This is a genomic window from Roseomonas sp. CAU 1739 (genome assembly GCF_039839775.1).
In the GTDB taxonomy this organism is placed as follows: Bacteria; Pseudomonadota; Alphaproteobacteria; order Acetobacterales; family Acetobacteraceae; genus Neoroseomonas.
Map to the genome: position 1 here is coordinate 54,945 of NZ_JBDOQQ010000008.1, position 111,276 is coordinate 166,220.

Genomic DNA, 111,276 nt, shown 5'->3' on the forward strand with positions numbered 1-111,276 from the left:
GGCGGCCGCTGGCGGTCTTCGTCCCGGGGCGGTTCCGACAAGATTGGAACCGCTCCGGCCCAGCTTCGACGGGCATCTTCATCCGCCCGGGTGATTCCACCCGGATGGCGCCTGCCTTACCCCATCGGCTCGATCGAGATCGCCAGAGCCTCCTCATAGACCATGTCCACCTGCTCCCCGACCCGCAGTCCCAGGATGAAAGCCCGCGTATCCAGGCTCTCCGCGGTAACGGTTCGCGACATGTTGTTCGGGCCGACGAAGCTGACCGTACCACCCAGCCGATCGACCTCCGTAATGGTGACCCGGCCCGAGCGGACCTTGGTGACCTCGCCGCCCGGTCGCGTCGCCTCTCGCGCGATCGCCACGCCGGCGAAGGGCTGGCTGCCTGGCGCGCCCGCAGGGACCGCCTGCGCCGCAAGCGCTTGATAGTACCGCACCGTCACGCGGTCGCCCGCCTTGATCTGGTTGAGACGCTGCACGGCACGTCCGGCGACCACCGTCACCAGCTTGCCGGTCTGCGCGCCCGCCTGGCCGCGCAGCAGCACTTCACGCGCCTGCTGGTCCACAGTCTCGACGACCGCGACAAGGGTTGTAGTCCGCTCAACCTCGACCGACTGGCAGGCAGCGAGGAACGGGAGGAGCAGGAGCGGACGGCGCTTCATGGCGGATCTCCATCGCTGGCGTTGCCGACGCTCTCACAACGCGGCCACCAAACCTTCCGCCACGAGGGCGGCCGCGGCCATGATCTGGATCAACCGGCATCCGCCGGCGAAGGCTTCAATCGCATCTCCGCCATCATCTGCCGGGCATGGACGCGTTCAGCCCCCAGGGGCCTCCGGACACCGATACCTGACCGCGCATCTCGGAGAGGGCAGCGTCCACCCCGGTTCCCTCCTCACCCGATCGGCACCCCCGCCGCGTCCTTCGCCGTCCTGATCGTCTGCAGCGTTTGCACCCGCAGCACGGAGGCTGCGTTGGTCAGCCGCGTGGTCAACTCGTTCTCATGCGCCGTGTCACGCGCAACCAGGCGCAGCAGGAAGTCGCCGCCGCCGCGGATCATGTGGCATTCGCGCACCTCGGGCCAGGCGGTCGCCAGCGACTCGAAGGCGTCGAGCACGGCGAGCTTCTGCGATTCGAGCCCGACCAGGGCGAAGAAGGTGATTTCCCAGCCAAGGGACACCGGATCCACATCGGCGTGGTAGCCGCGGATGATGCCGGCTTCCTCCAGCCGTCGCACGCGGCGCAGGCAGGGTGGGGCGGACAGGTTCACCCGCCGGGCCAGTTCGACATTGGTCATCCGGCCGTCCTGCTGGAGTTCGGCAAGGATGTGCCGGTCCACCGAGTCGAGATCGGGGTCGTGTTCGCGGTTCATCGTGCCAACTCGTTTGCTTCGTTGCTCAGGCGCGGCCTCTGGCGCAATATCATTGCAGGAGCCCCGTCCATCAAGGCATTGGGTTGTGGGGGCGCCGGGAGTGCCCGATATCCAGAGAATTGCAACAAGGTATGGATTGCCTGCCGTGGCCGAGATTCATCGCACCCGCCTTCTGATCATCGGCGCCGGCCCGGCGGGGTATACGGCGGCGATCTATGCCGCGCGAGCAGGCCTTGCGCCGCTTGTGGTGGCCGGGCTGCAGCCTGGCGGGCAGCTGACCATCACGACGGATGTCGAGAACTACCCGGGCTTCGCCGAGGCCATCCAGGGCCCCTGGCTGATGGACCAGATGCAGAAGCAGGCCGAGCATGTCGGTGCCAAGGTGCTGTTCGACATCGTCACGGCGATCGACCTGTCGCGCCGGCCATTCCGCGCCACCGCCGATTCGGGCGGTGTGTTCGAGGCCGATTCTGTGGTCATCGCCACCGGCGCCCAGGCGCGCTGGCTTGGCATTCCCGGTGAGAAGGAACTTGGCGGCTTCGGCGTTTCCGCCTGTGCGACCTGCGACGGGTTCTTCTATCGCGGCAAGGATGTCGCGGTGATCGGCGGCGGCAATTCGGCGACGGAGGAAGCGCTGTACCTGTCCAACCTCGCCCGCCACGTCACGCTGATCCATCGCCGCGACAGCCTGCGGTCGGAGAAGATTCTCCAGCAGCGGCTGTTCGCAAAGCCGAACATCACGGTGCTGTGGGACACGGTGACCGAGGCGGTGCTGGCCGACGATTCGGGCCGCGTGCCGGTCGCCCGCGGCTTGGCGCTGCGCGATGCGCGCACGGGCGAAGGCCGCGAACTGAAGGTGGATGGCGTCTTCGTCGCCATCGGGCACGCGCCGGCGACGGCTCTGTTCCAGGACCAGGTGGAGATGGATGCGGAGGGCTACATCGTGACGCGGCCGGGCACGACACGGACCTCGATCCCCGGCGTGTTTGCCGCCGGGGACGTGCAGGACAGGATCTACCGGCAGGCGGTGACCGCCGCCGGCACCGGCTGCATGGCGGCGCTGGAGGCGGAGAAGTTCCTCGCCGCGGCGGATGCCGAGACCGAGCAAGCGGCCGCCTGATGCCGATCGACTGGGACAAGCTCCGCGTCTTCCACGCCGTTGCCGAGGCGGGGTCCTTCACCCATGCGGGGGAGACGCTGAACCTCAGCCAATCCGCCGTGTCGCGGCAGATCCAGGCGCTGGAGGAAGCGCTGACGGTGCCGCTGTTCCACCGCCATGCGCGCGGGCTGATCCTGACCGAGCAGGGGGAGACGCTGAACCGCACGGTGCGGGAGGTCTTCGCCAAGCTGGCGATGACCGAGGCGCTGCTGACCGAAAGCCGGGAACGCCCGGCGGGCCGGCTGAAGGTGACGACGACGACGGGCTTCGGCAGTTCCTGGCTGGCGCCGCGGCTGCGCCGGCTGCTGGATTTGCATCCCGAGATCAGTGTGACGCTGCTGCTGGACGATTCCGACCTCGACCTGGCGATGCGGGAAGCGGATGTCGCCATCCGCATGCATCCGCCGCGGCAGCCGGACCTGATCCAGCGGCACATCGCGACCTTCGGCTGGAAGGTGTGCGGGTCGCCTGGCTATTTGAAGACGACGGGGATCCCGCAGCGGGTCGAGGATCTCGATGCGCATCGGCTGATCGTCTATGGCGACTACCGCCCGCCGATCGACAACATCAACTGGCTGGCCGAGGCCGGGCGGCGGTCCGGCGCGCCACGCCGCGCGGCAATCGAGATCAATTCCCTGCCGGGGATGCTGGAGGCGGTGCGCAGCGGCCTGGGGCTGGCGGCGCTGCCGGACTACATCACCCAGTTGGATGACCTGGTCCAGGTGCTGCCCGATGTGAAGGCGCCACGGATCGAGGCATTCTTCGTTTATCCGGAGGAGATGCGCCATTCGAAGCGGGTGGCGGTGTTCCGGGACTTTCTGATGTCGGAATTGGTCAATACAGGAGGCTGACGCGGGTCTGTCACGCGCATCACACAATGGTGAGCGCAAGGCATGCATTTGGGGCATACCCGGGTGGTGCATATCGAGAATCACGCATGTCGATTTCGGGATTAGGTTTTGGTCATCCGGCGACTAGGTCGGAAGGGGTCCTCTGGATCCCTCGTCTCCCAGACGTGAAGCCTCCCTGTTGACTAGGCCCGCTCCCCCCAGGGGTTGCGGGCCTTTCTTTTTGGGCCTGATGGTGTCGCGGGGCGATTGCCGAACATGCCGCGCGGCTTGTGCAACGCAGGGTCATGCAATTGCAACGTGCACTACGGGTGGCGACACTCACCCATTCCGACACGCCTTCCGCCGCCTGGACAACGCGGAGTGGTGTCTTTTGGCATCATTCTTGCCTATCTATCCCAACTGACGGGCTCCCACCGGACGCTGTTCCAGGCCACTTCTGACGCCCCAGATCCCTTGCCATGCGTGGCAGTCCACCCTGGCGGCATGGGCGAAATCAGGCCACAGCGCCGCGGTGCCGTTCGAGTTCTTGCTTTGTTCCAAATCCTACCTCATGGTCCCACCCATGCCCCGCGAGGTCGCACCCCCACCCCCCTGGCTGGACGAGGAGACGATGCGTCGGCTTCGCCTCACCTGCGATCAGACCCCGGTGAGCGACCCCGCCCTCCAGGCAATGCGCGACGCCCTGTGGGGCCGTTATCCCGCCCTGCCCGTCACCGTGATCGAGGAAGCGGCACGATACCTGACGCCTCAACGGATCGGGACTACGACACGGCCGCGCCGCTACGGCATCCTGTTCGTGCGCCTGGCGCGCATCGCCGCGCGCTTCCGTCCGACCTGACGTCGCCGCCGAATCCCATCGGCCCCTGCCGCGGAGCCCCGCCATGACCGACCACGAACGCTGCCGCTGGGCCGAGAAAGACCCGCTGGAACGCGCCTATCACGACACCGAATGGGGCGTGCCCGAACGCGACCCGCGCGCGCTGTGGGAATGCCTGATGCTGGAAGGCTTCCAGGCCGGCCTCGCCTGGATCACCGTGCTGCGCAAGCGGGATGCATTCCGCGCCGGCTTCGCCGGCTTCGACCCGCACAAGGTCGCCCGTTTCACCGAGGCCGACATTCTCCGCCTGCTCGCCGATGCCGGCATCATCCGGTCGCGCGCCAAGATCGAGGCGACCATCCGCGGAGCCCAGATCTTCTGCGAGATGCACGCGCGCGGCGAAAGCTTCGCCGACTACTGCTGGTCCTTCACCGGCGGGCAGGTGTTGGACGGCGGCGGCACGACCCAGGCGGTCTCGGCCGAGCTCGCCGAACGCGTCTCGAAGGACCTCAAGCGCCGCGGCTTCAAATTCGTCGGGCCGACCATCGTGCAGGCGTGGCTGCAGGCTGTCGGCATCGTCAACGACCACAGCGCCGGATGCTTCCGCCGCGTCGGCTGATCCGGCGTGATCCGCGCAGGCGGCGGGCAATCTGTGGCGCAGGCCGGCGCGCATGCTCGCCGAGACAATGCTTGACGCGGGCTGCGCCGGTCGTCTGCCATGGTCGCAAGCCCGGCACGGGCGGATGGGAGGACACCGATGTACCAGACCCGCCATGGCGCGGCGACGACGCGCCGCGCCCTCCTTGCTGCCGGCACCGCAGCACTGGCCGCGCCGGCTGTCGCGCAGGCAGCCTGGCCCGCCGCCCCGGTCCGCTTCATCGGCATCTTCCCCCCCGGCGCCTCGACCGACCAGCTGTCGCGCATCTGGTGCCAGCGGATGACCGACATCACCGGCCAGTCCTTCGTGGTCGAGAACCGCTCCGGCTCGGGCGGCAATGTCGGCACCGAGGCGATCGCGCGATCCGTGGCCGATGGCACCACGATCGGGCTTGGCTCGGTCTCCTCCCTGTCGATCGCGCCGACGCTGTACCGCCACCTCCCCTTCGATGTGATGCGGGACTTCACCTATGTCTGCGGGCTGTGGCAGTTGCCCAACCTGCTGGTGGTGCGCCCGGACCTGCCGGCGCAAACCATCCCGGAGCTGGTCGCGCTGTGCCGCCAGGACCCGGGTCGCTACACCTTCGGCAGTTCCGGGGCGGGCACCACGCTGCACATCGCCGGGGAGATGTTGAAGCAGATGGCCGGGGTGAACATCCTGCACGTGCCCTATCGCGGCGGCGCCCCGGCCTATACAGACCTGCTGGGCGGTCGGCTCGACATGATCTTCGGCAACATCCCCGAGGCGCTGCGCCTGACGCGCGACGGCAAGGTGCGCGCGCTGGGCGTGACCGGCGCCGCCCGCAGCCCGCAGGCGCCCGAGGTGCCGACGATCGGCGAATTCATCCCCGGCTACGAGATCACCTCCTGGGGCAGCGTCATCGGGCCGGCCGGCATCGCGCCGCGCATGGTCGCGCGCATGGCCGAACTCGGTCGCCAGGCGGTCGAAAGCCCGGAGGTGCGCCGGCGCTATGAGGAAGGCGGCGCGTCGGCGTGGTGGGTCGGGCCCGAGGACCTTGCCGATTTCCGGCGTGAGAACGAGGCCCGCTTCGCCCCGCTCATCCGCGCCTCCGGCGCCGTGGTGGAATGAGGCCAACGGCCCGATGTCTTACGCGGGCCGAGGCCGCGAATGCGGCCCGCCGGCCATCCGCCGAAGCGAGGCCAGCCGCAGGTCCGCCCCCCGCCCTTCGATGATCCGATGGCATCGGCCGCGCATGGCGGCCCTTGACGCGCCACGATGCCGCATCGTCCGATGGCGCATCAGGCCAGCAGAGCCGACAGGGAGCCAGGAGACATCCAATGACGACAGCATCACGCCGCGCCGTGCTCGCGGCGGCCGGCGCCGCCCTTGCCGCACCGGCGCTCGGCCAGCCCGCCTGGCCGAGCGGCCCGGTCCGCTTCATCGGCATCTTTCCGCCAGGCGGGGGCACCGACATCCTCTCGCGCATCTGGTGCCAGAAGATGAGCGAGCTCACCGGCCAGCAATTCGTCGTCGAGAACCGATCCGGGAGCGCCGGCAATGTCGGGACCGAGGCCATCGCCCGCGCTCCGGCCGATGGCACCACGATCGGGCTCGCCTCGGTTTCCTCGCTGTCCATTGCGCCGACGCTGTATGCGCGGCTGCCCTTCGACGTGCGCCGGGACTTCACCTTCATCTCCGGCCTGTGGCAGTTGCCGAACCTGCTGGTGGTGAACAACGACGTACCCGCCCAAACCGTGCCCGAGCTGATCGCGCTGCTGCGCGCCAATCCGGGGAAGTACGCCTATGCGTCGTCCGGATCGGGCACGACGGTCCATCTGTCGGGGGAGATGTTCAAGCACCTCGCCGGGCTCGACATCCTGCATGTGCCCTATCGCGGCGGCGCGCCGGCGCATGTCGACCTGATCGGCGGGCGCGTGCACATGATCTTCGACAACATCCCGCAAAGCCTGGCCGAAGCACGCGCCGGGCAGGTGCGAGCGCTGGCGGTCACCGGCAGCACGCGCAGCCCAATGGCGCCCGAGATCCCGACCATGGCGGAATTCCTGCCGGGCTTCGAGATCACCTCCTGGGGCGGCGTGATGGGCCCGGCGGGGATGCCGCGGCCGATGGTGGAGCGCATCAACGCGCTGACCAAGCAGGCGCTGGAAAGCCCGGACCTCGCGACGCGCTTCCGTGAGAACGGTGCGACGCCCTGGTACACGACGCCCGAGGAGATGGCGGATTTCCGTGCGGCGAACGAGGCGGCCTTCGCGCCGCTGATCCGCGCGTCGGGCGCGCGGGTGGATTGATGCCGGGCGCGGAGGGGCCCGGCCCCTCCGGCGCATCAGACTGGCATGGGCCTCAGTAGATGTCCGGCTCCGGCGTCGGCTGCGTGCCTTCCAGGAACTTCATGTCGCACCCCTCATCCGCCTGGGTGACAGTGTCGAGATACAACGACGTCCAGCCACGCCCGTAGCGTCGGGCCGGCGGCGTCCAGGCGGCGCGACGGCGTTCCATCTCGGCATCATCCACCAGCAGGTCGAGCCGGCGGTTCGCGACATCCAGCCTGATCAGGTCGCCATCCTGCACGAAGGCCAGCGGCCCGCCGACATGGCTTTCCGGTGCCACGTGCAGCACGCAGGTGCCATACGACGTGCCGGACATGCGCGCATCGGACAGCCGCACCATGTCGCGCACGCCCTGCTTGAGCAGCTTCTGCGGCAGCGGCAGCATCCCCCATTCCGGCATGCCCGGCCCGCCCTGCGGCCCGGCCTGCTTCAGCACCAGGACAGAATCCGCGGTGACGTCCAGATCGGGATCGTCCAGTCGCTTCTTCAGGTCCGCGTAGTTCTCGAACACCACGGCGGGACCCGTGTGCTGCAGCAGGCGTTGCTCGGCCGCGCTGGTCTTGATGACCGCGCCATTGGGCGCGAGCGACCCCTTCAGCACGGCAAGCCCGCCTTCCTCCTGCAAGGGCTTGTCGATTGGCAGGATGATCTTGTCGTCGAAGACTTCGGCGCCTTCGATGTTCTCGCCCATCGTCCTGCCGGTGACGGTGCGCGCGGACAGGTCGAGGAAATCGCGAATGCGGTTGAGGAAGGCACGCGCGCCTCCGGCGTAGAAGAAATCCTCCATCAGGTATTCGCCCGCATTGGGGCGAAGGTTCGCCACCAGCGGCACGCGCCGCGACAGCGCGTCGAAGCGTTCGAGGTCCAGCATCACGCCGGCGCGCCGCGCCATGGCGATCAGATGCGGGATCGCATTGGTCGAACCGCCGAAGGCCATTGCCGCGGTGACAGCATTGTCGACGCTGCCCTCGGTGATCAGCGATTGCGGCGTCGCGTCTTCCCACACCATCTCGACGATGCGCTTGCCGGATTCCGTCGCCATGCGCGGATGCCCGGAATCGGCGGCGGGGATGGACGACGCACCGGGCAATGTGAAGCCCAGCGCTTCCACCGCCAGCATCATCGTCGCGGCCGTGCCGGCGGTCATGCAGGTGCCGAATGAACGGGCGATGCCGCCTTCCATGTCCTTCCACTGCGCCGGCGTGATGTTCCCCGCGCGCAATTCAGCATGGTACTTCCACACATCGGAACCTGACCCCAGCGTCTTGCCGCGCCAATTGCCGCGCAGCATCGGGCCGGCCGGCACCATGATGGACGGCAGGCCCGACGAGATCGCCCCCATCATCAGCCCCGGCGGCGTCTTGTCGCAGCCGCCCAGCAGCACGAGGCCATCGCAGGGATGACTGCGCGCGAGTTCCTCCGTCTCCATCGCCAGCATGTTGCGATACAGCATGGAAGTCGGCTTCTGGTACTGCTCGGTGACGGGATGCGCGGGCAGTTCCACCGGGAAGCCGCCGGCCTGCCAGACGCCGCGCTTCACCTCCTCCGCCCGGGTGCGGAAATGGAAGTGGCAGGGGGACAGTTCCGACCAGGTGTTAATGATGCCGATCACCGGCTTGCCGCGGAAATCGGCCTCGGAATAGCCGGCCTGGAGCATGCGCGACCGGTGGCCGAAGGCGCGCAGGTCATCCACGCCGAACCAGCGGTGGCTGCGCAATTCCTCGGGGCGCTTGCGGGTCATGGGTTTTCCTCCTGGCGACGGCTTGGCTTCCGCGGAAGGCTGCCAACTGCTATGGCAGTTGTCCATGGCCGCTGCGAAGACAGCCCGCGGGAGGATCGTACCACTCGCCGAGGAGGACACGCTCTCCCTTGGTGAGCGCGCCTATCGCCGCCTGCGCGAATCCATCGTGCAGGGCATGCTGCCGGCGGGGCGGAAGATCTCGGAACGCAGCCTCGCCGTCGAACTCGGCATCTCCGCCCAGCCGGTGCGCGAGGCACTGCGCCGGCTCGAACAGGATGGGATGGTCGTCACCCTGCCCCGCCGCGGCACGGTGGTGGCGGAGGTTGGCCCCGCCCAGCTTGGCGAACTCGGCCGCATCCGCGCCGCCCTCGAAGGCGTGGCCACGGCGCTGGCGGCGGAACGGATGGATGCGGCCTCGGTCGCCACGCTGGCCGCGATCGTGAAGCGCATGCAGGCAGGCACCGAGGCGCGGGACACCGACGCCCTCGACGAGGCCAACGAGGAATTCCACGCCCTGATCCATCGTGCGACGGGCAATTTGTTCCTGATGCGCTCGCTGGGCTCGCTGCGCGCCTATGACAATCTCGGCCGGCATCGCGCCGTGGGCAGCACGCCGCGCGACCTGCCCAAGGCGCTGGCCGAGCACCGCAGCATCGTCGCCGCGCTGAAGAAGCGCGATCCGGCCTTGGCCGAGGCGCGCATGCGCCAGCACATCCTGCGATCGCTCGTCACCAACGGCGTCCTGCCGCCACCACCACGAAAGGGCCGCGCGCCATGACATTGGAACAGGCCCTGACGGGCATCTCCGGCATTCTCGTCACGCCGCTCGACGGGCATGACGCGATCGCGCCTGCGCGTCTTGCGCCCATCGTCGAACGTTGTGCGGCAGCCGGCGTCGATGCGCTGACGGTCAATGGCAATACATCCGAATTCTATGGCCTGACCTTCGCCGAAGCCGAGCGCATGCAGGCCGAGGTACCGGCCATCATTGCCGGCCGTGCCAAGGTCGTTGCCGGCATCGGGCGATCCGTGAACGAGGCGGTGCGCCTTGCTGCACGCGCCAAGGCGGATGGCGTGGATGCGGTGATGGTCCATCAGCCGCCCGACCCCTTCGTCAGCCCGCGCGGCGTCGCCGAGTATATCCGCCGCGTCGGCGATGCTGCCGGCCTGCCGGTGGTGCTGTATCTGCGCAATGCCGGCATCGGCGACGCGGCGATCGCCGCGCTGACGGCTGTTCCGGGCGTGGTCGCGGTGAAATGGGCGAGCGTGGATTTGATGGCGCTGGCGCGTGCCATCCGCGCCGCGCCGACGATCCGCTTCGTCTGTGGTCTTGCCGAACCCTGGGCGCCGCCGATGACGGCGCTGGGTGCGCAGGGTTTCACCTCGGGGCTGATCAACATCGCGCCGGAGCGTTCCGTCGCCATCCTGTCCGCATTGCGCGCAGGGGATTTCGCCGCCGCCAATGCGCGCATCGCCGAAATCGGTCCCTTCGAAGTGCTGCGTGCCGAGGAACAGAACGGCGCCAATGTCTCCATCGTGAAGGCCGCGCTCGCGCTGACGGGTCATGACGTCGGCGCCGCGCGCCCGCCGGCCGCCTGGCCCGTCGCACCCGAATCACTGGCGCGGCTTCGGGAATTGCTGGCGGGTTGGCGGTCGTGACGAGGCGCCCCCCGAGACACGAACGCACCGCCCGTGGGCCCAGCCCCAGGTGACGGTTTCCAAAGGCCCACCGGCCTTTGGTGGGGTGGGGTCCGGGGAGGGGCGACGCCCCCCCCCCCCCCCCCCCCCCCCCCCCCCCCCCCCCCCCCCCCCCCCCCCCCCCCCCCCGCCCATCACCTACGCGCACACGCCAACCGCAACGGAGCCCGCTTCCATGACTGCCCCGACCAAGCCTGTCCTGCTCACCGGCGCTTCCGGCAATCTCGGCCGGCACCTCGCCAAGGCGCTGGCCGAGAAGGGCTGGACGCTGCGCCTGACCGACATCGCGCCCTTCCCGGACCCGCTGCCCGCGGGCGCAACCTTCGTGAAGGCCGACATCAACGATGGCGTCGCGCTGCTGCGCCAGGCCGAAGGCTGCGCGGCCATCCTGCATTTCGGCGGCGTGTCGGTGGAACGTCCCTTCGAGGAAGTCCTCGGCCCCAACCTGCGCGGCCTGTATCACGTCTATGAGGCGGCGCGGCGCGAAGGGGCACGCGTCATCTTCGCCAGTTCCAACCACTCGATCGGCTTCCACGAACGACCCAGCGGCAATGCGGAGCGGCTCGACTACGACTGCGCCTTCCGCCCTGACGGCTATTACGGCCTCTCCAAGGCCTATGGCGAATTGATGGGCCGGATGTACTGGGACAAGCACGGGGTCGAGAACGTCAACCTGCGCATCGGGTCCTGCTTCCCCAAGCCGATCGACCGGCGGATGCTGTCCACCTGGCTGTCCTTCGATGACCTGACGCGGCTCGCCGAACGCTGCGTGCTGGCCGTACGCGCGGGCCATGCGGTGATCTGGGCGTGTTCCGACAACCCCGCTTCGTATTGGGGCAAGGACCACCGCGACCGCATCGGCTGGGCGCCGCAGGATTCCGCCGAGCCGTTCCGCGCCGAGGTCGGCCACATCACGGCCGACCCGGTGACCGAGCGCTACCAGGGGGGTGGCTATACCGCGATCGAGTATTCGCGGACGAAACCCTCCCCGCGCGACGCCTGGTCACTCGAGGACTAAGATGGCGCCGCTGCATCTCTCGTCGGGCGATTGGTCCGCCGACCTCGTGCCGGACGACGGCGCCGGCATGACGGCGCTGCGCTTCGGTGGCCAGGACATCCTGGTGCCGGTGCCCGAAGGATCGCGCCTTGGCGGTCCCTTCGGCGCCTTCTGGATGATCCCCTGGGCGAACCGGCTGGATGGCGGGCGGCTCGGGCCGCATCGCCTGCCGATCAATCGGCCGCAGGAAGGCCATGCGATCCATGGCCTGTCACGCGACTGGCCCTGGGTGGTCGAGACCGCCGCACCCGATCGCGCCGTACTGACGCAGGCGGTGGATGTCGCGCCCTATCACTACACGACGCGACTCGTCGTCGCGCTCGGCCCCGCCGGGTTGTCGCTCGACCTCACGGTGACGGGCGGCGGGGACATGCCGACGCCCTTCGGCGCCGGCTGGCATCCCTGGTTCCGCCGCCCGCCCGGCACGACGCTGTCTTTCCGCGCCACGCATCGCTGCACCCATGATGCGCGCGGCCTGCCCATCGCCGCCGAGCCGAGCACGGGGCTGGATGGCGGCGAGGAGGCGTTCCTCGGCCTCGATACCCATTTTCCCGGCTGGGATGGCGCGGTGATGATCGCCTGGCCGGGCCTGACGCTGCACATGGCCGCGACCGGTGCCCTGGCCAACGCCCTGCAGGTCTATGCACCCCGAGACCGTCCGGTGCTGTGCGTCGAACCTTCCTCGCATATGACGGATGCGCTGAACCGGCCGGATCTGGCCCGTTTGGGGCCGATGCAGGTGCTCGCACCGGGCGAGAGCCTGACCGGCATCATCACCCTGACCGCGGAAGGTTCACACCTGCCCAAAGGCGCGGCATAGGATGGCGACATGTCATCCTCCCGCACCGCGCTCATCCTCGGCGCCGGCATCATGGGGCTCTCCGCCGCCTGGGGCCTGGCGCGGCAGGGCTTCGCCGTCCGCATCGTCGAACAGGACGAGGTGCCGAACCCGCGCGGCGCCTCGGTCGACCGCCATCGGCTGATCCGCCACGCCTACGGCGGCCAGGCCGGCTACATGCGCATGGTCGACCCGGCCTATGCCGCCTGGGACATGCTGTGGCGGGAGTTGGGCGAGGTGCTGCACATCCCGACCGGCGTGCTCGCCGTGTCAGGCGGCACGAAGGGCTGGCTCGGCGAAAGCCGCGCGACTTTGGCCGGCGACGGCCACGCCGTCACCGACCTGACCGCCGAGCAGGTCGCCGCGCGCTTCCCGATCTTTACCGAAGCGGGCATCGGCGCTGCTTTCCACATGGAAGCCGGCGGGGTGCTGCTGGCGGATCGCATCGTTGCCGGGCTGGCGCGGGCCTGCACGGCGCGCGGCGTCGTCATCGAACGCGCCCGCGCGGCCGCGGTTGATCCGGCACGCGCAACGCTGCGGCTGAACGATGGCAGCGAGCGCAGCGCCGATCTGCTGGTGATCGCCGCCGGCCCCTGGGCGCCGCGCCTGCTGCCGGCCGCGCTCGCCCCGCGCGTCGTCGCATCCCGCCAGGTCCTCGTGCTGCTCGAACCGCCGGCGCAGCATCGCGAGACCTGGACGCGTGCGCCCATGCTGCTCGACCTCGCGGAGGATGGCGGCTTCTACGCCGTGCCGCCGGTTGCCGACACGCCGCTGAAGATCGGCGACCATCGCTTCTCCCGCAGCGGCGATGCCGAGGCCGACCCACGCGACGCAACGGCCGCCGAGGCCGAGGAGATCCTCGCCTTCGCCCGCCCGCGCCTGCGCGACATGGCGGGCTACCGCATCCTCGGCGCGCGCGCCTGTTACTATGACGTCGAGGATGCCGAGCGCTTCGTCATCGAACCGCTCTCGCCGCGCTGCCTGGTGATGTCCGGCTTCACCGGCCATGGCTTCAAGTTCGGCCCGCTGCTGGGCCTGGCACTGGCCACCGCCGCATCGAACCCGGCACTGCTGCCCGCCCTCACCCCCTGGGCCGCTGGACAGGCAGCGCCCGCCCCCGGCCTGCTCGCCGCCCTGGAAGGCGTTTCCGCATGACCTCGACCGCCGCAACCGACCTGATCTTCGGCCTGACCCGCGTGGTCGGGCTGCCCGCCTTGACCGCGAAGGCCGGCGCCGCATTGACGGCCGACGACATCGCCCAGATCGTCACCGAGGCCGACCGCTTCTGCACCGAGGTGCTGCAGCCCGATGCGCTGGCCGCTGACCGTGCCGGCGCGGTCTATGCCAATGGCGTCGTCACCACGCCGCCGACCTACCCGGCGGCCTATGCGAAATGGGTGGAAGGCGGCTGGCAGTCGCTCTCGGCCCCCGAGGCGCATGGCGGCCAGGGCCTGCCCGCCGCGCTGTGGATCGCTATGACCGAATTGGGCATGGCGGCCGATACGTCCTTCATGCTCGGCCCGCTGCTGACGGCGGGCGCGATCGACTGCCTGGTGCACTACGCGACGCCGGATCAGGCCGCGCGCTGGCTGCCCAAGATGGTCAGCGGCGAATGGACGGGTGCCATGTGCCTGACCGAGCCCAATGCCGGCAGCGACCTCGGCGTGCTGCGCACCCGCGCCGAGCCGCTCGGCAACGGCAAGTATGCCCTGCACGGCCAGAAGATCTTCATCACCTGGGGCGAGCACGACTGCACCGACAACATCGTCTACCTCGTGCTGGCCCGCCTGCCTGACGCGCCGCCGGGGTCGCGCGGCATCTCCCTGTTCGTCGCCACCAAGGTGAAGGAAGACGGCAGCCGCAACGGCCTGCGCTGCGGCGGCATCGAGCACAAGCTCGGCATCCACGGATCCCCCACCTGCATCATGCTGTTCGAGGGTGCGGAGGCCGAGATGGTCGGCGAGCCCCATCGCGGCCTGAACGCGATGTTCGCGATGATGAACAATGCGCGCCTGGGCGTCGGCACGCAGGGTGTCGCACACGGCGCCGGTGCGCTGCGCCTCGCCGAGGCCTTCGCCGCAGAGCGCGTGCAGTCCGGCCGCGTCATCGCCGAGCATCCCGACGTCGCGCGCATGCTGACGGAGATGCGCGCCATCACCCTGGCGGGCCGCCTGCTGGCGTTGGAGACCGCGATCTGCGTCGATCGCCACGCGCTGCTCGGCGATGCCGGCGCGCTGGCGCGACAGGCGCTGCTGACGCCGATCCTCAAGGCCTGGTGCACCGATCGCGGCGTCGAGACCGCCTCGACCGGCGTGCAGGTCCATGGCGGCATGGGCTTCATCGAGGAGACGGGCGCCGCCCGCATGCTGCGCGACGCCCGCATCGCTCCGATCTACGAAGGCACCAACGGCATCCAGGCGATCGACCTGCTGGTGCGCAAGGTGGCGAAGGACGACGGCGCCGAGATGCGCGCCCTGCTGGACGAGGTGAAGCGCACGCCCGACGCAAGGCTGCGCGCGGCGGCGGAGCGGTTGGACGCGGCGACGGCCGTCGTGCTGGGCGCGCAGGCGCGCGACGCCGACGCCGCGCAATCCGTCGCCGTCGCCTATCTGGAGGCCGCCGGTTGGCTGCTCGGCGGCTGGATGCTGGCGCGCGCGGCGGCCGAGGATGCGGCGGCCTATGGCGCGGTGGCGGATTTCTACCTGCGCCGGCTGCTGCCGCGGTGTGCCGGGCGCATCGCGGAGATCGAAGGGGCGCTGGCGGCGTGAGGGCGCGGCGGGTGTCCCGGTGGGCGCGACCGATGGGGAGCGGCGGAACCGGAGAGGGCTTTGCCCCCTCCGGACCTCCCCCACCAAAGGCTTAAGGCCTTTGGAAACCTTGACTTGGCGTGGAGGAGGCAGTTGCGCCGGCGCTGGCAAATGCCGCTCCGGGCGCAAGGATGTGCCAGGACACTGGTCGCGCCTGTCGTGCCCGACGCCAAGGGGTGGCTTGGAGGGGCAACGCCCCTCCAACCTTCAAAACATCCCGGCGCCTGAACGGCGACGCCCCGCCGGCGCATGACCCTCGCCGCCCTCCCGCCGACGCGCGACGCGGCCAGCGAGAACTTCCCCGTCGCCTCCCGCCTCATCGCCCCGGCGCTGCGCCCGAAGGTGCTCGGCTTCTATCGCTTCGTGCGCACCGCCGACGACATCGCCGACAGCCCGGCGCTGACACCGGACGACAAGCTGGCGCGGCTGGCGGCGCTGGAGCGTGCGCTGGATGACCCCGGCACCACCGAACCCGCCGCACGGCTGCTGCACGACAGCGCCGCCGGCACGGCGGAAGCGCGGCGCATGCTCGATGCCTTCCGCCAGGATGCGACACAGCGCCGCTACGCCGACTGGGCTGCGCTGGAGGATTACTGCGCCGCCTCCGCCAACCCGGTCGGGCGGATGCTGTTGCGCCTGCATGGCGAGGACGCGCCCGGCGCGATGGATGCGGCGGATGCGCTCAGCACGGCGCTGCAGGTCCTGAACCACCTGCAGGACCTGGTCCCGGATCGCGATGCGCTCGACCGCATCTACCTGCCGGAATCCTGGCTCGCGCTGGCGGGCGGCGAGGCCGCCTTCTTCGACCCCGCCAGTGCCGCGCGCCGCCGCGCCGTGCTGGATGCGGCGCTGGACCGCGTGGCTGAGCGGCTCGACGCCGCTGCGGCGCTGCCGCGGCTCGTTGCCTCCCGCAGGCTTGCGATGGAAGCGGGCGTCACGCTGGCGATGGCGCGCCGCCTGCTTACGCGGCTGCGGCAAGGCGATCCCGTTGCCGGCCGCGTCGCACGGACCAAGGCCGACGCGGTCCGCGCCTTCATTGCGGCACCCTTCGGCGGGCCATCGGATGCGACGCTGGTGCGCCGGCGCGTCGCCGCTGCCGGTTCCTCCTTCACCCGCGGCATGTCGGCGCTGCGCGGCGATCGCCGTCGCGCGCTGTGGGCCGTCTATGGCTTCTGCCGCGTGGTGGACGACATCGCCGACGGCGCCATGCCCGATGCCGAGAAGCACCGCTTCCTCGAAGACTGGCGCACGAAACTCGCCCGACCCGACTGCGCCCTGTCGCGCGAATTGGCGCGCGCGCGGGATCGCTACGACCTGCCTGTCGGGGAATGCGAGGCGATGATCGAGGGCATGCGAACCGATGCCGCGCCGGCCGTGCGCATCGCGGATGGCGCGGCACTCGACGTCTATTGCCGCCGCGTCGCCGGCAGCGTCGGCGCGATGGCGGTGCGCATCTTCGGCGCGCCGGAGGCGGTGGGATTCGGCCTCGCCCTCGGTCGCACACTGCAACTGGTCAACATCCTGCGAGACCTGGATGAGGATGCCGCGCGCGACCGCATCTATCTGCCGCTCGACCGGCTCGCGGCGCATGGCATCGCCGATGGCCCGGCCGCACGCATCCTCGCCGCCCCCGCCATTGCCGAGGTGTCGCGGGAGATCGCCGTGCAGGCCGAGGCCGGTTTTGCCGAGGCGGAAGCCGCGCTGCGCCACTTCGACATGCGCGCCCTGCTGCCGGCCCGCATCATGATGTGGGGCTATCGGCGCCTGTTCGACCGGCTGGTCGCGCGTGGCTTCGCCCCGCCCCGCGCCCGCCCGCGCCTCACCCGCGGCGAGAAGGTGCGCATGGCGGCCTTCGCGCTGCGCCTCGCCCCGGTCGCGGCACGGTGACGGTCCATGTGGTCGGCGCCGGCGTGGCCGGGATGGTCGCTGCCCTGATGCTGGCCCGTGCCGGCCATGCCGTGACGCTGCACGACGCCGCCCCGGTTGCCGGCGGCCGCTGCCGCGCCCTGCCCGACGGCACCGACAACGGCACCCATGTCCTGATGGGGGCGAACCGCGCGGCGCTGCGGTTCCTTGATGCCATCGGCGCGCGCGACGGCTGGATCGAGCCGGAACCGGATGGCCTGCCGCTGTTCGACCTGGCCGACGGAACCGCCCGCCGCATCGCCGCATCACCGCGCGCCTGGCGCGACCCCGCGCGGCGCCCGCCGGGACTGAGTGCCGGCGGCGTGCTGGCATTGCTGGGCATGGCTTCCGGCATCACCGACCGGCCGGTCGCGACGGCCATGGCGAAGCACCCCGCGCTGCTGCGCGGCTTCGTCGAGCCGCTGACTGTCGCCGCGCTGAACACGCCGGTCGCGCAGGCTTCCTCCGCACGGCTCGGCCAGGTGCTGCGGCGGCTGGGCGGCGCCGGCGCGGCGCGGCTGCTGGTGGCGCGGGAGGGTCTCGGGCCGAACCTGATCGCCCCGGCCCTCGCCGCGCTCGCACAGGCTGGCGTCGCGCTGCGGCTGGGCGCCCGGCTGCGCGCGCTGACCACCGCGGAGGGCCGCGCCGTCGCGCTGCACATTGGCCAGGACTCGCTGGCGGTCGCGGCGGGCGATGCGATCATCCTCGCCCTGCCGCCCTGGGAGGCGGCGCGGTTGATCCTCGGCCTGCGCGTGCCCGACGACCATGCGCCGATCCTGAACCTGCACTTCGCCCGGCCGGGCGCGGGGCCGGTGCGCTTCGTCGGGCTGCTCGGCGGATTGGTGCAATGGGTCCTGGTCCGCCCGGGCGGCATCAGCGTGACCGTCAGCGCCGCTGATGCTGAAGCCGAGGAGCCGGTGGACAGCCTCGCGCCGCGTGCCTGGGCCGAGATCCGCCAGGCCGCCCGCGCCTTCGCCCTGCCGGGGGATTGGGCGCAGGCGCCGCCGCCTTGCCGCGCGGTCAAGGAACGCCGGGCCACGCCGCGCCATGGTGTCGGGTTCCCGCCGGTCGCACCGCGGCTGCCGCTGCGCAACCTGGCGCTGGCGGGCGACTGGACCTGGGGCGGCCTGCCCGCGACGATCGAGGCCGCGGCCCTGTCCGGCGAGGCCGCCGCAAAGGCCGTCGCCAGGCAGGCACGGCGGCCCGGCGCGGCCTGATACCAACGGCCGAATTCCTCGACCGTCGGTATCGGCTTCGGCCTGCCCTCGGACGCGTCGTGCTAAAGGCACGCCCATGGTGTGACGCGCAAACCTCCGGCTTGCTTGGCTTTCGCCGGACTACCGGCGGGCCGCCTTCGCGGCCTCGGCACGAGTCGATGAGCCGTGTCGTTGGCATGAGACCGACGCGTTGGCCCGGATGCCGGTCGGCGCCCAGCCTGTCGGGATCACACGCGCGCGATCATTCAACCTGGCCGGGCAGATGCCGGCGCATCGCGTCCTCAACGTGCTGGCATGCCGGGTCCGGAGCGGGCATTCTCTCGCCATGGTTGCGAATGCCGACACTGTTCCACCCGTCCATACGAATCGTCTGTGCCTCCGCTGCGCGGAAGAACGCGACGCCACGGCGCTGGCAGGCCTGATGAGCGAAGCCGTCAGCCGCCGGCTGGCGTCCTGGCCGGTGCCCTACACGCCGGTCATGGCACTCGACCGCATCGCCGGCGTGCGCATGGCGGCCGCGGAGCGGCGATCCTTGCCGCTGGTGGTCGAACGTCGCGCCGATGGCGCCGTGCTGGGCTGGATCAGCATCTCCCGCGCGCCGGGGGATCCCGCGACTGCGCTGATCACCTATTGGCTCGGCGAGGACTTCCAGGGCCTGGGCTACATGCGGGAAGCCGCGCCGGCGGCCATGCGCGAAGCCTTCGCGCTGATGGATATCGCGCGGCTGCGCGCGGCGGTGCAGGCCGACAACGCGGCCTCCCTGGCAGTGGTCCGGCTGCTGGGCATGGCGCCGATGGGGGAAGGCCGCATCTGGTGCCCCTCGCGCGGCCGGGACGAACCCTGCCAATGGTTCGAATTGCGGCGGGACGACGCGGTGCGCGCGCAGCCTGAGCGGGCCGACGCGGCATCGTGACGAGGGGCCCGCCGGCGGGCCGGCAGCCGCGACGCCGGAGCAATCGCGTTGAATGGTGGTCACCCGATCCGCTCAATCGGCGACCATCCTCGCGCGCCTGACCGCTTTCGATGGAACGCGACCTGCCCTATGCGGCCGCGACGCTGGGCGCGGCATGGCCGGTGCGCTTCAGCCGGCCGATGTCGAAGCCTTCGCGGCCAGCGATCGACAACGCCTCGGCATAGTTTGCGGGGGCCATCTCGGCCTCGCGGCCCAGGATCCACAGGAACCGGCGGTTCGGCGTGCCGACCACGGCCCAGCGATAGTCACGGTCGAGACCGATGATCCAATAATCCCCGAAGAACGGCCAGAGGAACGCGACGCGCAAGCGGTCATTGCCGGGCGAGGCCGAGCGCGCATGGCCTTCGGCGGTGATCGGATGGCCTCCATTGGCTGCGTCGACGCATGTGTTGAGAACGTGGATCGTGCCGTCCGGCTGCGGCGTATAGGTCGCCGTGACGGCGACGGCGCGCAGGTTGGGGCGATCCTGGAACGCGTTGGGGAAGCGCGCCACCTCGTGCCAGGTGCCGGCGTAGCGCGGCAGGTCCACGAAGCCGACCGTCTTGGGCAGCGGCGGCCGCCGCAGTTTTTCCGCCAGCCAGTACGTCGCCGTGGCCGTCAGCCCGACGATGGCGAGGGTCCTCGCATGCATGCTGTCCTCCGTGGTCCCGAACGTGGCGCGGCCAGGCCGGGATGCCGGTGGCCGCGCCCTGTTCGTCGGTGAACGCGGTGCGACCGGCACGGTTGCACCCGAGGGCTCGTGCGGCCCGCCCACCGCCAGGCCCGCGAGGAACCGGCCACGTCCACCAGGAATTCGGCCGGGAATGGAGCGTTGGGCGGCGCATCGCTTGGCGGCTGCGGCCCGGCGCGGCCGGCCCGGCCTGGAACGAGGCAGGTCTCTCCAGGCAAGCCCAGGCAAGCATCGCGCCACTGGCCTGGCCCGTTGCCTTCCCACGCCCGCCCGGCGCTGTAGCATGGCGGCGCCGAGGGGAAGGAACGCAGAATGGCCGACCCGCTGTTGTTCACGCCGCTGCAGATCAGGGGCGTGACCCTGAAGAACCGCGTCGTCGTGGCGCCCATGCACCAATATGCGGCGTCGGGGGGCTTCGCCACCGACTGGCACCTGATGAATGCCGGGCGCTACGCCGCCGGCGGGGCCGGGCTGATGATGGTGGAAAGCACCAAGGTGGAGCGGCGCGGCTGCGGCACGATGGGTGATCTCGGCCTGTGGGATGACGCCTTCATCCCCGGCCTCCTGCGGATCGTCGACTTCATTCGCGCGCAACACTGCGTGGCGGGCATCCAGATCGGCCATTCCGGCCGCAAGTCACGGCGCTTCCGGCCATGGGAGGGCGGCGCGCCGCTGACGCGCGAGGCGGTGGTCGACGCGCTGGGACCCGAGGCCTGGGACGCCTGGGACCTCGTCGCCCCATCGGCGGCGCGTTCACCGGAGAGCGATCCGCTGCCGCGCGCGCTGACGCGGGCGGAAGTGAAGGACCTGGTGCTGCAATGGGGCCAGGCCGCGCGCCGCGCCCATGAGGCCGGCTTCGACGTGCTCGAGATCCATGGCGCGCATGGCTACCTGATCCACCAGTTCCTCTCGCCCTTCTCCAACCTGCGCAATGACGAGTATGGCGGCGACGCGATGGGCCGGATGCGCTTCTGCATCGAGGTGGTGGAGGAAGTCCGCCGCCACTGGCCGGAGGACAAGCCGCTGTTCCTGCGCCTGTCGGTGGAGGACGATGTGGGATGGGGGCCAGCCGAAAGCGTCGCGTTGGCGAAGCTGGTGAAGCCGAAGGGCATCGACGTGATCGACTGCTCCTCGGGCGGCATGTCGGGCGCGCCGGTCACCAGTGCCGGGCCGATCGGATATGGCTACCAGGTGCCTTATGCCGAAAGGCTGCGGCGCGAGGCTGGCATCCTGTCCATGGCGGTCGGGCTGATTGTTCATGCCGACCAGGCGGAGGACATCCTGCAGAAGGGCGAGGCCGACCTGATCGCGCTGGCGCGGGAGCTTCTGTACAATCCGAACTGGCCGATGGATGCGGCGCAGAAGTTGGGCGTCAATCCGCGCTTCGCGCTGGTGCCGCCGGCCAGCGCCTATTGGCTGGAGAAGCGGGCGCGGCAGGTCAGGACGATGGTGCCGAGCACCTATCGGGAAGGACTGCGGGCCTGAATGGCCGTGCGGTTCGCCCGGTGCCCGCCTTGCCAGGCCGACGCCGTCGTCAATCTCCGTGAATCCATGGCAGCAAGGACTTTCCATCCATGACATCCGCGCCGCTCTGGCAATATGCCGCCACCGACCTCAGCGCCCTGATCCAATCCGGCGAAGTCAGCGCGACGGAGGCGGTGCGCGCCTCGGTCGAGCGCATGCATGCGGTCAATCCCGCGCTGAATGCCGTGGTCACCGACCTTTCGGACGCGGCGCTGGAACGGGCGAAAGCGCTCGATGCCGCCAAGGGTCCGAAGGGCCCGCTGCATGGCGTGCCGATCACCATCAAGATCAACATCGACCAGAAGGGGCAGGCGAGTTCGAACGGCGTTGTCGCCTTCAAGGATCTGGTCGCGCCGGGTGATGCGCCGCTGGTGAAGAACCTGCTGGATGCCGGCGCCGTGGTGATCGGGCGGACCAATGTCCCGGAGTTCTCGCGTCGCTGCGACACCGACAACCCGCTGTTCGGCCGGACCTGGAATCCGTGGGGCCGGCATGTGAGCCCCGGCGGTTCGTCGGGCGGCGCGGGCGCTGCGGTGGCGGCGGGGATCGGCGCATTGGGGCATGGCAATGACATTGGCGGGTCGCTGCGCTTTCCCGCTGCGGGCAATGGCGTGGTCACGGTCAAGCCGGGCGTCGGCCGCGTGGCGGTCTACAACCCCTCGCAGACGGTGGAGCGCGGCCTGCTGGCGCAGCAGATGTCGGCGCAGGGGCTGCTGGCGCGTTCGGCGCGGGACCTGCATCTCGCCATGCCGGCGATGATCGCGCCCGATCCGCGCGACCCCTTCCATGTGCCGCTGCCCTGGCGTGGGCCGGCGCTGGCGGGACCGATGAAGGTCTGCTTCAGCCGCGAGGCGCCGGACCTGCCGCTGCATCCGCTGGTGGAGAAGGCACTGCTGGCCGCGCGGGATGCGCTGGCCGATGCGGGCTATGTCGTGGAGGAGGTGGCGCCGCCATCCCTGCGCGAGATTGCCTTCGAAGGCCGCCAGGCGCTGATGACCGAGAGCTATCACCTGATGGCCCAGGACGTCGCGAAGTACGGCTCGCCCGCCATCGTCAGCGTCTTCGAGCAGAACTACCGCCGCACGCCCACGGTGGAGATGAAGCCCATGCTGGAACTGCTCGCCCGCCGCACCTTCTATGCGCGGCAATGGTCGGTGCTGATGGCGGAATACCCGTTGTTCCTCTCGCCCTTCCTGCCGGTGCCCTTCTATGCGCCGGGCCGCGACGCGGAAGGGGCGGAAGGGCTGCGCGAGAGCATCGGCCAGGGGCATTGGTCGGTGGTCGGCAACTATCTCGGCCTGCCGGCGGGCGTCGTGCCGGCCGGCCTCGGCGATTTCCCCGAGGGGCCGAAGCCGGTCGGCGTGCAGATCCTCGGCCGGCGCTGGCGCGAGGATCTGGTGGTGGATGCGATGATCGCCATCGAGGATCGGTTGGGCACGCTGTCGCAGCAGCTTTGGGCGCGGATGGGCTGACGCCCGAAGGCCGGCTCCAAACAGCCTCGGCGCGCGGGCGCTGGGCGCGGGACCATGTCGCCTCCCGCACGGAGGAGGCGCTGGTGGAGGATGTGCGGCATCAAGGCTTGCCCGCCGCCGGACTCGAACCGGCATGACCTTGCGGTCTGCGGATTTTAAGTCCGCTGCGTCTACCATTCCGCCAGGCGGGCGCATTGCTTGTCAGCGTGCAGGCAGCCTCCGCGGCGGGTGCCCGTCAACCCTGCCTGCACGGCCGGAGGGGGAATTATCCTCCCTAACCACCTTCGTCGAGGGGCTCGGCGCCGGGCACCTCGATCCGTTGCGGCGCCAGCAGCGCGAGCCCGCCATCGGCCGCCGGCGCCAATGCGTGCAGCCAGAAATACCGCCCCTCCCGATCCAGCGCGCCCATGACCGGTGACGGCGCGGAGATGATGCGCAGATCCCCGCTGCGCCCCATCCAGTCGAAATGCCGGTGCCCGTGCAGCACCACGATGCGCCGCGCATGCCGCCGCAGCCGCCGCAGCACCCAATGCCCGTTCACCAGCGCCGTGCCGATCCGGTCCGCCAATGACGCACCAGGCCGCGGGTATTCGACCAGATGATGGTGCAGGGCGACCAGCCAGCGCGCCTGCGGCCATTCGCGCATCGCCGCCTCGGCCGCGCGCAGCTGACTCATGCCGAGGATGCCGAGCGCATTGGTGAAGGAGAAATGCGTCTCCGCATTGGAATCGAGCAGCACGACGCCGAGCCCGTCCGGCGTCGCCGGCGGCGCGATCAGCGGGAAGGCCTCGTTCCAGGTCGCGCGCGCGGCGAGCCCCGCGCGCAGCCCACCGTCATCCATGAAGCGCGCCAGCGTTTCACCGCGCCCATCCTGTGCCAGCCAGGCATCGAAGGTCGGCCCGACGCGCTGCGTGTCGTGATCGACCACGCGCACCCGCCGCCCCTGAAGCCGCGCCATGGCCGACAGGAAGCGCAGCCGCCGCAATGGCCCGCCCGGCGCGATGGGCAGTTCCAGCCGCGACGGATTGGCGCGATCGACGATGTTCACGTCGTGGTTGCCGGGAATGATCAGGATGCGGTCGCGCAGCGACGGGTGGCGCGCCAGCGCATCCTCGAAGGCAATGAATTCCGCGTTGCGCGCGGCATCGGTGATGTCGCCGGTGATCAGCACGACATCGATGCGCCGCACCGCGTCCTCCGCCTCCAGCAATTCGAGCACGCGGTCCAGCCTGCTGTTGCCGCGCGGCCCGTCGCGGCCGCATTCCAGCCGGAAGCCGTACTCGTCGCCGACGATGTGGATGTCGGACAGATGCGCGACACGCCAGCGCGCCTCGCCCGCAACGGGCGGACCGATATCCTCGGGCGTGCCGGCCAGTGCCTCAGCGATGCTCCAGGCCGGCGCGCCGACCATCAGATAGACGGCGATGACCCACACACCGTTGCGGATGGCATCGAGCGCGATGCCGACCAGGTCACCCGCGCCGAAGGCCGCAACGCGCAGCGTCGGCAGCGGCCCTGCCCACCAGGCGACGGCCGCGCCGAGCAGCGCGATCAACGCCCCGGCCGCAAGCCCGGCATCGCGCCGCATCGCCGCCAGCGGTCGGCCAGGTGCGGCGGTTTCCAGCGCGAGCCGCGTCGCTTCCCGCAGGGCGGTATAGAGCGGCTGCACCAGCCCGGCATTCAGCGCCCAGAAATTGCGCTCGACCACGCGGAACAACAGCCGGCCCCACCGCCACGAGGCGACGCCGGCGATGATCGCGAAGCTGGCCAGGGCGATGATCAGGCCGAAGCGCGCCACGCCGTGCCAGGCGGTCTCGGTCAACCACAGCACCACCTTGGGCGCGGCACCCAGCAGCAATGCTGGAACAACCAGCAGCATGACCGCCGCCAGCACCAGCTTCGGCAGGCTGATCTCGAGCAGCATGCGCGAGGCATGGCCGAGCAGTGAATGGCGCGACGTGCTGGATGCATCGTCTTCGAGATCGCCGTCGCGGGGGTCGGAGAAGCTCATGGGCGCGCTGGAAGAAGACCGAAGGGGCTTTGCCCCTCCGGGCCACCCCACCAAAGGCCAGTGGGCCTTTGGAAACCATCACCTGGTGCCAAGCATACCGGTATGATTGAGGGGACGAAGGTCGCGTCGGGCACGAGGCCGAATCCGGGCATCAATCCTGCGCGAGACGTCCGATGCCAAGTATCGGTTTCCAAAGGCCCACCGGCCTTTGCTGGGGGAGGTTCGGAGGGGGCAAAGCCCTCTCCGGTTCCACCGTCCAACCAACCTGTCGCGACGCAAATGGGATCCTGCCCCGCTCGGCCCACCGCCGCCGTCACGCGCCGTCGCGCAGGATGCGGCGGCAATGCACCAGCGCGGCTTCCAGCAGGTTGTCCGTCGCCTCCGGCGTGCGGAAAGCGGAGTGCGAAGTCAGCGTGACGTTGGACAGTGCTGCGATCGGATGCCCGGCCGGCAGCGGCTCCTCGACGAACACGTCGAGGCCGGCGCCGCCGATATGGCCACTGCGCAAAGCCTCGATCAGCGCGGGCTCATCCACGATCGCGCCGCGCGCGGTGTTCACGAACAGCGCGCCGGGGCGCATCTTCGCCAGACGCTCGGCCGAAAGGAAGCCGCGCGTCTCGTCATTCAGCAGCAGGTGCAGCGACACCACATGGCTTTCGGCCAGCAGCGTGTCGATATCGGTGAAGGTCACGCCGGGATGCGTCTTCGCCGAGCGGTTCCAGGCCAGCACCTTCATCCCCGCGCCGTTGCACAGCCGCGCCATTTCCGCGCCGATGCCGCCGAAGCCGATGATGCCCACCGTCTTGCCGGTCAGCTGCATCCCCTCCGTGCGCGGCCAGCCGCCGCCGGCGATCTCATGGTGCATGTGGCCGATGCCGCGCGCGGCCGCCCACATCAGGGCGTAGGCCATCTCGGCGACCGCGGTGTCCCCATAGCCCTTGATGATGTGGACCTTGACGCCGCATTCGGCCTCCAGCGCCTCCGGGTCCATGTAGGACCGCGCGCCGGTGCCGAGGAAGACGATGTGCTTCAGCGACGGGCAGCGCTTCACCACATCGACCGGGAAGGCGGTGTGGTCGTCGATGGCGATCTCCACATCCTTCAACAGGGCGGGCAGCGCCTCCGGCGTGATGTCGGGGTCTTCATGGATGGCGACCGGCAGGTCGTCGGCGCGGTGCAGCCGCCGCATGATGTCGGCGAGGGAGGGGGTGGCATCGACGAAAGCGGCGCGCATCATTGTCTCCTGTTCACACATCCGCGGCGTGCTGTGCCAGCGCCGCCTCATTCCACACAAGGCCCATCCCCGGCCGGTCGGGCACCAGCGCCATGCCGTCTGTCACGACGAAGGGGTCATCCAGCAACGGAGCCGCCACGTCCAGATGCTCCAGCAGATGCGCCGTGGGCGTCACGTTCATCAGATGTACGCTGGCCTCGATGAAGATGTGCGACGACATCGGCACGCGATGCGCCGCCGCGATCGCCGCGGCGCGCATCCATCCCGTCACGCCGCCGATCTTCATCGCGTCCGGCATGCACAGGTCCACCGCACCAGCGGCCAGCGCGCGCTGCATGGATGCGGGCCCCCACCAGTTCTCGCCACCCTGCACCGGCACGGTCAGCCGCCGCGCCAGTTCCGCCAACCCGGCATCGTCCTGCACCGGCAGCGGTTCCTCCAGCCAGCGCACGTCCAGCTCCTGCAGCGCGCGGCCGCGCCGTTCGGCCTCGGGCAGGGTCAGCGCCTGGTTGTAGTCCACCAGGATGCCGACGCCCTCGCCCACCGCCGCGCGGACGGCGCGCACCGTGTCGAGGTCATCCTCCAGCCGCGCATGGCCGATCTTGAACTTGACCCAGCGTGCACCGAGCGACGCCACCGCGCGCCCGGCTTCCTCCGCCAGCATCGCCGGCCCCCAGCCGCGCAGGGAGGCATAGATCGGCACCGGCCTCGGCTCGCCCCCCAGCAACGCGCACAGCGGCAGCCCGGCGCGCACCGCCAGCGCATCCCACAGCGCCATGTCGATTCCCGACAGCGCGATCTGCACCAGCCCTTCGGTGCCCAGGATGCGCCCGGCATCGTGCAGGTCCCGCCAGATCGTCGCCGGCGCCAATGGCCGCCCGACCAGCCCGGCGCCGAGGCTGCGCGCGAGTGCCGCCGTCGGCCCGAGTGCCGCGGGCGTATAGGGGAACACATAGGCCGTCCCCGCCGCGCCGCATGCCGTGCGCACATCCACGATCACCAGCGGTGCGCGCGGGATGACGTTCAGGCTGTTGCGCAGCGGCGGATCGAGCGGCGCATCCACCGCGCGCACGCGGATCTCGGCAATGACCGGCAGGCTCATGATGGCGTCTCCTTGCCGATGATCCTGCCTGCGCGTCACACCTGCGTCGAGGCGTGCTGCTCCATCAGCGCGACGTTCAGTTCCGCCCCCAGCAGCACGACATAGACCGACACCCAGAACCACATCAGCAGCGCCACCACGGCGCCGAGCGGCCCGTACATCAGGTCATAGGTCGCGAAGTTGGACACATAGAGCGTGAAGCCGAAGGACGCCGCCGCCCAGATCAGCGTCGCCACGACCGCCCCCGGCAGCGTCCAGATCAGCCCCGGATGCTGCCCCGAAGGGCCGAGCCGATAGACCACGATCAGCCCGGCGAAGACGAACAGCAGCACCGTGCTCATCGACATGCCGCGCAGCGCCCAGGCCTGCGGCGCCGGAAGGCCGAGCAGCGCGGCCACCCCCGGCAGCGCCACCAGGGATGCGATGGCGAGCGTCGCCGCCAGGGTCGCCGCCATGGTGATGCCGATGGCCAGCGAATGGTAATGCAGGAAGCGACGCGTCTCGAGCACGGCATGCGCCATGTTGAGCGCACCCAGCATCGCCCGCGTGCCGGCAGAGGCTGACCAGATCGCGACGCCGCCCGAGACGATCGCCCCCCAGTTCATCGCCGGGCGCGGCTGCGCGACCAGCGCATGCAGCCGGTCTGCGATGAGGTCGTAGGTCTCCGGCGGCACCAATTCGCGCAGGATCTCGAGCTGCGGCTCCACCGTCGCGCTGTCGAAGGCCAAGCCGTACATCAGCACCAGCAGGAAGATGCCGGGGAACAGCGCCAGCATGGCGTAGAAGGCGCAGCCGGCGGCGGTCAGGGAAATGCGGTCGGACGCGGCGGCCTGCATCACTCGCCGGCCAATGGCGATGGCGCCGCGGCGGCGCGATCCCGGTGGGCGGAAAGGCGGCATGACATCCATGCGCCACAGCTAGAGCAGATCGCGCGCGAGTGGAATCATTCAGCTGCGTGACGATGCGCGCAAGTCCGAGAGCCCATAGCCATGTGCGTGAGCGCAGTCCCTGGCCGGCCGCGGCGGGCCGAACATCGGCATCGGGGCATCGCCGGCCGTGCCCGCCGATCTACGGTACGGCAGGCGTCCCGGCGGCGTCGGGCGGTTCCAACTGGCGCTGCGTCGTCGCCCGCAGCTCCAGCGACGTGATCCGTCCATCCTGGTCGGTGTCCAGTCGCTGGAGCAGGGTGGCGAGCGTGTTGCCCGTGGGCGTACCTGGCCCCGCCATGTTGGCGGGACGTTGCTGCATGTTTTGCAGCGTGGCGGCGAACTCCTGTCGGCCGCCTGCAGCCTGAAGCCGAGCCGCATCCTGCTGGCTCTGCATGCGGATCGCCCGGATCGCCTGTGGCGCGGTTGGCGAACGCTCCGGGATGATCTGCATGGCTGCGTACTCCGTCGTAGGTGTCGCGCCCGTCCTTCTGCCGGGCCACGCCGTCCTGGCGCAGGCAGCACTTTGCAGCTGCCGTGCCACATCCCCGTCAGGCCAGAAGCGCGAAGGTCAGCTCATGCTTGTTGTTGAAGCCGTGGAACAGGCAAGCCCCTGAAATCGCGGCGAATTCCGCTGCCGTATCGTGGTCCGTCTCGCCCTGGAACTTCAGCGTGCAGACGAAATTCCGCGCCGCGCCGGCGTCCATCCATCGCCGCACCAGGCCCAGCAAGCGGTCGGGGTAGCAGATGATGTCGGAGAACAGCCAGTCGACCGGCACTTCCTGCCGGGGGTCCATGCCGAAGGCGCTCTCCTGCCGGCAGGAAACGCCGGGCATGGCGGCGATGGCGGGGTCGAGCGGCGCCTTGTCCACCGCCACGACACGCGCACCGAGCCGTGCGATCGCCCAGGTCCAGCCACCCGGCGAGGCGCCGAGGTCGAGGCAGGTTTCGCCCGGCCCCGGATGCCGGCCGATGCGCGTCAGCGCCTCCCACAATTTCAAATAGGCGCGGGAGGGCGGGCCCTCGCGATCCTCGGCGAAGCGGACCTCGCCATTGACGAAGGGGCTGGTCTTGGTCGGGCTGGCCAGCATCCGGTCCGGCGCCAGCAGCGTCCAGGCGCCGAGATGGCCGGTCGGCGCGGGTTCGGGGAACGCCAGCGGGCGGGCCTTCACCGGCGGCAGGCGATCCGCCAGCAAGGCGGACCGGCGATGGTGCAGCAGCGGGTAATGCGCCCAATTGCGCTGGATGGCGCGCAGCGCGTCAGCGCCGGCCTTGACCGAGGGGACCGCGATCTCGCGCGGATCGGTCCAGGCCTCCAGCGCCCAGGGCGCCGCGACCGGCGCATCGGGGGACAGCGCCAGCCGGCCATGCCACACGTCGATGCGCGCTCCGGCACGTCGCAGATCCTCGGTGAGGTCGGCCTCGAAGCCCTCGGCGGCAAGGTAGGCGCTACGGATCACCGCTTCAGCGCCGCCAGGGCCAGCAGCGCCCAGCCGGCCATCAGCGTCATGCCGCCGGCTGGCGCGACCGGCCCGAGCGAAGGACGCCCCAGCACCCCCCACCACACCGCGCCGCAGAACAGGATGGTGCCGATGGCGAAGGCCGCGCCGGCCAGATGCGCGAGGCGCCTGCCGTGTTCGGCCATCAGCCCGGCGGCGATCAGCGCGAACGCGTGCCAGCCCTGGATCATCAGCGCATTGTCCACGGCACGACGCGGCGCGGTCGCGAAGGCGGCCGGCGCGCCATGCGCGGCCCAGGCCGAAAGGGCGACGGCGGCGAGCCCGGTTAGGGCACCAAGGAACAGCCAGAGACGATGCATGGGATGGACTTACGCGCGCCGTGCGCTGACGTCACGTCCGGCTGAACAACCGCCGCAGCCGTTCGGCCGCGCCGGCGAGGCGACGTCCGAAAGACGCCTCCATGTCCTCGATGCGGGTGACGTGCTGCGGCCAGCGGCCCTGCACCCAGCCCCAGCGCCGCGCCGCCCAGATGTGCTGGTCGCGCAGCACGAAGACGCCGAGGGCCAGGAACAGGAAGCCCTGCAGGAAGGGCAGCACCAAGCCAAGCACGCCCAGCGCGAGCAGGCACCAGCCCGTGGCCTTGCGGGAGAGGGAGGGGCGCAGGATCACCATGGGGCGGCAGGTGGCGCGCCGGGCGGTGCAGCGCAAGCCCTTGACGGCGGCGCCCGGCATGGGTCGGAACGTTCCGAAAAATGCCTGGCGCCGGACTGCGGAATGCGCCGGCGGGCGCAGTCCCGAACCGGCGCCGAGGCACAGATGCCGTCGCGCTACACCGGTTTGTTTTCGCCGGCGGTCGCGCTGTACCAGTTGGTCGAATCCTCGGTGGCGCGGCAGAACATGCACAGGAAGGTGGTCACGGTGGGCACGGCCTCGCGCACCGCGGCGATGCAGTCCTTCAGGCTGACGCCCGCGCTGAACCAGCGATTGCGAACCACCACGAAAAGATGATCGCCCGGCGCGGCGAGGTTCTGCAGATCCTGGTAGTTCTCATTGGCGCCGTGGCGGCCATGGAACTTGTTGAGCATGTAGTTCTCGCACGCCTCGCCGGCCGCATAGACCTTCTTGCCATCCGAGACCTTGACAAGCGGCAGTTGCGACGGATCGCCGGACCCGAAGCGATTGTACGAGTAGCTGAAGATATCACCGTGGTCGTGAAAAAATGAGACGGTGACGCCCTGGGGAACGGTGAACGTCATATTATCCATAAAGTAATTTTTCTCGAAATGCCCGCCGTGACAAATGATATAGCAGGATGTCTTTCCGGTCGAGTTACCAATCAGGTAGTAGTTGGTCAGCTTTGTGACCGGAGAGCTGTTCTGCGCGAAATCCATGCTTGCGCTGGAATGCACATCCGAAAGATGATCGAAAAATCCTGATACGACCGAGCCGAATGACATGATCTGGTGCTCCAGGTTGTGTCCGCATTGCCCTTGTCTCATAAACGAGCATGCGTCGCGGCTGACCGCAAGAGCGACGGAGGCGTCGTCCAGCGCGGAACCCGGCGGGTGCGCCGCATCCGTTCGTTGCATCTCGGGATGGCGCGGTGCCGGCCATGACCGGCAGTCCCGTTGCCGTGGCTTGCGGCCGCCGGACCACCGCCACGTCACAGCAAGACGCTGCCCTCGATGCAGGTCACGGTGGCCCCGCCGACCCAGATCGCCCCGTCCTGCCGGCGCAGGTCGATCCGCCCGGCGCGGCCGAGCGCGGTGCCCTGGCGCGCCACATAGGCCTCCGGCGCCTGCCCCGTGCCGATCAGCCATTGCGCGACCGACGCATTCAGGCTGCCGGTGACCGGGTCCTCATACCCTTCGGCGCAGACGAAGGCGCGCAATTCGAACTGCGCGTCCGTGCCGTCCTTGGCCGGGTCCCATGGCCCGACCAGCCCGAGCGTCAGCCGCCCCAGCGCCGCATAGTCCGGCACCGCCGCCAGCACATCGGCACGCGACCGCAGCTTCACGGCCACCCAGCCGGGTCCGTTATCCACCCAATGCGCATTGGTGATCGCTTCCGTGGGCAGGCCGAGGCCCGTGCGGATGCGGTCCAGCAGGTCGGGTGCGACGGGGCCCGAACGCACCAGCGGCGGCGCGGCGAAGGCGAGGCCGCCCTGCCCGCGCCGGATCGGCACGAGGCCGACAGCGCATTCCTGCATGACCTCCGCCCCCTTCGGCACGCCGCCCGCGGCCAGCCAGGCATGGCAGGACCCGAGCGTCGGGTGCCCGGCGAAGGGCAATTCCCGCGCGGGGGTGAAGATGCGCAGGCGATAATCGGCCGCAGGGTCGGTCGGGCGCAGGATGAAGGTGGTCTCGCTGAGGTTGGTCCAATTGGCGAAGGCGGCCATCTGGTCATCCGTCAGCCCATCGGCACCCAGCACCACGGCAACCGGATTGCCCTTGAGGGGCACCGAGCAGAAGACATCGACCTGCTGGAAGGCAAAGCGGGGCATGCTGTGTCCTCGTCGTTCAGGGCAGGCCGTTGCGGCCATGCGTGCGATAGCCCGGCCGTGTTGCCAGCCGGTCGGCGTAGGCGGCCACGGCGGGCAGCGATGGCCGGTCGATCGGCGTCATCAGCCAGCGATTGACCGACAGGCCGATAACGATGTCGGCGAGAGTGAAGGTGTCGCCGGCAACAAAGGCGCCGGACCGTGCGAGTTGCGCGTCGAGCAGCGCCATCTTCGCGTTCCAGGCGGCGGCGCTGGCGGCGACCTGCGCCGGCGTCACTGTCCGGTCATCGCGCAGCAGCGCCATGAAAGCGGGCCGCCAGGCGGTGTTCAGTTCCGTCGCCTGCCAGTCCATCCACATCTCGACCCGCGCGCGGGCCAGCGGGTCGCGCGGCAGCAGGTCGTCACGCCCGGCACTGGCGGCGAGGTAGCGGCAGATGGTGTTCGACTCCCACAGGACGCCGTTCGGCACGGCGATGACCGGCACCAGCCCGTTCGGGTTCATCGCCAGGAATTCGGGTGCAGCGACGCTGCCGACATCCTCCCGCGTGAAGGCGATGCCCGCCTCGGCACAGGTCCACAGCACCTTGCGGACGTTGATCGACGACGCCTTGCCGAAGATGCGCAGAGGCTCGGTCACGCGGCGCCGCGCGCCTCCAGCGCCGCGAGCAGCATGCACAGTGCGATGCCCTCGGCCGCCGCGCGGACGTCGGCCAGCGTCGGGAAGCTCGGCGCCAGGCGCAGGATGTTGTCGTTGGGGTCCCGCCCCTGCGGCCAGGTGGCACCGGCCGGCGTCAACGCGATGCCAAGGCCGCGCGCCAGCTCCACCACGCGCCGCGCGGAGCCCTCCAGCATCTCGACGGTGATGAAGTAGCCGCCTTCCGGCCGCAGCCAGCGCGCGACGCCGAGGCCACCTAGCCGCTGTTCCAGCGCCGCGATCGTCGCATCGAACTTCGGCGCCAGCAGCCGCCGATGCCCCGCCATGTGCCGCTTCAGCCCGTCGAGGTCGCGCAGGAAGCGCGTGTGCCGAAGCTGGTTCAGCTTGTCCGGCCCGACCGTCCGCCGCCCCGCCTGTTCCAGATACCACCGCACATTCGCCGGCGACCCACCGAAGAAGGCGAGCCCCGCCCCGGCCAGCGTGATCTTTGAGGTCGAGGCGAAGATGAAGGCACGCTCCGCATGCCCCGCCGCCGCGCACATGCTGAGGATGTCGAGCGGCGCCGGCTGGCTGTCCGTCAGGTGATGCACCGCATAGGCATTGTCCCAGAACAGCCGGAAATCAGCCGCGCCGGTGCGCATGGAAGCGAGCCGCCGCGCCACGGCCTCGGAATACGTCGCCCCTGTCGGGTTGGAGTAGGTCGGCACGCACCACATGCCCTTCACGGCAGGATCGGCGGCGGCGGCCTCGACGGCATCCATGTCCGGGCCATCATCGCGCATCGGCACCGGGATCATGCGGATGCCGAAGCCCTCGCAGAGCGCGAAATGGCGGTCGTATCCCGGCACCGGGCAGATGAACGCCGCATCGCCCTGCGACCACGGCGCTGCACCGCCCGCGACACCCTTCAGCAACGCCAAGACGATGCAGTCATGCATGATGGCGAGGGAGGAATTCTCCGCGACCACCACCTGGTCCGCCGGCACGCCGAGCATCGCGCCGAACAGCCGCCGCGCCTCCGGCAGGCCCTGCAGCCCGCCATAGTTGCGGACATCCTGGCCATCCTCGGCGAAGTGGTCGCGATTGCCCGGCAAGGCGAGCATGCCCTCCGCCAAGTCCAACTGCTCAGCGGAAGGCTTGCCGCGCGTCATGTCGAGCTTCAGCCCCGCCTTCTGCAGCGTGGCGTACGCGGCGCGCGCCTCGGCGGCCAGGACTTCGGGGGCGGGGGCGAGGATAGCGGACACGGCGGCGGCTCCGATCGGGACAGGGATGCGAAACTGTGCGACACAATGCCTCGGATCAATCGCGATATTGTCCTGAGATCAATATGCCCGAGACCGACTATCGCCGCCTCGCCGATGCCATGGCCGCCGAGATCGCCGCCGGCAGGCTGCGCCCCGGCGCGCGGCTCGACCCGGTGCGGCGGTATGCCTACGGGCGCGGCATCGCGGTTTCCACCGCCAATCGGGTCTATGCCGAACTCGCCCGGCGCGGGCTGGTGGCGGGCGAGGTCGGGCGTGGCACCTATGTCCGCGCCGGCCTGGCGCCGCCGCCCATGGCCGAGCCCGGCCGCCCCGGCGTCATCGATTTCGAGTTCAACTTCCCCGCCGTGCCCGGCCAGGCCGAAGCGCTCGCCGAAGCCCTGCGCGACGCCCTTGCGCCCGACCGTGCCGCCGAGGCGATGCGCCCGGTCGGCGCACCCGGCCACGAGGCCGCACGTCTCGCTGCCGCCCGCCACCTCGCCCACGGCGGCTGGTCGCCGGCGCCCGACGACCTGCTGTTCACCGGCGGCGGCCGCCAGGCCATCGCCGCCACCCTCGCCGCCTGTGCGACCGCCGGCGATCGCATCGGCATCGAGGCCATGACCTACCCCGCGGTGAAGGCCGCCGTGACTCGCCTCGGCCTGGTCGCGGTGCCGCTCGCCATGGATGCCGAAGGGGTGACGCCGGATGCGGTGGACGCCGCGATCCGGGCCGGCCCGCTGAAGGCGATCTACCTTCAGCCCGTCATCCACAACCCGACCGGCGCGACCATGGGCCTCGCCCGCCGCCGCGCCCTCGCATCGCTGGCCGCGCGCGAGGACATCATCCTGATCGAGGACGCCGTCTTCGGCTTCCTCGACGAGACCGACATCCCGCCGCTGATCGCCCTGGCCCCGGATCGCGTGCTGTTGGTGGACGGGATGTCCAAGCGCGCCTCACCGGGGTTGAGCAGCGGCTTCATCGCGGCGCCCTCCCCCGCGCTGCGGCGGCGCGTGGCGGCGGCGATCCGCGCGGGGGCCTGGCATGCGTCGCCGATAGGGTTGGCCGCCGCGACGGCCTGGATGGAGAGCGGGCTGCTGCGCCGTTTGGAAGCCCAGAAGCGGATCGACGCGCAGGCCCGCCAGGCGGTGCTGCGGGCAGGATTGGTCGGACAGGCGCTGCTTGGCGACCCGCGCGCCTACCATCTGTGGCTCGAACTGCCGGAACCCTGGCGCTCGGACGCCTTCACCACCGCGGCGGCGCGGCGCGGGGTGGCGGTAACGCCATCATCGGCCTTCGCCTCCCAGCCGGGGCATGCGCCGAACGGGGTGCGGATCGCGTTTTCCTCTCCGTCGATGGACGCCATGGAACGCGGCGTGCGGGTCATCGCGGCGTTGCTGGCGGCCGGGCCGGAGAGCCTTTCGGAATAGCGCGGCCGTCAGCCGGGGCTACCCTCGGATCGCGGCCCAGCCGAGATCCACGAGCGCGAGGCGCGGACGCGCCCAAACCACCCCTTGGCCCGGGCGCATCAGCGCGGGGCGCGAAGGCAAGCGGCCCGGATGGGCCGCGCCTGCCGTTTGAGGGTACGAAAAAACTCGGGGCTCTGCCCCGAGCCCCGCCGGGGACCGGACGCGGTCCCCGGACCCCGCGATCACAAGGCGCGGGCGAGGAAGTGGGTGCCGCTGACGGGCGTGTCGTAATACGGGGCGGTCGGGGCGAAGCCCAGGCGGGCATACAGGGCGATGGCCTCGGTCATGGTCGGCAGGGTGTCGAGGCAGATTTCGCGATAGCCGAGGCGACCGGCTTCGGCGCAGATGGCCTCGACAAGCGCGCGCCCCAGGCCGAGGCCGCGCCCGGCGGGGGCAACGTACAGGCGCTTCATCTCGCAGCGTCCCGCAGCCTGCATCGGTCGCAGGGCAACGCAGCCAAGCGGCGCGCCGCCTGCGTCGCGTGCAATCAGCAGCGCGCCTGTCGGCGCCACATATTTGCCAGGCAGCCCCGCGAGTTCCGCCGCGAAATCCTGATAGGCCAGATCGACCGGGAGCGACGCGGCATAGGCCTGGAACAGTTCAGCGATCGCGGCGATGTCGTCGCGCGTGCCGGCAGCGCTGATGTCAAACGCGGCAGTGCCCATGCCCGCACTATGCGGCGCGTCGCCGCGCCCACCAAGCCCGGCGCCCAATCCCCGCGGTCCAGGGGCCCGCTGGCCCCTGGCGGGGTGGTCCGGAGGGGCAGCGCCCCTCCGGTGCGTCCTCAGATATGCACCGCCTTGTCCCAGGCAGCGAGCGCGGCTTCCTTCACCGCCTCGTTCAGCGAGGGATGCGCGTGGCTGGTCCGCGCCACATCCTCGGCGCTCGCGCCGAACTCGATCGCCAGCGCGACCTCCGCGATCAGCGTCCCGGCATCCGGCCCGATGATATGTGCGCCGAGCACCTTGTCCGTCGCCTTGTCGGCGAGGATCTTCACGAAGCCGTCCGTCGCGCCCATCGCCCTCGCGCGGCCATTCGCCATGAAGGGAAATTTGCCGACCTTGTAGGCGGTGCCGGCGGCCTTCAGCGCTTCCTCGGTCGCACCCACCGCGGCGACTTCCGGCCATGTGTAGACCACGCCCGGGATCGCATCGTAGTTGATGTGCGGCTTCTGCCCGACCAGCATTTCCGCCAGCGCGTAGCCTTCATCCTCGGCCTTGTGGGCGAGCATCGCACCGGTGATGGCGTCGCCGATGGCATAGATGCCGGGGATGTTGGTGGCGAAATGCGCATCGGTCTGGACGCGGCCGCGCTCGTCGAGCGCAACGCCCAGCGTGTCGAGGCCGAGTGCTGCGACATAGGGCCGCCGACCGATCGCCAGCAGCACGACGTCGGCGCGCAGTTCCTCGGCATCGCCGCCAGCGGCCGGTTCGACCTTCAGCGTCACGCCGGTGGCATCGGCGACCGCGCTGGTCACCTTCGACTTCAGGCGGAACTTGAAGCCCTGCTTGGTCAGCATGCGCTCGAACTGCTTGCGGACCTCGCCATCCATCCCCGGAAGGATGCCGTCGAGGAATTCGATCACCGTCACCTCGGCACCGAGGCGGCGCCAGACGGACCCCAGTTCGAGCCCGATCACGCCGCCGCCGATCACCACCATCGACTTCGGCACCTCGGCGAGTTCAAGCGCGCCGGTCGAGGTGACGATGCGTGTCTCATCGACCTCGACGCCCTTCAGCGGCGTGGATACGGACCCGGTGGCGATGACGATGGACTTCGCGGCGTAGTCGGTGCCGGCCACGTTCACCACGCCCGGCGCGGTGATGCGCCCCTCGCCCTTCAGCCAGGTGACCTTGTTCTTCTTGAACAGGAACTCGACGCCCTTGACGTTGGCGCCGACGACATCCGCCTTGCGCGCCTGCATCTTCGCCAGGTCCAGGCCGACCTGCCCGACGATGATACCCTGTTCGGCGAGGTGATGCGTCGTCTCCTCGAACACCTCCGACGAATGCAGCAGCGCCTTGGACGGGATGCAGCCGATGTTGAGGCAGGTGCCGCCCAGCGTCTCCCGCTTCTCGACGCAGGCGACCTTCAGACCGAGTTGGGCTGCGCGGATGGCGCAGACATAGCCGCCGGGGCCGGCGCCGATGACGATGACATCGAATGTTTCGGACATGAAGCGGGGGTCCTGCGGTCAGGGTTCGGTTGAGGCGGGCGGAAACTGCCCCTCCGGCGGGGCGGGATCAAGGCTTGGAAAAGCACTGTGAAGCGCGCCGGGCCTTGCCTATCCTTTCGCCCATATGGGCAGGCACCGCCAGATGTGCCGCCCCAAGGAGGAAAGTTCATGATCGACCGGGACCCCCGTGCCCTGCGCACGACCCGCCGCCTGCTCATCCTGTCCGGTGCGGCGACGCTGGCCGCGCCGGGCATCGCGCGCGCCCAGGCGCGCTTCCCCGACCGGCCGATCCAGTTGGTCGTGCCCTGGCCGGCCGGCGGGTCGGCCGATGTGCAGCTACGCTCGATCGGCGACATCGCCAGCCGCACCCTTGGCCAGCCGGTGGTGATCCAGAACCGCCCCGGTGCGGGTGGCACCCTCGGCCCGATGCAGGTCGCCCAGCAGGGCCGCCCCGATGGCTACATGCTGACCCAAATGCACCTGTCGGTGCTGCGCCGGCCATGGATGATGCGCACGCCACAGTGGGACCCGGTGGGGGATTTCACCCACATCATCGGCATGACCGGCTGGCTGTTCGGCTGTGCCGTCAAGGCCGACAGCCCGTTCCAGACCTGGCAGCAGATGATCGCCTATGCGCGGGCCAATCCGGGCAAGCTGAACTACACGACCTCCGGCATCGGCACGACCAACCACCTGGCGATGGAGACGATCCAGGAGAAGGAGGGCGTGCAGCTCACCCACGTCCCCTTCCGCGGATCGAACGAGGCGGTGACCGCCGTGATCGGCGGCCAGGTTGAGATGGTCTGCGACAGCTCCACCTGGGCGCCCTTCGTCGAGAGCGGGCAGATGCGCGCCCTTTCGGTCTGGACCGCCGAGCGCGTGGCGCGCTTCCCCACCGTGCCGACGCTGGTCGAACTCGGCTACGACCTGACCGTTACCTCCCCCTACGGCGTCAGCGGCCCGAAGGGCATGGATGAAGGCGTGGTGCGCGTGCTGCACGACGTGATGAAGACGGCGCTGATGACCCCGGAGAACACCGAGGTCCGCAACCGCTTCGACATGCCGCTGGTGTACCAGGACACCAGGACCTACCGCGCCTTCATCGCCGAACGCGTGGATTACGAGAAGGCGATGGTGCGCCGGCTGAACCTGAGCCTGGACGGCTGAGGGCGGCGGCCATGATCGCGCGACGCATCCTCCTCGCCGGGGCGGCGCTGCCGCTGCTGGCGCGGCCTTCGCTCAGCCAGGGGCGGTTTCCCAACCGCCCCGTGCGCTTCCTCATCCCCTGGGCGCCGGGCGGCACGCTCGATGGCTTCATGCGCATCCAGGCCGAGATGTTCCAGCAGGAATTCGGCCAGCCGCTGATCATCGAGAACCGCCCCGGCGCACGCGGCACGCTGGCGGCGATCCAGTTGATCAGCCAGACGCGGCCCGACGGCTACACCGTCGCGCACCATCATCTGTCGGTGATCCGCCATCCCTTCCTGACGCGGCGGCCGACCTGGGATCCGGTCAACGACTTCAGCTACATCATGCAGCAGACAGGCTTCATCTTCGGCCATGTCGTGCATCCGCAATCCGGCTGGAACACGCTGGCCGACATGTGGGCGGCGGCGCGCGCGCGGCCGGGGCAACTGTCCTACGGCACCTCGGGCATCGCCACGTCGAACCACCTGGCGATGGAGGAGCTGTGCGAGAAGGAAGGCATGCAGATGATCCATGTGCCGTTCCGCGGCACCAGCGAGAACATCACCGCCTTGATGGGCCGGAACATCGACTGCATCGCCAATTCGAATTCCTGGCAGCCCGGTGTCGAAGCGGGCCAGATGCGCCTGCTGGCGGTCTGGACGCGCACGCGGCTGCGGTCCTTCCCCGACACGCCGACGCTGCTCGACCTGGGCTACGGCATGTCGGTCACCTCGCCTTATGGGGTGGTCGGGCCAAAGGGGATGGATCCGGAGGTGGTGGAGTTCCTGCACCAGGCCTTCAAGCGCATGCAGTTCAGCCCGCAGGTGCAGGACTTCATGACGCGCAACGACCTGCCGGACGAATACCTGGGACCGGCCGACTACACCGCCTTCGCACGGGAACGCGCCGCCTATGAGGAGCGGATGGTGAAGCGGCTGAACCTGAGCATCGACTGAGGCAGGCGGACCGAAATCCGCCCCCTGCGCCGAATGCGCGAGTGGCGACCATCGACGTCCGGCCAGCCAAGCGCCAGGTATCGGTTTCCAAAGGCCCACTGGCCTTTGGTGGGGTGGCTTGGAGGGGCAAAGCCCCTCCATCCTTCCGCCCGACCGCCGCCCCTACCCCCTCACGGCACGCCCAACATCATGGCGGGCGGCGGCGTGGTGTCGAACACCACCTGCTTCACCCCGGGCACCCCCTCGGCGAGCACGCGCAGCGCCACCGCTGCCTCCTGCCCCAGGAAGCCGTGGAAGGTCACCATGCCGTCCTTGACCGTGGGGAAGACGAAGCGGGTGCTGACCCAGGATTCCGCCGCCATGCGGGCGAACAATTCGCGGCGGATGCGCGGGTCGGAGGCATCCTCGGCCGCACCCGCGGCCACCGGTGCCATCACCGCGCGCAGGAGGTCGGCGCGGGAGACGACGCCCACCAATAGATCCCCGCGCACCACCGGCACGCGGCGGATGCGCCGGGTCTCGAGGATATGGGCGACCTCCTCGACCGTCGCATCCTCGGCCACCGTGGCGAGGTCGGTGCTCATCACGTCGCGCACCAGGCGGCCATGGGCGCGGGCATAGGCGATCGCCTGGTCGGCATTGGCGCCGAGCAGCGCGGCGAAGAAGGAGGCGGGCTTGTCCTCCTTGGCCGACAGGCGCCGCATCAGGTCGCCATCCGTCACCAGGCCGACCAGCGCGCCCGCGCCATCGACCACCGGCAGGCCGGAGATGCTGCGTTCGGCCATCAGCGCCGCCACCGCCTCGAGCGGGGTTTCGGGCGGCACCGTCACGGGGTCGCGGGTCATGATGTCGCTGGCGCGCATGGACTTCCTCCGTCTTCTGTCAGGGCAGGATGGCGCGGGTCGCGGTTCGGGACCTTGACGCGGATCAAGAAAATGCGCCGTGGGGCCTGGGCGGCCTTACCCCACTTCGATCCGCGCATCGTGCACCAGCCGCTGCATCAGCGCCCGCTGTTCGGCCAGGTAGCGCGCGAAAACTGCCGGGTCGGTGCCGATGGGCAGCGCGCCGAGCGTGTCCAGCCGCTGGCGCACCGTCGCATCGGCAAGCGCGTGGCGCGCCGCTTCGTACAGCCGCTGCACGATGGGCGCCGGCGTGCCGGCGGAGGCGTAAAGGCCGTTCCACTCGTTCAGTTCGAAGCCATCGAAGCCCTGTTCGGCGATGGTCGGCACATCCGGCAGCGGCGCGATGCGTTGCGCCGTGCTCACGCCCAGCGCCACCAGTTGCCCGTCCCGCACCAGTTGCAGCGTCGAGGAGACGGTACCGAAGACGAAAGCGATATTGCCGCCAAGCAGGTCCTGCAGCGCCGGCGTGCCGCCGCGATAGGGCACATGCGTCATCTCGAGCCCGGCACGGTTCAGAAACAGCGCGGCCGCCAGATGCGCCGCCGTCGCATTGCCCGAGGAGCCGTAGGACAGCGATGCAGCGCGCGGTCGCGCCCAGGCGACGAACTCCTGCACCGTCTTCGCCGGGCAATGCCGCGGGTTCACCGCCAGGATCTGCGGCAGGACCACCACCTGGCTGACCGGCGCGAAAGCCGTCGCGTAGTCGAAGGCCAGGCCGCGGATCAGATACTGGTTCACCGTATGCGCCATGGCGTCGATCATGATGGTCTGGCCGTCGGGCGCGCTGCGTGCCAGTTCCCCCGCGCCGATCGACCCACCGGCGCCGCCGCGGTTCTCCACCACCACCGGCTGGCCAAGGAAGGCGCCCATCGGCACCGACAACAGGCGGGAGGTGGTGTCCACGCCGCCGCCGGGCGGATAGGGCGCGATCAGCCGGATCGGCCGCGCCGGCGCCCACGGGGCCTGTGCGACGGCGGGCGTGGCGATGGCGGTGGCGAGCAGGGCGCGGCGCAGCATGTGATTGTCCTCCCGGTATCGGGGGATGCTTGCCCGGCGGCGGGCTAGCTGTCGAGGCGGATGCCCTCGCCCTGGATCAGCGCCTGCATCTGGGCGCGCTCATCGGCGAGGAAGCGGGCGAAGGCGGCGGGGCCGTCCGCGGCGGGCAGCAGGCCGAGATCGTCGAGGCGCGGGCGCAGCGCCGCCTGGTTCACCGCATCGGCCGCCGCCGCGGCGATGCGCACGACGATGGGCGCCGGCGTGCCGGCGGGGGCGAGCAGGCCGAGCCAGTCGCCCATGGCGAATGCCGCGAAGCCCTGCTCGGCGACGGTCGGCACATCGGGGAACACCGCGCTGCGCGCCGCCGAGGAGATGGCGACGGCTCGCAGTCGTCCGTCACGCAGCAGCGGCGCGGCAAGTGCAACCGAGGTGAAGCCCATCGGCACATCGCCGCGCAGCAGCCCGGCGATCTGGTCGGCACCGCCGCGATAGGGGATGTGCTCGCCGCGAATGCCCGCGCGCCGCAGCAACTGCGCCATGGCGAGATGCGTGCGCGCGCCCACGCCGACGCTGCCATACCGTGCCTGGGCGGGGTCCTCGCGCAGCCGGGCGAGCAATTCCGGCAGCGTCGCCGGGCCGAATTCCGCGCGCACCACCAGCAGCAGCGGCAGGGTGGCGAGCAGTGTCACCGGCGCGAGGTCGCGCACATAGTCGAAGGACAGGCCGCGCATCAGGAAGGGATTGACCGTCTGCCCGCCGGAATCGAGCAGAAGCGTGGCGCCGTCCGGCGCGGCTTGCGCGACGAAGCCCGCGCCCACCGCGCCGGAGGCACCGGACCGGTTTTCCGGCATGACCAGGGTGGCGAGGATCTCGCTCATGCGCGGGGCGATCAGCCGGCCGAGGATGTCGGTGGATCCGCCGGGCGGAAAGGCGATGACCAGGCGCACCGGGCGGTCCTGGGCCAGGGCCGGGGTGGCGAGCGGCAGGGCGAGCAGGGTGCGGCGGAACATGGGCGTTCCGTCGCGCCGCAGGCCGCCAGCGTCAAGTTACGATGCGGTTGCTGCGCGGCGGGCGGCGATCTCGGCGCGGAGCGCGTTGACGTCCTGCGGCGAGAGCCCGCTCTTGGGCAGTAGCAGCGGCACCTTCGGCGGTTCGGTCAGGATGACGATGAAGTCACGTGTGTCCAAGACCTCGGTCACGTCCATCCATGCCCGCACATGGGCCGGATCGGGGCCAGCCTCGCCGGGCTTCGGAATGACCAAGCCGACTCCCGCATCGTCGGTGACGATCGTGGCAGGAACCGATGCCGTCGCGGGCACATTCGATGCGCCCATGAAGTGACGGAAGCTTCGCAGGCCGCGACGCATCCGAACCCAGTGACCCGCAATGCCGCCGGCGAGGACGAGGGCGAAGATCAGGAGGATCACCTTCATGCCGTCGCTCGGTGCCTCGATCGCGAAGCCCGAGAGCGGCCACACGATCAACCCGAGGGCGAGGGCCAGGCCGCTGACCGCGCGCAACACCACGCGCCTGACCACGAACCAGAAACCCTGCGACGGGAACCGCTCGAGGTCGCTCAGCGAAAGGGTGGCCGCATATCGGGGCATCCGGGATGCTGGCACGCCTGCGGCGGCATTGGATAGGCGCGGCATTGAGGCGCATTGTCGGGCCATGGCACGCTCACCCGCCCACGCACCGGACCTGTTCGGCGAAAGCCCCTCACCCACGACCGGGGGCGACGCTGCACGCCCCCTCGCCGACCGGCTGCGGCCGCGCGTGCTGGCCGAGGTGGTAGGCCAGGAGCAGTTGCTGGGGACGCAGGGCGCGATCGCCCGCATGCTCGACCGCGGCTCGCTCGCCTCGCTGATCCTTTGGGGCCCGCCCGGTGTCGGCAAGACGACCATCGCGCGGTTGCTGGCCGAAGCCGCCGGGCTGCGCTTCACCGCGCTGTCCGCCGTGTTCTCCGGCGTTGCCGACCTCAAACGCGCCTTCGACGAGGCCCGCGCGCGCAAGTCGAACGGCCAGGGCACGCTGCTGTTCGTCGATGAGATCCACCGCTTCAACCGCGCCCAGCAGGACGGCTTCCTGCCAGTGGTCGAGGACGGCACCGTCACGCTGGTCGGCGCCACCACGGAAAACCCATCCTTCGCCCTGAACGGCGCGCTACTGTCGCGCTGCCAGGTCATGGTGCTGAAGCGGCTGGACGATGCCGCGCTGGACCTGCTGCTGACGCGCGCGGAGGAGGAGACCGCCCGCCCCCTGCCCTTGCAGCCCGAGGCACGCGGCACGTTGCGCGCCATGGCCGATGGCGATGGGCGCTACCTGCTGAACCTGGCGGAGCAGTTGTTCGCGCTGCCGCCGCGTACGAAACCGCTCGACACCGCCGCGCTGTCCACGCTGCTGGCGAAGCGCGCCGCGCTGTACGACAAGGATCGCGAGGAACACTACAACCTGATTTCGGCCCTGCATAAATCGATGCGCGGGTCGGACCCGGATGCTGCGCTCTACTGGTTCGCGCGCATGCTGACCGGCGGCGAGGACCCGCGCTTCATCGCCCGCCGCCTGACACGCTTCGCCGCCGAGGATGTCGGCATGGCCGACCCGCGCGCCCTGCCGCTCGCGATCGCGGCGTGGGAGACCTATGAACGCCTCGGCTCGCCGGAGGGTGAGCTGGCGCTCGCGCAACTCGTCGTGCATCTCGCCACCGCGCCGAAATCCAACGCGGTCTATGCGGCCTTCGGCGCGGCGATGCGCGCGGCGAAGGAGACGGGCAGCCTGATGCCGCCGCGGCACATCCTCAACGCGCCGACCAAGCTGATGAAGGAAATCGGCTACGGCACCGGCTACGAATACGACCACGACGCCGATGAAGCCTTCTCGGGACAGGACTACTTCCCCGAGGAGATGCGCCGGCAATCCTTCTATCGTCCGACCGATCGCGGCGCGGAAGCCGCGATCGGGGAACGCATGGCGCGGTGGGATGCGCTGCGGCGCAAGCGCCGCGGCTGATCAGCCGCGCTCGACCTCGAAGGCCAGCGCGTTGGCGATCGTCCAGCTCTGCTCATAGGCCTGGAACATCTTCGTCAGGAACTTCTCCGCATCGCCGGTGCCGATGCGATACTCACCCATGTTCGGGTCGAAGAAATAGAAGTGGCGGTTCATCCCGAGCGTGCCGTGCGACGCATAGGACGCGACCATATGCGCCGCCCCGTCGGTGAAGGTCATGCTGTAGAGCGTGTAGGTCCCCGCCGTCTTGCCCAGGCCGACAAGGGTGCCGGCCAATCCGCCGGCGGTCTGGTTCGCGCCGAAGGCGACGGTGGTCAGGATCGGGCGCAGGACGTAGGTCTTCAGCGACGGGCCGAACCACGCCTCGACATAATCCGCGATGCCCGCGCCGCCCGCCGGGTCAGGCGCGGCCATCATAATGTCCTGGCTGCGGCCGCCGAAGCGGAAGCCGCCAGTGCTGACCAGCGCGGAACAGCGCTGCTCGGCCGTCTCGTCATGGAACATCATGCGCCGCGCCGCCCAGACCATGGACAGGCCGCAGCAGATGCCCTGCCGCTTGCCATCCGTCAGCGGCGCGTTGAACAAGGCGTGGAACATCTGGTCGTTGCTGAGAACCGTACCCTGGTCCATCGAGAAGGTCTTGGTGTAGCCCGCGACTTCCATCTGATCTCCGCTCCTGCCTGTTCTGTGTCGCCGGCGCCTCCGCGCCGGCCGTCATGCCGCAGCCCCGGCCCCCGGGGCCGTCCGGTCAGCCGTACTCGACCTCGAACGACGCCAGCCACAGCACGCCGAGGAAGCTGTTGTTGTAGGCCTTCAGCCAGGCCTCCACGAACTTGGCCGCGTCGCCGGTATCGACCTTGTATTCGCCCATGTTGGGGTCGAAGAAATACAGGTGCCGGAAGAAGCCCATCTTCCCGCCCGACGCATAGGACGCGACCATGTGCCCGGCCGACCCGGTCGCGGTCTTCAGCCCGATGTTCCACAGCCGGTAGGTGCCCTTGTCCTTCACATGCGGCGCGAAATTCGCAGCCGCTCCGGCCAGGCTCGAGACATCGACTTCCACCGTGCTGTTGGGCGAGATGACCAGCGAATAGGCGCGCAGCGGCTCGCCATAGGCGTGGTGGAAGAAGTTCTCCATGCTGCCGCCAGGATCGCCGAGGGCGAGGTGATGGTCCTGCGTCTTGCCGCCCCAGATGAAGGCGGCCTCGTTCAGCGCGGCCTCGCGCTTCTTCGCGTTGTCGTCGGGAAAGGTCATGGTGCGCGCCAGCCAGATCATCGACAGGCCGGTGCAGATGCCGTTGCGCTTCTCGTCGGTCAGCGGCGCGCCGTACATCGCCTGAAAGCTCTGGTCGTTGCTCAAGATCACGCCCTGGTCGAGCGCGAATGTCTTGGAATAGCCTTCGACGTCCATCACGTAGCCCCTCTAGCCCCCTGCTGAGCGCCAGATTAGGCTGCGTAACCCGGTGCGGCAACGAGGCCCGGACGGCGCCGCGCGCACGCCATGCAAGGCTTCACAGCGTCATCATTGCCGCTGGATCGGGCGGCGGGCGCGGCGCGACGCAACCTCGATCCTGGCCATCGAACCGCTGGTCGCGGGCGTCGCTTCCCCGGGGCCCGGTGGCGATGAAGCCTCGCGACCGCGGCGCTGGCCGTGACCTGAATCGCGACCTTGCTCACGCTCGGCGCCGCGGCCTGTCCGCTGTGGCCGTTCAGGCGCCGACGCCAGCGCCCCACACACGGGCGGGGATGAAGACCTCCCCGGCCATCAGCTTGCGGGCGGTGCGCAGCGTGCCGCCGCCCAGCACCTCGACGCCGTCATTGCCGGTGCGGCGCGTGCTGATCACTGCTTCCATCTGGCCGGTCGGGTGTTCCAGCACGATGGTCTCGCGTTCATTCGGACCGATGTGCGCAAGGCCGTCCGCCACCGTGCCTGGCAGCATGCAGGCGGTGGCGATGCAGATGCCCCCTGTTACGGCCATCGCCTCATGGCAGGCGAGCGGCGTGAAGTAGCGCGCGGCGATGCCCGCGCCCCCGGCCGGCTCGGCGACGATGGCGAATTTCGGCATGACCTTGCCCTCGGCATCGCCCATGCCCATCGCGAGCGAGGCGGCGCGGCGGATGCGCTCGATGCGCGCCATGAAATCCTTGTCGGCGTCCAGTTCCTTCGCCGATTCACGCGCCGTCTTCCCGAGGTCGGCCGCGCGCGCGATCACCACCGGCATGCAGACATCGAGGCAGGTGACCTCCACGCCCTCGATCATGTCGCGGGCGTTGCCGGTGGGCATCAGGCTGCCCGTCGCACCCCCCACCGCATCGGCGAAGTTCAGCACGATGGGTGCCGCGGTGCCCGGTACGCCGGCGATCGCGGTGCCGCCGTCATAGGTCACCCGCCCGCCCGGGGTCTGCACCACGGATTCGATGAGCGCCCCGGTGTTCACCGCGCGGATCAGCACCGATGTCTCGCCCGCTTGCGCCGGCACCAGCCCCTTCTCGATGGCGAAGGGGCCGATGCCCGCCAGCATGTTGCCGCAGGTCGGGCCGAAATCGACGAAGGCCTTGTCCACCGAAACCTGCGCGAACAGGTAGTCGACCTGCTGCTTTTCCCCAGAAGCGGCCGGGGAGACGATGCAGACCTTGCTGGTCAGCGTCGTCGCCCCCCCCAGCCCGTCGATCTGCCGCGCATCGGGGCTACCCATGGCGGCGAGCAGCACCTGCGCGATGCCCTCGCGACTGTCGGGCAGGTCGGAGGCAAGGAAATATGGGCCACGGCTGGTGCCGCCGCGCATCAGGGTGCAGGGGATGGCGGTCTGGGTGGTCATCGCTGTGCGGTTCTCCGCGTCTTCGCTGGCCGCGGTTTTGCAGGCTGCGGCGTGGTGTGACCTGATTCATGGCACGGGATGCGGGGGGCGACCATCCTCGCCGGCAGGCACCCACCATCGAAGGATGGACCATGCGAAGCATTGCTCCCGCCGCCCTGGCGCTGATGCTGGCTGCCCTGCCGGCGCGCGCGCAACCGGCGCTCGAGGCCTGCGCGGACGAGGCGCGCCCGCCCGCCGCGCGCGTCGGGACCTGCACGATGGCGCTGCGCCTGTCCCTGCCGCCATCGGCCCGCGCACGGGCCCTCACGGCGCGGGCCGATGCGCAATTCACCCTCGCCCTCCAGCGCAGCGAGACGCAGCGCGCCGCCGACCCCGAGGGCAGCCTGCCCCCGGCCGCGCTCGACCCCGCCCTCGCCGACATCGGCGAGGCCATCAGCCTTGGCGCCGGTGGCGAGGCCCTGCTGCTCCGCGCAACGTTGCGCCTGTGGCGCGGGGACCTCTCGCCGGCCGCGCGGCGCAGCGTCCTGCGCGGCGACAACGAGGCCGTGATCCGCGACCTCACCGCCGCGATCGCCGCCGATCCCGGCAATTGGGAATTGCACGCCATGCGGGGCGCGAACCGCAGCATGAGCGGCCTGCCCGGCGCCGATGCCGATTTCGCGGAAGCGCGCCGCCTGCTCGCCGCCGCGCGACGCTGACATCAACCCGCGCCAGCGGCGCCGCCAGGCGCTATGCTGGCATCCATGCCTGTCACCAACCGCACCGTCCGAGCCTCCGACGGCGAACTCCGCCTCGACCGCTGGTTCCACCGCTACTTCCCGCTGCTGACCCAGGGCGCGCTGCAGAAGATGCTGCGCTCCGGCCAGATCCGCGTCGATGGCAAGCGGGTGGACGCCAATACCCGCATCCTGCCCGGCCAGGTCGTTCGCGTCCCGCCGATGCCCGAGGGCCAGGCTCCGATGGCCGAACCCAAGCCGGTCGACCCGCGCGAGGCCAGCGCGCTCGAACGCCTGGTGATCTATCGCGACGACAGCATCATCGCGATCGACAAGCCGCAGGGCATGGCGGTGCAGGGCGGCCCCGGCATCGCCAAGCATCTCGACGGCATGCTGGACGCGCTGCGCTTCGGCAGCGAGGACCGGCCGCGGCTGGTGCATCGTCTCGACCGCGACACCACCGGCGTGATGGTGCTCGCCCGCACCCCGGCGGCGGCGTCCAGGCTCGCTTCCGCCTTCCGCGGGCGCGACATGCAGAAGACCTATTGGGCGATCGTGGTCGGCCGGCCGCATCCGCTGGAAGGGCGGATCAGCATGCCGCTCGCCAAGCATGTCGGCGGGCATGGCGAACGCATCGTGCCGTCCGATGCGAAGGACGCCACGCACGCCGTCACGCTGTACCGCACCATCGACACCGCGCAGAAGAAGGCCGCCTGGCTGGAACTGACGCCGCTGACCGGGCGCACCCACCAGCTGCGCGTCCACTGCGCCTCGGCGCTGACCTGCCCGATCCTGGGCGACGGCAAGTATGGCGGTGCCGCCGCGCATCCCGACGGCTTCGGCGACCGCACGCTCCACCTGCATGCCCGCGCCCTGCGCCTGCCGCACCCCGAAGGCGGCTTCCTGGAACTCGCGGCCCCGCTGCCGCCGCACATGAAAGACACCTTCACCTTCCTCGGCTTCGACAAGCCGCGCACCCCGGCCTGCAAGCGGGTCCGCTGAGGCGACGGTCATGCGCGCATTGAAATGGGCCGCGGGCCTGCTCGCGGGGCTGCTGCTGCTGGCCATCGGCGGGATCGTGGCGGCGACCTACGCGCTCGATGCCGGCGCGCTGACGCCACGCCTGGTCGCCGCGATCGAGGCCGCCACGGGCCGCGCCGCCACGCTTGGCCGGGTCTCGGTCGGACTCGGCCTGACACCGCGCGTGACCATCGAGGACGCGACGCTCGCCAATATCCCCGGCGGGACGCGCCCCGACATGGCGCGCATCCGCCACGCCTCGGCAAACATCGCGCTGCTGCCGCTGCTGCGCGGCGACATCGCCTTCCGCTCCATTGCCATCGACGGTGCCGACATCCTGCTGGAACGGGCCCCCGACGGCACGCCGAACTGGGTCCTCCAGCCGCCGCCGCGCGAGCCCGCGCCAGCCACCGCCACCCCCGCCTCCCCGCCTGCCCCCGAACGCCAGCGCCGGCGCATCGCCATCGGCGTCGTCACCCTGGCCGACAGCCGCGTGACCCTGCCCGATCGGCGCCTCGGCGTGGTCACGGTCGAGATGGCGCGGCTGCAGGGCCTCGGCGAGGGCCAGGTGGACAGCTTCACCGCACGGGTCGGGGCGCAGGGTGTCACGCTCGCGCTGATCGGCGAGGCGCCGGCGGCGCCGGCGCCGATCCGCGCCACGCTTGCCGCCGGCGCCAATCGCCTGGTCGCGCGGGGCCGGCCTGGCCAGGGCTTCGCGCTTGACGCCGCCATGCCCGACTATGCGGCGCTGCGCCCGCTGCTCGCTGCCCTCGCCCCGGCCGCGCCACTGCCGGCGACGCTGCCGGCGCTGACGGCAACGCTCCGCCTGGACGACGACCTGCGGCCGCTCGGCGGCACGCTGCACGCTGCCGCGGCGGACCTCGCCGTGATCCGGCCGGGGCTGGCTCTCACGCGGCTCGACCTCGCCGCACCCGCCCTCGACCAACCGGCGGAGGTGACGGTCGAGGGCAGCCAGGCCGGCCTCGCCTTCACCGCACGGCTCACGCTCGACCAGGCAGGCGCGCTACTGCCCGCGGCGGCGGACGTCCCCCTCGCCGTCACCCTGCAGGCCGAGGCCGCCGGCGCGCGGGTCGAGGCCAGCGGCCGCATCCTGCGCCCGCGCATGCTCGAGGGTGCGAGCTTCGACATCCGTGCCGCGGTGCCGGACATGCTCGCCCTCGCGGCAATCCTTCCCGACCCGCTGCCGTTGCGCGACGCGACCTTCGCCGCCCGCCTCGTCGCCGAGGGTCCCCTGCGCGGCCCGCTGCGCATCGAGACACTGCGCATCGCAGCACCGGCCTTGGCGGCGCAAGGCGAGCTGCACCTGACCCCTGGCCAGCCCTTCGGCATCGAGGGCCGCCTGCTGGCGGACCGGATCGACCTCGACGCCTTGGCCCGGCGGGTGCCGGGTGCGACGGACGCCCCGCCGACGCCCGCGGCGCCACAGGCGGCTCCTGCGGAATCTGCGTCACCTGCACCCGTCCCGCCACCTGAACCGGCCAGGCCACCTGCGCCCGCCGCATCGCCTGAACCGGCCGCCGCACCTGCCGCGGCCGCGAACGACCGGCGCGTGATCCCCGACATCGCCCTGCCGCTAGCCGGCCTCGCGACGTGGCACGGCCGAATCGACCTGCGCGCCACCCAGGCGCGGATCGACGGCATGGACTGGCGCGACCTGCACGCCGTCATCGCGCAGGAGGACGAGGTCCTGCACATCGCCCCGCTGACCGTCACCAGCCCCGGCGGCGCGGTGCAGGGCGAAATTCGCATCGACCGCCGGGCCGACCCGCCTGCCGTGGCCCTGATCCTGCGCAGCACCGGCCCTGGCCTCGACCTCGCGGCCCTGCGCCGGGCGCGCGATGAAGCCCCGAGTGTCGAAGGCCATGCGCAGATCGCCATCGACGTCACCGCCCGCGGCGCCACCACCCGCGCCCTGGCCGCCAGCCTGAGCGGGGAGGCCGGGTTCGCCATGGTCGATGGCCGCGCCGTCTCGGCGGGGCTGACGCGCCTGGGCCCGGATATTCTCGCCCTGCTGTTGCCCGGCGCGCCCCGCGACAGGCTGGCGCTGCGCTGCCTGGCGCTGCGTGTCGGTGCCGAGGACGGCATCGCCACCACCTCCGCCCTGTTTGCCGAGACCGGCGCCGGCCAGGTCTCCGGCATGGCCGCCGTCAACCTGCGGACCGAGAGGCTGGCCGCGCGGCTGCTGCCCGACGTGCAGGTGCTCGGCGTGACGGTGCGCGCGCCGGTCGGCATCGGCGGCAGCCTCTCGGCTCCGCGCATCGGCGTGGAGCCGGGCCGCGCTCTGACCCAGGTGGTGGGCGACACGGTCGCCAACCGGCTGTGGCGCAGCCCGACGGTCGAATGGCTGCGTGGACAGGTTCCCGGCCAGTACCCCGCCGGTGGCTGCGAGGACCAGCTGCGCCTCGCCCGCATGGGCGCCGACGGTCCGATGCCCGCGCCGCAGGCCGTCGTGCCGGGCGTGCCACGCGAACTTCAGGGGACGGCGCAGGATCTGCTGCGGGGGCTGCTGGGCGGGCGACGGCGGTAGCGGCGGCAGATACGGGCACGGCGCTGCCCGATCTGCGCCACCACGGCCCGGCCAGGCGAAAAGGCCGGCGACAGCACGGCCCCCTTCCCGGGTCCGGGGCCATGAGCCCGCCCCTGTCCATCCGCCGCGCGGTCGGGGCGCCGCTTCTTCGCGCCCGTTGCGCTGCATGCCGCACCGCCGACCCCACTGCCGAACCCGCCCGCCTGCGCTACATACAGTGCCGATGAAGCGCTTCTGGACCCATGCCGTCGCCGTGCCGCGCCCCGAGGGTGGTCACGCTGTCCTGCTCGATGGCCGCCCGCTCCGCCTGCCGGGCGGCGCGCCGCTCGCCGCGCGTTCCGCCGCGCTGGCGGAGGCGATTGCCGCGGAATGGCAGGCAGCCGGCGGCGAGAAGGGCGGCGAGATGACGATGGAGGCGGTGCCGCTGACGCGCCTGCTCGGCACCGTGCAGGATCGCATCGCGCCCGACCCCGCGGCGATGATCGCCGGGCTGGCGAAATTCGCCGAGACCGACCTGCTCTGCTACCGCGCCGAGGATGCCGCGCTGGCCGAAGCGCAGTCGCGCGAATGGCAGCCGCTGCTCGATTGGGTGGCGCAGGCCCACGGCGCGCCGCTCACCGTGACCGCGGGGCTGATGCCGGTGCCGCAGCCAGCCCGGAGCCTGACGGCCCTGCGCGACGCCATCGCCGCCCATGCCGCCGAGGAATTGGCCGCCCTGGGCCTGGCCGTGCCGGCGCTGGGCAGCCTGGTGCTGGCCCTGGCCCTGTCGGCCGGGCGGCTGGATGCGGCGGAGGCCCACCGCCTCGCCGTGCTGGATGAGACGCATCAGGAACAGCGCTGGGGCACCGATTGGGAAGCGGAGCAACGCCGGGTCCGTTCCGCCGCCGAGCTCCGCCTAGCTGAACGCTTCCTGGCGCTGGTGCGGCCATGAGGGCCCGGCGCGTCGTCATCGCCGGGCGGGTGCAGGGCATCGGCTACCGCGACTGGATGGTGCGCGAGGCGGCTCGGCTGGGTGTCCAGGGCTGGGTGCGCAATCGGCGCGACGGGACGGTCGAAGCGCTGGTGGCCGGCGAGGAGGCGGCGGTCCAGGCGTTGCTGTCGGCCTGCCGGCGCGGGCCGCTGCTGGCCCGGGTCAGCGAGATCACCGAGGAATTCGCCGACCCGCCGGAGGAGCCCGGCTTCCTGCGCTTGCCGTCAGGCTGAGCGGCCGGGCGACGTCGGCGCGCTTCCTGACCGACAGCCGCCCGCTGGCCCTCGCGCTGTCCGCCGCGGAACTGGCCGGGCGGACCGGCACCTCCGATGCCACCGTGGTGCGCACGGTCAAGGCCCTCGGCTTCAACGGCCTGTCCGACCTGAAGCGCGCGCTCGCCGAGGCGCCGGCCGCCGCCCCCACCGATCCCGCGACCGCCAGGCGCGGCCCTGAAACGGATCCCGATCAGGTCGTGGCACCTGGCCAGGCGACGATGTTCGGGAGAATACCTGGGGAGAGGCGTCGTCGTGAGCAGGGCGAACGGCAACGGCTGCCGAAAACAACGGTGCGGACGGAATTGCGCGGGCGGGCAGTCATGCCGGCGGCCAGCCCAAAGCGACCACACCCACGGCCGAACTCTTCGACCGTTGGCATCGGCTTCGGCCTGCCCTCGGACGCGTCGTGCAGAAGGCACGCCCATGGCGTGACGCGCAAACATCCGGTTTACTTGGCTTTCGCCGGGCTGCCGGCGGGCCGCCTTCACGGCCTCGGCACGGGCCAATGACCCGTGCCATTGGTATCACGCCGCCAGGGAAACCGACCGCCCGCCTTCCACCATGCGGGGACGTGCGTTGCGGCAGATCCCCGCGGGGTGATTCAGGCCAGCGCCGGCACCTTCACCACGCTGGTCCAGCCATGCGCATCGTTGGTGCGCCCATACTGGATGCCGACGATCGCGTCGTACAAACGCTGCGTCAGTTTGCCGGTCTCGCCCTTGTTGATCAGCACGTCCTCGCCCTTGTAGCCAAGCGTGCCGACCGGCGAGACCACCGCCGCCGTGCCCGTGCCCCACATCTCCTTCAGGGTGCCGTCGCGGCCGGCGGCCATCACCTCGTCGATCGTGATCTGGCGTTCGGACACCTTGAGCCCCCAATCGCGCATCAACTGCAATGCGGAGGCGCGCGTCACGCCGTCGAGGATGGTGCCGGCGAGCGGCGGCGTGATCACCTCGTCACCGATCTTCACCATGATGTTCATGGTGCCGACCTCGTCGAGATACTTCCGGTGCACGCCGTCGAGATACAGCACCTGGGTGTAGCCGGCGGCCGCCGCATCCTGCTGGCCCGACAGGGACTGCGCGTAGTTCGCCGCCGTCTTGGCTTCGCCGGTGCCGCCCTTGACCGCGCGCACATGCTTGTCGGACGCCAGGATGCGCACCGGCTTCACACCTTCCCTGTAGTACGACCCGACCGGCGAGAGGATCAGGAAGTACAGCAGGCTGTGCGCCGGATGCACGCCGAGCATAACGTCCGTGGCGATGATGGTCGGGCGCAGATACAACGAGGTGCCCGACTTGTGCGGCACCCAATCCGCATCGAGGCCGACCAGCGCGTCGAAGGAGGCGCGGATGATGTCCACCGGCAGTTCCGGCATGCACATCAGCCGGGCCGAGCGGTTGAACCGTTCGGCATGGCGGTCCGGGCGGAACAGGCGGATCTGGCCGTCATCCCCGCGGAACGCCTTCAACCCGTCGAAGATCGCCTGGCCGTAGTGCAGCACCGAGGTCGCCGGATCCAGGCTGAGCGGGCCATAGGGTTCGATGCGCGGATTGTGCCAGCCCTTCCCTTCCTCATAGTTCATCAGGAACATGTGGTCGGTCAGGACCTTGCCGAAGGCCAGCGTGTCGTCCGCCGGCTTCGCCTTGGGCGTGGTGGTGCGGGTGGTCGGGAACTGGCCCATGCTGCGTATCCTTCCTGGGTTTCTTATCTTAAGCCTGCGACGCGACGCGGCAGGGGTGCAACGGGCCATGACAGCGGGTCCGGGGCACGGACGGCGGCGGCGTCATGGTGTATCCTCCTGTCGGCCCGGAATGTGGGCATCGCGTCGAACGAAAGAATGTTGCTTCAGACGGTCACAAGTTAAAATGACAGGTCGGATGCGTCAATGATACTGACCAAAATGGAGGCCCACGCCCGAACATGCCAGCCATGCCCGTGAAGAGCACCGCGCAGACCACGGACGCCCCGGAGCGCAGCTCGCTCGCCGCCGGGCGCAACCTGCTGTTCCTGCGGGAGGAGGAGCTGCGCCTCGCCCAGGACCTGCTGTTCTTCGGCTACCGCGACTTCACCGCGGGGGCGGACGAGATCCTCGCCGAGCTCGGCATGGGCCGCGCGCATCACCGCGTGCTGCATTTCGTCGGCCGCCGGCCGGGCATCACGGTGGGCGACCTGCTGGGCATCCTGGCGATCACCAAGCAATCCCTCGGCCGGGTGCTGCAGCCTTTGGTCGAGGAGGGCTACGTGACCCAGACGCCCGGCCGCAACGACCGCCGCCAGCGCCTGCTGACCCTGACGGAAAAGGGCGCCGCCCTGGAACGCCGCCTGTTCGACCGCCAGCGGGAGACGGTGATGCGCGCCTATCGCGAGGCCGGCCCCGCCGCCGTCGAAGGCTTTCGCCGCGTCATGCGCGGGCTGATGGGCGAGCAGGCGCGCGATGCCTGCGACGCCATCGAGGCTCCGCCGGCACAGGGTCAGGCGCGATGAGCGGGGCGGCCGAGACCTCGCATCTTCTCGTCGTCGATGACGATGCGCGGCTGCGCGACCTGTTGCAGCGCTTCCTGACCGACCAGGGCTTCCGCGTCACCGCGGTGGCCGATGCCGCCGCGGCGCGCGGTGCGATCGCCGCGATGACCTTCGACCTGATGGTGCTCGACGTGATGATGCCGGGCGAATCCGGCCTGTCGCTGGCCGAATCACTGCGCCGCGACGGCAACGAGGTGCCGATCCTGATGCTGACGGCGCGCGGCGCGCCGGAAGATCGAATTGCCGGGCTTGAACACGGCGTCGACGACTACCTGGCCAAGCCCTTCGATCCGCGCGAGCTGGCTTTGCGCATCCGCACCATCCTGCGCCGCGCCGCGCCGCCCCCGACCAGCCAGGCGCTGCCGACCGCGCCCGTGCAGCTGGGCCGGTGCTGGTTCGACGTGGAACGCGCGGAACTGCGCGGCCATGACGGCGTCATCCGCCTGACCGGTGGGGAAGCCGCGCTACTCCAGGCGCTTGCACGCCGCGTCGGCGAGGTGCTGAGCCGGGAGGAGATCGGCACGGCGCTCGGCACGCCCGAGGCCGGCGAGCGCGCCATCGACGTGCAGGTGACGCGGCTGCGCCGGAAGGTCGAGACGGACCCGCGCGAGCCGCGCTTCATCCAGACGGTGCGGCATCGCGGCTATGTGCTGAGGCCGGGGCCGTGAGAAAGGAAGCGCGGGGGAGGAACACCTCCCCCGAATCCCCCTCCGTTTTTTGTCTGTTGGAGACTGACTTCGGCGGCCGCCGCCAGACAGGCAGAAAAAGGAGGGGGATCGGGGGAGTTCTCTCCCCCGACCTTCCTTGCCGATGAACCGCATCTTCCGTGCCCTGGTCCCGCGTGGCCTGCTCGGTCGCGCGTTGCTGATCATCCTGGTCCCGCTGGTCGTCCTCCAGATCATCTCGCTCTACCTGTTCTATGGCAGCCATCTGGATGTCATCTCCCGCCGTCTGGCCGGTGGCGTGGCCGGCGATGTCGCGATGGTGGTCGAGCTGCTGGCGCGCAATCCCAATCCTGCCGAGCGCGGCTGGATCTTCCGTGAGGCGGCCTGGCGGCTCGACCTGTCGCTCGCCTTCGAAGCCGGCGCGGTGCTGGGGCCGTCGGGCAGCCGTCCGGCGTCCCTGCCGCTGCTGCCGCTCGAGGAGGATCTGGACGATGCGATGCGCGAACGCGTCCGCCTGCCTTTCGACACCGACTGGCAGTCCGACCCGCGCAGCGTGATCATTCGCGTGCAGCTGCCCGATGGGGTGCTGCACGCCGAAGCCGCGCGCAAGCGCCTGTTCAGCGGCACCTTGTACCTGTTCGTGATCTGGGTGGTGGGGTCGTCCCTGCTGCTGTTCGGCGTCGCGGCGCTGTTCATGAAGAACCAGGTGCGCGCGATCCGGCGGCTGGCCGAAGCCGCGGAAGCCTTCGGGCGCGGCCGCGACCTCGGGCCCATGAAGCCCGAAGGGGCGGCCGAGGCGCGCCAGGCGGCGATCGCCTACAATTCGATGCAGTCGCGCATCCGCCGTTTCGTCGAAAGCCGGACCGAGATGCTGGCCGGCATCAGCCATGACCTGCGCACGCCGCTGACGCGGCTGCGGCTTGGCCTCGCGATGCTGCCGGCATCCGTCCAAGACGATGCGGCGGCGATGACCCAGGATGTCGAGGAGATGGACCGGCTGATCGCCGCCTATCTCTCCTTCGCGCGCGGCGAAGGGACCGAGCAGGCGGCACCGGCCGACCTCGCGGAACTGGTCGAGGAAGCCGCGGCCAAGGCGCGGCGCGATGGTGCGAAGGTGGATCTCGAACTGCCGGAGGACCCGCTGGTGTTGCCGGTGCGCGCCGATGCGCTGCGGCGCTGCCTGGGCAATCTGCTCGACAATGCGCGCAAGCATGCGCGGCGCATCGCCATCGGCCTGACCAGCGTGCCGCGCGGGGAAAGCGGCAGCTGGGCCATGGTGACGGTCGATGACGACGGGCCTGGCCTGCCCGAGGACCAGCGCGAGGAAGCCTTCCGCCCCTTCGCCACCTTCTCGGCCGGCGGCACCGGCCTGGGGCTGGCGATTGCGCGCGACATCGCGCGGGCGCATGGCGGGGACATCGTGCTCGAGGACAGCCCGCTGGGCGGGTTGCGGGCGCGGGTGCGGCTGCCGGTGTAGGACCGGGGCCGCCCCATGGACCGGCGGTGCGCTACTGCGCCGCCGGCACCGCGTTGATGCCGAGGCTGCGCGCCGCCTCGACCAAATTGCCCCAGGTGGTCGCATCAACCGGGATGCCGCCTGCCAACCGCTTCGCCTTCGTGATGCGTTCCTTTTCTCCCGCCACCAGGACTGGATTGTCGGGATCGGCAGCGGGGGATGCCTTCACATCGGCGATCACCGCGGCGAGTTCCTCGCGGAAGGCCGAGACATCTCCGAAGCGCGCCGGGTCGATCACGAAGGCAAGCCAGGAATTGACGATGCCCCGGTCGCGCAATTCCGGCCGCCAGGCAGTCGCCCCGCCCAGCAGCGCGCCGGCCAGGATCTCGCAGACCAGGGCGAGGCCGTAGCCCTTGTGTGCACCGAAGGAGAGCAGGGCGCCGCGCGGATTGTCGCGATACAGCACGCCTGGATCGGTGGTGGGCTGGCCCGTCGCATCCACCAGCGCGCCTTCGGGCACCGCCCGCCCCGCATTGAACGCCACGCGGCACTTGCCCAGCGCGATGGCCGAGGTGGCGAAGTCCAGCACCAGCGGCTGCCCGCCCGGCACCGCCGGCGGGATGGTGACGCAGACCGGGTTGGTCGAAAGGCGCCCATCCGACCCACCGAAGGGCGCGACGGATGGCGGCCCCGACACGCCGTTGACGAAGTGGACGGAGATCATCCCCGCCGCCGCCGCCTGCTCGCCATAGGTGCCGACGCGGCCGATATGATGGACGTTGCGCAGCCCCATCACGGCATGGCCGTGCTGTTTCGCCGCGCCGATCGCCCAGTCCATCGCCTGCCGGCCGACATGCTGGCCATAGCCCATGTTGCCGTCGAACAGCGCGAGCGAGGCCTCCTGCCGGACCGGGGTCGGCGCGACATTCGGGTGCAGCTTGCCCTCGCGCACATGCTGCACGTAGCGCGGCAGCAGCATGATGCCGTGGCTGTCATGCCCTTGCAGATTGGCCTCCAGCAGGTGGGCGGCGACTTCCGCCGCCTCCTGCCGGGTGCTGCCGGTCGCACCCACGATGGCGCGCAGGAAGTCGCCGAGGGCTGGCGCCTCGACGTGGACGGTATCGGCTTCGGTCATGATTCCTTCCAGGGCTTGCGCTGCCACAGGCCGCGCAGGCTGGTCTCGAGTGTCGCGACATCGCTGCGGTATTCGGCGCCGATGCGCGGGGCCAACGGCAGGCCCAGGCGATCGGCCTCCCGCACGAAGTCGGTGTCGGCCAGGGCGGCGCGGAAGGCCGCTTCCAGCCTGCCGGTGATCTCCGCCGGCATGCCGGGCGGGCCGACGATGCCGCGCGTCGCGCCGCTGATCAGGTCGATGCCCTGTTCCTTGAAGGTCGGCACGTTGGGCGTGCCGGACCACCGCGTCGCCGCCGCCTGGCCCAGCGCGCGAATCCGCCCGGCCTGCAGCAGCGCCAGGCTCTCGCTCATGTTGAAGGCGCCGAGCTGCAGATGCCCGCCGACCAGCGCGGTGGACAGCGGCGCCATGCCGTTGAAGGGCACATGCGTCATCGGCGGCAGGCTGAGCTTGTCCTCGAGCCCGAGGACCAGCAGGTGGTCGTCCGAGCCGATGCCCGTGGTGCCGTAGCTGAGCTGCCCAGGATTCGCCTTGGCCGCGGCCACCAGGTCGGCCAGCGTGCGCAGCGGCGAATCGGCGCCGACGAACAGCCCGCCCGGATCGTCGACGACGTTGGCGATGAAGGTGAAGTCGAGCGGCCGGTAGCGCACCGTGCGCTCCATCGGGTAGGTCACCAAAGCCGGCACCGAGGTCGCCGCCAGGGTGAAGCCGTCCGGCGCGGCGTTGAACACCGCTTCCCAGCCGAGCTGCCCACCGGCCCCGGCCCGGTTCACCACGACGAAGCGCGCGCCCGGCAGCCGCGCCTGCGCCACCGGCAGCACCATGCGCGCCATGGTGTCCACGCCGCCGCCGGGCGGATAGGGCACGACGACCTCGATCGGCCGGTCGGCCGGCCAGGCGGCCTGGGCAATGCGCGGCAGGCCGAGGGCCCCGGCGGCGGCCAGCGCGCCGAGGGCGGTGCGACGGGTGGTCATGGTGAGTCCTCCAGCATTTTCTCGATTGCGGTGAGACTGGACGATGGCGCCCGGTGCGTCCATCCGCCTCCATGTCGCCCGCCGCGGGCCTCGTCTATGCTGCGGCCGCTCAGAACCTGGGGACCATTCGCGCATGGCCATTGCTTCCGCATCCCGCCGCTCACTGTTTGCGCTTGCAGCCGCCGGGGGGCTGGCCGGCTGCTCCGCGCCGATACGCGGGCCCGCCGTGCCGCGCGAGCGCACCGGCGCCGCCACGGTGTTGGGCATGCCGAACGAGCGCTTCTTCATCATGTCCCGCGCTGGCCTGGACGCGCTCGATGCCGAGTTCGTCGCCGCTGGCGAACGCATGCGGCGCCACCTGGCCCTGGCGGCCCGTGCACCGCTGCCGCCGATCAACCTGCTGTCGATCTCGGGCGGCGGGGAAAATGGCGCCTTCGGTGCCGGCCTGCTCTGCGGCTGGACCGAGCGCGGGGACCGGCCGGTCTTCAACCTTGTGACCGGCGTCAGCACCGGCGCGCTGAGCGCGCCCTTCGCCTTCGTCGGCCCATCCTATGATGCCCAGCTGCGCGCGGTGTACACGCAGCTCTCGCCGGACGACATCCTCGAAAGCCGCAGCCTGCTGCATGCGGCGCTGTTCGCCGACGGGCTGGCCGATACCTCGCCGCTGTTCCGCACCATCTCCCGCATGCTCGACGACGCGCTGATCGCCGAGATCGCGCGCGGCCACCGGGAGGGGCGGCTGCTGCTGGTCGGCACGACCAACCTCGACGCGCAGGTGCCGGTCATCTGGAACATCGGCGCCATCGCCGCCAGCGGCCATCCGGACGCGGCGAACCTGATCCGGCGCGTGCTGCTGGCTTCCGCCTCCATTCCCGGAGCCTTCCCGCCGGTGATGTTCGATGTGACGGTGGATGGGGAGGCGCGGCAGGAAATGCATGTGGATGGCGGCGCCTTCGCACAGGCCTTCCTGTATCCCGCGGCGCTGGGCGAACGGCGGCAGCAGCGGGTGCGCAGCGGCGTCGCCGCGCGCGATGTCGAGGCCTACATCATCCGCAATGCGCGGCTCGACCCGGACTGGGCCATGGTGGAACGCCGCACGCTCGGCATCGCCGGCCGCGCCATCAGCACGATGATCGCGACCAGCGGCTACAACGACGTGCTGCGCATGTGGGCGAACACGCAACGCGACGGGATCGGCTACAACCTTGCCTTCATCGGCAGCGACTTCACGCAGGAACTGCCCTCCCCCTTCGACCAGGCCTATATGCGGGCGCTGTTCGACTATGGCTTCGCGCAGGGGCGGCGCGGCTATGACTGGGCGCATCGGCCGCCGATCTGATCGGCGCCGGCGCTTCCCGGTTGGCGGCAGGGCGCGCTAGCCTCGATCATGCACGAAACAGGATATGGGCCGCGGCTCGCGAGGCGGTCGATGCTGATGGGCGGCGCGGCCTCGCTCGCCGGCTGCGGGCTGCCGCGGCGCGTTGACCCGGTGCCGGCCGAGCGGGTCCGCAATGCCCAGGTGCTCGGCCTACCCAATGAACGCTTCTGCATCACCGACCCGCTCGACATCCCGCGCATCGTCGAGGAATTCAACGAGGCCGGCCGGCGCCAGCGCCGCCGCTTCGCGCTCGGCCCGCGCGACCGGCTGCCCGATGGGAACATCATCGCCTTCTCCGGTGGGGGCGAGAATGGCGCCTTCGGGGCGGGCCTTGCCTGCGGCTGGACCGAGCATGGCGACCGGCCGGAATTCACCCTCGCCACCGGCATCAGCACCGGGGCGCTGACCGCGCCGATGGTCTTCGTGGGGCCGCGACGCGATGCGGACCTCCGCGCCGCCTATACCGAGATCAGCGCCGCGGATGTGCTGGTCAGTCGCGGGCTGCTCGCCGCGCTGGTCGATGACGCGGTGGCCGACAGCGCGCCGCTCGGACGCACCATCGCGCGCTTCATGGATGACGCGCTGCTCGCCGAGATCGCCGAGGGGTATCGCGGCGGACGGCAGTTGATCATCAGCACCACCAACCTGGATGCACAGCGGCCGGTAGGCTGGAACATCGGCGCCATTGCCGCCAGCGGGCATCCGCGCGCGCTCGACCTGGTGCGCCAGGTGCTGCTGGCCTCGGCATCCGTGCCCGGGGTGTTCCCGCCGGTGATGATCGACGTGACGGTGGATGGCCGCCCCTTCCAGGAGATGCATGTCGATGGCGGCACCTATGCGCAGGCTTTCCTGTATCCGCCGGCATTGGGCGAAAGCCGCGCCGAGCGTGTCCGGGCCGGCCTGACGCCGCCCGCCGTGACCGCCTATGTCGTGCGCAACGGGCGGCTGACGCAGTCGGGCGGGCCGGTGCCACGACGCGCCTTCCCGATTGCCGAGCGTGCCATCTCGACGCTGCTCGGTGCATCCGGCGTCAACGACGTGTTCCGCATCCAGGCGGCGACGCAGCGGCACGGCATCGGCTTCCGCCTCGCCCATATCGACGACGACTTCACCGCGATGGAATCCGAACCCTTCGACCAGGACTTTCTGCGCGCGCTGTTCGACTACGGCTTCGGCAAGGCGCGGTCGGGGTATCCGTGGAAGCGCGCCTTGCCGGCCTGATGCCGGCCAGCCGCCCGGCTGAACAGGTCGCCGGATGGGCTCGCCGGCAGGATCGGGCCGTCGCCTCAAGGCTTCCTTAACCACCCGGTCGCCACTCTGGCACCATGACCGCCGAACATGACCGCTTCGCCGCCTGCGCCGCCACCGTGATGACCGCGCATGGCCCCTTCACGCCCCGCCACGCAGTGTTCGAGGGTCCGGCGGCGCATGGCGTCGGGCTTGGCCTGCTGTCGGTCTGGATCGGCGGGCCGGCCGATGAGGTGAGCCTGCGCGCGCTGGATCACGACACGGCATCCCGCATCCTGCGCGCGATGGTGTGGGCGCCGCTTGGCGCGGGGCGGCTGCCGCCCGGCCCGGACCTCGCGCTGTTCGCCTATGCCGTGGAAGCGGGCACGATGCAGGCGCTGATGGACCTGCAGGCGGAGCTAGGGGTCGAGACCAGCGGCGCACCGGATGCGGCCACCCTGGCAGCGGCATGGCGCCGTGACCCGGCAAGGCTGTCGCGATGCATCGCCACCGCGCATGCCGGCTGGCGCGAGGAACGGGGCCTGTCGGTGAAGCCGCATCGCATGGCGACGCAGCGCCAGCCGCAGCGCATCGCCGCCCTGGCTGCCTGCTGACGGCCGACAACGCCGCGGCCTTTGCAGGCCGCGCGGATGCTGCAAGGCTCCCGGCAAGACCGACCGGGAGAGACAGCATGTTCAGGATGATCACGCGCGGCCTGCTTGGCCTTGCGCTGTGCGTCGGCGCGCACGGGACCGCCGCCGCGCAGGTCGGCGCGTCGGCCGATTTCCCGACGCGTCCCATCTCGATGGTCGTGGGCTTCGCGCCCGGCGGCCCGGCCGATGTCATCGCCCGGCTGATCGCCCCGGCGATGAGCGCCGATCTCGGCCAGCCTGTGGTGGTGGAAAACGCGTCCGGCGCCGGCGGGTCGATCGGCCAGGCCCGCGTCGCCGCGGCGCGGCCGGACGGCCACACCATCCTATTCGGCAGCCTGGCCCAGGCCACCATCCCGACGCTGATACGCAATCCCGGCTTCAATCCGCTGGCGCTCGAAGCGATCGGGATGGTGAACGAGGTGCCGATGTCCATCATCGCGCGCCCGACCTTTCCCGCCGCGAATCTCGCGGAACTCGTCGCGATCGTCCGCCGCGACGGCATGCGGCTGAACCTCGGCAATGCCGGCGTCGGGTCCACCAGCCATCTGTGCAGCCTGCTGCTGCTGTCGGCGATCGGCACGCCGGTGACGCTGGTGCCGTATCGCGGCAATGCGCTGGTGATGAACGATTTGGTGGGCGGCACGCTCGACTTGGGCTGCGACCAGACGACGAACAATGCGGAACAGATCCGCGCCGGGTCCATCCGCGCCTATGCGATCAGCACCCCCGTCCGCGCCGTAGCGCTTCCCGACATCCCGAGCACTGCCGAAGCCGGATTGCCGGCGATGAGCATGTCCGGCTGGAACATGGTGTTCGCCCCCGGCGGCACGGCTGCCCCGATCGTCGCGCGGCTGAACCGGGCCTTGCTCGCCACGCTGCGTGACGAGACGGTGACACGGCGCATGGTCGAGCTCGGCAGCCTGCCGGCCGCCGGTGAGCGGACCACGCCGGCCGGCGCCCAGGCCTTCTGGCGGGCCGAGATCGCCCGCTGGAAGCCGCTGATCGAGGCTGCTGGCCAGTTGACCGAGTGAGCGCCGCGCGCCCCCCCCTTGGCAGAGCCCCATCCGCCAGCCAGCCTGTCGGAGCTGAATGGGGGAGAAGCACAAATGCGACTGGACCGGACCTGCCTGCCGGCAGATTTCGCGCGTGGCACCTTCGCCGCACGGATCATGACGCCCGAAGGCCCCTGCGTCGTCGGCCTGATCGGCGGCGCGGCCTTCGACATGACCCCCACCACCGGCACGATGGCGCGCTGGATGGAAACGGAGAATCCCGCCGCCTGCATCCGCACGCGCGGCGTGCCGATGGCGCTCGACCTCGATGCACTGCTGGCGAATTCGGCGCATGACGCGCGCGACCCCGCCAAGCCGTATCTGCTAGCACCGATCGACTTGCAGGCGGTGAAGGCGGCCGGTGTCACCTATGTGCGGTCCATGCTGGAACGCGTCATCGAGGAACGTTGCCGCGGCGATGCATCGCTCGCCGCCGCCGTGCGCATCGAGGTGCGCGCGATCATCGGCGACGACCTCGCCGCGTTGGTGCCCGGCAGCGCCGAGGCGATGCGCGTCAAGGCCGCGCTGGTCGAGAAAGGGTGGTGGAGCCAATACCTCGAAGTCGGCATCGGGCCGGATGCCGAGATCTTCACCAAATGCGCGCCGATGGCCGCGGTCGGCACCGGATCCAAGGTCGGCGTGCACCCCAATTCGCAATGGTCGAACCCGGAACCCGAGGCGGTGATGGTGGTGAACAGCCGCGGCCGCATCCAGGGGGCGGCCCTCGGCAACGACGTCAACCTGCGCGATGTGGAAGGGCGGTCCGCGCTGCTGCTCGGCCGGGCGAAGGACAACAATGCCTCGGCTGCTCTGGGACCGATGATCCGGCTGTTCGACGACGACTTCACATTGGAGGATATCCGCCAGGCCGAGATCACGCTGACCATCTCGGGCCGTGACGGCTTCGCGCTGGAGGAACGCGGCGCGGTGGGGTCGATCAGCCGCGACCCGACCGAGATCGTCGGCCAGATGATCGGCGCGCATCACCAGTATCCCGATGGCGCGGTGCTGTATCTCGGCACGCCGTTCTCGCCATCGAAGGATCGCGGCGCGGCCGGGATGGGGTTCACCCACAAGGAGGGCGACGTTGTGCGGGTGGCATCGCCGCGGCTGGGGGCACTGGTGAACGAGGTGGACCGGACGGATGAATGCCCGCCCTGGGTGTTCGGGACCGGGGCGCTGTTCGCGTCCCTGACGCGGCGCGGGTTGCCGCGGGCGTGAGGGCGGTGGGGCGTGGCACGCCGTGCGCGCGAAGGTTGGAGGGGCGCTGCCCCTCCAAGCCACCCCGCCAGGGACCATCGGGTCCCTGGACCGCGGGATTCCTGGTGATGTGCAGGGGAGGTCGCAGCTGTCCGGGATGGCGCGGCGACAGCCACCGTCGCCCGGCGCCGGGAGCAGGGTTTCCAATGGCCCCGAGTCGCTGGAATGCGAATTCCTGGTGCCTGGCACGGCGGGACGGCAATCCTGGGAAACGGCCAATGGGCGCGCCCCGCGCCCTGGCGCCCCATCGTCGTGCCCGCTCCGCGTTCCCTGCATGGCCCGACGATTGCGCCCGGCACCAGGTCGAGGTTTCCAAAGGCCTTAAGCCTTTGGCGGGGTGGTCTGGAGGGGCAGCGCCCCTCCAGGATCGCGCCCCATGAAGGAGGAAACCGGCGCGCTCGACCGCGGCGACGGCATCCGCCTCGCCTGGCGCCGTCTCGCCGGGCGCGGCGTCGGCGTGGTGTTCCTCGGCGGCTTCAATTCCGACATGACCGGCAGCAAGGCGGAATTCCTCGCGGGCTGGTGCGAGGCGCGGGGCACGCCCTTCCTGCGCTTCGATTATTCGGGCCATGGCGCCTCGGACGGCCGCTTCGTGGACGGCACCATCGGCCGCTGGGCGGATGATGCCGCCTGCGTGATCGAGGCGCTGGCGCCGGGACCGCAGGTGCTGGTGGGATCGTCCATGGGCGGCTGGATCGCGCTGCTGCTGGCCCGGCGGCGGCGGCCGCGCGCGGTCGTCGGCATCGCGCCGGCACCGGATTTCACCGAGGACCTGATTTGGGCGGAATTCCCGCCCGAGGTCCGCGCGGCGATCGAACGCGACGGTGTCTGGCAGCGTCCGAGCGAGTATGGCGCCCCCTACCCGATCACCCGTGCGCTGATCGAGGATGGGCGCGACCACCTGCTGCTGCGCGACCCGCTCGCGATCGACGTGCCGGTGCGCATCCTGCAGGGACAGCGTGACCCGGATGTACCCTGGCGCCACGCGCTGCGCATCGCCGAGGCGCTGACCGGCGCGGATGTGCGCGTTCACCTGATCAAGGACGGCGACCACCGGCTGTCGCGGCCGGCCGACCTCGCGCTACTGGGCGAGACCCTCGCGCCGCTCCTGTTCGAGAATGGCGGCTAGCCCTTCGCGATAGGTCGGATAGCGCCAGGCGATGCCAAGCGCGGCCTTGGTCGCCGCATTCGCGACGCGGCGGTTCTCCGACCAGAAGGACAGCGCCATGGGGGACATCGTCTCCCGCGCCGTCTCGAAGGGAATCGCCGGCGGCGGGGCCAGGCCAAGCAGATCCGCGGCATATCCGGTGACGGTGGCACTTTCGACCGGTTCGTCATCGACCAGATGCAGCACGCGCGGGGATGGCGCGCGGTCCTGCGCCAGGGCGGCGAGGACAGCCAGGGCAATGTCATCGCGATGGATGCGGGAGAATGCGTGGCCCGGCTTGACCACGCGTCGCGCGGTGCCGGCGCGCAGGTCGTCGAAGGCGGAACGCCCCGGGCCATAGATGCCGCCCGCCCGCATCAGGTCGAGCGCCGCGCGGCCGGCGGTGACGTCGCGCCAGGCCTGCTCGGCGGCGAGGCGGCGGCGGCTCCGCGGCTGGCCAGGCGCGGGGACGGTGGCTTCATCGACCTCGGCACCGCCGCGGTCGCCATAGACACCGGTGGTCGAGATGTAGCCGACCCAGCGCAGCGTCCCCGCCGCCAGCGCCGCCGCGAGGGCTGCGGCGTGGGTGGTGAGCACGGGATCGCCGGCTTCGGTCGGCGGGGTGGTGACGAGCAGGTGGGTGGCGGTCCGGATCGCCTCCGCGGCGGCGGCGAAGGGGATGGCCAGCGCCCTTGCATCGGGTGCGAGGCTGGCCGGGTCGCGCGCGGTGCCCGCCACGGCGCATCCGGTGGCCTTGGCTTGCCGCGCCGCTGCCCATCCCGCGTAGCCGAGACCCAACACCACAAGCATGGCCGCCTCCCTCTCAGTGGTCTGGCACGGTCCGGGCGCGGACACTAGATTGCGTTGCATGACGCCTGTCCGCCTCCTCCTGGCCGGGGTCGCGATGCTCGTCGTCGTGGCTGCGGGCGGCGCGTGGTGGTGGCTGTCCGGCCCGGCCGGTGACGAGATCCTGCCCACCCCGCCGGAGCCGCCGCGGCTGGTGGATGCGCCGGAATACGAGCGCTGCCTGCAAATGCTGGATGAGGACCCGGAGGGCGCACGGACCCTGGCCGATTCCTGGGCCATGGAAGGCGGCGGCGAGGGTGCCGCGCATTGCGCCGCGCTGGCGATGCTTTCCCTGGGCGAAGCGGAGCGCGCGGCCGAGGCGCTGGAACGCATCGCCACCCGCAGCCAGGCCGGCATCGCAGCGCGCGCGGCGGTGTTCGGACAGTCCGGCGAGGCATGGATCGCCGCGGGGCGCCCGCAGCGTGCCCATGCGGCGCTGTCGCTGGCACTGGCGTTGACGCCGGCCGATTCCGAATTGCTGACCGAACGGGCGATGGCCTCGCTGGCGCTGGATCGCCCGGCGGATGCGCTGGCCGATGTCGATCGGGTCGTGGCGGTCGAACCGACTTTGGCCGAGGCCTGGATCGTCCGGGCCTCCGCATTGCGGCGATTGGACCGGCTTGCACCGGCTGCGGAGAGCGTGGTGCAGGCGCTGCGACTTGAGAGCGACAATGTCGAGGCGCTGCTGGAACGCGGTATCATCCGCCAGGCGCAGGGCGATGCGGCCGGGGCGCGGGCGGACTGGGAACGGGTGGTCGAACTGGCACCGGACAGCGCCGCGGCCGATCTCGCCGCGCAGAATATGGCGCTGATCGAAGCCGGGCCATTGCGGCGGTAGCCGATGCGGGCGCGTCGGCACGGTGCCGACTGACGGTTCGCGAGCGCAAGGCGCGACCGCGGCCCGATCAGCAGCAGCCCCAGGCGCATGACTACATGGCGCGAAGCCAAGGCCCGCTTATGCGGGCCGCCCAGCATTCGAAGGCGCGGGAAAACTCAGCCGGCGGCCTTCGGCGCCTTCAGAAATCCAGGTCCGCGTAATGCGCCGGCGGCGTCACTCCGCTGACGCGGTCAGTCAGCAACGGACGGAAGGACGGGCGGGATTTCATCCGCGCATACCAGTCCTTGGCGGCTTCATTCAGCGACCAGTCGATGTCGCCGATGAAATCCAGCGCCGAAAGATGTGCGGCCGCCGCCAAATCGGCGAGCGTGAGTGAGGTGCCGGCGAGCCAGGGCCGCGTCTCGGCCAGCCAGCCAACATATTCGAGGTGGGGACGCAGATTGGCGTAGCCGGCGCGGATCGCCGTCGCGTCGGGATTGCCGCGGCCCATCACGCGCTTCATCTGCTTTTCGTACAGCAGGTTCATGCCGACTTCGGCGTGGAACTTGCCGTCGAACCACGCGACCAGGCGACGCACCTCGACGCGCTCGGCCAAGGTGCGGCCGAGCAGCGGCATGTCGGGATAGGCCTCGTCGAGGTATTCGCAGATCGCGGTGGAATCGGCGATGGTCAGGCCATTGTCCTCCTGCAGCACCGGAACGGTGCAGGCAGGGTTCATGGTCAGGTAATCCTCACGCCGCTCCCAGACGCGTTCGATGCGCATGTCGAACGGGATGCGCTTCTCGGCCAGGGCCAGGCGCACCTTGCGGGAGAAGGGGGAGAGGGGAAGGTGGAACAGCAGTCTCACGATGCGCTGCTTATGCCACCCGGGCCGTCCCGGCGCAAAGGCCGGCCGCATGCTTGCGGTCGCATGCCATCGCGAGGATGGGAACACTGCGGGTCATCGGCTTCGGATCGCGGCCCTGTCGCGACCCGCCAACGCCCAGCGCGACCCCGCACACACTGACAGCCACGACCGATGCACGAGTCCACGGCACCAAGGCGAGGCGGCCGGATGGTCGGCGCCCACTGCCCGAGGAATGAAAACGGCCTGTCGATCGTTGCGTTAGAGTAGGATCCGTTCGCTTTCGCTCACGCCTCCCGCCCTATGCCTTCGTTTGATCGTGTGATTCACGCCTCCGGTGATTCCAGCTGCGGCGACCTCGCTTCAAGCGACCGCCGGATCAGATCCGCCGCGCGCAGGCGAGGAAGGCGTCGGTCACCGCGCGGGTGCCGCGCAGATCCGCACCCCAGGGCTCGACATTCTCGCCCGGGAAGGTGACCTGCATGCGGTTGCCGAGGGCGAAGGCGCGGACGAAGTTGATGAAGTTGTCGAAGGCGCCGCGGTAGGAAGCCTCGATCATGTCGGGACGCGAGGTGCCGGTGTAGTTCAGTTCAGCCCGCTGCTGGTCGATGCCGATAACGATGCGCCCGGTCGCCTCCTGCCGAACGTTCCAGCTTCGGTCACCAACCTGGACAAAGCCGTGCAGGTCGCCGCTCAGGCGCTCGACCTTGATCCAGAAGAAGCGGCCCTGCGAATTGGCCTCGGTGCCCATGCCGCAGAGCGGGCCGCTGTTGCTCTGCGCGATATAGGCGACCCAGCCATTCACGGCGGAGAGGTTGCGGACCTGCTGCGCCGCGGCGGGCGCTGCCATGGCAAGGGTGGCCACCAGGGCCAAGGCAAGACGGCGCACGGCTCAATTCCCATCCTGCGATGCGCCGGATGCGCATCGGCTCGGGAACAGATTACCGCGCCGTCATGGGAACGGAAGATGGCGAGGCGCCGCCCGGTGAAGCGATTCACCGGGCGGCGTGCGTCGGGTCACTCGGCGGCGACGGCCGCCGCCTCGGCCATCGGAACCGGCAGGTACTTCAGGTATTCGCGTGGCACGACATGCCAGAAGCGGCTGCGTTCCACTGCCCATTCGTTCAGCAGGCGGGCGGCGAAGCGGCTGCCGGTTTCCGCCACATGCCGGGCGATCAGGTCGCACAGCACGCCTTCCCAATGCGGATGGGCAAGGCGGGCCCATTCCAGCGTCTCCGGGTTCACACGCACGCCGAAGGTGTCGTCGGCGTCGTAGACGAAGGCCTGGCCGCCGGTGAAGCCGGCACCGAAATTATCGCCGACCGCGCCCAGGATCGCGACGGTGCCGCCCGTCATGTATTCGCAGCCATTCGCACCCGTGCCCTCGACCACCGCGGTCGCGCCGGAATTGCGCACGGCGAAGCGCTCGCCGGCCTGGCCGGCGGCGAACAGTTCACCGGCCGTCGCACCATACAGGCATGTGTTGCCGATGATGGTGTTGTCGTTCCACACCAGCGGCGAGGACGGTGCCGGACGCACCACGATGGTGGCACCCGACAGGCCCTTGCCGACATAGTCATTGGCATCGCCGAAGACTTCGAGCTTCAGTCCGCGCACCGCGAAGGCGCCGAGCGACTGCCCCGCCGTGCCGCGCAGCCGCACGGTCAGATGGCCCGGCTGCAGCCCGGACATGCCGAACTGCCGCGTGATGCGCGACGACACCTTGGTGCCGATGGCGCGATGCGTGTTCCGGATGTTGTACTGGAGCTGCATCTTCTCGCCGTGGCGGAACAGCGCATCGGCGTCGCGGATCATCTCCGCATCCAGCGTCTCCGGCACCTCGTTGCGGCCTTCGAGCGTGCAGTAGGCAGCATGCGGGCCGGCATCGGCCTGCACCAGCAGCGGGTTGAGGTCGAGGTCGTCGAGATCCTCCGACCCGCGACTGACCTGTTGGAGCAGGTCGGTCCGGCCGATCACGTCGGTCAGCTTGCGGAAGCCGAGGGCGGCAATGATCTCGCGCACTTCCTCCGCCACGAAGGAGAACAGGTTGATCACCTTCTCCGGCGTGCCGGTGAACTTCTGGCGCAGCGCTTCATCCTGCACGCAGACGCCGACCGGGCAGGTGTTGGAATGGCACTGGCGCACCATGATGCAGCCCATCGCCACCAGCGATGCGGTGCCGATGCCGAATTCCTCGGCGCCCAGCATCGCCGCAATCACCACGTCGCGCCCGGTCTTGAGCCCGCCATCGGTGCGCAGCCGCACGCGGTGGCGCAGCCGGTTCAGCTGCAGCACCTGGTGCGTCTCGGACAACCCCATCTCCCAGGGCAGGCCGGCATATTTGATCGACGATTGCGGGGAAGCGCCGGTGCCGCCGGAATGGCCGGAGACCAGGATCGCATCGGCCTTCGCCTTGGCGACACCGGCGGCGATGGTGCCGATGCCCGAGCGTGAGACCAGCTTCACGCAGACCGACGCATCCGGGTTGATCTGCTTGAGATCGTAGATGAGCTGGGCGAGATCCTCGATCGAATAGATGTCGTGATGCGGCGGCGGGGAGATCAGCATCACCCCCGGCGTCGAATGCCGCAGCTTGGCGATCAGCCCGGTCACCTTGAAGCCGGGCAGCTGCCCGCCCTCGCCGGGCTTGGCACCCTGGGCGACCTTGATCTCGATCTCGCGGCAGTTGTTCAGGTATTCCGCTGTCACACCGAAGCGGCCGCTCGCGATCTGCTTGATGGCGGAATTGGCGTTGTCGCCGTTGGATCGCGGCTTGGCCCGCGCTGGGTCCTCACCGCCCTCGCCGCTGTCCGACCGCGCGCCAATGCGGTTCATGGCGATCGACAGCGTCTCATGCGCTTCCGGCGACAGCGCGCCGAGCGAAATGCCCGGGGCGATCAGGCGCTTGCGGATCTCGGTGATGCTCTCGACTTCCTCGAGCATCACCGGGGTGCGGCCTTCCATGCGGAAGTCCAGCAGGTCGCGCAGCGCGACCGGCGGTAGGCGCCGCACGGCCTCGGTGTAGCGCTTGTAGGTCTGGTAGCTGTCGGTCTCGACCGCCTTCTGCAGCGTGTGGATCAGGCTGCCGTCGAAGGCATGCACCTCACCCCGCCGCCGCAGCTTGTAGAGGCCACCCACCGGCAAGGCGACGGCGCCGATCTGCCAGGCCTTGTCGTGCAGCGCGAGGACACGCCGCGCGATGCCCGACAGCCCGATGCCCGAGATGCGCGACGGCGTGCCGGGGAAGAATTCCGCCACCAGCGCGCGTGACAGGCCGATCGCCTCGAAGTTCATGCCGCCGCGGTACGACGACAAGACGCCGATGCCCATCTTGGACATCACCTTCAGCAAACCCTTGTCGACCGCCTTCTTGTACTTGCCGACCGCCTGGCCGAGACCCGCATTGCCGAACAACCCCCGGCGATGGCGGTCGGCGATGCTCTCCTGCGCCAGATACGCGTTCACCGTCGTCGCACCCGCGCCGATCAGCACGGCGAAATAGTGCACATCCATGCATTCGGCCGCGCGGACGTTGAGCGAGGTGAAGGTGCGCAGCCCGTGCTTGATCAGATGCGTCTGCACCGCGCCGACGGCGAGGATCATCGGGATCGCCGCACGCTCGGCGGACTGGTCCTCATCGGTCAGGATGACATGGGCGCAGCCGGAGCGAACGCCCTCCTCCGCCTCGCGGCGGATGCGTTCGATGGCGCGGCGCAGCCCGGTCTCGCCATCCTTCACCGGCCAAGTGCAGTCCACCGTGCAGACCGTGCTGCCCATGTAGCTGCGCATCGCCTCGAACTGCGCGTTCGACAGCACCGGGCTTTCCAGCATCAGCATGTCGCACTGGGACGGGTCCTCCTCGAGGATGTTCCCGAGGTTGCCGAGCCGCGTCCGCAGCGTCATCACCCGCGTCTCGCGCAGTGAATCGATCGGCGGGTTGGTCACCTGGCTGAAGGTCTGGCGGAAATAGTGGTGCAGGCCGCGATATTGTTCCGACAGCACGGCGATCGGCGTGTCGTCGCCCATCGAACCCACCGCCTCGGCCGCATCCTCGGCCATGGGATGCAGGATGCCTTCCAGTTCCTCGAGCGTGTAGCCCATGGCGAGCTGGCGGCGACGCAGCTCCTCGGCGACCAGATGCGCGCGCTCGTCGCCTTCCGCCTTGACGATCTCGTCGATACGGGTGGTGCGCGCGGTCCACTTGCCGAAGGGCTTGCGGGCGGCCATCGCATCCTTCAGCGCCGCATCCTCGTAGAACTTCGCCTCATCCAGGTCGACGCCGATGCACTGGCCGGGGCCGACGCGGCCCTTCTGCACGATGCTGTCCTCGGCGACCTTCACCATGCCGGTCTCGGAGCCGACGATCAGCAGCCCGTCGGTCGTCACCGTGTAGCGCATGGGCCGCAGCCCGTTGCGGTCGAGCCCGCCGATCACCCAGCGGCCATCCGTCGCGGCAATCGCGGCCGGCCCATCCCAGGGTTCCATCACCGCGTTGCAGTACATGAAGAACTCGCGATGGTTCTCCGGCATGGTCGCGTTGTTGCCGGTGCTCTCGGGGATCAGCATGGCCTTGGCCATGGGCGCGTCGCGGCCGCCGCGCACCAGCAGCTCGAACACGTTGTCGAGCGTCGCGGTATCCGACCCGCCCGCCTGCACGATCGGCTTGAGGTCGTCCATGTATTCGTCGAGCAGCGGGTGGGCGAGCCGCGTCTCGTGGCTCTTCATCCAGTTGGCGTTGCCGTGCAGCGTGTTGATCTCGCCATTGTGGGCGAGCATGCGGAAGGGCTGCGCCAGGCGCCAGGTGGGGAAGGTGTTGGTGCTGTAGCGCTGGTGGTAGATGGCGAAGCGCGACACGAAGCGGACATCGAGCAGGTCCGGGTAGAATTCCGTCAGGCTCGCGGCGAGGAACATCCCCTTGTAGATGAGCGAGCGCGCCGACAGGGAGCAAAGATACAGCTCCGGGATCTGCGTGGCGATCGCCTGCTTCTCGATCCGCCGGCGGATCACGTACATGTCGCGCTCGGCGGTCTCGATGTCGCGCTGCTCGGGGTCGAAGATCAGGATCTGCTCGATCTCGGGGCGCGTCGCATTGGCCTTCTCGCCGATGCAGGCGACGTTGATCGGCACCTGGCGCCAGCCATAGATGCTGTAGCCGGCGTTGAGGATCTCGGTCTCGATGATCTGGCGGCAGCGTTCCTGCGCGCCGAGGTCGGTCTTGGGCAGGAACACCATGCCCACCGCGATGCGCCCCGGGCGCAGCCGGTCGCCGCCGCGTTCCACGACTTCGGCGAAGAAGTCCTGCGGGATCTCGATATGGATGCCCGCGCCGTCGCCGGTCTTGCCATCGGCATCGACGGCACCGCGGTGCCAGACCGCCTTCAGCGCATCGATGCCGGCCTGCACCACGTCGCGTCGCGGCTTGCCGTCCAGCGAGGCGACCAGGCCGACGCCGCAGGCATCATGCTCGGTCAGGTCGAGATGGGCTGTGTTCTCCAGCGCCGCGCGGCCGCGCGCGAAGGATTCGACGAAGTCGGAACCGGTTTCGATCTGCGACATGGTGCGTTCACTCCGCCGCGATGGCCGGGCTCTCGCCCTGGGCCTGGATGTAGCTGTGGATCTGGTCGGCGGCATCACGCCCGTCGCGGATGCCCCAGACGACCAGGGAAGCGCCGCGCACGATGTCGCCGGCGGCGAACACGCCGGGCAGCGGCGTCATCATGGTGCGGTAGTCGACCTTCAGCGTGCCCCAGCGCGTGACGGACAGCGCAGGCTCATCGAAGGCCTTGGGCAGGTCTTCCGGGTCGAAGCCGAGCGCCTTGATCACCAGTTCAGCCTGCAGGTTGAACAGCGCGCCGGGGATCGGTTCCACCTGCTGGCGGCCGGTCGCATCCGGCAGGCCGAGGTGCATGCGCTGGGCACGCACGCCCTGCACCCTGCCCTCACCGAAGAAGGCCTCGGGGCCGGCGAGCCATTCGAAGCGAACGCCTTCCTCCTCGGCGTTCTTCACCTCGCGCATGGATCCCGGCATGTTCGCCTTGTCGCGCCGATACAGGCAGGTGACGGAGGCCGCCCCCTGGCGCACCGCGGTGCGCACACAGTCCATGGCCGTATCGCCGCCGCCGACCACGACGACATGCTTGCCCGCGGCATCCAGCGCACCGGATTCGAAATCCGGCACGTCGTCGCCGAGGCCCTTGCGGTTCGACGCGATCAGGTAGTCGAGCGCCGCGACGACACCCGGCAGGTCGCCGCCCGGATTGTCGATGTCGCGCGCCTTGTAGACGCCGGTCGCGACCAGCAGCGCGACGTGCTTCGTGCGCAGCTCGGCCAGCGTGATGTCCTGGCCAACGGCGACGTTCAGGCGGAATTCGATTCCGCCATCCTCGTACTGCTTCTGCCGGCGCAGGACGATGTCCTTCTCCAGCTTGAAGTTCGGGATGCCGTAGATCATCAGGCCGCCGGCGCGGTCGTGCCGGTCATAGACGGTGACCTGGTAGCCCATGACGCGCAGGCGTTCGGCCGCCGCCATGCCGGCCGGGCCGGCACCGATGATGCCCACCGATTCCGCACGGTCCCGCACCGGCCTGGGCGGCTTGACCCAGCCCTTCTCCCAGGCGGTGTCGGTGATGTATTTTTCCACCGCGCCGATGGTGACGGACTCGAAGCCCTTCTCGATGACGCAATTGCCTTCGCACAGACGGTCCTGCGGGCAGACGCGGCCGCAGATCTCGGGGAAGGTGTTGGTCGCCGAGGCGACCTCATAGGCTTCCTCGAGCCGGCCTTCGGCGGTCAGCTTCAGCCAGTCCGGGATGTTGTTGTTCAGCGGGCAATGCACTTGGCAGAACGGCACGCCGCATTGCGAACAGCGCGAGGCCTGGTTGGATGCGGCCTCCTGCGCGAAGGGCTGGTACACCTCCGCCCAATCGGCGCGGCGCTGCCCGGCGTCGCGCTTGTCAGGCTGGCGCTGCTGCAGGCGGACGAACTGGAGCATCTTCTCGGCCATACGAACCCCCGCGGCGGCACAATTCTTGCCTAAAAACCGAACCACTCGGCGCGCGGACATGCGCAAGCGCATGATTCGCCACCGCGGTCCGGGCTGGACGTCACATACGGCATGAGAATCGACGGCGCGAGTCCTTTTTGGACCGATTGGACAGTTTTAATGTCCTAAATTCGTCGATCGCATAAGATCGCCACCTCGACGACGCCCCAACGGGCAATATATAGGTCCGATTCGGATATTTCAGCCTCCGAAGGCCGCCCGTCGCGTTCCGCCGCGCCGGTAGCGCGCGAGATAGGCAGGCACCACGGCCTCCACCGCCTTGGGCGCCAGGCCAAGTGCGCCGAACCCGGCCGCGCCCTCGGCCACGACATTGTCGCGCCCCAGCAGGATCAGCTGGTCGCGCGTCAGCGGCGGGGTCGGCAACCATTCCCCCAGGCGCGCCTGCATCGCGACGAGCCCGCCGGGCAGCGCCACCAGCGCGCGCCGCCGCTGGGTGTGCTCCAGCACGAACGCCATCACCTCCCGCATCGTCATCACCCGCGGGCCGCCGAGTTCGAACACCTTGCCCGCCACGTCGTCGCGGGTGATCGCCGCCATCACCGCATCGGCCACATCGCCGACATGGACCGGCTGGAAGCGTGTCTGCCCTTCCACCACCGGCATGAAGGGCAGCACTGCGGCCAGACCGGCGAAGCGGTTGAAGAACTGGTCATCGGGGCCGAACACCACCGATGGGCGAAGGATCGTCGCGGCCGGGAAGGCGGCGAACACCGCCTGCTCCCCTTCCGCCTTGCTGCGGGCATACAGGCTCTGGCTGCCTGAATCCGCGCCGATCGCCGACACATGCACCAACCTGGCGACGCCGGCGGCGGCGGCCAGCCTGGCGACGCGGCCCGCACCCTCCGCCTGGATGCGCTGGAAATCGCCGGGCCGGCGCTCGAACAGGATGCCGACCAGGTTCACCACCACGCTCGCACCCGCCACCGCACGGGCCACCGATGCCTCATCCGTCACCGACGCGGCGACCGGCACCACCTGCGCGACATCGCCCAGGGGCCGCAGCCTGGCGGCCTTCACCGTGTCCCGGCCGGCGACGCGGACGATGTATCCCTGCTTCGCCAGTCGCTGGACCACGTGGCGGCCGATGAAGCCCGCGCCACCGAATACCGTCGCCACCTGCCGCATCGTTGCGCACTCCATCCCAATCTGAACCCGGCCGCGGGGGATCGGGGCCACCGAACCCGGCCGTGGACCCTAGCAGACACCGTGCCGGCGCATCCGGCCAGCACGCCCATTAGGAATCGCCGACGCGCGGATGCATAAGCGCAGGAGTTCGCGCCCCAGGATTCACCGACGATGATGCTGCTCTCCCACCTCCTTCGCCGCTTCGTCCGGCGCGGCCGCCTGGTCGTTCTCGATCATGCCGGACAGGCCCATGGCTTCGGATCCGGGCAGGACGGGCCCGAGGTGACCATCCGCCTGACCGACAAGGCGGTGGAACGGGAGATCTTCCTCAATCCCGAACTGAAGACCGCCGAGGCCTACATGGATGGGCGGCTGGTCATGGAAGGCGGGGGGGCAGTCTTCGACCTGCTGTACCTGTTCTCGATCAACCGCTCGGGCCTCGCCGCGCATCCGGTGCAGCGAATGCTGCGCAGCGCCTGGCGGTCGGTGCGGCGGATCCAGCAGCGCAACCCGCTCGGCCTGGCGGCGAAGAACATCCGCCATCACTACGACATCCCGCCCGCCTTTTATCGGCTGTGGCTGGATGAGACGATGACCTATTCCTGCGCCTACTACCCGACGCCGGAGACGTCCCTGTTCGACGCGCAGATCGCCAAGCTGCGCCACATTGCCGCCAAGCTGCGGCTGGAACCGGGGATGACGGTCGCCGAGATCGGCTCGGGCTGGGGTGCGCTCGGCACCTTCCTCGCCCGAAACTACGGCGTGACCGTCACCTCGGTCACCCTCTCGCCCGAACAATGCGCGGTGGCGAAGCAGCGCGCCATCGACGAAGGCGTGGCCGACCGCGTCGATTTCCGAGAACAGGATTATCGCCTGCTGGAAGGCACCTACGACCGCGTGGTGTCGATCGCGATGATGGAGGCGATCGGCATCGACGAGTTCGACACCTATTTCCGCAAGATCAAGGCGCTGACCAAGCCGGGGGGCCATGCGCTGGTGCATTGCATCGGGCGGATGTCCCCGCCCGGCACCACAGCCCCCTTCATCCGCAAATACATCTTCCCCGGCGGCTATGTGCCGGCGCTGTCGGAGGTGTTTGCCTCGATGGAGCGCACCGGGACGTGGTGTGCCGATTGCGAGAGCCTGCGCCTGCACTACTACTGGACCATCAAGCATTGGCGCGAAGCCTATGACGCCCGCCGCGAGGAGGCCGTCGCGATGATGGGCGACCGCTTCTGCCGCATGTGGGATTTCTACCTGGCCTCGGTCGAGCTGGGCTTCCTGCACGGGTCGAATTTCGTCTTCCAGCTGCTGCTGTCCGACCGCCGCGACGACGTGCCGGTGGTGCGCGACTTCATCCAGGACGAGGAGCGCCGGCTGGCCGAAATCGGCGCACGGTAGAGGGCCGGGCGGCGCGCCACGCGAAACCGCACGAGGGGCGCTTGACGGGCCGCACGACCGCGGGTAATTCCCCGCCCCTCGCCGAAAGGCGCCGACCCCCTTGCCCAGGTGGCGGAATTGGTAGACGCGCTGGCTTCAGGTGCCAGTGACCGCAAGGTCGTGAAGGTTCGAGTCCTTTCCTGGGCACCACGACTATCAGGAGGCGAGGCGCAGAAATGGGTAGCACCCTTTTCACCCATGGCGGCGTGACCATCAGGCTGCATCGCAACGACCTGCCGGACGGGCTCGACCTCGGCCGCGTCGTCGCCATCGACACCGAGACGATGGGCCTCAACCCGCATCGCGACCGGCTGTGCCTGGTGCAGTTGTCCTCCGGCGATGGTTCGGCGCACCTGGTGCAGCTGATCCCCGAGAGCCTCGGCGGCCAGGGCTATGCGGCGCCAAACCTGCGGAAGATGCTCGCCGATCCGGCGGTGACCAAGCTGTTCCATTTCGCCCGCTTCGATGTCGCGGCGCTGTACCGGTATCTTGGCGTCACCACGGCGCCGGTGATCTGCACCAAGGTCGCGGCCAGGCTGGTGCGCACCTTCACCGACCGGCACGGGCTGAAGGATCTGTGCAAGGAATTGCTCGGCGTCGATCTGTCGAAGCAGCAGCAGACCTCCGATTGGGGCGCGCCCGACCTTTCTCCGGAACAGCTCGCCTATGCGGCGTCGGACGTGCTGCACCTGCATGCGCTGTGGGCGAAGCTGGAAGGTCTGCTGAAGCGGGAGGGTCGGCTCGACCTCGCCGAGGCCTGCTTCCGCTTCCTGCCGGCGCGTGGGAAACTTGACCTGCTGGGCTATGAGGACCCGGATATCCTTTCGCACTGAGCGCGTCCGCGGATATCCACGCCGGGCTAGGCGACGACTTGGCACGGTTTTTGATTCGATACGCTCGCTTTTGTTGACCACCGGCTGCCGGCGCACCATACAGGCACGGTGAACGCCCCTACGCCCCATCCCGATCTCGCCGTCGCGCGCCAGGTCCTGGCCCTCGAATCCGAAGCCCTTACCGCGCTGGCCGCCAGCCTCGACGACCGATTCGCCCAGGCCGTGTCGCTGCTCGGCGGCGCCTCGGGCCGCGTCGTCGTGTCCGGCATGGGCAAGTCGGGCCATGTCGCGCGCAAGATCGCCGCGACGCTCGCTTCCACCGGCACCCCCGCGCTGTTCGTCCACCCCGCCGAGGCCTCCCATGGCGACCTTGGCATGATCGTCGCCGGCGACGCCGTGCTGGCCCTGTCCAATTCAGGGGAAACACCGGAACTCGCCGACCTGGTCGGCCATGCCAAGCGCTTCGCGCTGCCCCTGGTCGGCATCACCGGCCGGCCGGGCAGCACGCTGGCCCGTGCCGCCGACGTGGCGCTGGTGCTGCCGGAAGCGCCGGAGGCCTGTCCGATGGGCCTCGCCCCCACCACATCCACCACCATGCAACTGGCCCTGGGCGATTCCATCGCGGTGGCGCTGCTGACGCGGCGCGGCTTCACCGCCGCCGATTTCCGCGTCTTCCACCCCGGCGGCAAGCTCGGCGCGCGGCTGTCGCGCGTGCGCGACCTGATGCATGGCGCGGCCGAACTGCCGCTCGCCCCGCCCGATACGCGCATGGATGCGGCGATCGTGGCGATGACCGCGCGGCGCTTCGGCTGCCTTGGCGTGCAAGGCGCGGATGGGGCGCTGCTCGGCATCATCACCGATGGCGACCTGCGCCGCAGCCTCGAGGCGGGGGGCGGCGACGCCCTGCTGACCCGCCGTGCCGCCGATGTGATGACGCGTGCGCCGCGCACCGTGGGACCGGACACGCTGGCCGCCGAGGCCCTGCACATCATGAACACCCGCGCCATCACCACCCTGTTCGTGGTGGATGACGAGGCACGGCCGGTCGGCATCCTGCACATCCACGACCTTCTGCGTGCCGGTGTCGCATGAGCGGGCGGGACGATCCGCGCCCCGCGCCGGCCGTCCCGCTGCGCGTGACGGAACGCGCCGTCCTCGGTGCCTCGCGCCACATGCTGCCGCCGTCTCGGCGGCGTTGGATGCCCTCGGCCGGCCAGATCGCGCGCCGGCGGATCGTCGTGCAACTGGCCAAGTGGCTGCTGCCGCTGGCGGGCGTCGGCCTGCTGGTGGCGATCGCCGTCTGGCCTGAACTCGACCGGATGGAGGACCGGGCCCGCGTCTCCTTCCGCCGCGTCATCCAGGCGGCACCCGAGGCGGTGCGCCTGGTCGAACCCCGCTACCAGGGGCTCGACGAACAGAACCGGCCCTTCACCGTCACGGCCTATGTCGCCACCCAGACGGAGAATCCGGACATCGTCGACCTCGAACGCCCGCGCGCCGACGTGACGCTGACTGACGGCACCTGGGTTCTGCTCGAATCCGAACAAGGGCGCTTCGACAAGGCGCTGCATCGGCTCGACCTGTGGGGCGAGGTCACGCTGTGGCAGGATGGCGGCAACCTGCTGGTTACCGCCGCCGCCGAGGTGTTGCTGCAGGAAGGCTCGGCATCTGGAGACAAGCCCGTTGCCGCGCAGGGGCCATTCGGCACGCTGGTCAGCGAAGGCTTCCGCCTGACCGAGCGCGGCCAGGTCGTGATCTTCACCGGGCGCTCCCGCGCCGTTCTGGAGGGCGGGCAGTGAGTGCCACCACGCGTCGGACCATTCTGGGCCTCGCGGCCACGTTGCTGTCCTGCGCGGCGATTGCGCAGGGTATCGACCTGAGTCAGGGCGGCCCGATCGAAGTCACCTCGGTCGATGGCATCGAATGGCGCCAGCAGGACCAGGTGGTGATCGCCCGCGGCGAGGCGCGTGCCACGCGCGGCGGTGTCACGGTCGAGGCAGACCGCCTGCTCGCCCGCTATCGCCCGCGCGGCGGGGAGGCCGCCAGCGCGCCGCGCCCGCCCAGCGAAAGCCCCGCCGGCGGCGGCGAGATCTGGCGGCTGGAAGCCGAGGGCAACGTCGTCGTCACCTCGGCGACCGACCGGGCCGAGGGCGACCGCGCCGTCTATGACATGGACCAGGCGGTCATGGTGATGACCGGCGGCAATCTGCGCCTGGTTTCGACCGACAACACGCTGACCGCGCGCGACAGCATCGAATACTGGGCGCAGCGCCGCATGGCGGTGGCGCGCGGCAATGCCGTGGTGGTGACGAATGACGGGCGGCGCGTGCGCGCCGACACCCTGGTTGCCTATTTCGTCGAGAACGCCGCACCCGGCGCCACGGCAGGCGCGGCGCGCACGCCGCGAGCCCAGCCGGCCGCCACCGGGCTGCCGGGCCAGCCACCGGGCGAGCAATCCTCGATCGAACGCGTCGAGGCCTATGGCAACGTCGATATCCGCACCGCCGAGGAAGTCGTGCGCGGCGACCGCGGCGTCTACAATCCCAATTCCGGACTGGCGCGGTTGCTTGGCAATGTGCGCATCACCCGTGGAGACAATACCCTGACCGGCCAGGAAGCCATCGTGAACATGAAGACCGGCGTCGCGCGCCTTGTCTCGGCACCGGGCGCGCGCGTGCAGGGCCTCGTCGTACCGCAGCAGGGCCAGCCCACGCCCGGCCCGCAGCCCTCTCCGCAGCCGGAGGCGCCGCGATGAGCGAATCCCTGCGAGTCGTCGAAGGGGCCGCGCCCACCGGCGGGTTGGTCGCCCGTGGCCTCGGCAAGCGCTACAAGAAGCGCCCGGTCGTGCGCAACGTGTCGATCTCGGTCAAGCGCGGGGAGGCGGTCGGCCTGCTCGGCCCGAACGGCGCCGGCAAGACCACGACCTTCTACATGATCACCGGCCTGGTGCAGCCCGATGAGGGCCAGGTGGTGATGGACGGGCACGACGTCACCACGCTGCCGATGTACCGCCGCGCGCGGCTCGGCCTGGGGTACCTGCCGCAGGAAGCCTCGATCTTTCGCGGCCTGAATGTCGAGGACAACATCCGCGCCGCGCTCGAAGTGGTCGAGCCGCTGCGCGACCGGCGCGAACAGATGCTCGATGCGCTGCTCGCCGAATTCGGCATCTCCCATCTGCGCCGCGCGCCCGCCCTCGCGCTGTCGGGTGGTGAACGGCGCCGCTGCGAAATCGCCCGCGCGCTGGCGACGCATCCTTCCTACATCCTGCTCGACGAACCGCTGGCCGGCATCGACCCGATCGCGGTCGGCGAGATCCGCGACCTGGTCAAGCATCTGAAGGATCGCGGCATCGGCGTGCTGATCACCGACCATAACGTCCGCGAGACGCTGGAGATCATCGACCGCGCCTATATCCTGCACGACGGCCAGGTGCTGATGGAGGGCAGCCCGCGCGACATCGTCGCGCATGAAGGGGTGCGCCGCGTCTACCTCGGCGAAAGGTTCAGTCTGTAACTTGCCCATCGTGGTCGCAACAGAACCCCGGGGTCCACGGCGCAGGGCCGCTTCGTGCCCGGCGGCGTGGCGCGTCTGAGCATGTCGATCGGCCCGCGTCTCGACCTGCGCCATTCGCAGCAGCTGGTGATGACGCCTCAGCTGCGCCAGGCGATCAAGCTGCTGCAATCCTCCAACATCGAGGTCACGTCCTTCGTCGAGGAGGAACTCGAACGCAATCCGCTGCTGGAGCGCGATGAGCGCACCACGCCCGGCCCCGACGCCGGCCGCGCCACCGACCCGCTGCCCGCACCGGCGGAAGCACCGGATGCGGCCGCGGCCGCATCGTCGGACGTGCTGCCGAACGAGAATGCCGCGCCGCTCGATGCCGAATGGGACAATGTCTACGACAGCGGCAGCCCGCCGATCGGCCGCGGCGGGCGGGCCGATTTCGACGACGACCTGTCCGGCATCGACGCCATGGCCGCGCCGGAGAAGAACCTGCGCGAGCATATCGGCGAGCAGGTGCGGCTGACCTTCGAAACACCGCGAGACCGCATGATCGCGGCGAACCTGCTGGCGCTGGTGGATCCCGCTGGGCGGCTGACGGTGCTCGACGGCACCATCGCCGCGGCGCTTGGCTGCGATGAGGCCGTGGTGACCGCCGTGCGGCAGCGCATGCAGCGTTTCGACCCGGTCGGAATGTTCTGCGCCGACCTGCGCGAATGCCTGATGGTGCAGTTGCAGGACCGCAACCGTTTCGACCCGGCGATGGCGGCACTTCTCGACAACCTCGACATGCTGGCGCGGCGCGACCTGCGCGGGTTGCAACGCGTCTGCGGCGTGGATGGCGAGGACATCACCGAGATGGTGGCCGAGCTCAGGCGGCTCGACCCCAAGCCCGGCGCCAGTTTCGATGCGCCGCCGGCGATGACCCTGGTGCCCGACGTGCTGATGCGCCGCGGCCCCGCCGATGACTGGATCATCGAACTGAACCCCGAGACGCTGCCCCGCGTGCTGATCAATCGCGGCTTCCACGCGCGCGCCGTGGTGGGTGCGAAGTCACGTGACGAGAAGGCCTGGGTTGCCGAGCGTTTCCAGACCGCGTCATGGCTGGTGAAGTCGCTGGAGCAGCGGGCCAACACCATCCTCAAGGTCTCGGCCGAGATCGTGCGCCGGCAGGACGGTTTCTTCCGCCACGGCGTCGCGCATCTGCGCCCGCTGATCCTGCGCGACGTGGCCGAGGAGGTCGGGATGCACGAAAGCACCGTGTCCCGCGTCACCTCCAACAAGGCGATCGCGACGCCCCGCGGCACCTTCGAGCTCAAATACTTCTTCACCACCGCCATCGCCGGCACGATGGGCGGGGAATCGGTCAGCGCCGAGGCCGTGCGGCACCGCATCAAGGCCATGGTCGATGGCGAAGGCCCGGCCGATATCCTGTCGGATGACGCGATCGTTGAACGGCTGCGCACGGAAGGCGTGGACATTGCCCGCCGGACCGTGGCCAAATACCGCGATGCGCTGCGGATACCATCTTCGGTGCAGCGCAAAAGGGAGAAGGCCGTCCCGGCCTGATCCGACCTTGCCTGGGCGGCCCGCGCGGAGGATGCGGACCGGCTGATGGTCGCCACGGGGCGGCCCCTCCCCTTCACTAGAGGAAGGAGGGCAAAGCCCCATGCATGTCACTGTCGCAGGCAAGCAGGTCGAAACCGGCGAAGCGCTGAAGGTCCATGTGCGCGATGGCCTGGATGCCATCACGCGCAAATACTTCGACCACGCGTTGGAAGCCAATGTCACCTTCCATCGCTCGCGCGCGCATTTCGCTTGCGACATCAATCTCAAGGCTGGTCGAGGGCTGACCATGCGGGCCGAGGGCGAAGGCCCCGACGCCCATCGCGCCTTCGAGGAAGCGGCCGAGCACTTGGCCAAGCGCCTGCGCCGGTATCGCCGGCGCATGAACGAGCACTCCCGTTCCTTCGCACCGGGCCGCGAGGCCGAAGAACCGGCTGGCCGCGAACGCGTGCTGCAGGCCATCGAGGAGGAGGGCGAGGAACCCGCCGCCGTGAACGGTGCCGACCACGGCGCCATCATCGCCGAGCACCCGACCGACATCTCCCTGATGACGGTGGGCGAGGCGGTGATGCGCATGGACCTCGGCCACGTTCCGGTGCTGATGTTCCGCAACAAGGCCACCCGCGCACTGAACGTCGTCTATCGGCGTGGCGACGGGCATGTGGGGGGGCTCGACCCCGGGGCGGTTTGACAGGCCGGCGCATGATGGCTTCGCGCTGCTGATCGGAGAGGGGCGCTGCCCCTCTCCGAACCTCTCCCCGCCAGGGGGCTGCGGCCCCCTGGACCGTGGGGATCTGGTGCCGGGCGCGAGTGCCGCTTTGACGGGGCGTAGCAGGCTTCGGCGCGTTGCCGAGCCTGCGCGTCGCGCGTCACGGCCGCGCCAAGTTTTCCCGCAGCGTCGCGCCGGCGTATTCCTTCCGGAACAGCCCCCGTCGCTGCAACTCAGGCACCACCAGCCGACCGAATTCCTCGAACATCCGCGGATGGACCGTGGGCGTGATGATGAAGCCGTCACAGGCGCCGGAAGTGAAATAATCCTCCAACTGGTCCGCCACCGATTGTGGCGTGCCCACCAGCACCCCGCGCGGCTTCTGCGTGGCCTGGGTGAAGGTGATCCCTTCCTGCTTCATCACCTGCATCACGCGATCGGTCGATCCGCTGATGCCCTGGTTGCCCTGCGCCGCGGCAAAGGATTCCACGTCGCGGTGCTTCGACAGATCCGCGCCCATCAGCGATGAATTCAGCATCTGCTGCGCCTCCGGGTCGATCAGCGACTGCAGATAGGCGTATCTCTCCTGGGCGATCGCCTCGGTTTCACCGATCACGGTCATGAAGCTCGGCAGGACCTTGCAGTCCTCGGGCGGTCGCCCGAACGTCGCCATGCGCGCCTTCAGGTCGTTGGTGAAGGCGATGGTGTCGGCCTTGCTGTGCGGCGTGCAGAACACCAGCTCCGCCCAGCGCGCGGCGAAGTCCCGCCCCCGGTCCGATGACCCGGCCTGCATGAACACCGGGCGAACCTGCGGGCTGCGCGGCATGGCGAGCGGCCCGCGCGTCTTCACCCATTTGCCCTCGAAATTCGTGTAGCGGACCTTGTCCGGATCGATGAAGACGCCGCCCTGCTTGTCCAGGACAAGGGCGCCCTCATCCCAGGAGTTCCACAAGGCATTGCAGGCTTCCAGCACTTCGTCGGCGCGGTCGTAGCGTTCGTCCTTGCCCGGGATGCCGTCCATCCCGAAATTCCTCGCTTCGAGGTTGGTCGCGGAAGTGACGATGTTCCACGCCATCCGCCCCGCCGTCAGCAGGTCGAGCGAGGCGAGCGTCCGCGCGATCCAGTAGGGATGCAGGAAGGTGGTGGACAGCGTGGCACCGAGGCCGAGATGCTTCGTCACCCGCGCCATCACCGGCAGCACGACCAGCGGGTCGAGATACGAGATCTGTCCGCCCAGCTTCAGATAGGCGTCGAAATTCCCGCCATGGATATCAGGCAGCCCAAAGGTGTCCGCATAGAAGCAGGCATCGAAGCACGCTTCCTCCAGCACCCTGGCGATATGCTCGTAGCGCTCGGGGGCGAGGATGTCGTCGAGCGCGGCCTCGGGGTGCCGCCAGGCACCCGGGTGGTTCGCGGTGGGGCCGGTCTTCAGATAGGCGACCAGATGCATCCGGCGTTGTGTCATGCGCTGCGCATCCGGCGGTGAGTGTGACGGGCCATGGGACCTCCGGTCTCCGTTGGGCCGTGCGGGTGTTCGGCGTCCTGGCCGGACTATGCGGGCCGGCCCGCGGGGCGGCAAGCGCGGCCGGCGACGGTGTTCCCTTGAGAAGCCTGGCCGCGGCCCATGACACGGGCCGTCGGGATCAGCCGGGTCGCGCGGTCCCCGCGGTGAAGGTCGGCGTTGATGCCCGCTCGTTGGCCACCATCACCAGGTCGCCGACCTGCAGGGTCGCCGCCGCCACCATGCGCAGGGTGCACAGGGCCGAGACGTTCGCCCCCTCGGCATTGCCGGCGCGTTCGACGGCATGGCCACGCGGCATGTCGCCCCGCATGGCGACCCGTCCTTTCACCGTCATGACAATGTCATGTTCGGGCCGCGAGATAAGGCCCGAGCGCACCCGCCGCGCATCGAGGTATCCGCCGATCAGCCCGATGCCCGTGGTCGCGCTCGGGCGCCAGGATTGGGTCGCGGCTTCCGCGCGTCCACTCGCGGTCCTTGGCCCTCATGCGGCAAGGACGACAACCAGCACCAGGATGAGTGCGCGGGCCCTGCCGCGCCTCCCAGGGTGTTGCGCCTGCTGCGACGGCCCGCCCGGACACCTCGCGCACAGGTTGCATCACCCGCCGTGCACCGGCTTGACCGCCCCGCCGCGCGCCGCCAGAAACCGGCACCCCCGCGACGGGACGAGGAACGCCGATGACTGAGCCCGCCGATACGCTCGACGCCATGCATATCCTGGCCGGAGCCCTGCCTTTCCTGAAGCGCTACGACGACGCGACCGTGGTCGTGAAGTATGGCGGCCACGCGATGGGCGAGGAGGAGACGGCGCTGCGTTTCGGTCGCGACATCGCTTTGCTGGAGCAGGTCGGCGTGAACCCGGTCGTGGTCCATGGCGGCGGGCCGCAGATCAACGCCATGCTCAAGCGCCTGAACGTGAAGTCCACCTTCATCCAGGGCCTGCGCGTGACGGATGAGGAAATGCTCGACGTGGTCGAGATGGTCCTCGCCGGCCCAGTGAACAAGCAGGTGGCAGAAGCCATCACCCGCGCCGGCGTGATGGCGGTCGGCATCTCGGGCAAGGATGGCGGGTTGATCCGCGCGCGCCGGCTGAACCGCACCTATCGCGACCCCGAGAGCAACATCGAGAAGGTGCTCGACCTCGGCTTCGTGGGCGAACCCGAAAGCGTCGATCCCAAGGTGCTGCAGCTGATGATCAGCGCCGACATCGTCCCCGTGGTCGCCCCGGTGGGCGTGGGCGCGGATGGCCAGACCTACAACATCAACGCCGACACCGCGGCAGGTGCCATCGCCGGCGCGCTGAACGCCGAACGCCTGCTGATGCTGACCGATGTCGCCGGCGTGCTCGACCCCGACAAGCGCCTGATCCCCGAGATGACGGTGGCCGAGGTGAAGGCCGGTATCGCCGCGGGCTGGATCGCCGGCGGCATGATCCCAAAGGTCGAGACCTGCATCTACGCGATCGAGAAAGGCGTGAAGGGGGCGGTAATTCTCGACGGGCGCGTGCCGCATGCGATCCTGGCGGAATTGTTCACCGATGCCGGGCCGGGAACGCTGATCAGGCCGTGATGGGATCTCACCCGGTCGGATACCGCAACGTTCCTTGACCTGCGCCGATGAAGTGGTGACGATGCGGCGCAACGCACGCCATGCGTTCATTCATCGCTTCATCGGCGACCACGGAGAGAATCGATGCCCAAGGTTCCGGTGCCTGATTCCATGCAGGGGTGGTGCGAGGCCCTGTTCGACTATGGGCTGATCGGCAACAACGTGACGGGACTGCACTACGGCGTGCAGTGCCATATCACCGTCACCAAGCAGTCCTCGAATGACGGGATCGGGTACCACATCTCGGTCTACAATACCGCCGAGGGGCTGATCGGGGCTGGTTCCTTCAAGCCCGACACGGCCGTGGCGCGCATCTACTTCTTCCCGGGCGTCGGCGGCGCGATCACCGAGAACTGGCTGGGCAAGAACAAGAGCTTCATCACGAGCTTTCCCGGCTACGCCAGCATCAAGTCGCAGGGCGACGAGTTCTTCTACGAGATCTATCCGCAGTTCAAGCCGAAGGTCGCGATGCCGAGCCTGCAGGATACGAACGCGTTCCCGGAACTGAGCTGAAGCGCGGCCGTCGTCAGTTCGGCTTGCCCTCGACCGCGTTCACGCAAGCCGCCCCGGCTTCCTGGCCGAGAGAGTCGCTTCACGCCGTTGGCTGATTGTCGCCAGCCGCGGTCAGCGGGTCGCGGCGCGCGACAGGGCGTCGATCCGCCAGCGCAATTCGCCGTCCCCGACCAGCGACGGCGCCACGGCGACCGTCGCCGTCGCTGGTGGTGCCGGGGCGAGCAGACCAACCACGGTCTCGGCCGCCGAATCGCTCAGCCCGGCCTTGCGACACAACCCCGCCAGGGACTTACTGCATCGGGTCACGACCGCATGGTCCACGGTGGCCCGCGGCATGCTGGCCAGGCCGGCCAGCGCTGCGGTGACGAAGGGCGTCTCCCCGGCGCGGGAGGCGCGCAGCATCATGGCCTCATCCAGCGCACCGGCATGCAGCAGGATGCCGGCGCGCGACGCCGCATCCTCCGCCGTCTCCCCGGGCCGTGGCGCGCCGGCGAGACGCGTGGCGACCGCGCCGCGGATGCGCATAGCGATCTCCGCCGGCATGTCACGCCGATCCACCAGCGAAAGAAGCAGGTCCTCCGCCACGAAGCGCGCCAGCGCCAGCGCCGCGCGGGGCGGCAGGTCGGGCCGGCGGACCAGCGGTTCCTGCCAGGCGGTATGTTCGGCGGCCTGCACGACCAGCGCATCGAGGGTGCTTTCGCGGATCGCCGCGGTGCGGTTGCCGAGCAGCGCGGCGATGGTCGCGGTGTCGCCGGTGGCAACGAGCGCATCGGCCACCGTCTCGCTGATGGCAGGCCGTCGCGCGATGGCGGTCAGCGTCGCCGCGATCGGCGGCGCGGCCACCAGGCCGAGCAGGTCCTCCTCGGTCAGCAGCGGGCACAGGCGGATCACCGGTTCGGCCACGCGCAGGCTGACGTCGCGGGCCAGCGTCAGCATCATCTGGCGTGGGGCATCCGGCAGGTCCTTCACCGCCTCGGCGATGGTGGCGCGGATCTCCTCGGCGGCATCCTCGGCGAGCTTCGCCAGGGCGTTCCAGGCGACCTGGGCGACGCGGTCCTGCTGCGCCGGCGGCAGGCCGGGGGCGAGCGACGCGAGCCGCGTGGCCAGCGCCTGGCGCACCGCCTCCTCGTCATCGGAAGCCAGCGGCAGGAAGGTCTGGTGCGGGCTGGCCAGATTGGCGGCAACGGCGGCGCGGATGCCCGGCGCGCCGTCGGCCATCAGGTAGTACAGCGCCTCGGGCGGCGCGGCGGCATCGGCGGCCAGGGCGAGACGGGCCGCCTGCGGACCGTCCTCGAGGATGCGGGCGATGTCGGTGATGCCTGTCATGGTGCCGGCTCCGCCAGGCGCCAGCCACCGCGCCGGGCGCGCTTGGCATCGTAGAGCGCGGCATCGGCGCGGGCGACGAGATGGCCCGCGCCTTCATCGCTGCCTGGCGCGCGACAGGCGAGGCCGATGCTGAACCGCGGCGCCGGGCAGTCTTTGGGCAAGGCTGCCGCCGCGGCGATCAGTTGCTCGGCACAGGCGACCGCATCGGCAGGCGTCGCCCCCGGCAGCCACAGCGTGAATTCATCACCGCCGAAGCGCGCCGCGGTGCCGGCGCTGCCGGCGGTCTCGCGCAGCAGGCGCGCGGTGGTCCGCAGCGCCGCGTCGCCCGCTTCATGCCCATGACGGTCGTTGAGCGGCTTGAGGTTGTCCAGGTCGAGAAACAGCAGCGCCCCACCCGGCACGCCCACGCCGTCCCCGATCGCCGCGGCGAGGGTGCCGAGGAAGGCACGGCGATTGGCCAGCCCGGTCAGCGGATCGGTGTGCGCCTGGCGCTCGAGTTCCGCCTGCAGGCGACCGAAGCCGAGCACGGCGCCCAGCGTCGCGGCCATGCCGCGCAGCACGGCGAGATCCTCGGCATCCCAGTCGCGGGCCCCGGATGCGCGCCAGGCCGCGAGCGCCGAGATGGCCGGTGGCCGGCCGTGATGGTGGAACAGCACGGCGGGCTGGCGGTCATCGACATGGCCGACCCAATCCCGCGCAGATTCGAGCGCCCCGGCCGCGACCGCGTGCAGTCCCGGGGGCACCTCGGCCGTGCAGCCGATGATCTCGGTGCCGGCATCCGCGGGCACGACCATGGCCGTGCCGGCGCAGCCCAGCGCATCGCGCAGTTCCTGCAACCCGCTGGCCAGTGCTTCCCGCGCCGTGCCGGCGTGGCGCACCGTCTCGCCCAACGCGTCGAGCAGTGCCGCGCGGCGCAGCCCGGCGGCGGCGGCGGTGGCGGCGGCCTCCTGGTCGGTCACGTCACGGGCGGCCCCGCGCAGTCCGGCGAACTGGCCCCCGGCATCGCCGATGGGTGCCAGCGACAGCGCCAGGCAGCGCGGCCGCCCGCCGGCCCCGGCCACCCAGACCCGATGATTGCGCGCCGCCTGGCGCAGCGCGAAAGGGTCCGACGCGGTGCCGAGCAGCAGGGAGGCCGCCCGCCGCCCCAGCAGCCCGCTGGCGGCATGGCCCAGGACATGATCGGGCCACAGGAAGCTGAAGCGGCCGGCGCTATCGGTCTCGAACACGAAATCGGCAGCGAGGCCGGTCAGGTCCTGCCAGCGTTGGCGGGATTCAAGCAGCGCGCCGTGCAGCGCCGCAGCCGCGGCGGCCGCGGGCGGGATCGTCGCCGTTCGTTCCTCGGGTCGGAGCACGGTCGTCATCGACGGCATGGAAGGGCCAGGGCGATGAATGTCCGGTTAGTTTTTTCCGGTGCCGCTCAAAACGGCCGGCGGCGGCCATCCGGCCGCCTTGCCTTCGCGCCATGCGCTGCCGCGACGGGGATGACGGACGCGCCGTGTGCGCGCGGCCCTGCGCGCGGCATCGGGCCATGGGGCGACGCGACCGCGTTGACAGCGCGGCACGGCGGCCCCAAGGAACCGGGCGCCGCACCGACAGCCCGAGGACGCCATGGATAGCACTGCCCTGCAGGCCCGCATCGAATCGCTCTGGCAGACCCGCGACCGGGTCAATCCCGGCACCGGCGGGTCCGACCGCGCAGCCATCGAGGACGCGCTGGACATGCTCGATTCCGGCAAGGCCCGGGTGGCTCAGCCGGATGGCAAGGGCAATTGGCATGTGAACCAGTGGCTGAAGCAGTCGGTCCTGCTGTCCTTCCGCCTGGTCGATTCCGCGCCGATGGATGTCGCCGCCGGCGCCTATGACAAGGTGCCGCTGAAGTTCGCCGATTGGGGCGAGAACCGCTTCCGCGAGGCCGGCTTCCGCGCCGTGCCCGGCGCCGTGGTGCGCCGTTCGGCCTTCATCGCGAAGAACGTCGTGCTGATGCCCTCCTTCGTGAATCTCGGCGCCTATGTCGATGAAGGCACGATGGTCGATACCTGGGCGACGGTCGGATCCTGCGCGCAGATCGGCAAGAATGTGCACCTGTCGGGCGGCGTGGGCATCGGCGGCGTGCTGGAACCGCTGCAGGCCAACCCGGTGATCATCGAGGATGACTGCTTCGTCGGCGCGCGCTCGGAAGTCGCCGAGGGCGTGATCGTCGAGCGCGGCGCGGTGCTGTCGATGGGTGTCTTCCTCGGGGCCTCGACCAAGATCATCGACCGCGCGACGGGTGAGGTCTTCATCGGGCGCGTGCCGTCCTATTCGGTGGTCGTTCCCGGTTCGCTGCCGGGCAAGCCGCTGCCGGATGGCTCGCCGGGGCCTTCCCTGTATTGCGCGGTGATCGTCAAGCGCGTGGACGCACAGACCCGCGCCAAGACCGCGATCAACGAATTGCTGCGCGACTGAGGCGAGCAACCGGCATGGCAGCGGACCCGATCCCCCTCGCCCAGGCAATGATCCGCTGCCGGTCGGTCACACCCGCCGACGATGGCGCGCTGGACGTCGTGCAGCGGGCGCTGGAACCGCTCGGCTTCGCCTGCACGCGACTGGCCTTCGGGCCGGCTGACTACCGCGTGGACAATCTGTTCGCCAGGCGCGGCACCGCCGGGCCGCATCTCTGCTACGCAGGGCATACCGATGTGGTGCCGCCGGGCGACGTCGCGGCCTGGGCCGACGACCCCTTCGCCGCGGTGGTGCGCGACGGCACGCTCTATGGCCGCGGCGCCTGCGACATGAAGGGTGGCATCGCCGCCTTCATCGCCGGGCTGACCGACTTCCTCACCGCACATCCGGATCATCCGGGCTCGATCTCCCTGCTGATCACCGGCGACGAGGAGGACCGGTCGGTCGATGGCACCGCGAAGGTGATGGACTGGATGCAGGCCAACGGCCAGGTCCCCGACATGGCGCTGGTGGGCGAGCCGACCAGCCGGCGGGCCCTGGGCGACACCGTCAAGATCGGCCGGCGCGGCAGCCTCACGGCGCGCATCACCGTGCAGGGCAAGCAGGGGCACAGCGCCTATCCGGCGCTGGCCGACAACCCGATCCACCGGCTGGTCGCCGCCCTCGGGCCGTTGCTGGCCGCACCACTCGACAACGGATCGGAGTTCTTCCCGCCGACCACGTTGCAGGTGACCGGCTTCGATGTCGGCAACCGCGCGTCCAACGTCATTCCCGCCACCGCGCGGGCGATGCTGAACATCCGCTTCAACGACCACCACAGCAGCGCATCGCTCACCGAACGCCTGCACGCCGCGCTGCGCGCCGCAGGCTGTGCCTATGAGATGACGGTGGAGTGCTCGGGCGAATCCTTCCTGACCCGCCCCGGCCCCTTCGTCGATGCGCTGTCGCGCGCCATCGCGCGCAGCACCGGGGAGACACCGGCGCTCGACACCGGCGGCGGCACGTCGGATGCGCGCTTCATTGCGCGATACTGCCCGGTGGCCGAATTCGGTGCCGTGGGGGCCACGCTGCACCAGGTGAACGAGAACGCCTCGGTCGAGGAACTGCGCCGCCTCGCCGGCGCCTATCGGACGATCCTCGAGGAGATCCTCGGCTGAGCGGCGCCGCACCCCCGCCGGCCGGGCCGGTGGTGCGCGGCATCGTTGGCGCGCTGCTGCTCGCCCGCGCGAAGCCGGACGGCATGGATGCCTTCGAGCCGACGATGAAGGATGCCCGCGCCTCCTTCCTTGCCGCGCTGTTCTGCCTGCCGATCTTCCTCCTGCTGCGCCTGGGCGCCGGGCCGGCTGCCGTGGCAGTCGATCCGTCCCGCGCCATCACCGCCGACCTGATTGCCTTCGTCTGTTCCTGGGCGGGGTTTGCGCTCGCCTCCATGCCTTTGGCCGACGCGATGGGCCGCGGCATTCTGTGGCCGCGCTTCATCGCCGCATGGAACTGGGTGAACCTGGTTCAGTATGTGGTGATGGCGCTGCTGTCCCTGCCGGAATTGCTCGGCATGACAGGGATGGTCGCCGATGCGCTGGCGCTGCTGGGGCTGGGCTATGCGCTGTGGCTGCAATGGTTCGCGACGCGCATCGCGCTGGGCCTGTCGGGGCCGCGGGCGGCGGCTTTCGTCGTGCTCGACCTCGGCCTGTCGCTGTTCCTGTCCGGGCTGGCATCGAAGATGGCGATCGGCTGAGCGTCAACGCCAGTCGATCGGCTCCGCATAGCGAACGCTGGTCAGCGTCAGCCCCTCCGGCGGCGCCGTCTGCCCCGCGCGGCTGCGCTCCCGCCCGTCCAGCACGCTGCGCGGCCAGGAGGTCGGGCGCTTGCCGGCACCGACCTCGGCCAGCGTGCCGACCAGGTTGCGCACTTGATGATGCAGGAAGGATCGCGCCGCCGCGGTGATCACCACCTCATCGCCCAGCCGCGCGACATCCAGCCGGTCGAGCGTGCGCAAGGGCGACTTCGCCTGGCAGGACGCGGCGCGATAGGCGGAGAAATCATGCTTGCCGAGCAGCCCCTGCGCGGCGTCATGCATCGCCACCGCATCAAGCCGCCGCTGCACATGCCACACCCGGCCAAGGTCGAGCGCCGGCCGCGCACGCCGGTTCAGGATGCGGAAGCGATACGCGCGGCCGGTGGCGGAAAATCGTGCCGACCAGTCATCGGGCATCACGGCCGCGCCGAGGACGACGACGGGGTGCGGCTTGGCGTGGAAGTTCAGCGCTTCCCGCACCCGTTCGGGCGGCATGTCCACGGCCAGCGTCACCTGGGCAACCTGGCCTTCCGCATGCACCCCGGCATCGGTGCGCCCTGCGGCGGTGACGATCGGCACTTCCCCGCCATTCAGATGCGCGGCGGCCTCCTCGAGCACCTGCTGGATGGACAGGCCATCCACCTGGCGCTGCCAACCGACGAAGGGGCCGCCATCGTATTCCAGCAGCAGCGCGTAGGACGGCATCAGCCGAGCACACCGCCGCGCGGTGGCAGGGCGAAGCCGCGCAGGAAGGCTTCGGCGTCCATCGCCGCGCGGCCCGGGCGTTGCAGCCGCAGCAGCCGCAGCGCGCCGCTGCCGGTCGCGACCAGCGCGGCGTCGTCGAGCATCGTCCCCGGCGCGCCGGCGCCGGGTTCGACGCGCGCCGCCAGCACGCGGATCTGGTCGCCCTGGCATTCGAAGAAGGTGCCGGGCCAGGGGTTCAGCGCGCGCACCCGGCGTTCCAGCACCGCGGCGCCGAGCGACCAATCGAGCCGGCCGTCCTCCTTGGTCAGCTTGGCGGCATAGGTGACGCCCTCCTCCGGCTGCGCGACGGCCGGCGGGTCCTCGGCGAGGGTGCGCAGCACCAGGCGGGCGCCGATTTCCGCCAGCGCGTCGTGCAGCGCCTGGACGGTGGTGTCCGGGCCGATCGGCGTCGCCTCCTTCAGCAGCATGGGGCCGGTGTCGAGACCTTCCTCCATGCGCATGATGGTCACGCCGCTCTCGGCATCGCCGGCGAGAATGGCGGCGTGGATGGGTGCGGCGCCGCGCCAGCGCGGCAGCAGGGAGGCATGGATGTTGATGCAGCCACGGCGCGGCGCATCCAGCATCGCCCTGGGCAGGATCAGCCCATAGGCGGCAACGACGGCGACATCAAGGTCCAGTGCCGCGAAGGCCTCATGCTGGGCGGTGTCGCGCTTCAGCCGGGTGGGCGTGCGGACCTCAAGGCCAAGATCGAGCGCGGCGCGATGCACCGGGCAGGGCGTCTCCTTCTGGCCTCGGCCCGCGGGGCGCGGCGGCTGACAATAGACGGCGGCGATGTCGTGGCCGGCGGCGTGCAAGGCACGGAGCGCCGGGACGGCGAAGTCCGGGCTGCCCATGAAGGCGATGCGCATCGGTGTCACGCGTGACCGGAGAGGGGCCCTGCCCCTCTCCGGACCTCACCCCGCCAGAGGCCTAAGGGCCTCTGGACACCTTGAATTGGGGCGCGCCACATGGGCTCGGTGCTCCAGAAAAGCGACGGTTTCCAAAGGCCTTAAGCCTTTGGCGGGTGGGGTATGGGGAGGGCAGAGCCCTCCCCAAGTCAGGGGTAGGGTTTGGAGAGAGCAGAGCGTTCCCCGCGCATATCCCAGGTTCGGAGCGCGACCCAGTCCAACGCCCTCAGTCCCGCTCCTTGGCCTTCAATTCCTTCGCGAGCTTCCTCAGCAGCATGTTCCGCTTCAGTGCACTCAGGTAATCCACGAACAGCACGCCGTTCAGGTGGTCGATCTCGTGTTGCAGGCAGGCAGACAGCAGGCCCTCGCCCTCGATCTCCCGCTTCGCTCCGGTCAGGTCCAGGTAACGCACCTTCACCCGCGCCGGGCGCGTCACCTCGGCATACTGGCCCGGCAGGGACAGGCAGCCTTCCTCGCGCGTGGCGAGGTCGTCGCTTTCCGCCACGACCTCCGGGTTCACCAGCACCAGCGGGTCGCGGGCTTCCTCCTTCTGAAGGTCGATGACCACCAGGCGCAGCATCTCACCGACCTGCGGCGCGGCGAGGCCGATGCCCGGCGCGGCATACATCGTCGCCAGCATCCTGTCCGACAGCGCGCGCACGGCGTCTCCGCTACCGGCGGCAACGGGCTTCGCCTTCGCGCGCAGGCGCGCGTCGGGAACAAGCAGGATCGGCAGGATGGCGGGGTCGGTCATGGCGGGGCCAGCGCATGTAGCCTTGCCCGCCCCCCCTTGCAACCGCCCGTCCGACCGCCAAAATCACGGAATGGCGGGATGCTACGGGTCCCGCCGACCGCTTCGCTCTCGGATGAGGAGGCCTGCCTTCGTGTCTCGCCCGCCGCTCTTCGGCTCGCCCCTGTTTCTCGGCTTCGACCATCTGGAACAGATGCTCGACCGGGTCGGCAAGAATGCCGATGGCTACCCGCCCTACAATATCGAGCAGATCAGCCCCGATCGGCTGCGCATCACGCTCGCCGTCGCCGGCTTCGCCATGGATGACCTGCAGATCACGCAGGAAGACAACCAGCTGGTGATCCGCGGCCGGCAGACCGATGACAGCGAGGGCCGCATCTTCCTCCATCGCGGCATCGCCGCGCGGCAGTTCCAGCGGGCCTTCGTCCTGGCGGAAGGAATGGAGGTGGAAGGGGCCTGGCTGGACAACGGGCTGCTGCACCTGGAACTGAAACGGCCGCAACCGGAAAGCCGGGTGAAGACCATCCGCATCGGTGCGCGCGCCAATGGACCGACGGCGCTGATGAGCCCCCCCGAACAGGGCTGACCACCGCCTTCCCCTCAACCGGGCCCATCCGGGCCGGATCGACCGTCGCATGGGCCCATGCGGGACATGGCGGCAGGAGGACACTATGATGAACGACGACATCAACACCATCGACGACACCGACGAAACCGATACGCCGTTCCCGACGGCGGCGGAGTTGCGGCGCCTTTCGCCGCTCGATTGGGCGCGTTTTGGCGCGCAGAGCATGGCCTATGTCCGCCCGGTGGTCGTGAATGGCCAGGCAGCGGTGGCGATCCATGCGGCCGATGGCACGCCAATCGGCGCGGCGCCGACCCTCGCCCTGGCGACGGCAGCGATCCATCAGCATGGGATGGGCGCGGCGCTGGTGCATTGACGACCGCCGCGCGAAGATGCCCGCATGACGTCGCGGGTGGTTTTCGAGGATGACGAGATCCAGCTGGTCCATCGGCCAGGCGGGTCAGACTTCACCCTGGTGACCTTCGCGGCCCTGACCCACCGCCCGGACGGTACCTGGATCTGGGCACAGGAGCCGATCGCCAAGCTGGATCTCGAAGCGATCGGCTTCGTCGCCAAGCGGGAGAACTGGTATCCGGCCGCGAGCATGCAGGCCGCGGCCGAGACCATGCGGCGGCTGCTGAAGCCGCGCGCGATCGGCTACGGCTTTTCCATGGGTGGCTACGCAGTCCTGAAATACGGCAGGATACTGGGCCTCACGCATGGGCTGGCGGTGTCGCCGCAGGTCTCAATCGATCCGGCCGAGGTGCCGCAGGATCGACGCTTCCACAAATTCCACGATGCCACGCTGCATGCCGGCATGCGCATCGCCCCGGGCGACTCGCCACCGGTCAGTTTCGTCGCCGCGGACCCTTACTGGATGCCGGATGCCGCGCATCTGGCCTGGACCACCAGCGAGGCTGGCGCGACGCCGATCAGGCTGCCCTTCCTGAAGCACGCCGTGATGACGCGCTTCAAGTCCAGCAGCACGCTGGGGCGGCTCTGCGACCTGGTGCTGGCGGGAGATGGCCGGGCGATCCGCGACGTCCTGCGGCACCAGCGGGGCAGTTCGGTGGAAGCCTGCCTGCAGCTGGCCCGCTCGGTGGAGGCGCACGGCCATCCGACAATCGCCAGCGCCTTGTTTGCCCGGGCCACCGCGCTCGGCGCATCGGAACCCAGAATCCGCATCGCCCGCGCGCGCGGCAAGCGCGACCGCCTGTTCACCCTGCTGCGGGCGAAGCGACAGGAGGAAGCGCGAGTCATGGCCGCCGAGACGCTGCATCTGCTGACCCCGATGCCCGCTGAACAGCGCAGCTGTGCGCGCCTGCTGCTGGACAGCGGCATGCCGGATCTCGCGCTACTGGGCTACGAGCGGGCGGTTCGCGTGTCTCCACGGAACCTCGAAGCACGGCTCGGCCTGCTGGATGCGTTGCGCGAACAGGATGCCGCGGCGCCATTCCACGAGGCGAAGGCACAGGCGCTGCGCGTCCTGGCTGAGGATGCGGCTGCCGTCGCGGCCATCGCGCAGGTCGCCCCGCCGACCGCCGCATAGCCAATGCCCGAGCGCGCCGGCCCGGCTTCCCGGACCCCGCGTTCCGAGCCGCTACACCGCGAGCGAGGCGATCTCCGCGCGCATTTCCGCGATGCCGGCGCCGGTCTGGCTGCTGGTCACCAGCACGAGCGGATGCGCCGCGGTATGGCTGCGCGCCAGCTCCTCGGCTTCCTTGATGCGGGCGGCGAGCTTCATCGGCCCGACGTCATCCGCCTTGGTCAGTACGATCTGGAAGGCGACGGCGGCGACGTTCATCAGTTCCATCGCCGCACGGTCGGATGACTTGGTCTCGACCCGCGCGTCCAGCAGCAGCATCACGCGCATCAGGTTCGGCCGCCCGCGCAGGTAGTCGAACATCACGCCCTGCCAGTCGCGCTGCATATCCTTGGACGCCTTGGCGTAGCCGTATCCCGGCAGGTCCACGAGCACGATGCGGTCGGCCAGGTTGAAGAAGTTGAGCTGCCGCGTGCGCCCCGGCATCTGCGACACGCGGGCGAGCGCCTTCTGCCCCACCAGCGCATTGACCAGCGACGACTTGCCGACATTGGACCGCCCGCAGAAGGCGACCTCCGGCAGTCCCGGCTCCGGCAACTGGTCCGATTTCTGCGCCGCGTAGAAGAAGTTGCAGGGCCGCGTGAACAGCAGCCGCCCGGCCTCGATCAGCGCCTCGCGTTCCGCGTCGTCTCGTGCCTCAGCAAGCCCGGTCATCGATACTCTTCCGCTTGATGGGCCGTCCCTGCCGCGTTGGCGCCCCTTGGTGACAGACAGAAAAAGGAGGGGGATCGGGGGAGTTCGCTCCCCCGACCTTGCTTACTTCGACTTCCCCGGCGTCCCGCCCTTGGCCGCCTTCGCCGCCGCCCGGTCGTGCCGCATGATGTAGTATTGCTGCGCCACTGACAGGGTGTTGTTCCACGCCCAGTAGATGATCAGCCCCGCCGGCATGCTGGCCAGCATGAAGGTGAAGATCAGCGGCATCCAGGCGAAGATCTTGGCCTGCACGGGGTCGGGCGGCGGCGGGTTCAGCCGCTGCTGCACGAACATCGTGACGCCCATGATCAGCGCCCAGGCCGGCATGTGCAGGAAGTGGCTGAACTGCGCCGGGTCGAAGGGCAACAGGCCGAACAGGTTGAACAGGTTCGTCGGATCCGGCGCGGACAGGTCGTGGATCCAGCCGAAGAAGGGCTGGTGCCGCATTTCGATGGTGACGAACAGCGCCTTGTACAGCGCGAAGAAGACCGGGATCTGGATCAGGATGGGCAGGCAACCGGAGGCCGGATTGACCTTCTCCGTCCGGTACAGCGCCATCATCTCGGACTGCGCCTTCTGGGGGTCGTCCTTGTAGCGCTCCTTGATCTCCGTCATTTTCGGCGCGAGCGCCTTCATCCGCGCCATCGAATGGTAGGCCTTGTTGGCCAGCGGGAAGAAGGCCGCCTTGATCAGCACGGTGAAGATCAGGATGGCGACGCCGAAATTCCCCGTCAGCCGGAAGATCCAGTCGAGCGCGAGGAAGAACGGCTTCACCAGGAAGTAGAACCAGCCGAAGTCGATCGCCTTGTCGAAATCGGTGATGCCCAGCCGCGACATGTAGCTGTCGAGGAGGTGAACCTCCTTGGCGCCGGCGAAGACGCGCGTCGCCATCTGGCCGGTCGCACCCGGCGCGATGGTGATGGGCTGCGGCGTGGCCATGTCGACCTGCCAGCGGTCGCCCGCCGCGCCGCCGCCATCATTGGCGAAGCGATAGGATGCGCGCAGCGTCTGGTCGGGTGCGGCCGGCATCACGGCGGCGAGCCAGTACTTGTCGGTGAAGCCGGCCCAGCCGCCCGCCGTCTCCTGGTCCAGCGCGACGCCGGACCGGCGCTCGGCCTCGGTCTTGGCGTTGGCGTAGGTCATTTCGTGCAGCCGGCCGCCGAGCACGCCGGTGAAGCCTTCATGCAGGATGTAGTAGCCGGCGGAAGGCGGGGTGTGCTCGCGGCGGATGCGCGCCCAGGGCAGCACGGAAACCGGCTCGCTGCCGGTGTTCTGCACGCGCTGGTCGGCGGTGATCATGTACTGGTCGTCGACCGACAGGGCGATCTGGAAGACCTGCCCCTGGCCGTTGTCCCAGGTGAGCGTGACGGGGCGATTGGGGGCCAGCGGCCCGCCGGTCGCGGTCCAGTCGGTCTCGCTGTCCGGCACGCGCACGCCGGGGCTCGCGGCCGTCCAGCCCCATTGCGCGAAATAGGGATTGGAGCTGTCGCGCCGGTCGAACAGGCGGACCTGCGGCGAGTTGGGGGCGAGCGTCTCGTGATAGGTCGTGAAGACCAGGTCGTCGATGCGCGCGCCGCGCAGGTTGATGGTGCCGGCGACGCGCGGATTCTCGATGGCGATGCGCGCTGCGGGCGGGCGCGGCGTGGTGGCGCTGGCTTCCGCCTGCACGGGGGCGGTGACGCCTGGGGTGGGAACACCGGCGGTTGGCGGCACCGGCACCGCAGGCGTGGTCTGCACGGCCGGCAGCGCCGGCAGCGGTGCCGGCGGCCGGTTGGTGCGGTTCCACACGTCGAAGATCAGCAGGATGCCGATCGACATTGCGATCGCGGCAAAAAGGCGCTTCTGGTCCATCGGGGAAAATCTCAGCCTTTCGGCGGAAGGGGCACGGGGTCGTAGCCGCCCGGGTTCCAGGGATTGCAGCGCAGGATGCGCGTCGCACTCATCAGGGCGCCGCGCGCGGCGCCATGGGTGGTGATGGCTTCAAGCGCGTAGTCGCTGCAGGAGGGATAGAAGCGGCAATGGCTGCCGATAATCCCGCGCAGCGTATAGCGATAGACGTGGACGCAGCCCTTCAGGGCATGGCCGGCCGCGGTCACGGCAGCACCCCGGCCTGCTTCAGCGCCCCGCGCAGGTCGCCGATCAACTGGCCGAAGGGCCGCTTGCCGGTGCCGTCACGCCCGATTAGCACGATGTCCCAGCCCGAGACGCCGAGGCCGGGCAACGACAGCCGCGCAGCTTCCTTCATCCGGCGCCGCGCGCGGTTGCGCACCACGGCGTTGCCGACCTTCTTGGTTACGGTGAAGCCAAGGCGCAGGGATCCGGGCTCAGTCGCCAGGGCCTGCAACACCAGGCCCGGCCGCGCCGCGCGCTTGCCGCGCGAGGCGGCGCGCAGGAAGTCCCGGCGCTTCTTGATCCGGCCGGCGGGAGCACCCGTCTGGGGCGGGGCCGGGTCGGCGCTGCCCGACATGGGATGCTCCGCGGCGGGCCGATCAGGCCGAAAGGCGCTTGCGGCCCTTGGCGCGACGGTTGGCGAGCACCTTGCGCCCACCCACGGTCGACAGGCGGGCACGGAACCCGTGCCGGCGCTTCCGGACAAGCTTCGAGGGCTGGTAGGTACGCTTCACGACAAGTCTCCTGAACCTCGGTGCCGGCGGACGGGATGATCGCCGCCAGCAGGACGCGCCGGCGGGCCCCTTGCATGAGGCACCCCGGCGAGGGGCGGAGGTATAGGGAGCAGCATTGCCGCCCGTCAACCGCGCAGGGCGTCAATTCCTGTATGTAACTGATCGACTGACGGAGGCGAAGGACGTGCCGACGATGAGACCCGGCCCCCTCCTTGCCCGCTTCTGGCCGATCCTGCTGCTGGGCGCCCTGTTGCTGGCGGCCTGGGCCTCGGGCCTGACGCAACTGCTCTCCTTCGAGGCGCTGGCCGATCACCGGGCGAATCTGGCGGCTGTCGTAGCGGCACATCCCGTTGCGGCGGGGGGCGGGTACGTCCTCACCTATATTGTCGTGGTCACGCTGTCCCTGCCCGGCGCGGTGGTGCTGACCCTGGCCGGCGGGCTGATGTTCGGGCCCTGGGTCGGCACGGCGCTGACCGTGCTGGGCGCCACCATCGGGGCCTGCCTGCTGTTCCTGGTGGCGCGCAGCGCGCTCGCCCCGCTGGTCGCCGGGCGGGTGGGCGGGCTGGTCGAACTGCTGCGCCCGGGGCTGGAGCGCGACGGCTTCTTCTACCTGCTGACCCTCCGGCTGATCCCGGTGCTGCCCTTCTGGCTGGTCAACCTCGCACCCGCCCTGGTCGGCATGCCCTTCGGCGCCTATGCCGCGGCAACGGCGATCGGCATCATCCCCGGCACGGCGGTGTTCGCCGGAATCGGGGCGGGGCTGGGGGATGTGCTGGCCCATGGCGGCCGGCCCGACCTCGGCGTGATCCTGGCGCCGGAAATCCTGCTGCCGCTGCTCGGGCTGGCGGCGCTGTCCCTGCTCGGGGCGTGGTGGCGGAAAAGGAAGCGCGATGCCTGATGTCGATGTGGCGGTGATCGGCGCGGGGGCCGCCGGGCTTTCGGTCGCGGCGATTTCGGCCGGCCTCGGGCTGAAGGTCGCGCTGTTCGAACGCGGGACGATGGGGGGCGACTGCCTCAATACCGGCTGCGTGCCGTCCAAGGCGCTGCTGGCGGCAGCCCATGCGGCGGCCGAGGCCCGCCGCGCCCAACGCTTCGGCGTCCGCCTGCCCACGCCGGAGATCGACTGGGCCGGCGTGCGCGCCCATGTCGACGGCGTCATCGCCGCCATCGCACCGAATGATTCCGCGGAACGTTATGGCGCCATGGGGGTGACGGTGGTGCGCGCCCCGGCCCGCTTCGCCGCGCGCGACATCATCGAGGCCGGCGGGCGGCGCTTCCACTTCCGGCGCGCGGTCATCGCCGCGGGTTCCGCTGCCATCATCCCGCCCATACCGGGCCTGTCCGAAGTGCCGTTCCTGACCAACGACACGTTGTTCAGCCTCGATGAGCACCCGGGCCATCTGCTGATCCTCGGCGGCGGGCCGATCGGCCTGGAGATGGCGCAGGCGCATGCGCGGCTGGGCTGCAAGGTGACGGTGGTGGAAGCCGCCGCCATCGCCGGGCGCGAGGACCCCGAATGCATCCCCCCGCTGCGCGACGCCCTGGTCGCCGAGGGCGTGGCGCTGCACGAGGGCGTTCGCGTGATCGCCACCGAACCGGATGGGGATGGCGTGGCGCTGCTTCTCGACGACGACACGCGGTTGACCGGGACGCATCTGCTGCTGGCGGTCGGGCGGGCGCCGCGGCTGGCAGGCCTGGACCTGGCCGCGGCGGGAATCGCGGCGTCCCCGCGCGGCATCACCACCGACCGAGCATTGCGGTCCGTGTCGAACCGCCGGGTCTGGGCGGCCGGGGACATCGCCGACCCGCAGGGCCTGGGGCCGCGCGCATTCACCCATGTCTGTTCGCAGCATGCCGGCATCATCGCGCGGTCCATGCTGTTCCGCCTTCCGGCGAAACTCTCATACGACGCGCTGCCGCGCGTGACCTACACCGACCCCGGCCTGGCGCAGATCGGCCCGACCGAGGCCGAACTGCGCGCCGCCGGGCGGCGCGACCTGACGATCCTGCGCTGGCCGCTCGCCGAGAACGACCGGCTGGTCGCCGAGGGCCGGGCGGAAGGGCTGGTAAAGCTGGTCGTGGACGGCAAGGGGCGGCTGCTCGGGGCCTCACTCGTCGGGCCGGGGGTGGGCGACATGGCCGGCCTATTCGTGATGATGATCGGGCGGCGGCTGTCATCACTGGCCGGGGCGGTGCTGCCCTATCCGACGGCGCAGGAGGCGGCGAAGCGCGCAGCCTCCGAGTTCTACACGCCGAAGCTGCTTTCGGCGCCCGTGAAGCGGCTGGTCGGGCTGCTGAAGCACCTGCCCTGACGCGGCCAGCCCCGCGATGGCGCGGGGCCGGCCTGCCGGGGCCGCGTCAGGCGGCGCGTATCTCCGCAAGGAAGCCGTCCACCTGCCCGCGCAGCCTTTCGGATTGCTGGGCGAGTTCGGCCGAGGCGCCGCGCAAGTCCTGCGCCGCGCCGCCGGTGCGTTCAGCGCCCTGCTTCACGCCCGCCGCGCTGCGCGAGGCTTCCTGCGTACCCATCGCCGCTTCCGCCACGGCGCGCCCGATCTCCTGCGTCGCCGCGGCCTGCTGTTCCGAGGCGGCGGCGACCTGCGAGGTCGTCGCGTTGAGTTCCTCGATGGTGCGGCCGATCGCCTCAATGGCATCGACCGTGCGCGTCGTCTCGGATTGCATGGCGGTGATCTGCTGGGCGATCTCCTCGGTCGCCTTCGCCGTCTGGCTGGCGAGATTCTTGACCTCGCTCGCCACCACGGCGAAGCCCTTGCCGGCCTCCCCGGCGCGGGCGGCCTCGATCGTCGCGTTCAGCGCCAACAGGTTGGTCTGGCCGGCGATGTCGTTGATCAGCCGGACGACGTCGCCGATCTTGTTCGCCGCCTCGGCCAGGCCGCGCACGGTGCCGTCGGTCGCGCGCGCCGCATCCGCCGCACGGTTGGTGATCGCCGCGGTGTCGCGCACCTGGCGCGCCACCTCGGAGATCGACGCGGCGAGTTCCTCGGTGGAGGCGGCGACGGTCTGCACGTTGGTGCTCGCCTGTTCCGAGGCGGCGGCGACGGCGGCGGCCTGCCGGGTGCCGTCCTCCGCGGTCTCGGTCATCACGCCGGCGGTGGCCGACAATTCGGTCGCGGCACTGCTGACGGCCCGCAGCACGCCGCTCGCCTCGGCCTCGAAGGATTTGACCAGGGCATCGACGCGCTTGGCGCGCTCGGCCTGGGCCTGGGCCTGTTCCACCTGCTGGGTGGCCAGGCGGTCGGCTTCCTTGAGGCCGTCGCGGCAGGTGTCGAGCGAGCGCGCCAGCGCACCGATCTCGTCCTGGTGGGCGACCTCCGGCAGCGCGAAGGCGTAGTCACGGTGCGCCATGCGCCCGGTTGCTTCCGCGATGCGGACGATCCGGGTGGCGATGCTGCGCCCGATCAGCACGGCGATGGAGAAGCCGAGCACGAGAGCCGCCGCCATCACCCCGGCAATGCCCCAGATGGCCGCATGGCTGACGCGGCTGCCATCGGCCCGTGCCCGGGCGGATCCTTCCGCGTTGAACTGGATGGCGGCGTCGATGGCGCGAATGTAATCCTCGAAGGCCGGGCGCGCGGCGGCAAAGGCGTTGTACGCGGCGGCGTCGTCATTCGCGTCGAGCAGCCGCACCGTCTCGGCATGGGTTTGCAGATAGGCCGTGCCGAGGGTCCGGATGGCGGCCGCCAGGCGCTGCTCCTCGCTCGACAGGATCAGCGGTTCATAGGTCTGCCAGGCGTCGCGCAATTCCGCCCAGGCCGCCTCGACCCGCGGCCGGCGCTGGGCGCGCGCAGCCGGCTCGCGGAACAGCAGCAACGCCGTATCGATCTGGCGGACCTCCATCGCGGCGGCCTTGTAGCGCCCGAGGACCTGGACCGAGGGCAGCCAGTTCTGGGACAGGTCGTCGATGCTGTCCTGCATGCGCATGGCCGCCCACAGGCCGCTGCCACCGACCACGACCAGCAGGGCCACGATAAAGCCAAATCCACCAAGGAGTTTCGCGCGCAGGGACAGGCGGGACAGCATTGGGTACCTCGGGGGCTACGGGTATATCCGGCGCCCGGCATATTCACGGAACAGTGTTGGCCCCGCGTTAACGCGGCCGCCCGCCCCGCAATCGCCCACCCACGCGAGGGGCTTCCCCGCGGCCGCCCGCTTCGCCACCATGCGCCCCCCGCTGGCCCCCGCCGGCATACCGCCACCGAGACGGAGACGCTTTCCATGGACCGCACCCTCGAAGGCCGGACGGCCCTCATCACCGGCTCCACCTCCGGCATCGGTCACGGCATCGCAATGCTCATGGCGCAGGCCGGCGCCAAGGTCATGCTGAACGGCTTCGGAAAGCCCGAGGAGATCGCCGCGGCGCGCGCTTCCGTCGGCGCCGCCATGGGCGGCGGAGACGCGCCCTATTCCGGTGCCGACATCTCGAAGCCGGACGAGGTCCGCGCGATGGTTGCGGACGCCCAGAAGACGCTCGGCAGCCTGGACATCCTGGTGAACAACGCCGGCATCCAGTACGTCGCGCCGATCGAGGAATTCCCCGACGCCAAGTGGGACGCGATCATCTCGATCAACATGTCGTCCAACTTCCACGCCATCAAGGCGGCGCTGCCGGCGATGCGCGCGCGCAACTGGGGGCGCATCATCAACATCGCCTCGGCGCACGGGCTGCGCGCCTCCCCGCACAAGGCGGCCTATGTCACCGCCAAGCATGGCGTGGTGGGGCTGACCAAGGTGGTCGCGCTGGAAGTGGCGGAAACGCTGATCACATCGAACGCGATCTGCCCGGGCTTCGTGCGCACCCCGCTGGCCGAGGCGCAGGTCGGCCCGCTGGCCAAGGAACATGGCGTGTCCGAGGAAGTCGCGCTGCGCGACTACCTGCTGGAGAAGCAGCCCTCCAAGCGCTGGGTAGAGGTGGACGACATCGCGCACATGGCGGTGTTCCTGTGCGGACCGGGCTCGGGCGGGATCAACGGCATCGCCTTCTCGGCGGATGGCGGCTGGACGGCTTCGTGAGCGAAGCGGAGGCGCCTGCCGCGCCGGCGGTCGCACGACCACCCGCGAAGCGGCGCATCAGCCTGGCGCTGCAGGGCGGGGGCACGCATGGCGCCTTCACTTGGGGCGTGCTGGAACGGCTGCTTGAGGATGACCGGCTGGAGGTCGATGGCCTGTCCGGCACCTCGGCCGGCGCGATCAATGGCGCGATGCTGGTGCAGGGGCTGCTGGAAGGCGGGCCGGAGGCGGCCATTGCCGCACTCGATCGCTTCTGGCGGACCATGGCGCGGCGCCTGGCCATGAGCCCGATCCAGGCGACGCCCTTCGAGAAGTTGGTCTGGGGGCATGACCTGACCTGGTCCTTCGCCTACCGGACCTTCGACAACCTCTCGCGCGTGCTGTCGCCGTATCAGATCAACCCCTTCCCGATCGACTTCAACCCGCTGCGCGACGCGCTGACCGACAGCATCGATTTCGAACGGCTGCGGTCGGAGGCGAAAGCGCCGCGGCTGTTCATCTCGGCCACCAGCGTGCGCACCGGCAAGCCGCGCGTCTTCACCCGGCGCGAGATCACGGTCGAGGCGCTGCTCGCCTCCGCCTGCCTGCCGCAGGTGTTCAAGGCGGTGGAGATCGATGGCGAGCCCTATTGGGATGGTGGCTATCTCGGCAATCCGGCGCTGTGGCCGCTGTATGACCAGGGCGGGCCGCCCGACATCATCCTGATCCAGCTGAACCCGCAGGTGCGCGAGGAGCATCCGACCAGCGTGTCGGACATCGTCAACCGGCTCAACGAGATCACCTTCAACGGGTCGCTGATGGCCGAGATGCGCGCCATCGACTTTGTGCAGCGCCTGCTCGATTCCGGGCGGCTGGAGCAGCCGCGCTACCGCCGCCTGTTCATCCACCTGATCGAGGATGAGGAACGGCTGCGCGGCTTCAAGCTGTCCACCAAGTTCAACGGCGACTGGGACTTCCTGTGCATGCTGCGCCAATATGGTCGTGAGGCGGCGGAGGCCTGGATCGCGGAGCATTTCGACAAGCTCGGGCGCGAGAGCAGCGTCGATATCCGCGCGAGGTTCCTGTGATGGGCGGCGGGGACCGAGAAAGGCCTTGCCCCTCTCGGGCTCACCCCACCAAAGGCTTAAGGGCGTTGGAAACCATTACTTGGCGCCAACCTGCGGCGGTTGAGCACCAGACGATCGCGGTCCAGGGGGCCGTTGCCCCCTGGCGGGGTGGCTTGGAGGGGCAGCGCCCCTCCAACCTTCATGCACACGGAACCGCATTGCCATGAGCGCCTCCAGTTGGGATGCCGCGCAGTATCTGCGCTTCGAGGATGAGCGCTTGCGCCCGGCGATCGACCTGATTGGCCGCATCCCGCATCCAGGGCCGAAGCGCGTCGTCGATCTCGGCTGCGGCGCGGGGAATGCGCTGCCGCTGCTGGCCGCGCGCTTCCCGGCGGCGACGGTGACCGGCGTGGATGGCTCTGCGGCGATGCTCGCCAAGGCCGCGGCGAGCGGCTTCGCCACCGCGCAGGCCGATATCGCGACATGGTTGCCGCCCGAACCCGTCGATGTGCTGTTCAGCAACGCCGCGCTGCAATGGCTCGGCGGGCACAAGGCGCTATTCCCCCGCCTGCTGTCGGCGGTCGCACCTGGCGGCGTGATGGCCGTGCAGATGCCGTCCATGCATCCGGCACCGCTGCGGGCCGAGCAGGACCGTATCGCGCGCGACGGCCCTTGGGCTGGCACGCTGTCGCGCATCGCCAGCGCGCCGCCGATCCTGACACCCGGCGACTACTACGACCTGCTGCGGCCGCGCGTCGCCTCGCTCGACCTGTGGGTGACGGAATACATCCATGTGCTGCGCGGGGATAACCCCGTCGTGCAATGGGCGATGGGCACTTCGTTGCGGCCGTATCTCGACGCGCTTCAAGGCGCGGAACGGGAGGGTTTCCTCGACGCCTATCGCGCGGCGATGCGCGTGGCCTATCCGCCGCAGGCCGATGGGGTGGTGCTGTTGCCGTTCCGCCGCCTGTTCATCCTGGCGCGGCTGCCGTGAGCAACGCCGCCGTGCTGCGCCGGATGATCGACGACGCGCGGCGCGTGGCGATCTTCACCGGGGCGGGCATCAGCACGGAATCCGGCATTCCCGATTTCCGCGGCACCAACGGCGTCTGGACGAAGATGCAGCCGATCCTGTTCCAGGATTTCGTCGCCTCGGCCGAGGCACGGCGCGAGACCTGGCGGCGGCGCTTCGCCGGCGACGACACGATGCGTGCCGCCCAACCCAATCGCGGCCATCGCGCGGTGGCGCTGCTGGTGCGGCAGGGCAAGGCGCAGGCGGTGATCACCCAGAACATCGACGGGCTGCACCAGGCGTCGGGGATCCCCGAAGCGCAGGTGATCGAGTTGCACGGCAATTCGACCTACGCGCATTGCCTGGACTGCCGCCGGCGCTATGAGATCGGCGCGCTGCGCGTGGCCTTCGATCGCGATGGGGACGTGCCCGCCTGCACCGCCTGCGGCGGACTGGTGAAGACCGCCACCATCGCCTTCGGCCAGGCCATGCCGGAAGAACCGATGCGCCGCGCCCAGGAGGAGACGCTGGCGGCCGACCTGTTCATCGTGCTGGGGTCCTCGCTGGTGGTGTATCCGGCGGCGGGTTTCCCCGAGATCGCCAAGCGCCGCGGCGCCAGGCTGGTGATCGTGAACAAGCAGGAGACGCCGCTCGACGAGCTCGCGGATCTGGTGATCCATGACGGGATCGGCGACGTGATGGGCGGCGCGCTGGGCGTGAACTGAAGAACGACCGGACGCTCATACCGCCCCCGGCGCCAGATCGAAGTGTCCAGAAGTATTCAGGCCTTTGGCCGGTTGGGGTTCGGAAAGGGGGCGGCGCCCCTCTCCGAGCGACCACCCCATCAGTAGGTATTCACTCCCGTCGCGCGCACGACCGGCGCCCATTTGCGTTGCTCGACCTGGATGAAGTCCATGTACTGCTCGCGCGACATGGGCGACGGCGTGGCCTCCACGCGCGTGAACTGGCGCACCAGCGCCTCGTCCCGCAACGCCTCCAACGCCGCGGCGTGGATGGCGTCCTGGATCGGACGGGGCGTCGCGGCGGGCACGCCGAGGCCATACCAATTGTCGGACACCACGCTCGGCATGCCGAGCTCGGCCGTGGTCGGCACATCCGGCAGCGCGGCGATGCGGTTGGCCGTGGTGACGGCAAGCGGCCGCAGCGTGCCGGCCGTGATGTGCGGCATCAGCACCGGCACATCTGCCACCACGAAATGGACCCGGCCGCCGAGCAGGTCCGTCACCGCCGGCGCGATGCCGCGATACGGCACATGGACCACATCCAGCTTCGCCTCCGCCGCCAGCAATTCGCAGGCGAGATGCGTGATGGAGCCGACGCCGGACGACCCGAACTGCAATCCGCCCGGCCGCGCCTTGGCCGCGGCGATCAGCTCGGCAAGGGTGCGGAACTCGCCGCCCTCCCCCTTCACGGCGAGGACTTCCGGCACGCGCACCACCAGCGTCAGATGCGCCAGGTCGCGCATCGCATCGAAGGGCATGCGCACCGGCATGGCGGGGATGATGGCCAGCGTCGCCGTGGTGGTCAGCGCGAGGGTGTAGCCATCGGGCGCGGCCTTCGCGACGGCATCGACGCCCAGCACGCCGCCGGCGCCGGAGCGGTTCTCGG

At 70.1% G+C, this 111,276-nt stretch carries 107 protein-coding genes and 2 tRNA genes (1 of these 109 cut by a window edge); 60 read left to right on the plus strand and 49 right to left on the minus strand.

Features of this window, described 5'->3' with window-relative positions; translation table 11 throughout:
- Positions 1–116: 116 nt before the first annotated feature.
- Together AAFN86_RS14500 and AAFN86_RS14505 are read right to left on the minus strand one after the other, a co-directional pair.
- Positions 117–662: a hypothetical protein gene (locus AAFN86_RS14500; RefSeq protein WP_347544064.1), complete on the minus strand. Its 546-nt coding sequence runs from the start codon at positions 660–662 to the stop codon at positions 117–119.
- 233 nt (positions 663–895) lie between these two features.
- Complete coding sequence (locus AAFN86_RS14505) at positions 896–1,372, minus strand: Lrp/AsnC family transcriptional regulator (RefSeq protein WP_347544065.1); 477 nt, start codon at positions 1,370–1,372, stop codon at positions 896–898.
- 145 nt (positions 1,373–1,517) lie between these two features.
- Here AAFN86_RS14505 and trxB point away from each other — a divergent pair, with 145 nt between their 5' ends.
- The 6 genes from trxB (at position 1,518) to AAFN86_RS14535 (ending at position 7,127) form a co-directional block, all read left to right on the plus strand.
- Positions 1,518–2,492 (plus strand): thioredoxin-disulfide reductase, encoded by a 975-nt coding sequence (trxB, locus tag AAFN86_RS14510; protein WP_347544066.1) that lies wholly within the window; start codon positions 1,518–1,520, stop codon positions 2,490–2,492.
- Positions 2,492–3,382 carry a LysR family transcriptional regulator gene (locus tag AAFN86_RS14515; protein ID WP_347544067.1) on the plus strand — a complete coding sequence of 297 codons (891 nt, stop codon included), beginning with the start codon at positions 2,492–2,494 and terminating at the stop codon, positions 3,380–3,382. Before trxB ends, AAFN86_RS14515 begins: the two co-directional genes overlap by 1 nt.
- 646 nt (positions 3,383–4,028) lie before the next feature.
- Positions 4,029–4,220: a hypothetical protein gene (locus AAFN86_RS14520; RefSeq protein WP_347544068.1), complete on the plus strand. Its 192-nt coding sequence runs from the start codon at positions 4,029–4,031 to the stop codon at positions 4,218–4,220.
- 43 nt (positions 4,221–4,263) lie between these two features.
- A complete protein-coding gene (locus AAFN86_RS14525; RefSeq protein WP_347544069.1) occupies positions 4,264–4,818 on the plus strand; it encodes a DNA-3-methyladenine glycosylase I in 555 nt (184 codons plus the stop codon).
- 138 nt (positions 4,819–4,956) lie between these two features.
- Positions 4,957–5,946 carry a tripartite tricarboxylate transporter substrate binding protein gene (locus AAFN86_RS14530; RefSeq protein WP_347544070.1) on the plus strand — a complete coding sequence of 330 codons (990 nt, stop codon included), beginning with the start codon at positions 4,957–4,959 and terminating at the stop codon, positions 5,944–5,946.
- Between the two features lie 209 nt (positions 5,947–6,155).
- On the plus strand, positions 6,156–7,127 hold the full coding sequence (locus tag AAFN86_RS14535) for a tripartite tricarboxylate transporter substrate binding protein (RefSeq protein ID WP_347544071.1): 972 nt from the start codon (positions 6,156–6,158) through the stop codon (positions 7,125–7,127).
- Positions 7,128–7,179: 52 nt separating this feature from the next.
- Here AAFN86_RS14535 and araD read toward each other — a convergent pair whose 3' ends face one another.
- Positions 7,180–8,907, minus strand: coding sequence for an L-arabinonate dehydratase (araD, locus tag AAFN86_RS14540; RefSeq protein WP_347544072.1), 1,728 nt, complete (start codon positions 8,905–8,907; stop codon positions 7,180–7,182).
- 64 nt (positions 8,908–8,971) lie between these two features.
- On the opposite strand from araD, the gene AAFN86_RS14545 reads away from it, so the two are divergent.
- From AAFN86_RS14545 to AAFN86_RS14585, 9 genes are all read left to right on the plus strand, one after another.
- On the plus strand, positions 8,972–9,685 hold the full coding sequence (locus AAFN86_RS14545; RefSeq protein ID WP_347544073.1) for a GntR family transcriptional regulator: 714 nt from the start codon (positions 8,972–8,974) through the stop codon (positions 9,683–9,685).
- The gene (locus AAFN86_RS14550; protein ID WP_347544074.1) at positions 9,682–10,566 is read left to right on the plus strand and encodes a dihydrodipicolinate synthase family protein; all 885 of its coding nucleotides are present in this window, start codon (positions 9,682–9,684) and stop codon (positions 10,564–10,566) included. Before AAFN86_RS14545 ends, AAFN86_RS14550 begins: the two co-directional genes overlap by 4 nt.
- 214 nt (positions 10,567–10,780) lie before the next feature.
- Entirely contained in the window at positions 10,781–11,623 is an 843-nt protein-coding gene (locus tag AAFN86_RS14555; protein WP_347544075.1) for an NAD(P)-dependent oxidoreductase, read from the plus strand.
- Between the two features lies 1 nt (position 11,624).
- On the plus strand, positions 11,625–12,482 hold the full coding sequence (locus tag AAFN86_RS14560) for an aldose epimerase (RefSeq protein WP_347544076.1): 858 nt from the start codon (positions 11,625–11,627) through the stop codon (positions 12,480–12,482).
- Positions 12,483–12,491: 9 nt separating this feature from the next.
- The gene (locus tag AAFN86_RS14565) at positions 12,492–13,655 is read left to right on the plus strand and encodes an FAD-dependent oxidoreductase (protein WP_347544077.1); all 1,164 of its coding nucleotides are present in this window, start codon (positions 12,492–12,494) and stop codon (positions 13,653–13,655) included.
- A complete protein-coding gene (locus AAFN86_RS14570; protein WP_347544078.1) occupies positions 13,652–15,268 on the plus strand; it encodes an acyl-CoA dehydrogenase in 1,617 nt (538 codons plus the stop codon). Before AAFN86_RS14565 ends, AAFN86_RS14570 begins: the two co-directional genes overlap by 4 nt.
- A gap of 288 nt (positions 15,269–15,556) precedes the next feature.
- A complete protein-coding gene (locus tag AAFN86_RS14575; protein WP_347544079.1) occupies positions 15,557–17,194 on the plus strand; it encodes a squalene/phytoene synthase family protein in 1,638 nt (545 codons plus the stop codon).
- Complete coding sequence (locus AAFN86_RS14580) at positions 17,191–18,429, plus strand: FAD-dependent oxidoreductase (protein ID WP_347544080.1); 1,239 nt, start codon at positions 17,191–17,193, stop codon at positions 18,427–18,429. The genes AAFN86_RS14575 and AAFN86_RS14580 overlap by 4 nt, the downstream gene beginning before the upstream one ends.
- A 325-nt stretch (positions 18,430–18,754) precedes the next feature.
- Complete coding sequence (locus AAFN86_RS14585) at positions 18,755–19,342, plus strand: GNAT family N-acetyltransferase (RefSeq protein WP_347544081.1); 588 nt, start codon at positions 18,755–18,757, stop codon at positions 19,340–19,342.
- 127 nt (positions 19,343–19,469) lie between these two features.
- Here AAFN86_RS14585 and AAFN86_RS14590 read toward each other — a convergent pair whose 3' ends face one another.
- Positions 19,470–20,033 (minus strand): lipocalin family protein, encoded by a 564-nt coding sequence (locus tag AAFN86_RS14590; protein ID WP_347544082.1) that lies wholly within the window; start codon positions 20,031–20,033, stop codon positions 19,470–19,472.
- 351 nt (positions 20,034–20,384) lie between these two features.
- Here AAFN86_RS14590 and AAFN86_RS14595 point away from each other — a divergent pair, with 351 nt between their 5' ends.
- Both AAFN86_RS14595 and AAFN86_RS14600 read left to right on the plus strand, forming a co-directional pair.
- Complete coding sequence (locus AAFN86_RS14595; protein WP_347544083.1) at positions 20,385–21,557, plus strand: NADH:flavin oxidoreductase/NADH oxidase; 1,173 nt, start codon at positions 20,385–20,387, stop codon at positions 21,555–21,557.
- Between the two features lie 89 nt (positions 21,558–21,646).
- The gene (locus AAFN86_RS14600; RefSeq protein ID WP_347544084.1) at positions 21,647–23,068 is read left to right on the plus strand and encodes an amidase; all 1,422 of its coding nucleotides are present in this window, start codon (positions 21,647–21,649) and stop codon (positions 23,066–23,068) included.
- 108 nt (positions 23,069–23,176) lie between these two features.
- Here the strand turns inward: AAFN86_RS14600 and AAFN86_RS14605 are convergent.
- From AAFN86_RS14605 to AAFN86_RS14665, 13 genes are all read right to left on the minus strand, one after another.
- Positions 23,177–23,259, minus strand: a tRNA-Leu gene (locus AAFN86_RS14605).
- Between the two features lie 83 nt (positions 23,260–23,342).
- On the minus strand, positions 23,343–25,079 hold the full coding sequence (locus tag AAFN86_RS14610; protein ID WP_347544085.1) for a metallophosphoesterase: 1,737 nt from the start codon (positions 25,077–25,079) through the stop codon (positions 23,343–23,345).
- 313 nt (positions 25,080–25,392) lie between these two features.
- Positions 25,393–26,316 (minus strand): NAD(P)-dependent oxidoreductase, encoded by a 924-nt coding sequence (locus AAFN86_RS14615; RefSeq protein WP_347544086.1) that lies wholly within the window; start codon positions 26,314–26,316, stop codon positions 25,393–25,395.
- Positions 26,317–26,326: 10 nt separating this feature from the next.
- Positions 26,327–27,415 carry an enolase C-terminal domain-like protein gene (locus tag AAFN86_RS14620; protein WP_347544087.1) on the minus strand — a complete coding sequence of 363 codons (1,089 nt, stop codon included), beginning with the start codon at positions 27,413–27,415 and terminating at the stop codon, positions 26,327–26,329.
- Between the two features lie 35 nt (positions 27,416–27,450).
- Positions 27,451–28,314 (minus strand): YihY/virulence factor BrkB family protein, encoded by an 864-nt coding sequence (locus tag AAFN86_RS14625; protein ID WP_347544088.1) that lies wholly within the window; start codon positions 28,312–28,314, stop codon positions 27,451–27,453.
- Positions 28,315–28,483: 169 nt separating this feature from the next.
- Complete coding sequence (locus AAFN86_RS14630) at positions 28,484–28,795, minus strand: EF-hand domain-containing protein (RefSeq protein ID WP_347544089.1); 312 nt, start codon at positions 28,793–28,795, stop codon at positions 28,484–28,486.
- A 97-nt stretch (positions 28,796–28,892) separates the two neighbouring features.
- A complete protein-coding gene (locus AAFN86_RS14635; protein WP_347544090.1) occupies positions 28,893–29,801 on the minus strand; it encodes an SAM-dependent methyltransferase in 909 nt (302 codons plus the stop codon).
- Positions 29,798–30,160: a DUF423 domain-containing protein gene (locus tag AAFN86_RS14640; RefSeq protein ID WP_347544091.1), complete on the minus strand. Its 363-nt coding sequence runs from the start codon at positions 30,158–30,160 to the stop codon at positions 29,798–29,800. Before AAFN86_RS14640 ends, AAFN86_RS14635 begins: the two co-directional genes overlap by 4 nt.
- Positions 30,161–30,191: 31 nt before the next feature.
- Complete coding sequence (locus tag AAFN86_RS14645) at positions 30,192–30,533, minus strand: PGPGW domain-containing protein (RefSeq protein ID WP_347544092.1); 342 nt, start codon at positions 30,531–30,533, stop codon at positions 30,192–30,194.
- Positions 30,534–30,628: 95 nt separating this feature from the next.
- Positions 30,629–31,390, minus strand: coding sequence for a putative adhesin (locus AAFN86_RS14650; RefSeq protein WP_347544093.1), 762 nt, complete (start codon positions 31,388–31,390; stop codon positions 30,629–30,631).
- Positions 31,391–31,464: 74 nt separating this feature from the next.
- Entirely contained in the window at positions 31,465–32,304 is an 840-nt protein-coding gene (locus tag AAFN86_RS14655) for a PhzF family phenazine biosynthesis protein (RefSeq protein ID WP_347544094.1), read from the minus strand.
- Between the two features lie 16 nt (positions 32,305–32,320).
- Positions 32,321–32,938 (minus strand): glutathione S-transferase family protein, encoded by a 618-nt coding sequence (locus AAFN86_RS14660; RefSeq protein WP_347544095.1) that lies wholly within the window; start codon positions 32,936–32,938, stop codon positions 32,321–32,323.
- Complete coding sequence (locus AAFN86_RS14665) at positions 32,935–34,200, minus strand: aminotransferase class I/II-fold pyridoxal phosphate-dependent enzyme (RefSeq protein WP_347544096.1); 1,266 nt, start codon at positions 34,198–34,200, stop codon at positions 32,935–32,937. The genes AAFN86_RS14660 and AAFN86_RS14665 overlap by 4 nt, the downstream gene beginning before the upstream one ends.
- Before the next feature lie 83 nt (positions 34,201–34,283).
- Between AAFN86_RS14665 and AAFN86_RS14670 the strand changes: the two genes are divergently transcribed.
- On the plus strand, positions 34,284–35,627 hold the full coding sequence (locus AAFN86_RS14670) for a PLP-dependent aminotransferase family protein (RefSeq protein ID WP_347544097.1): 1,344 nt from the start codon (positions 34,284–34,286) through the stop codon (positions 35,625–35,627).
- A gap of 221 nt (positions 35,628–35,848) precedes the next feature.
- Here the strand turns inward: AAFN86_RS14670 and AAFN86_RS14675 are convergent, their stop codons facing one another.
- Positions 35,849–36,331 carry a GNAT family N-acetyltransferase gene (locus AAFN86_RS14675; RefSeq protein WP_347544098.1) on the minus strand — a complete coding sequence of 161 codons (483 nt, stop codon included), beginning with the start codon at positions 36,329–36,331 and terminating at the stop codon, positions 35,849–35,851.
- Between the two features lie 119 nt (positions 36,332–36,450).
- Positions 36,451–37,842 (minus strand): dihydrolipoyl dehydrogenase, encoded by a 1,392-nt coding sequence (gene lpdA, locus AAFN86_RS14680; RefSeq protein WP_347544099.1) that lies wholly within the window; start codon positions 37,840–37,842, stop codon positions 36,451–36,453.
- A 168-nt stretch (positions 37,843–38,010) separates the two neighbouring features.
- Here lpdA and AAFN86_RS14685 point away from each other — a divergent pair, with 168 nt between their 5' ends.
- On the plus strand, positions 38,011–39,009 hold the full coding sequence (locus tag AAFN86_RS14685; RefSeq protein WP_347544100.1) for a tripartite tricarboxylate transporter substrate binding protein: 999 nt from the start codon (positions 38,011–38,013) through the stop codon (positions 39,007–39,009).
- 11 nt (positions 39,010–39,020) lie between these two features.
- Entirely contained in the window at positions 39,021–39,986 is a 966-nt protein-coding gene (locus AAFN86_RS14690; protein ID WP_347544101.1) for a tripartite tricarboxylate transporter substrate binding protein, read from the plus strand.
- Positions 39,987–40,156: 170 nt separating this feature from the next.
- Here AAFN86_RS14690 and AAFN86_RS14695 read toward each other — a convergent pair whose 3' ends face one another.
- The 4 genes from AAFN86_RS14695 to AAFN86_RS14710 form a co-directional block, all read right to left on the minus strand.
- Entirely contained in the window at positions 40,157–40,849 is a 693-nt protein-coding gene (locus tag AAFN86_RS14695; RefSeq protein ID WP_347544102.1) for a CBS domain-containing protein, read from the minus strand.
- A gap of 96 nt (positions 40,850–40,945) precedes the next feature.
- On the minus strand, positions 40,946–41,905 hold the full coding sequence (locus AAFN86_RS14700) for a tripartite tricarboxylate transporter substrate-binding protein (RefSeq protein WP_347544103.1): 960 nt from the start codon (positions 41,903–41,905) through the stop codon (positions 40,946–40,948).
- 44 nt (positions 41,906–41,949) lie between these two features.
- Positions 41,950–42,894, minus strand: coding sequence for a tripartite tricarboxylate transporter substrate-binding protein (locus AAFN86_RS14705; RefSeq protein ID WP_347544104.1), 945 nt, complete (start codon positions 42,892–42,894; stop codon positions 41,950–41,952).
- Positions 42,895–42,930: 36 nt separating this feature from the next.
- Positions 42,931–43,491: a hypothetical protein gene (locus AAFN86_RS14710; protein ID WP_347544105.1), complete on the minus strand. Its 561-nt coding sequence runs from the start codon at positions 43,489–43,491 to the stop codon at positions 42,931–42,933.
- Between the two features lie 64 nt (positions 43,492–43,555).
- Here AAFN86_RS14710 and AAFN86_RS14715 point away from each other — a divergent pair, with 64 nt between their 5' ends.
- Positions 43,556–44,893, plus strand: coding sequence for a replication-associated recombination protein A (locus AAFN86_RS14715; protein ID WP_347544106.1), 1,338 nt, complete (start codon positions 43,556–43,558; stop codon positions 44,891–44,893).
- On the opposite strand, the gene AAFN86_RS14720 is transcribed toward AAFN86_RS14715, so the two are convergent.
- From AAFN86_RS14720 to AAFN86_RS14730, 3 genes are all read right to left on the minus strand, one after another.
- Entirely contained in the window at positions 44,894–45,553 is a 660-nt protein-coding gene (locus AAFN86_RS14720) for a hypothetical protein (protein WP_347544107.1), read from the minus strand.
- Positions 45,554–45,638: 85 nt separating this feature from the next.
- Entirely contained in the window at positions 45,639–46,301 is a 663-nt protein-coding gene (locus AAFN86_RS14725; RefSeq protein ID WP_347544108.1) for a hypothetical protein, read from the minus strand.
- Positions 46,302–46,599: 298 nt separating this feature from the next.
- Positions 46,600–47,709 carry a 4-oxalomesaconate tautomerase gene (locus tag AAFN86_RS14730; RefSeq protein ID WP_347544109.1) on the minus strand — a complete coding sequence of 370 codons (1,110 nt, stop codon included), beginning with the start codon at positions 47,707–47,709 and terminating at the stop codon, positions 46,600–46,602.
- A 131-nt stretch (positions 47,710–47,840) separates the two neighbouring features.
- Between AAFN86_RS14730 and AAFN86_RS14735 the strand changes: the two genes are divergently transcribed.
- From AAFN86_RS14735 to AAFN86_RS14760, 6 genes are all read left to right on the plus strand, one after another.
- Complete coding sequence (locus tag AAFN86_RS14735; RefSeq protein ID WP_347544110.1) at positions 47,841–48,407, plus strand: hypothetical protein; 567 nt, start codon at positions 47,841–47,843, stop codon at positions 48,405–48,407.
- A gap of 45 nt (positions 48,408–48,452) precedes the next feature.
- Positions 48,453–49,427 carry an RluA family pseudouridine synthase gene (locus tag AAFN86_RS14740; RefSeq protein WP_347544111.1) on the plus strand — a complete coding sequence of 325 codons (975 nt, stop codon included), beginning with the start codon at positions 48,453–48,455 and terminating at the stop codon, positions 49,425–49,427.
- 10 nt (positions 49,428–49,437) lie between these two features.
- The gene (locus AAFN86_RS14745; protein ID WP_347544112.1) at positions 49,438–51,993 is read left to right on the plus strand and encodes an AsmA family protein; all 2,556 of its coding nucleotides are present in this window, start codon (positions 49,438–49,440) and stop codon (positions 51,991–51,993) included.
- A gap of 223 nt (positions 51,994–52,216) precedes the next feature.
- On the plus strand, positions 52,217–52,924 hold the full coding sequence (locus AAFN86_RS14750; RefSeq protein WP_347544113.1) for an ATP12 family protein: 708 nt from the start codon (positions 52,217–52,219) through the stop codon (positions 52,922–52,924).
- The gene (locus AAFN86_RS14755) at positions 52,921–53,196 is read left to right on the plus strand and encodes an acylphosphatase (RefSeq protein WP_347544114.1); all 276 of its coding nucleotides are present in this window, start codon (positions 52,921–52,923) and stop codon (positions 53,194–53,196) included. Before AAFN86_RS14750 ends, AAFN86_RS14755 begins: the two co-directional genes overlap by 4 nt.
- A gap of 26 nt (positions 53,197–53,222) precedes the next feature.
- On the plus strand, positions 53,223–53,747 hold the full coding sequence (locus tag AAFN86_RS14760) for a hypothetical protein (protein ID WP_347544247.1): 525 nt from the start codon (positions 53,223–53,225) through the stop codon (positions 53,745–53,747).
- Positions 53,748–53,839: 92 nt separating this feature from the next.
- On the opposite strand, the gene AAFN86_RS14765 is transcribed toward AAFN86_RS14760, so the two are convergent.
- Positions 53,840–54,922 (minus strand): branched-chain amino acid aminotransferase, encoded by a 1,083-nt coding sequence (locus AAFN86_RS14765; RefSeq protein WP_347544115.1) that lies wholly within the window; start codon positions 54,920–54,922, stop codon positions 53,840–53,842.
- Between the two features lie 248 nt (positions 54,923–55,170).
- On the opposite strand from AAFN86_RS14765, the gene AAFN86_RS14770 reads away from it, so the two are divergent.
- From AAFN86_RS14770 to AAFN86_RS14780, 3 genes are all read left to right on the plus strand, one after another.
- Entirely contained in the window at positions 55,171–55,725 is a 555-nt protein-coding gene (locus AAFN86_RS14770; protein ID WP_347544248.1) for a MarR family transcriptional regulator, read from the plus strand.
- Positions 55,722–56,432, plus strand: a complete 711-nt coding sequence (locus tag AAFN86_RS14775) for a response regulator (RefSeq protein ID WP_347544116.1) — start codon at positions 55,722–55,724, stop codon at positions 56,430–56,432. Before AAFN86_RS14770 ends, AAFN86_RS14775 begins: the two co-directional genes overlap by 4 nt.
- A 142-nt stretch (positions 56,433–56,574) precedes the next feature.
- On the plus strand, positions 56,575–57,906 hold the full coding sequence (locus AAFN86_RS14780) for an ATP-binding protein (RefSeq protein WP_347544117.1): 1,332 nt from the start codon (positions 56,575–56,577) through the stop codon (positions 57,904–57,906).
- Between the two features lie 31 nt (positions 57,907–57,937).
- On the opposite strand, the gene AAFN86_RS14785 is transcribed toward AAFN86_RS14780, so the two are convergent.
- Both AAFN86_RS14785 and AAFN86_RS14790 read right to left on the minus strand, forming a co-directional pair.
- Positions 57,938–59,020, minus strand: coding sequence for a malate/lactate/ureidoglycolate dehydrogenase (locus AAFN86_RS14785; protein WP_347544118.1), 1,083 nt, complete (start codon positions 59,018–59,020; stop codon positions 57,938–57,940).
- Positions 59,017–59,991: a tripartite tricarboxylate transporter substrate binding protein gene (locus AAFN86_RS14790; RefSeq protein ID WP_347544119.1), complete on the minus strand. Its 975-nt coding sequence runs from the start codon at positions 59,989–59,991 to the stop codon at positions 59,017–59,019. The genes AAFN86_RS14785 and AAFN86_RS14790 overlap by 4 nt, the downstream gene beginning before the upstream one ends.
- 133 nt (positions 59,992–60,124) lie before the next feature.
- Between AAFN86_RS14790 and AAFN86_RS14795 the strand changes: the two genes are divergently transcribed.
- From AAFN86_RS14795 to AAFN86_RS14820, 6 genes are all read left to right on the plus strand, one after another.
- Positions 60,125–61,330: a patatin-like phospholipase family protein gene (locus AAFN86_RS14795; RefSeq protein ID WP_347544120.1), complete on the plus strand. Its 1,206-nt coding sequence runs from the start codon at positions 60,125–60,127 to the stop codon at positions 61,328–61,330.
- Positions 61,331–61,378: 48 nt separating this feature from the next.
- Positions 61,379–62,590 (plus strand): patatin-like phospholipase family protein, encoded by a 1,212-nt coding sequence (locus AAFN86_RS14800; RefSeq protein WP_347544121.1) that lies wholly within the window; start codon positions 61,379–61,381, stop codon positions 62,588–62,590.
- A gap of 104 nt (positions 62,591–62,694) precedes the next feature.
- Positions 62,695–63,210, plus strand: a complete 516-nt coding sequence (locus tag AAFN86_RS14805; RefSeq protein WP_347544122.1) for a hypothetical protein — start codon at positions 62,695–62,697, stop codon at positions 63,208–63,210.
- Positions 63,211–63,287: 77 nt separating this feature from the next.
- A complete protein-coding gene (locus tag AAFN86_RS14810; protein WP_347544123.1) occupies positions 63,288–64,280 on the plus strand; it encodes a tripartite tricarboxylate transporter substrate-binding protein in 993 nt (330 codons plus the stop codon).
- A 75-nt stretch (positions 64,281–64,355) separates the two neighbouring features.
- The gene (locus AAFN86_RS14815) at positions 64,356–65,522 is read left to right on the plus strand and encodes a fumarylacetoacetate hydrolase family protein (RefSeq protein ID WP_347544124.1); all 1,167 of its coding nucleotides are present in this window, start codon (positions 64,356–64,358) and stop codon (positions 65,520–65,522) included.
- Between the two features lie 415 nt (positions 65,523–65,937).
- The gene (locus AAFN86_RS14820) at positions 65,938–66,690 is read left to right on the plus strand and encodes an alpha/beta hydrolase (RefSeq protein WP_347544125.1); all 753 of its coding nucleotides are present in this window, start codon (positions 65,938–65,940) and stop codon (positions 66,688–66,690) included.
- Here AAFN86_RS14820 and AAFN86_RS14825 read toward each other — a convergent pair.
- Positions 66,643–67,518, minus strand: coding sequence for an SDR family NAD(P)-dependent oxidoreductase (locus AAFN86_RS14825; RefSeq protein WP_347544126.1), 876 nt, complete (start codon positions 67,516–67,518; stop codon positions 66,643–66,645). The genes AAFN86_RS14820 and AAFN86_RS14825 overlap by 48 nt on opposite strands.
- Positions 67,519–67,576: 58 nt before the next feature.
- Here AAFN86_RS14825 and AAFN86_RS14830 point away from each other — a divergent pair, with 58 nt between their 5' ends.
- Complete coding sequence (locus AAFN86_RS14830; RefSeq protein WP_347544127.1) at positions 67,577–68,392, plus strand: hypothetical protein; 816 nt, start codon at positions 67,577–67,579, stop codon at positions 68,390–68,392.
- A 178-nt stretch (positions 68,393–68,570) separates the two neighbouring features.
- Here AAFN86_RS14830 and AAFN86_RS14835 read toward each other — a convergent pair whose 3' ends face one another.
- The 5 genes from AAFN86_RS14835 to AAFN86_RS14855 all read right to left on the minus strand — a co-directional run bounded on the left by AAFN86_RS14835 (position 68,571) and on the right by AAFN86_RS14855 (position 77,424).
- Positions 68,571–69,239, minus strand: coding sequence for a glutathione S-transferase family protein (locus AAFN86_RS14835; RefSeq protein WP_347544128.1), 669 nt, complete (start codon positions 69,237–69,239; stop codon positions 68,571–68,573).
- Positions 69,240–69,615: 376 nt separating this feature from the next.
- Positions 69,616–70,125 carry a hypothetical protein gene (locus AAFN86_RS14840; protein ID WP_347544129.1) on the minus strand — a complete coding sequence of 170 codons (510 nt, stop codon included), beginning with the start codon at positions 70,123–70,125 and terminating at the stop codon, positions 69,616–69,618.
- A gap of 128 nt (positions 70,126–70,253) precedes the next feature.
- Positions 70,254–74,792 carry a glutamate synthase large subunit gene (gene gltB / locus AAFN86_RS14845; RefSeq protein WP_347544130.1) on the minus strand — a complete coding sequence of 1,513 codons (4,539 nt, stop codon included), beginning with the start codon at positions 74,790–74,792 and terminating at the stop codon, positions 70,254–70,256.
- A 7-nt stretch (positions 74,793–74,799) separates the two neighbouring features.
- Positions 74,800–76,239 carry an NAD(P)-dependent oxidoreductase gene (locus AAFN86_RS14850; RefSeq protein WP_347544131.1) on the minus strand — a complete coding sequence of 480 codons (1,440 nt, stop codon included), beginning with the start codon at positions 76,237–76,239 and terminating at the stop codon, positions 74,800–74,802.
- A gap of 240 nt (positions 76,240–76,479) precedes the next feature.
- Positions 76,480–77,424 carry a complex I NDUFA9 subunit family protein gene (locus tag AAFN86_RS14855; protein ID WP_347544132.1) on the minus strand — a complete coding sequence of 315 codons (945 nt, stop codon included), beginning with the start codon at positions 77,422–77,424 and terminating at the stop codon, positions 76,480–76,482.
- Positions 77,425–77,595: 171 nt separating this feature from the next.
- On the opposite strand from AAFN86_RS14855, the gene AAFN86_RS14860 reads away from it, so the two are divergent.
- From AAFN86_RS14860 to hpf, 9 genes are all read left to right on the plus strand, one after another.
- Positions 77,596–78,825: a cyclopropane-fatty-acyl-phospholipid synthase family protein gene (locus AAFN86_RS14860; RefSeq protein WP_347544133.1), complete on the plus strand. Its 1,230-nt coding sequence runs from the start codon at positions 77,596–77,598 to the stop codon at positions 78,823–78,825.
- A gap of 102 nt (positions 78,826–78,927) precedes the next feature.
- Positions 78,928–79,014 (plus strand) — tRNA-Leu (locus tag AAFN86_RS14865).
- Positions 79,015–79,040: 26 nt separating this feature from the next.
- Positions 79,041–79,697, plus strand: a complete 657-nt coding sequence (locus AAFN86_RS14870) for a ribonuclease H-like domain-containing protein (protein WP_347544134.1) — start codon at positions 79,041–79,043, stop codon at positions 79,695–79,697.
- A gap of 108 nt (positions 79,698–79,805) precedes the next feature.
- Positions 79,806–80,789, plus strand: coding sequence for a KpsF/GutQ family sugar-phosphate isomerase (locus AAFN86_RS14875; protein ID WP_347544135.1), 984 nt, complete (start codon positions 79,806–79,808; stop codon positions 80,787–80,789).
- Positions 80,786–81,496 (plus strand): LPS export ABC transporter periplasmic protein LptC, encoded by a 711-nt coding sequence (lptC, locus tag AAFN86_RS14880; RefSeq protein WP_347544136.1) that lies wholly within the window; start codon positions 80,786–80,788, stop codon positions 81,494–81,496. The genes AAFN86_RS14875 and lptC overlap by 4 nt, the downstream gene beginning before the upstream one ends.
- A complete protein-coding gene (locus AAFN86_RS14885; RefSeq protein ID WP_347544137.1) occupies positions 81,493–82,452 on the plus strand; it encodes an LptA/OstA family protein in 960 nt (319 codons plus the stop codon). Before lptC ends, AAFN86_RS14885 begins: the two co-directional genes overlap by 4 nt.
- Positions 82,449–83,210, plus strand: coding sequence for an LPS export ABC transporter ATP-binding protein (gene lptB, locus AAFN86_RS14890; RefSeq protein ID WP_347544138.1), 762 nt, complete (start codon positions 82,449–82,451; stop codon positions 83,208–83,210). Before AAFN86_RS14885 ends, lptB begins: the two co-directional genes overlap by 4 nt.
- Before the next feature lie 81 nt (positions 83,211–83,291).
- Positions 83,292–84,767: an RNA polymerase factor sigma-54 gene (rpoN, locus tag AAFN86_RS14895; protein WP_347544139.1), complete on the plus strand. Its 1,476-nt coding sequence runs from the start codon at positions 83,292–83,294 to the stop codon at positions 84,765–84,767.
- 100 nt (positions 84,768–84,867) lie between these two features.
- The gene (hpf, locus tag AAFN86_RS14900) at positions 84,868–85,455 is read left to right on the plus strand and encodes a ribosome hibernation-promoting factor, HPF/YfiA family (RefSeq protein WP_347544140.1); all 588 of its coding nucleotides are present in this window, start codon (positions 84,868–84,870) and stop codon (positions 85,453–85,455) included.
- Positions 85,456–85,633: 178 nt separating this feature from the next.
- Here hpf and AAFN86_RS14905 read toward each other — a convergent pair whose 3' ends face one another.
- Both AAFN86_RS14905 and AAFN86_RS14910 read right to left on the minus strand, forming a co-directional pair.
- On the minus strand, positions 85,634–86,938 hold the full coding sequence (locus AAFN86_RS14905) for an LLM class flavin-dependent oxidoreductase (RefSeq protein WP_347544141.1): 1,305 nt from the start codon (positions 86,936–86,938) through the stop codon (positions 85,634–85,636).
- Between the two features lie 178 nt (positions 86,939–87,116).
- Positions 87,117–87,329 carry a hypothetical protein gene (locus AAFN86_RS14910; protein ID WP_347544142.1) on the minus strand — a complete coding sequence of 71 codons (213 nt, stop codon included), beginning with the start codon at positions 87,327–87,329 and terminating at the stop codon, positions 87,117–87,119.
- Between the two features lie 341 nt (positions 87,330–87,670).
- Between AAFN86_RS14910 and argB the strand changes: the two genes are divergently transcribed.
- Complete coding sequence (gene argB / locus AAFN86_RS14915) at positions 87,671–88,561, plus strand: acetylglutamate kinase (protein WP_347544143.1); 891 nt, start codon at positions 87,671–87,673, stop codon at positions 88,559–88,561.
- Positions 88,562–88,684: 123 nt separating this feature from the next.
- Positions 88,685–89,113 (plus strand): hypothetical protein, encoded by a 429-nt coding sequence (locus AAFN86_RS14920; RefSeq protein WP_347544144.1) that lies wholly within the window; start codon positions 88,685–88,687, stop codon positions 89,111–89,113.
- A gap of 111 nt (positions 89,114–89,224) precedes the next feature.
- On the opposite strand, the gene AAFN86_RS14925 is transcribed toward AAFN86_RS14920, so the two are convergent.
- Both AAFN86_RS14925 and AAFN86_RS14930 read right to left on the minus strand, forming a co-directional pair.
- A complete protein-coding gene (locus tag AAFN86_RS14925) occupies positions 89,225–90,439 on the minus strand; it encodes a DUF2336 domain-containing protein (protein ID WP_347544145.1) in 1,215 nt (404 codons plus the stop codon).
- A complete protein-coding gene (locus AAFN86_RS14930) occupies positions 90,436–91,800 on the minus strand; it encodes a GGDEF domain-containing protein (protein WP_347544146.1) in 1,365 nt (454 codons plus the stop codon). The genes AAFN86_RS14925 and AAFN86_RS14930 overlap by 4 nt, the downstream gene beginning before the upstream one ends.
- A 247-nt stretch (positions 91,801–92,047) precedes the next feature.
- Between AAFN86_RS14930 and dapD the strand changes: the two genes are divergently transcribed.
- Genes dapD through AAFN86_RS14945 form a run of 3 tightly spaced genes read left to right on the plus strand, consistent with a single transcriptional unit; the run spans position 92,048 to position 94,616 of the window.
- Positions 92,048–92,884: a 2,3,4,5-tetrahydropyridine-2,6-dicarboxylate N-succinyltransferase gene (gene dapD, locus AAFN86_RS14935; protein WP_347544147.1), complete on the plus strand. Its 837-nt coding sequence runs from the start codon at positions 92,048–92,050 to the stop codon at positions 92,882–92,884.
- A gap of 14 nt (positions 92,885–92,898) precedes the next feature.
- The gene (gene dapE, locus AAFN86_RS14940) at positions 92,899–94,038 is read left to right on the plus strand and encodes a succinyl-diaminopimelate desuccinylase (RefSeq protein WP_347544148.1); all 1,140 of its coding nucleotides are present in this window, start codon (positions 92,899–92,901) and stop codon (positions 94,036–94,038) included.
- Positions 94,039–94,070: 32 nt separating this feature from the next.
- Positions 94,071–94,616 (plus strand): hypothetical protein, encoded by a 546-nt coding sequence (locus tag AAFN86_RS14945; RefSeq protein ID WP_347544149.1) that lies wholly within the window; start codon positions 94,071–94,073, stop codon positions 94,614–94,616.
- 3 nt (positions 94,617–94,619) lie between these two features.
- On the opposite strand, the gene truA is transcribed toward AAFN86_RS14945, so the two are convergent.
- The 3 genes from truA to def form a co-directional block, all read right to left on the minus strand.
- A complete protein-coding gene (gene truA, locus AAFN86_RS14950; RefSeq protein ID WP_347544150.1) occupies positions 94,620–95,381 on the minus strand; it encodes a tRNA pseudouridine(38-40) synthase TruA in 762 nt (253 codons plus the stop codon).
- Positions 95,381–96,289, minus strand: coding sequence for a methionyl-tRNA formyltransferase (fmt, locus tag AAFN86_RS14955; RefSeq protein WP_347544151.1), 909 nt, complete (start codon positions 96,287–96,289; stop codon positions 95,381–95,383). Before fmt ends, truA begins: the two co-directional genes overlap by 1 nt.
- A gap of 265 nt (positions 96,290–96,554) precedes the next feature.
- Positions 96,555–97,082, minus strand: a complete 528-nt coding sequence (gene def, locus AAFN86_RS14960) for a peptide deformylase (RefSeq protein ID WP_347544152.1) — start codon at positions 97,080–97,082, stop codon at positions 96,555–96,557.
- Between the two features lie 112 nt (positions 97,083–97,194).
- Between def and AAFN86_RS14965 the strand changes: the two genes are divergently transcribed.
- From AAFN86_RS14965 to AAFN86_RS14975, 3 genes are all read left to right on the plus strand, one after another.
- On the plus strand, positions 97,195–97,665 hold the full coding sequence (locus AAFN86_RS14965; RefSeq protein WP_408906604.1) for an Hsp20 family protein: 471 nt from the start codon (positions 97,195–97,197) through the stop codon (positions 97,663–97,665).
- Between the two features lie 85 nt (positions 97,666–97,750).
- Entirely contained in the window at positions 97,751–98,020 is a 270-nt protein-coding gene (locus AAFN86_RS14970) for a hypothetical protein (protein WP_347544154.1), read from the plus strand.
- Positions 98,021–98,044: 24 nt separating this feature from the next.
- Positions 98,045–99,193, plus strand: coding sequence for a hypothetical protein (locus AAFN86_RS14975; protein WP_347544155.1), 1,149 nt, complete (start codon positions 98,045–98,047; stop codon positions 99,191–99,193).
- 51 nt (positions 99,194–99,244) lie between these two features.
- Here the strand turns inward: AAFN86_RS14975 and yihA are convergent, their stop codons facing one another.
- The 5 genes from yihA to rpmH all read right to left on the minus strand — a co-directional run bounded on the left by yihA (position 99,245) and on the right by rpmH (position 102,564).
- Complete coding sequence (gene yihA / locus AAFN86_RS14980; RefSeq protein ID WP_347544156.1) at positions 99,245–99,901, minus strand: ribosome biogenesis GTP-binding protein YihA/YsxC; 657 nt, start codon at positions 99,899–99,901, stop codon at positions 99,245–99,247.
- A gap of 102 nt (positions 99,902–100,003) precedes the next feature.
- Complete coding sequence (yidC, locus tag AAFN86_RS14985; RefSeq protein WP_347544157.1) at positions 100,004–101,791, minus strand: membrane protein insertase YidC; 1,788 nt, start codon at positions 101,789–101,791, stop codon at positions 100,004–100,006.
- Positions 101,792–101,802: 11 nt separating this feature from the next.
- Positions 101,803–102,036, minus strand: a complete 234-nt coding sequence (yidD, locus tag AAFN86_RS14990; protein ID WP_347544158.1) for a membrane protein insertion efficiency factor YidD — start codon at positions 102,034–102,036, stop codon at positions 101,803–101,805.
- Positions 102,033–102,407 (minus strand): ribonuclease P protein component, encoded by a 375-nt coding sequence (gene rnpA / locus AAFN86_RS14995; protein WP_347544159.1) that lies wholly within the window; start codon positions 102,405–102,407, stop codon positions 102,033–102,035. Before rnpA ends, yidD begins: the two co-directional genes overlap by 4 nt.
- 22 nt (positions 102,408–102,429) lie before the next feature.
- Positions 102,430–102,564 (minus strand): 50S ribosomal protein L34, encoded by a 135-nt coding sequence (gene rpmH, locus AAFN86_RS15000; RefSeq protein WP_347544160.1) that lies wholly within the window; start codon positions 102,562–102,564, stop codon positions 102,430–102,432.
- A gap of 193 nt (positions 102,565–102,757) precedes the next feature.
- Here rpmH and AAFN86_RS15005 point away from each other — a divergent pair, with 193 nt between their 5' ends.
- Together AAFN86_RS15005 and AAFN86_RS15010 are read left to right on the plus strand one after the other, a co-directional pair.
- Entirely contained in the window at positions 102,758–103,462 is a 705-nt protein-coding gene (locus AAFN86_RS15005) for a VTT domain-containing protein (protein WP_347544161.1), read from the plus strand.
- Complete coding sequence (locus AAFN86_RS15010) at positions 103,455–104,876, plus strand: FAD-dependent oxidoreductase (RefSeq protein WP_347544162.1); 1,422 nt, start codon at positions 103,455–103,457, stop codon at positions 104,874–104,876. Before AAFN86_RS15005 ends, AAFN86_RS15010 begins: the two co-directional genes overlap by 8 nt.
- A 46-nt stretch (positions 104,877–104,922) precedes the next feature.
- Here AAFN86_RS15010 and AAFN86_RS15015 read toward each other — a convergent pair whose 3' ends face one another.
- Positions 104,923–106,602, minus strand: coding sequence for a methyl-accepting chemotaxis protein (locus AAFN86_RS15015; protein ID WP_347544163.1), 1,680 nt, complete (start codon positions 106,600–106,602; stop codon positions 104,923–104,925).
- Between the two features lie 195 nt (positions 106,603–106,797).
- Here AAFN86_RS15015 and AAFN86_RS15020 point away from each other — a divergent pair, with 195 nt between their 5' ends.
- The 4 genes from AAFN86_RS15020 to AAFN86_RS15035 all read left to right on the plus strand — a co-directional run bounded on the left by AAFN86_RS15020 (position 106,798) and on the right by AAFN86_RS15035 (position 110,372).
- Positions 106,798–107,592, plus strand: coding sequence for a 3-hydroxybutyrate dehydrogenase (locus tag AAFN86_RS15020; RefSeq protein WP_347544164.1), 795 nt, complete (start codon positions 106,798–106,800; stop codon positions 107,590–107,592).
- Positions 107,589–108,656 carry a patatin-like phospholipase family protein gene (locus AAFN86_RS15025; RefSeq protein WP_347544165.1) on the plus strand — a complete coding sequence of 356 codons (1,068 nt, stop codon included), beginning with the start codon at positions 107,589–107,591 and terminating at the stop codon, positions 108,654–108,656. Before AAFN86_RS15020 ends, AAFN86_RS15025 begins: the two co-directional genes overlap by 4 nt.
- A gap of 202 nt (positions 108,657–108,858) precedes the next feature.
- Positions 108,859–109,629 (plus strand): methyltransferase domain-containing protein, encoded by a 771-nt coding sequence (locus AAFN86_RS15030; RefSeq protein ID WP_347544166.1) that lies wholly within the window; start codon positions 108,859–108,861, stop codon positions 109,627–109,629.
- A complete protein-coding gene (locus AAFN86_RS15035; protein WP_347544167.1) occupies positions 109,626–110,372 on the plus strand; it encodes a Sir2 family NAD-dependent protein deacetylase in 747 nt (248 codons plus the stop codon). Before AAFN86_RS15030 ends, AAFN86_RS15035 begins: the two co-directional genes overlap by 4 nt.
- Positions 110,373–110,491: 119 nt before the next feature.
- Here the strand turns inward: AAFN86_RS15035 and AAFN86_RS15040 are convergent, their stop codons facing one another.
- On the minus strand, positions 110,492–111,276 hold the 3' portion of the coding sequence (locus AAFN86_RS15040; RefSeq protein WP_347544168.1) for a tripartite tricarboxylate transporter substrate-binding protein. It continues 181 nt past the right edge of the window; the window shows 785 of its 966 coding nt (coding positions 182–966); the start codon falls outside the window, past its right edge; the stop codon is at positions 110,492–110,494.

What these genes read in the sequence shown, in the direction of transcription:
- AAFN86_RS14500 (WP_347544064.1), bottom strand. Translation starts at nt 662, where the DNA reads ATGAAGCGCCGTCCGCTCCTGCTCCTCCCGTTCCTCGCTGCCTGCCAG.
- AAFN86_RS14505 (WP_347544065.1), bottom strand. Translation starts at nt 1,372, where the DNA reads ATGAACCGCGAACACGACCCCGATCTCGACTCGGTGGACCGGCACATC.
- AAFN86_RS14515 (WP_347544067.1), top strand. Translation starts at nt 2,492, where the DNA reads ATGCCGATCGACTGGGACAAGCTCCGCGTCTTCCACGCCGTTGCCGAG.
- AAFN86_RS14525 (WP_347544069.1), top strand. Translation starts at nt 4,264, where the DNA reads ATGACCGACCACGAACGCTGCCGCTGGGCCGAGAAAGACCCGCTGGAA.
- AAFN86_RS14530 (WP_347544070.1), top strand. Translation starts at nt 4,957, where the DNA reads ATGTACCAGACCCGCCATGGCGCGGCGACGACGCGCCGCGCCCTCCTT.
- AAFN86_RS14535 (WP_347544071.1), top strand. Translation starts at nt 6,156, where the DNA reads ATGACGACAGCATCACGCCGCGCCGTGCTCGCGGCGGCCGGCGCCGCC.
- araD (WP_347544072.1), bottom strand. Translation starts at nt 8,907, where the DNA reads ATGACCCGCAAGCGCCCCGAGGAATTGCGCAGCCACCGCTGGTTCGGC.
- AAFN86_RS14545 (WP_347544073.1), top strand. Translation starts at nt 8,972, where the DNA reads ATGGCCGCTGCGAAGACAGCCCGCGGGAGGATCGTACCACTCGCCGAG.
- AAFN86_RS14550 (WP_347544074.1), top strand. Translation starts at nt 9,682, where the DNA reads ATGACATTGGAACAGGCCCTGACGGGCATCTCCGGCATTCTCGTCACG.
- AAFN86_RS14555 (WP_347544075.1), top strand. Translation starts at nt 10,781, where the DNA reads ATGACTGCCCCGACCAAGCCTGTCCTGCTCACCGGCGCTTCCGGCAAT.
- AAFN86_RS14560 (WP_347544076.1), top strand. Translation starts at nt 11,625, where the DNA reads ATGGCGCCGCTGCATCTCTCGTCGGGCGATTGGTCCGCCGACCTCGTG.
- AAFN86_RS14565 (WP_347544077.1), top strand. Translation starts at nt 12,492, where the DNA reads ATGTCATCCTCCCGCACCGCGCTCATCCTCGGCGCCGGCATCATGGGG.
- AAFN86_RS14570 (WP_347544078.1), top strand. Translation starts at nt 13,652, where the DNA reads ATGACCTCGACCGCCGCAACCGACCTGATCTTCGGCCTGACCCGCGTG.
- AAFN86_RS14575 (WP_347544079.1), top strand. Translation starts at nt 15,557, where the DNA reads ATGACCCTCGCCGCCCTCCCGCCGACGCGCGACGCGGCCAGCGAGAAC.
- AAFN86_RS14585 (WP_347544081.1), top strand. Translation starts at nt 18,755, where the DNA reads ATGGTTGCGAATGCCGACACTGTTCCACCCGTCCATACGAATCGTCTG.
- AAFN86_RS14590 (WP_347544082.1), bottom strand. Translation starts at nt 20,033, where the DNA reads ATGCATGCGAGGACCCTCGCCATCGTCGGGCTGACGGCCACGGCGACG.
- AAFN86_RS14595 (WP_347544083.1), top strand. Translation starts at nt 20,385, where the DNA reads ATGGCCGACCCGCTGTTGTTCACGCCGCTGCAGATCAGGGGCGTGACC.
- AAFN86_RS14600 (WP_347544084.1), top strand. Translation starts at nt 21,647, where the DNA reads ATGACATCCGCGCCGCTCTGGCAATATGCCGCCACCGACCTCAGCGCC.
- AAFN86_RS14610 (WP_347544085.1), bottom strand. Translation starts at nt 25,079, where the DNA reads ATGAGCTTCTCCGACCCCCGCGACGGCGATCTCGAAGACGATGCATCC.
- AAFN86_RS14615 (WP_347544086.1), bottom strand. Translation starts at nt 26,316, where the DNA reads ATGATGCGCGCCGCTTTCGTCGATGCCACCCCCTCCCTCGCCGACATC.
- AAFN86_RS14620 (WP_347544087.1), bottom strand. Translation starts at nt 27,415, where the DNA reads ATGAGCCTGCCGGTCATTGCCGAGATCCGCGTGCGCGCGGTGGATGCG.
- AAFN86_RS14625 (WP_347544088.1), bottom strand. Translation starts at nt 28,314, where the DNA reads ATGCCGCCTTTCCGCCCACCGGGATCGCGCCGCCGCGGCGCCATCGCC.
- AAFN86_RS14630 (WP_347544089.1), bottom strand. Translation starts at nt 28,795, where the DNA reads ATGCAGATCATCCCGGAGCGTTCGCCAACCGCGCCACAGGCGATCCGG.
- AAFN86_RS14640 (WP_347544091.1), bottom strand. Translation starts at nt 30,160, where the DNA reads ATGCATCGTCTCTGGCTGTTCCTTGGTGCCCTAACCGGGCTCGCCGCC.
- AAFN86_RS14645 (WP_347544092.1), bottom strand. Translation starts at nt 30,533, where the DNA reads ATGCCGGGCGCCGCCGTCAAGGGCTTGCGCTGCACCGCCCGGCGCGCC.
- AAFN86_RS14650 (WP_347544093.1), bottom strand. Translation starts at nt 31,390, where the DNA reads ATGCAACGAACGGATGCGGCGCACCCGCCGGGTTCCGCGCTGGACGAC.
- AAFN86_RS14655 (WP_347544094.1), bottom strand. Translation starts at nt 32,304, where the DNA reads ATGCCCCGCTTTGCCTTCCAGCAGGTCGATGTCTTCTGCTCGGTGCCC.
- AAFN86_RS14670 (WP_347544097.1), top strand. Translation starts at nt 34,284, where the DNA reads ATGCCCGAGACCGACTATCGCCGCCTCGCCGATGCCATGGCCGCCGAG.
- AAFN86_RS14675 (WP_347544098.1), bottom strand. Translation starts at nt 36,331, where the DNA reads ATGGGCACTGCCGCGTTTGACATCAGCGCTGCCGGCACGCGCGACGAC.
- lpdA (WP_347544099.1), bottom strand. Translation starts at nt 37,842, where the DNA reads ATGTCCGAAACATTCGATGTCATCGTCATCGGCGCCGGCCCCGGCGGC.
- AAFN86_RS14685 (WP_347544100.1), top strand. Translation starts at nt 38,011, where the DNA reads ATGATCGACCGGGACCCCCGTGCCCTGCGCACGACCCGCCGCCTGCTC.
- AAFN86_RS14690 (WP_347544101.1), top strand. Translation starts at nt 39,021, where the DNA reads ATGATCGCGCGACGCATCCTCCTCGCCGGGGCGGCGCTGCCGCTGCTG.
- AAFN86_RS14695 (WP_347544102.1), bottom strand. Translation starts at nt 40,849, where the DNA reads ATGCGCGCCAGCGACATCATGACCCGCGACCCCGTGACGGTGCCGCCC.
- AAFN86_RS14700 (WP_347544103.1), bottom strand. Translation starts at nt 41,905, where the DNA reads ATGCTGCGCCGCGCCCTGCTCGCCACCGCCATCGCCACGCCCGCCGTC.
- AAFN86_RS14705 (WP_347544104.1), bottom strand. Translation starts at nt 42,894, where the DNA reads ATGTTCCGCCGCACCCTGCTCGCCCTGCCGCTCGCCACCCCGGCCCTG.
- AAFN86_RS14710 (WP_347544105.1), bottom strand. Translation starts at nt 43,491, where the DNA reads ATGCCCCGATATGCGGCCACCCTTTCGCTGAGCGACCTCGAGCGGTTC.
- AAFN86_RS14715 (WP_347544106.1), top strand. Translation starts at nt 43,556, where the DNA reads ATGGCACGCTCACCCGCCCACGCACCGGACCTGTTCGGCGAAAGCCCC.
- AAFN86_RS14720 (WP_347544107.1), bottom strand. Translation starts at nt 45,553, where the DNA reads ATGGAAGTCGCGGGCTACACCAAGACCTTCTCGATGGACCAGGGTACG.
- AAFN86_RS14725 (WP_347544108.1), bottom strand. Translation starts at nt 46,301, where the DNA reads ATGGACGTCGAAGGCTATTCCAAGACATTCGCGCTCGACCAGGGCGTG.
- AAFN86_RS14730 (WP_347544109.1), bottom strand. Translation starts at nt 47,709, where the DNA reads ATGACCACCCAGACCGCCATCCCCTGCACCCTGATGCGCGGCGGCACC.
- AAFN86_RS14735 (WP_347544110.1), top strand. Translation starts at nt 47,841, where the DNA reads ATGCGAAGCATTGCTCCCGCCGCCCTGGCGCTGATGCTGGCTGCCCTG.
- AAFN86_RS14740 (WP_347544111.1), top strand. Translation starts at nt 48,453, where the DNA reads ATGCCTGTCACCAACCGCACCGTCCGAGCCTCCGACGGCGAACTCCGC.
- AAFN86_RS14745 (WP_347544112.1), top strand. Translation starts at nt 49,438, where the DNA reads ATGCGCGCATTGAAATGGGCCGCGGGCCTGCTCGCGGGGCTGCTGCTG.
- AAFN86_RS14750 (WP_347544113.1), top strand. Translation starts at nt 52,217, where the DNA reads ATGAAGCGCTTCTGGACCCATGCCGTCGCCGTGCCGCGCCCCGAGGGT.
- AAFN86_RS14755 (WP_347544114.1), top strand. Translation starts at nt 52,921, where the DNA reads ATGAGGGCCCGGCGCGTCGTCATCGCCGGGCGGGTGCAGGGCATCGGC.
- AAFN86_RS14765 (WP_347544115.1), bottom strand. Translation starts at nt 54,922, where the DNA reads ATGGGCCAGTTCCCGACCACCCGCACCACCACGCCCAAGGCGAAGCCG.
- AAFN86_RS14770 (WP_347544248.1), top strand. Translation starts at nt 55,171, where the DNA reads ATGCCCGTGAAGAGCACCGCGCAGACCACGGACGCCCCGGAGCGCAGC.
- AAFN86_RS14775 (WP_347544116.1), top strand. Translation starts at nt 55,722, where the DNA reads ATGAGCGGGGCGGCCGAGACCTCGCATCTTCTCGTCGTCGATGACGAT.
- AAFN86_RS14780 (WP_347544117.1), top strand. Translation starts at nt 56,575, where the DNA reads ATGAACCGCATCTTCCGTGCCCTGGTCCCGCGTGGCCTGCTCGGTCGC.
- AAFN86_RS14785 (WP_347544118.1), bottom strand. Translation starts at nt 59,020, where the DNA reads ATGACCGAAGCCGATACCGTCCACGTCGAGGCGCCAGCCCTCGGCGAC.
- AAFN86_RS14790 (WP_347544119.1), bottom strand. Translation starts at nt 59,991, where the DNA reads ATGACCACCCGTCGCACCGCCCTCGGCGCGCTGGCCGCCGCCGGGGCC.
- AAFN86_RS14795 (WP_347544120.1), top strand. Translation starts at nt 60,125, where the DNA reads ATGGCCATTGCTTCCGCATCCCGCCGCTCACTGTTTGCGCTTGCAGCC.
- AAFN86_RS14800 (WP_347544121.1), top strand. Translation starts at nt 61,379, where the DNA reads ATGCACGAAACAGGATATGGGCCGCGGCTCGCGAGGCGGTCGATGCTG.
- AAFN86_RS14805 (WP_347544122.1), top strand. Translation starts at nt 62,695, where the DNA reads ATGACCGCCGAACATGACCGCTTCGCCGCCTGCGCCGCCACCGTGATG.
- AAFN86_RS14810 (WP_347544123.1), top strand. Translation starts at nt 63,288, where the DNA reads ATGTTCAGGATGATCACGCGCGGCCTGCTTGGCCTTGCGCTGTGCGTC.
- AAFN86_RS14815 (WP_347544124.1), top strand. Translation starts at nt 64,356, where the DNA reads ATGCGACTGGACCGGACCTGCCTGCCGGCAGATTTCGCGCGTGGCACC.
- AAFN86_RS14820 (WP_347544125.1), top strand. Translation starts at nt 65,938, where the DNA reads ATGAAGGAGGAAACCGGCGCGCTCGACCGCGGCGACGGCATCCGCCTC.
- AAFN86_RS14825 (WP_347544126.1), bottom strand. Translation starts at nt 67,518, where the DNA reads ATGCTTGTGGTGTTGGGTCTCGGCTACGCGGGATGGGCAGCGGCGCGG.
- AAFN86_RS14830 (WP_347544127.1), top strand. Translation starts at nt 67,577, where the DNA reads ATGACGCCTGTCCGCCTCCTCCTGGCCGGGGTCGCGATGCTCGTCGTC.
- gltB (WP_347544130.1), bottom strand. Translation starts at nt 74,792, where the DNA reads ATGTCGCAGATCGAAACCGGTTCCGACTTCGTCGAATCCTTCGCGCGC.
- AAFN86_RS14850 (WP_347544131.1), bottom strand. Translation starts at nt 76,239, where the DNA reads ATGGCCGAGAAGATGCTCCAGTTCGTCCGCCTGCAGCAGCGCCAGCCT.
- AAFN86_RS14855 (WP_347544132.1), bottom strand. Translation starts at nt 77,424, where the DNA reads ATGCGGCAGGTGGCGACGGTATTCGGTGGCGCGGGCTTCATCGGCCGC.
- AAFN86_RS14860 (WP_347544133.1), top strand. Translation starts at nt 77,596, where the DNA reads ATGATGCTGCTCTCCCACCTCCTTCGCCGCTTCGTCCGGCGCGGCCGC.
- AAFN86_RS14870 (WP_347544134.1), top strand. Translation starts at nt 79,041, where the DNA reads ATGGGTAGCACCCTTTTCACCCATGGCGGCGTGACCATCAGGCTGCAT.
- lptC (WP_347544136.1), top strand. Translation starts at nt 80,786, where the DNA reads ATGAGCGGGCGGGACGATCCGCGCCCCGCGCCGGCCGTCCCGCTGCGC.
- lptB (WP_347544138.1), top strand. Translation starts at nt 82,449, where the DNA reads ATGAGCGAATCCCTGCGAGTCGTCGAAGGGGCCGCGCCCACCGGCGGG.
- rpoN (WP_347544139.1), top strand. Translation starts at nt 83,292, where the DNA reads ATGTCGATCGGCCCGCGTCTCGACCTGCGCCATTCGCAGCAGCTGGTG.
- hpf (WP_347544140.1), top strand. Translation starts at nt 84,868, where the DNA reads ATGCATGTCACTGTCGCAGGCAAGCAGGTCGAAACCGGCGAAGCGCTG.
- AAFN86_RS14905 (WP_347544141.1), bottom strand. Translation starts at nt 86,938, where the DNA reads ATGACACAACGCCGGATGCATCTGGTCGCCTATCTGAAGACCGGCCCC.
- AAFN86_RS14910 (WP_347544142.1), bottom strand. Translation starts at nt 87,329, where the DNA reads ATGACGGTGAAAGGACGGGTCGCCATGCGGGGCGACATGCCGCGTGGC.
- argB (WP_347544143.1), top strand. Translation starts at nt 87,671, where the DNA reads ATGACTGAGCCCGCCGATACGCTCGACGCCATGCATATCCTGGCCGGA.
- AAFN86_RS14920 (WP_347544144.1), top strand. Translation starts at nt 88,685, where the DNA reads ATGCCCAAGGTTCCGGTGCCTGATTCCATGCAGGGGTGGTGCGAGGCC.
- AAFN86_RS14925 (WP_347544145.1), bottom strand. Translation starts at nt 90,439, where the DNA reads ATGACAGGCATCACCGACATCGCCCGCATCCTCGAGGACGGTCCGCAG.
- AAFN86_RS14930 (WP_347544146.1), bottom strand. Translation starts at nt 91,800, where the DNA reads ATGACGACCGTGCTCCGACCCGAGGAACGAACGGCGACGATCCCGCCC.
- dapD (WP_347544147.1), top strand. Translation starts at nt 92,048, where the DNA reads ATGGATAGCACTGCCCTGCAGGCCCGCATCGAATCGCTCTGGCAGACC.
- dapE (WP_347544148.1), top strand. Translation starts at nt 92,899, where the DNA reads ATGGCAGCGGACCCGATCCCCCTCGCCCAGGCAATGATCCGCTGCCGG.
- truA (WP_347544150.1), bottom strand. Translation starts at nt 95,381, where the DNA reads ATGCCGTCCTACGCGCTGCTGCTGGAATACGATGGCGGCCCCTTCGTC.
- fmt (WP_347544151.1), bottom strand. Translation starts at nt 96,289, where the DNA reads ATGCGCATCGCCTTCATGGGCAGCCCGGACTTCGCCGTCCCGGCGCTC.
- def (WP_347544152.1), bottom strand. Translation starts at nt 97,082, where the DNA reads ATGACCGACCCCGCCATCCTGCCGATCCTGCTTGTTCCCGACGCGCGC.
- AAFN86_RS14965 (WP_408906604.1), top strand. Translation starts at nt 97,195, where the DNA reads ATGAGGAGGCCTGCCTTCGTGTCTCGCCCGCCGCTCTTCGGCTCGCCC.
- AAFN86_RS14970 (WP_347544154.1), top strand. Translation starts at nt 97,751, where the DNA reads ATGATGAACGACGACATCAACACCATCGACGACACCGACGAAACCGAT.
- AAFN86_RS14975 (WP_347544155.1), top strand. Translation starts at nt 98,045, where the DNA reads ATGACGTCGCGGGTGGTTTTCGAGGATGACGAGATCCAGCTGGTCCAT.
- yihA (WP_347544156.1), bottom strand. Translation starts at nt 99,901, where the DNA reads ATGACCGGGCTTGCTGAGGCACGAGACGACGCGGAACGCGAGGCGCTG.
- yidC (WP_347544157.1), bottom strand. Translation starts at nt 101,791, where the DNA reads ATGGACCAGAAGCGCCTTTTTGCCGCGATCGCAATGTCGATCGGCATC.
- rnpA (WP_347544159.1), bottom strand. Translation starts at nt 102,407, where the DNA reads ATGTCGGGCAGCGCCGACCCGGCCCCGCCCCAGACGGGTGCTCCCGCC.
- AAFN86_RS15005 (WP_347544161.1), top strand. Translation starts at nt 102,758, where the DNA reads ATGAGACCCGGCCCCCTCCTTGCCCGCTTCTGGCCGATCCTGCTGCTG.
- AAFN86_RS15010 (WP_347544162.1), top strand. Translation starts at nt 103,455, where the DNA reads ATGCCTGATGTCGATGTGGCGGTGATCGGCGCGGGGGCCGCCGGGCTT.
- AAFN86_RS15015 (WP_347544163.1), bottom strand. Translation starts at nt 106,602, where the DNA reads ATGCTGTCCCGCCTGTCCCTGCGCGCGAAACTCCTTGGTGGATTTGGC.
- AAFN86_RS15020 (WP_347544164.1), top strand. Translation starts at nt 106,798, where the DNA reads ATGGACCGCACCCTCGAAGGCCGGACGGCCCTCATCACCGGCTCCACC.
- AAFN86_RS15030 (WP_347544166.1), top strand. Translation starts at nt 108,859, where the DNA reads ATGAGCGCCTCCAGTTGGGATGCCGCGCAGTATCTGCGCTTCGAGGAT.